Origin of the sequence: Frankia sp. AiPa1, assembly GCF_023243075.1 — a bacterium.
Taxonomy (GTDB): Bacteria; Actinomycetota; Actinomycetes; order Frankiales; family Frankiaceae; genus Frankia.
Window position 1 is genome coordinate 1 of the sequence record NZ_JALKFZ020000001.1, and the last position, 115,343, is coordinate 115,343.

Consider the following 115,343-nt stretch of genomic DNA (forward strand, 5'->3'; position numbering starts at 1 on the left):
CGGCGCGGGCGGGCCGGCCACCCGGCGCCGGCCCCCCCCCCGCCCCCCCCCCCGCGCGCCCCCCCCCCCCCCCCCCCCCCCCCCCCCCCCCCCCACCGTGCACCTACGGCCCGGCGGAGGCGGCCGGTCAGCGGGACCGCACAGCAGGATCGAGCGCTGATGGCCCTCGCCGAGGCACTCGACGATCTCGACCGACAGATAGGTGAACGGTGAGCTCCCCGAACATCGACACCCCGCCGCCTACCGGGGCCACGCCAACCGGGGTGGGGCCCAGCGGCGTGCCTCCGGGCGCTCCCGACGGGACGAAGTCCGTCCCCTATGGCTCGCAGGCCACCGCCGAGGGGAGCAAGGCCACCGCCGAGGGGGCCGGCGCCGCGGACGGCGGCCGGGGAGGGTCGACCGTGCGCCAGCCCGGTCCGTTCCCGCCGGGAAGCGCGCCCTCGCACCGCCCTCCGCCGAGTGGTGAACGCGCGGTCGCGGCACCGGATCCGGATGCCGCTCGGCGTGCGCTGATCGCGTTGCGTGGCGAGGTCGCCCGGGCAGTGGTGGGCCAGGACGCCGCCGTCAGCGGCCTCGTCGTCGCCCTGCTCTGCCGCGGCCACGCCCTGCTCGAAGGGGTGCCCGGAGTGGCGAAGACGCTGCTCGTGCGAACCCTGGCGACCGCGATGTCGCTGGACACCAAACGGCTGCAGTTCACCCCTGACCTGATGCCTGGCGACGTCACCGGCTCGCTCGTCTACGACAACCGCAGCTCCGAGTTCACCTTCCGCGAGGGGCCGGTCTTCACGAACCTGCTGCTCGCCGACGAGATCAACCGCACCCCACCGAAGACACAGGCAGCGCTGCTGGAGGTGATGGAGGAGCGTCAGGTCAGCGTCGACGGGGTGCCCCGGCCGCTCCCCACACCGTTCGCGGTGCTGGCCACCCAGAACCCGGTCGAGCACGAAGGGACCTATCCGCTGCCCGAGGCGCAACTCGACCGGTTCCTGGTGAAGGTGACCCTGCCACTGCCCCCGCGCGACGACGAGATCCGGGTGCTTGCCCACCACGCCGGTGGGTTCGACCCCACGAATCTCGCCGCCGCCGGAGTACGCGCCGTCGCCGGGGCCGCCGATCTGGCCGCGGCGCGGGCAGCGGTCGGTACCGTCGCGGTGCATCCCGATGTCCTCGCCTACATCGTGGACCTCGCTCGGGCCACCCGGACGGCGCCCAGCGTCCAGCTCGGGGTGTCGCCACGCGGCGCCACCGCGCTGCTGGCGACCACGCGGGCCTGGGCGTGGCTGTCCGGGCGGGGCTATGCCACGCCGGATGACGTCAAGGCGCTGGCCCGGGCGACGCTGCGACACCGGATCAGCCTGCGGCCCGAGGCCGAGCTCGACGGGGTGACCGCCGATGTGGTGCTCGAACAGGTGCTGGCCACCGTCCCGGCGCCCCGGTAGCGGGCGGCGGGACGGTGGCGATCAGCGGCCGTGCGGTCACGCTGGCGCTGTGCGGGGTGCTGCTCGTCGTGCTCTCCCCGGCGCCTGGCCTGACCCTGGCGCTGGTCAACCTGCTGTTCGTGGTGCTGGTCGCTGCCGACGTGGCGCTCGCCGGGGCGGTGCGCCCGCTCGCGTTCAGCCGGTCCGGCCCGACGGCGACTCGGCTCGGTCAGCCGGTGCCGCTCGTACTCGCTGTCGCCAACCACGGCACGCGCACCGTGCGCGCCCAGATCCGCGACGCCTGGCCACCGTCCGCGGGAGCCCGGCCGCGTATCCACCGGGTCGTGGTACCCGCCGGGGAGCGTCGGTTCCTCGAAACCGCCCTGACGCCGACTCGACGCGGCGACCGCGAGCCGTTCCGGATCACGGTGCGTACGTTCGGGCCGTTCGGGCTCGCCGGGCGCCAGGGCAGACATCACTGTCCGTGGCGAGTCCGGGTGCTGCCGCCGTTCACCTCGCGCCGGCAGCTGCCCGCGGCGCTGGCCCGGCTGCGGGAGATCGAGGGCGAGGTCGCGATCCGCGGGGCCGGGGCCGGCTCGGAGTTCGACAGTCTGCGCGACTACGTCATCGGCGACGACGTCCGACTGATCGACTGGCGGGGCACCGCACGTCGCGGCGCGGTGGTGGTCCGGGCATTCCGGCCCGAGCGGGATCGGCGAGTCGTCTGCGTGCTGGACACGGGTCGCACCTCGGCCGGCCGGGTCGGCGACACTCCGCGGCTGGACCATGCCCTGGACGCGGCCCTGCTGCTGACCGCGGTGGCGCTGCGGGCCGGCGACCGGGTCAGTCTGCTCGCCCACGACAGCGTGCCGCGGGCCGTCCTGCCCGGCTCCCACGACCAGGCCTACCTCGCCCGGGTCAGCGACGTGATGGCCGGGCTGGAACCCGCGATCGTGGAGGCCGACCACACCGGAATCGTCACCAGCGTTCTGCGCGCGACGTCCCGGCGCAGCCTCGTCGTTCTGTTCACCGAGCTTTCCCCGGCGGTGATCGAGGAGGGCCTGCTGCCCGCTCTGCCGACCCTGACCTCGCGGCACACCGTCGTCGTCGCCGCGCTGCGCGACCCCCGCCTCGACGAACTGGCCGCCGGCCGCAAGGACGTCCGCGCCGTGTACACCGCCGCGGCCGCCGAGCAGACCCGCATGCGCCGCCGTGAGCTCACCGAGACGCTGCGCCGACGTGGTGTGGAGGTCGTCGACGCGCCGCCGACCAGCTACGCGGCGGCCGTCACCGACGCCTACCTCACCCTGAAATCCCTCGGCCGGCTCTGACTGTCGTCCACGACCCCCCAGGCCTTTCACCCACGATATTCACTGGCAAGGCAACCGATCAGCAGGTCCTGAGACCCTCGGGCGCCCCGGGCGAGACCATATCCACGATGGCCCCAACCTTCCGAGGACGCGGGGTCAGACGACGGGGGCGAGATCGGCGGCGCCGTGGTCGGCGTCCAGGTCGGCCGTCTCCCCGGCGGCAGCGGCCCGCGAGCCGTACAGCACGACGTAGGCAACGAAACCCGCCCAGGCCAGCGTGCCGATGCCGAGCCGCACCACCGTGGGCAGCCCGGAGGGAGTCACGAATGCCTCGATGGCACCGGAGACCGCCAGTGCCAGCGCCGCGCCCAGCACGATCGGCACCGCCGCCCGGCCCTCGGCCGCCAGTGCCTCGAGCCGCCGACGAGGCCCCGGTGCGATGATCGACCAGCCCAGGCGGAGCCCCACAGCCCCCGCGATGAAGACCACGGTGAGTTCCAGCAGGCCGTGCGGAAGGATGAGGCTGAAGAACTGACCGCTCTGGCCGCAGCCCGCCATATAGCCGCCGACCACCCCGACGTTCACCGCGTTGGTGAGAAGCACCAGCAGGGTGGGAATCCCCAGTAGTGCCCCGCTGGCCACCGCCGCGGCCGACACCCAGGCGTTGTTCGTCCACACCTGGCTCGCGAACGACGACGCCGGATTCTCCGAGTAGTAGGACGCGAAGTCGGAGCGACACAGCTGCTCCACCGAACTCGGCGGAACCACCCCGGCTCGTGCCTGCGGGTCGTTGACGATCCACAGGGCGATGACCACCGACAGCATCACCGACCCGCCCGCCGTGGCCAGAACCCACCAACGCCGCTGGTAAACAGCCAGCGGAAACGTGACGGTGAGGAAGCGGCCAAGAACATGCCAGCCGGGGTCGGACGCCCCGGCGACCGCCGCTCGGGCTCGGGTGACCAGATTCGTTAGGTCATCAACCAGGTGCGTGTCGTATGACCGGGTGCGGATGACCGAAAGGTGGGTCGCGGTCCGCTGGTAGAGGTCGACCAGTTCGTCGAGTTCCGCCGGCCGCATCCGGCGCGGACGGCTGGCACGGTCCACCAGCTGCCCGAGGCGGACCCATTCCGGTCGGTGCACGGCGACGTACGCATCGAGATCCATGACCGCCCCATCCTTTCAGACGGCAGGCGCGCGGATCGGACAGATCGCCCCCACCGGGTCCCGGCCGACACCGTAGGCTCGGGGCTGATCGCACATCGGGATTCCGGGAGCCGCCGCATGACGATGCCGGACCATGTCGATGCCCGACCGGACGAGGCGTGAGTCAGTCGGTGCGCGGCGCCCCGCCCTCCCCGTGGGCGCCGGGACCCCGGCGGGCATCGGAGCGCCCGGCGATGGGCGTCGACACGATCATCACCGGCGAGGCCGTCGCGATCGACCTGCGGGTGGCGCGGCTGGGCTCCCGGCTGGTCGCCGGGCTGCTCGACCTGTTCGCACAGTTCTACCTGCTGAGTCTGCTGGGGGCACTGGTCCTGCTCGTGGTGCGGCCCGGCGACGACGCGCTGGCGGCCGCGATGGTCCTGCTGACCTACATCACGGTGGTGATCGGCTATCCGGTGGCCTGCGAGACGCTCAGCCGCGGGCGGACGCTCGGCAAGATGGCACTGGGGCTGCGGGTCGTACGCGATGACGGCGGTCCCATCCGGTTCCGGCACGCCTTCGTCCGTGGTCTGCTCGGCGCGGTCGTCGAGCGACCCGGCATCCTCATCGGCCTTCCGGCGATCCTCTGCATGATCAGTTCGCGGACCAGCAAGCGGCTCGGGGACGTGTTCGCCGGGACGGTCGTCCTGCAGGTCAGTGTGCCACGCACGGTCGGCGCGCCACCGTACGTCCCGCCCGCCCTGCTCGGCTGGGTCAGCCTGCTCGACCTGTCCGGGCTGGACGACTCGCTGGCGCTGCGCACCCGGCAGTTCCTCAGTCGCGCGCACGGTCTGTCCGCACCCGCCCTCGAACGCCTCGGTAGCGGCTTGGTCCAGGAGATGCGGGCGGCGGTCACCCCGCCTCCTCCGCCGGGAACGCCGGGCTGGGCCTATCTGTCGGCCGTGCTCGCCGAGCGTACCCGGCGCAGCTACGTGCGCCTGATCGCGCAGCGCTCGGCGACCCAGCCCCGACCCGCACCCCGCGGATACTGACCGCGCCGAACTACGAGGTCTCCCGACCTGGGGACACAAGCCCATCGGAGCCCCACACCCTTAACGTCACCTAAACAAACGAGGGAAGACCGCACACCGGGCCACCGCCGGTTGGCTCCGTCCGGAATCCCTCGTCTACCGTTACCTGCGGTATCGGACCGTCCCGGCCAACCGGAGCGAAATTAGGTGTCCGCCCCGCCGGTGGCCGGGGGCAACGGTGCCAGGAAGCGACCAAGCACCGGCTCGCGCATGCTGGTCTCGCGCGTGCCGGTCCGCGGTCGGACGAAGATCCGACAGACACGAAGATCCGATCAAGATGGGGATCCGGCAAAGCGGCCGGCCCGCCGAGGGGGTGACGTCGACGTCTGGCAGACGGGAGTCGAGCACTCCATCCCAGGCCACGCCGGCAGCAGACGCAACGCCGTGCGCGGAAGCGGAATCAGCCTCATCACAGGCGGGGTCGGCGCGGGCGGGATCGGCCACCGGGCCAAAGCGCGCCGGCTCGGCAGCCGGGTCGCCGCGCAACGGGGTGGCGAGCGCCGTGCCGCCGCGGGCTGACGGCAGGCCGCGTGCCGGCGCGGCCGAGCGGGTGGCCACACCACCCCGCCCGGCCTCGGCCCGCCCGGCCTCATCCGGCGCCGCCCCTGCCGTGGGGTCCCCGACCGCGGCAGGGCCTTCGCAGCCGACGGCAGCCGTGGCGACCGGCATCGCACCGCGTTCCACCGAACCCCGGGATTCTCGAGACACCGGCGGGTTCGCTCAGGACATGTTGGGCTCCCGGGACCCCGCGGTCGGGGCCGACGGCAGCGCCCGTGCGGGCGGCGGGGCAACAGGATCCGCCGCCAAGCCGGCGGGGTATGCCCGGCCGCCCGTGAACCGACGGGTCGTGCTACGCAAGACGGCGCTGACCACCGGTGCGCTGGGCTTGGTCCTCGCGCTGCTCGCACTGCCCCTGGTGGGCGCCCTTGGGCTGTTCGCGAAGGGCAGCGCTGATCATTTCCTCGGCCTGCCCAGTGAGCTGATCACTCCGCCGCTGCCGCAGAGCTCGAAGATCCTCGCGTCGGACGGCACGGTGATTGCGACGCTGAGCGGCGCGGAGAACCGCGTTGTCGTCGATGGCAAGGAGATTCCCAAGGTCATGCGGGAGGCGATCGTCTCGATCGAGGACTCCCGGTTCTACGAACACGGCGGGGTGGACCCGCAGGGCGTGCTGCGTGCCGCGCTGCGCAACAGCGAGTCCGGCAGCGTCGCGCAGGGCGGTTCGACGCTCACCCAGCAGTACGTCAAGAACGTTCTGCTGCAGAACGCCCGGACTCCCGCGGAACGTGAGATAGTCGCCGGCGACTCGCTCGACCGCAAGATCCAGGAGCTGCGGTACGCGCTCGACATCGAGAAGCGGCTGTCCAAGGACGAGATTCTTGAGCGGTACCTGAACATCGCCTACTTCGGCGACGGCGCGTACGGCGTGGGGACGGCTGCCGAGCACTACTTCGGCACGTCGATCGCCAACGTGAACGTCGAACAGGCCGCGATGCTCGCCGGCCTGGTCCAGAGCCCGTCGCGGTACAACCCGGCGGCGCATCCGGAGGCGGCCCTTGCCCGTCGCAACACCGTGTTGGACAAGATGGCCGAGAACACGTACATCACCGCGACACAGGCGGACGCGGCGAAACAGGTGCCGTTGAACGTGGTGCCCGCGCCGCCGCCGACCGCGGACTCGTGCGCGGCGTCCACCGCACAGTTCTTCTGCGACTACGTCCGCACACAACTTCAGGCGAGCCCGGCGCTCGGCAGCACCCTCGACGAGCGCAACCGGCGCATCTACGAGGGCGGCCTGGTCATCCGCACCACGTTGGACCTGCAGGTCCAACAGGCGGCGCAGGAAGCGGTGAACTCGACGATCGCCACCACGAACCGGGTGTCGGCGACCGAGGTCGTCATCCAGCCGGGTACCGGCAACATTCTGGCCATGGCGGTCAACCGGGTGTACGGCTCCGACACGGCCGCGAACCAGACCGTGGTCCCGCTGCCCACGAACGCCACGTTCCAACCGGGTTCGACGTTCAAGACGTTCGTTCTGGCCGCCGCGCTCGAGGCTGGATACGGAACATCAACCGCTTTCTACTCGCCATCCTGTTATGTCAGTCCGAAGTTTCCGTTGGACCGTGGGGAAGGAGACTGCCCGAAGGGGTACTCGAACTCCGACCCAGCCGAGGCCGGCGTCTACGACATTTCCCGGGCCACCTGGGACTCGGTGAACACGTTCTACGTCCAGCTGGCGGAGAAGGTCGGTATTCCCGCGGTCGTGGAGATGGCCAAGCGGCTCGGGGTGAGCCCGCCGCAGGTGGACAAGATCGGCCCCACCGATGGCGCGACCGCGATCGGCGGCGGCCAGTACATGTACGTCTCTCCGCTGCAGATGGCCGACGCCTACGCGACGATCGCCGGCGGTGGGCTGCGCTGCACGCCACGATTCGCCACCAGCGTGCTGGACTCGAGCAAGGACTCACTGGACGTCGCCAGGACGCCGCAGTGTGAGCAGGTGCTCAGCAAGGGCATCGCGGACACGGTGACCAGCGTGCTGGCCGGCGTGCCCTTGCACGGCACCGGTACCAATGCGGCGATCGGGCGGCCCTCGGCCGGCAAGACCGGCACCACCGACGAGTACTCGGCGGCCTGGTACGTCGGGTTCACCCCGCAGATGACGGCCGCGGTCTCCGTCGGTGACCCGTCGGGCGCGGAATCGCACCCGCTGCGCAACGTCGTGGGGGACGGGCGGACCTGGGCACGGGTCTTCGGTGGCGACCTGCCCGCGATCATCTTCGGCAGGTCGATGCGGGCGGCCCTCGCGAACCAGCCCGTCGAGCAGCTACCCGGCGCCGACCCGACGGTGGCCCGCGGCACCAAGGGCGGCCTGCAGAACACCCCACCGCCGCCAGCCACACCCACTCCCGCCCCGGGTATGGCTGACCTCTTGCAGAACCTCGGCCAGCAGTTCGCACCCGGCGCCGCCGGCAATCCTCAGACTGGCCAGAACGGCGGCGGCGCCGATGGCGCGGGCCAGGGCGGCGGCGGCGCAGCCGGCGGCCAGGGGGGCGGCGGTCAGGGGGGCGGCGGCCAAGGCGCAGGCGGCGGTCAGGGGGGCGGCGGTCCGGGCAGGCGTTGATGCCCAGGCGGTGACGTCCCCTACAGATGGACGGTGGTCGTCAGTGGCCGAGGCCGTGGGCGGCGAGGGTCTGGGCGGGGTCGACACCGAGCGCGAGAGCCAGGTAGAGGGCGGTGAAGTCGAACAGGCCGAGGACGGCAGCGAGCCGCTCGACCGGGTCGGCGCCCTCGGCGCGTAGCTCGGTGACCCGGATCCCACGCTCGGCCGCCACGGCGACCACCGCCTCTGCCTGGCGGATGGTCTCGACCCGCTCGGCACCCGGGTCACGCAGCAGGACCAGCCGCAGGCGCAGCGGCGGCTCGGAGTCCTCGGCCCGGTCACGGAAGAAATCCTCGAGATCGTCCGTGGCCCTGCCGACCCCACTCCCGATGCCGATGCCGGCACCGGGCTCTGATCCCACGCCGCGTCCGGCGCCCGTCCCCGCTCCGAAAGGCCCGTCGAACAGGCCGATCTGGAGGTGAGCCGGGTGCGGCAGCCCGCCGGCCAGCGCCGGATACCTGGCGATCGCCGCAAGCTGTGCCACGGCCCCACGCGCGGCGACCGCTGTCACGGCCGACGTGCCCCAGACCAGTGGCAGGTTGCCCGCAAGCTCCAGGGCGAGGGTCTTCGCCGGGTTGACGAACGACTCGCTGGACGAACGGCACCGGGTGGCGACGTCCTCCAGCCGGACCGCCGCAGCCTCGATCGCCGTGCCCTCGATCCGCAGCACGCCCAGGGCACGCGCGGCGACGAGCAGCGGCACCGTGAGCGACCACAGCACGGAACTCGCCGGTCGTGCGCCGGGCAGCGGCACCCAGGGGGCTCCCACGACGGCGGCGAGATGGGCCAGCGGCGTGTCGGGCGGCGCGACGATGGCGAGGCGGGCCCCGCGGCGGTCCGCCTCCTCGACGGCGGAGAGCACCTCCGCCGAGGTCCCGGTCGGGGACACCGCGAGAACCACATCGGCGACGCCGACCCATCCCGGCAGCCCGTGCGCATGGTGGCCGAGCACCGGCACGGGACTGGCCGGCCCGGCCACCGCGGCGAGAATGTCGGCAGCCAGGGCCGCGCCGCCCACCCCGACGACCAGGAGCGCTCGGGGCCGGCCGTCCGCGGCGAGGCGGGCAAAGCCGGATTCCTGCGCGAGCACGGCGCTGTGACGGATCTGCGGGCCGGCCGAGGCGATCTGCGGCAGCAGATCCGCAACGCTGCCAGCCTCAAGCCGGGCGGGGTCGTCGAGTGCAGCCTCGTCTATGTACACGCCGCGTCAGTGCGACGCTGTCGCGGCGGTGCCGGAGAACGGAACGGCCTCGTCCAGCAGCATGACCGGGATGTCGTCCCGAACCGGGAAGGCCAGGTCACAGGCGAGGCAGACGAGCACGGGCGCGCCGTCGAGCTCGTCGGGCCGCAGCTCACCATGTTTGCTGCACGGGCAGGCGAGAATCTCCAGCAGCAGCGGATCGAGACTCATCAGGCTTCCCTTCGGCTCCGGACCAGCGCGAGGATATCGTCGCGCAGACCGCTCATCGTCGCATCATCCGGGCCCTCGACGTTGAGCCGCAGCAACGGCTCGGTGTTGGACGGGCGCAGGTTGAACCAGGAGCCATTCGTGAAGGTGATGGTCAGCCCGTCCAGATGGTCGACGGTGTCCGCCGAGGGCGCATAGACCTTCTCCACCTCGAGCATGGCGAACGCGGCGTCGGCGATCTCCGAGTTGATCTCGCCGGAGGCGCTGTACCGGGCGTATCCGCCGAGCAGACCCGACAACGGCCCCGCCTGCTCACCGAGCGCGGCAAGGACGTGCAGGGCGGCGAGCATCCCGGAGTCGGCGCGCCAGAAGTCGCGGAAGTAGAAGTGGCCGGAGTGCTCGCCACCGAAGATCGCGCCGGTCCGGGCCATCTCCGCCTTGATGAACGAGTGGCCGACCCGGGTCCGTACCGGGACACCGCCGCGCTCGGCCACCAGCTCCGGCACGCCCCGACTGACGATCACGTTGTGAATGATCGTCCCACCCGGCTCCCGGGCAAGCTCACGATCGGCGACCAGCGCCGTGATGACCGACGGGGAGACGATCTCCCCGCGCTCGTCGACGACGAAACAGCGGTCGGCGTCGCCGTCGAAGGCAAGCCCGAGGTCGGCACCCGACTCGCGCACCGCCGCCTGCAGGTCGCGCAGGTTGGCCGGCTCGATCGGGTTGGCCTCATGGTTCGGGAAGGTGCCGTCGAGCTCGAAGTACAGCGGGATGACGGTGAGCGGCAGGCCCGCGAACGCCGCCGGGACGGTCAGCCCGCCCATGCCGTTGCCGGCGTCGACGGCGACGGTCAGCGGCCGGATGCCAGCAAGATCCACCAGGGTGCGCAGGTGGCGGACGTAGTCGGCGAGCAGGTCCCGCTCGGTGATCGAGCCGAGCCGACCGGGGCCGACGGGCACGCCCTGCTCGACCAGCGCGCAGATCTCGGCGAGCCCGGTCTCCTGGCCGATCGGCGCGGCGCCGGCCCGGCACATCTTGATGCCGTTGTACTTCGCCGGGTTGTGCGAGGCGGTGAACATCGCACCCGGGATGTCCAGGGAACCGGCAGCGAAGTAGAGCAGGTCAGTGGACCCCAGGCCCGCCATGATGACGTCCGCGCCCTGCTGCGCCGCGCCCTGCGCGAACGCGTCGGCCAGCGGCACCGAGGACTCCCGCATGTCATGGGCCGTCACGATCCGCTCGGCGCCAAGCAGCCGCACGAACGCGGCCCCGGTGGCGCGCGCGACGTCCACGTCGAACTCGGCCGGGACGACCCCCCGGACGTCATATGCCTTGAAGATCCGCGAGAGGTCACGCATCGGTCCCCGCCCTTCGCCTGGCTGTCCCCCACGCCGGTCGTGAGCACACCCGCCGTGACCCGACCCGTGGTGGAACCCACGGGCGAGCGAGTGCTCCGGCACACGCGGCGCCTGCCGCCGTCCGGCACGACGATATCCGGCGCCTCCGACAGTGCCGGGGCCGGACCCGACGAGGCCCACGCCCGGGACAACGGGCGGGCACCTCGGCCCATGGTCCGCCGCGACCCGCCCGGTTCACCTCAGGACGGGCTGGGTACTGCCCGCAGGTGTCCGCGCCGGCCTCCGGGACCGGGCGCGCTGCCGCCACCCTGTGGGCCGTGCGGACCAGGACCGCCGTGGGGTGGCGGCTCGGGACCACGGCGAGGCGACTCGGGCCCCCTCCGGGAGGCTTCCCGCACAGCGTCCGCGAGGGCCTCCAGGTCATCCCCGGCCACCTCGCGGCCGCCCTCGGCCGGCGCCGCCTCGACCTCTGCCTCAAGCCGGACGACGGCCCAGCCGAGAGGCACGGTGAGCCGGTCGGCATGCGTGCCACACAGGTCGTACGAGTGCGGCTCGACGTACGGAGACAGAGGCCCCAGCACCGCGGTTGATTCGGCATAGGCGTACGTGAGCGTGGCAACCGCGGCTGCCGAACAGGCCGAGCGGGAGCAGCGCCGAGGCTTCACGTTCCGGACGGTAGCCCCCGGAACGGACGACGGCCACCACCTATCGTCGTGTCGCGTGACGCGAGGCTGAATCGTCACGCGTTGTCAACCGATTCATTGCGGCCCGCATCCGATCCCCCGCGCGACAGGGGTGCCTCACGGGATTTCGAGATCGTCAGGCTCATGGAACCTCCTCGGTCAGGGAGGGACTCTGGGGTGGTTCGGGTGGTTCGGGTGGTGTGGGTCCCACGGTTGCATGGCCGGTCGCGGCCACGCGCGAGCGACCGGTCGGGGCCGACGGCCGGCGCCGGACGGACGCCCGCACGCCCCGGAAAGTGCCGAGGTGGGCAGGCGCCCGACGGAGGTCGGTCGAAGTCCCGTCCCCAAACGCTACGCTCACTGGGTGACCGACCTCGAGCGGTTCCCGTCGGCCGCCCAGCCGATTCGCGTCCGCCGTCGCCGCGACCGGCGCGGCCGGGGCGTGCGCGGCATGCTGCTGCCGTCCGACGTACCTGCCTACGCGACCCGCGGCGACCGCTTCGACGACTTCGTGCTGGACGCGGTGGAACACCTCGACCACCGCTGGTCGGCCGAGCTCGCAGACGTCGAGTTCGCCGTCGAGGACGTGCCGCCGATCGCGGTCGGCGACGAGGAGATCCCACTCGCGAGATTCCAGCCGGCCACGGGAAAGGGCCGGTCAGCGACCCCGCAGCGGATCGTCGTCTACCGTCGACCGATCGAGGCCCGCACCGTCGACAACGAGGAGCTCGCCGAGCTGGTCCTCGACGCGATCATTCACGAGGTCGCCGAGATGATGGGTGTCGACCCCGCCGTGATCGACCCCGAGGGCCACGGCTGGGGCGAGGAGGACTGACCGGATGGCGCCCGGTGACGGTGACCGCCGCCGCGCACATCCCCGAGGGAGATCGTGACCAGGAACACCCCGCCCCCGGTGCCCGTTCGTGTGCCGCCGAGGGCGCCTGAGGGCACCACCGTCCGCCCGTCCGGCGGCCACGCCGCCGATGCCGGAGCCCGGGCCAGGGCTCGCGCCCGTGTGCTGCCCCTGCGCGGCGTGAGGCAGACGTACGCCTGGGGCTCGCCGACCGCCATCCCGACCCTGCTGGGCATCCCTGCGAGCGGCGAGCCAGTCGCCGAGCTCTGGCTCGGCACGCATCCGGTGGCCCCGAGTCTGGTCGAGACCGCCGCTGGGCAGCGGCCGGCCGCCGAACTGGTGGGCGTCCTGCCGTTCCTGCTGAAGGTGCTGGCCGCCGACCGGGCGCTCTCGCTGCAGGTGCACCCGGACGCCGACCAGGCTCGGGTGGGTTTCGCGGCCGAGGAGGCGGCGGGCCTCGCCCTCGACGATCCGGCGCGCCGCTACCGGGATCCCAACCACAAGCCTGAGCTCATCGTCGCGCTGACGCCGTTCCGGGCGCTCGCGGGCATCCGCGACCCCCGGTGCACCCTCGCGGTCGTCGCCGGCTTCGGCGTGGCCGCGCTCCAGGACGCCTTCCGCCCGCTGGCCGCCGAGCCGCGCGCCGGCGCGGCCACCGTCCTGCGCACCCTGCTGACCATGCCCGCCGCCCCCGCGGACGTACTCATCGCCGAACTGGTCGCGTCCGCCACCCGCCTGCGCCACGCAGGCCCCGGTGCCGCCGGTGCCGCCGGTCATGATCTTTCTCGGGCCGCCGATCTGGTGGGCCGGCTCGCCGCGGCCCATCCGGGCGACGTCGGCATCGCGGCCGCGCTGCTGCTCAACGACGTCACGCTGCGCCCCGGCGAGGGGTTGTTCCAGCCGGCGCGTCTGCTGCACGCCTATGTCGACGGATTGGGCCTAGAGATCATGGCCGCCTCGGACAACGTGCTGCGCGGCGGCCTCACCCCCAAGCACATCGATGTCGACGAACTGCTGCGGACCCTGGACCCGGCGCCGAGTAACGCCCCGGTCCTGACCGCCCGCACCCTCGCCACCGGCCCCGGCGGACGGCTGCATGGCTGGGACGTCCCCGTCGCCGACTTCGCCCTGACCGAGGCCGTCTGCACCGGCGGCGAACTGCCGGTAGGCCGCCCGACGGTGCTGCTCGCCGTCGAGGGCGAGACCACGGTCCGGCTCACGGCACCAGCGGACGAGCCCGCCAACCAGGATAAGACGGACGGCGCAGCGCCGGATGGCACGGCGCCGTTCACGCTGCGTCGCGGCGAATCGGCCCTGGTGACATCCCCGGCCGACGTGACCCTTTCCGGCCACGGCCACGTGTTCCTCGCCGGCCCGGGCCGCTGACCTGGATGCGTCACCATCATGGAACCTTCGGCAACGACCACTAACGGTAGGGGAGAACGGGATCGGCGACAGCCGATGGCGCGTCCAGCAGTCGGGGCGCGCCGCGCAACGGGACGACGGCGGACAGGATGCGGGGCAGCACAGGCAGCCTCCCCAATCGCGCAGACGCTGACGGCGGCCCATCGGCCGGCGGCCCATCGGCCGACGGCATGGCTCCGGCGATGACGGTGGCGACCAACGGGCCACCGGTGGCCTCCAGCCGGCCGGCGGGTGGCCGCGACCGTTGCGACACCACCGCGACCGTGCCGGCCTCCAGCCGCACGGGGTTGCCGTCCACCCGGGAGGTGACCGGGCCGAGCGGCGCGGTGAGGACCAGAGCGCCGGCGGCGCCCGCGGGCACGGGTGGCACAGTGACGACGGCGTCCGGTGCGGTGCCGGCGCCGCCGGCCGGGCCGTCCGGGTCGGTCAGGCCGACGCCGCGGCCATAGCCGTCGAGGCCCTGCCGGCCGGACGACGGCTCGATGCGGGTGGCGCCCGCCCAGGTCCGCACGCCCGTCCATCCCGAGGCCACCCCCAGTTCCGCGAGGACAGGCTCGCCGAGCCCGAGCCCACCTACCTCGCCGGCCCCGGCCGCCGGCCCGATCTCAGACCCTGGTACGGAGCCAGCGCCGGACGCGGAGCCGGACGCCGAGCCGACCGACTCGACCAGCACGGCGCTCGCCAGCCCCACCGGCAACGGCACCGGGACGGAGATCGTCCCCGCGGCCGGGACACGGACCGCGGCGAACCCGGGTGGGGTGTGTGGGCCGGCCGGAGTAAGCACGCTGACCCGGACCGTCGCGGACCGTCCTGGCGCCGCGAGGACGAGGACGGTGTCAGGAACGGGCGGGCCTGGCGGAACGACCAGCCCGCCGAGCACCAGGCGCCGGGCCGGCGGCGCTGTGGCGGGTACGAGTCGCGGGGCGGTGAACGGACCGCCAGTGCTCGACCTGTCGACCATCCAGGCGAGCAGGCGCCCGGTGCGCACCTGGACGTCCACGGCGGTCATCGCGGCCTCCGGCGCGAGGGCGGCTAGTCGGCGCACGACCGCGTGGCCAGCCGCCACGGTGATGTTCTGGGTGGGCCCGACCGGTCCGTCGGTGAGAACACGCACGGTGGCCTGGGCGGGTACGCCGGCGAGATTCGCGAGGACGATCAGCGGGTCACGCCCGGCCATGGTGGACGGCCCGGCGAACCAGGTGCGCGCCCGCGGCGGCGTGCATCCGACCAGGGCGGGGCCGGCGCCGTCCCCGCCAACGGTCACCATCGCGGACAGGCCCGCGGCCGAGGCGTCCCGGCCGGACACCGTTCGCGCTCCCGTGCCGCCTCGCTCCTGCGGCGCCAGGCGGAGCCATCCCTCACCACGCTGGACGGGAACCGGGACGCCGCCCGAGGTCGCCGGCGACACCCGCACGTGCCCGTCCAGGGCACCGCCGAGGACGACGTCGAGCCGGGCGGAGCCGGGCAGCAACGGTGAGTGCGCGCCCGGTTGGACGAGGGTCGGGTCCGGGCAGGCGATCCGCGCCGCCGTGATCGGCACTCGGGCAGGCGCTGACGGATCGGCGCCCTCGTCGACGAGGAAGGCGCCGCCCAGACCCACGACGGCCAGCGGTATGACCGTGCGCGCCGCGATCCGCCCCACGAGCAACCGGTCACCTGGTGACCGCCTCGGGGATGTGTGACGGTGCGCGCCTTCACCGGCGGACGGGTGGACGCTCATCATGGCCGTCCGGCCAGACGCGACCGGATGCCGACCGCGGCGGCGGCGAGCAGCAGCAGGGCCAGCGCCCCGCCCTGCACCAGGGCCCGCACGTGCGCGCCGCTGTCGTCCCGGTCGAACCGGATCTGGCTACCGGCGGGCGCGTCGGTGGGCAGATGGAACCCCGCGGCCCAGCCCCACGCGGTGAACGACGGCAACGGTCGCCCGTTGGACCGGGCTCGCCAGCCGGTCCCCGCCGGCACGGCCAGGACCAGGTCATGCCCCCGATCACGCCCGGCGGCGGACGTCCGGGCCGAACCCGGACGTGACACCGCTGCCGGGCCCGGCAGCCGTCCGTCGGCTGGCAGCGGTCGGGCCGAAGCCGGCGCGAGCGGGAGCCCGCCCGCGCCCGGCGCCCTCACGGACGGCTCGGCGTCCACGACGAAGGCGGTGGATCCGTCTGGCGTGACCGGCCGCGTGCCGACGGCCGGGGTGCCGGGCAGTTCGGTGGGGCGCCACAGCAGCAGGCCTGGGCGGGTTCGGTCACGAATCAGGGCGGCGCTGGCGTCCAGACGGGCCACGAGGGTGGGGGACGCATCCGTCGCGGGCACGCCCACGGCGGTGACGCCGAGCAACGGTAGCCAGCCACCCGCCCGGGCCGATCCGCTGGACAGACCGGTCACGACGGCGGCGAGGAAGTCGGCAGCTTGCCGTCGCGGCGGAACCAGGCCGGCCGGATAGCGCCCGACGGCACCGTCGGCCACGTTGGTGGACAGAGCGAACCGGACGAGACCAGAACGCTCCGAGCGGTCCAGGAGCAGCAGGCGCGATCCGGCGGGTTCGGTCCGGGTCCGGGCGAGGATGGCCCGGGCCACCGCCGAGGTGTCCCGGGCCGGCCAGTCGGCGTTGCCGGACCAGACCGCCAGTGCCCCCGAGGCACCGCCGTCGGACGTGTCGTCCCGCGGGCCGCCTGCCACCGGGCTGTCCGCGGCCGGGTGACCCGGGTCGACGATGCCGGGATCCGCGCCCGCCCCCGGCGATCCGTCGACGGCGGCGACGGCCTTGGCGGCAGGATCGACGCTGGTGCCGGCGCGCAGCCAGGACGTCGGGCCGCCGCGCCAGGCCGAGCCGGTGGCGATCCGATCCGCGGCGAGCGCGGCCGGGCCAGTGAGTATCAGGGTGCTCATCGGCAGCGCGGTCAGCCAGGCGAACCGCTCGCGTCTCGCCCGGCCGGATCCCTGCCGCCCGCTTTCATGCCGGCCCGCTGCCCGCCCGCTGGGTTCCCCGCGGCCGGGGCTCAGCGCGAACGAGGCGGCGGCCAGCAGCGCGCCGGCCAGCACAAGCCCGTACTGGGGCGCGGCCCACCAGGCCTGCGCCCCAGCGCCCCCGCGCCCGACGCCGACGGCCCACCGCGGCGTGACCAGCACGTCCGCCAGCCCGAGCAGGAGCAGCATCCAGCCGATCCCGGCCGCCCGCCGAGCCGTCGCGGTCGCCCGCCACCACCCCACCAGCCAGCAGACCACGCACACCGCCAGGAAGCCGACCAGCGCCGACTTCGGCCGCGTCCCGGCACCCGCCAGCAGGCCCAGGGCCGGTCGCGGCACAGCGGCCAGCGTCCGCGCCGGTTCCGCCCCCAGGCCGGCCGGCAGCACCGCGAGCAGCGGGACGATCGACGTGGCGAGCGCCACGCCCACATCCGGCAGGCGTGACCGACGCGCGAACAGCGCCGCCACGAGCAGCCCCGCCCAGGCCGGGCCGGCCAGCGGCGGGGCGCACGCGACCATGACGGTCAGGCTCACCGCGAGCCTGAGCGCGGCCCACGGCCGCGCCCAGGTATCCCGCGCCGCACCCGGTTCACGGCCATCGGGTTCGCGGCCATCAGGTTCACGGCCATCGGGTTCGCGCAGCACCTCGTCGACGTGCGCGAGCACGAGCGGAAGAAGGACCAGCGCGCCGACGGTGTCGACCCGGCCGGCGAGCACCGCACCAGTCAGCGCCGGATTCAGCGCATACGCGGCGGCCAGCGCGCACCGCAGGGCCGGACGCATCCGGGCCCGACGCCTCCTGACCGAACTCCTCCCGGCCGCACGGCCCCCGTCCCGACGAGGCACGACCGGCTGGGTCGCGGCCGCACCGGACGTGAGCTGCCCGGACGTGAGCCGTCCGAGCGCACGATGGGCCGACCAGCCGGCCAGGGCCGGACCCGCGGCGAGCACCAACCAGCTGGCCGCCGCCGTCCGACCGCCGAGCAGACTCGCGACGGCCGCGACCAGCGCGACGGCCGGCGGCACCGGCTGCCCCCCGTCCAGCGGCCCGCCCAGCCCGCGCACGTGTCCAGACCAGAGCGCCGACCACAGTTCGCCGACGTCCGAGGGCAGCGGCAACCCGGCTCCGAGGGCATCCACCGGCATACCCCGCATCGCCACCACGCCGAGGACACCGAGCAGCGCGACAAGCACGGCCACCGGACGTCCGGACGTGCCCGGCCCAAGGAGATTCGGCCCGAGGACATCCGGCCCGAGGGGTATGGCCGCCGCGGGGGTGGCCAGTTCGGGGACGGTCGGGGGACCGGTCGGGGACATCGTCGGGACGGCGGGAGATGCCGGGATGGCGGGGAACACCGTCGGGGCGGCGGTGGCGCGCGAGAGTGGGCGATCACGCGAGAGTGGACGATCAGTGGCGATGCGCGGGTTGGGGATCGCAACGGCGGCGGGCCTGGCGCGGGTCACGGCGGGGGCGCTGGACACCGAGCGGCGCGACCGACGTCGAGGGAACAGCGAGCGGATGGCCCGCGCGGGCACGGCCCGGGTGCGCGCCGTACGACGACGGATCCGCAGCACCACCCGAGGCCGTCCCAGAACGAGTACGGGCAGCGCGAGCTCGCGTGCGGCGGCCCGGGTGCGGCCGATCGCCAGCAGCCGCGCCGCCCGGGCCAGCGCACCGAGCGCCAAGGCGGCCACGGCGGGTGCGAGCAGCACCGGCGTCGTGTGCGCGAGCCTGATCCGCAGGGCGGCGACCCGCTCGGCCCGGGGCGACTCGGCCGGCCCCCGGCCTGCCCGCAGGCCACCGCCTGCCGGCAACTCCCCGCCGGAGAGAAGTTCGCCGCCGGAGAGAAGTTCGCCGCCCGAGAGCAGCTCCCCGCCCGGCGCCAGACTGCTCCCGACCGGCACGGCGAGGACCGCGGTGGGGACCACGACGGTGCGCAGTCCCGCGCGGGCAGCACGCCAGCCCAGATCGAGGTCGTGGCCGGCGTCGAGGTCCGGATCGAGGCCGTCGAGGCGCCGCCAGGCCCAGGAGCGGGCCAGCAGCCCCCGGCAGGAGACGGCGAGAACATCCCGCACGCCGTCGTGCTGGCCATCGTCCGGCTCCCCGGCACGGATACCGGTCCGGCGCCGACCGGCACGGTCCACGCTCACGCCCGTTTCCAGCACGACCGGCTCCGCGGCAAGGGTGCACAGCTTGGGGCCGAGCAGGGCCGCGCCAGGGTCGATCCGCGCATAGGCCAGCAGGGTGCGCAGGGTGTCCGGCGCGGGAACGGCGCTGTCGTCGAGCAGCCACACGTATCCGCCGGGAGGCGGGCCGCCGACCTGGTCGAGCGCGGCGGTGACCGCCCGGCCAAGCGGGGTACCAGCCGGCTGGGCGAGCACCGTGGGCGACGCCGGCCCGGGTGGGTCGATGCCCACGTACACGTCGACGACGAGGAGCCGCACCGCGTCATCGAGAACCTGGGCATCGGGCATCCGGGCGCTCCAGCCGTTGGCCGCCGCTCCGGCGGCATATGCCGCCCGGCCGACATGTGCGCGGCGCCCATGCACGCACACCACCACGACCGGCACCACCTCCGGCGTGCTGCCCACCGGGCCAGCGGGTTCTGGCCGACCGTCGGCGGCGCGCAGCGCGGCCGGGCCGCTCATCCCCCGCCGGACTTCTCCCACCGACCCGGGTCAGACCGCGCGGCGCCGTTGTTTGCGTCGCTCGCGTTCGGACATGCCGCCCCAGATCCCGAAACGTTCGTCATTCTCCAACGCGTACTCCAGGCACTCGGCCCGGACCTCACAACCGGAGCAGATGCGCTTGGCCTCCCGGGTCGACCCGCCCTTCTCCGGAAAGAACGCCTCGGGATCGGTCTGCGCGCACAGGGCACGCTCCTGCCACTCCATCGTCTCGCCGAGCAGGTCACCAAGGCCCAGATCGATCACCGAGGCGAGATCGCCCGCGTCCTCCACCTGGTCGTCGAGGGACGGATCATCCGCCAGATCCTCGAGGTCATCCTCGTCGGCCTGGACGTCGACGGCCTGAACGCCGCCACGCTGGACATTGGCGGCACTGCACGCGTCGACGATCTCGGGCCTGCCGCCGCCATGCATACGGTCCGGATCGCAGACGCCGATCGGGCCGCCGAGAGACGGACTCCCGACCGGCTGATCGGGTCGGCCGGGCCGGGCCGGGCCAACGCCCGCGCCAGGCACGCCCGTGCCAGGCACCGCCCGCGGATGCGCCGTGGCCTGAGTGTGTCGTTCGGTGAGCACCCGATCGGAGTGATCACCGAACGGGTCATGCTCAGCGGGACGCTCGACATCCGCGAGGACGGTGTGGACGCCCGCGTCGGTGTGCTCCATGGGGACTCCTCCAGACCCTTCGCGGTGCGGTCGGCCACCCCCTGGGCGGCCGGCGCGCAGGTGACTGGTTCCACACCGGTCAGGCGTCGCACTACCGCACGAACCCCGCCAGCGAGGGGAATGACACGCCGGTAATTACACGCTCCGAACTCGGTCGCGTCAACCCCACCAGCGCAACATCTTCTACAACCAGCGATGAGAACATAGCTCACAGTCACTATGCATCCTCGCCGTGGGTCTGGACAACCGTCCGATCAGTAACTGAGTGCAACCAGTGTGGCGACGATGCTCGCATTATTGCGCCAGGCAGGACCGGATATAAAGGCCTAAACGGGCAAGTCTGCGGTCCGCCTCCTCCCACTTTCGGCCGGATGCCGGGCGCGCGGGCCGCCCAGCGAGCTTCACTCGACTACCAAGAGTAGTTTTCGCCCGGGGACATGGCGGGTGTCAGGACACCACCGGCAGCATGGTCCGGACGGGGCCTCCTCGGGCAGCGTGGAAGCGCTCGTCCGGGACCCGCCCATAGGTGGTGGTCCGTTGCCGAGCGGGACGACCCGCCGATGCAGCCACCTCCTCGAGCTCGGCCACCGAGCGCCGCGAACCGTGCTGGGAGCCGGCCATCCGGCTGATCGTCTCCTCCATCAGCGTGCCGCCGATGTCGTTGACGCCGCCAGCCAGGACCTGCCGGCAGCCCTCGACGCCGAGCTTCACCCAGGAGCACTGGATGTTGTCGATCGAGCGGTGCAGCAGGATGCGGGCCATCGCGTGCACCGCCCGGTTCTCCTGGACGGTGGGGCCCGGACGGGCTACCCCAGCCAGGTAGATGGGCGAGGAGTGGTGGACGAAGGGGAGCGCGACGAACTCCGTGAACCCTCCGGTCTCGTCCTGGATGCCACGCAACAACCTCAGATGGGCAACCCAGTGCGCCGGCGTGTCGACATGGCCGTACATCATCGTCGCGGTCGAGCGCAGGCCCACCCGGTGCGCCGTAGTGATCACCTCCACCCAGGAGGCGGTCGGCAGCTTGCCCTTGGTGAGCACCCAGCGAACCTCGTCGTCGAGGATCTCGGCCGCGGTACCGGGCACCGAGTCGACACCCGCCTCACGGGCCGCCGTGAGCCACTCCTCGATGGACAGCCCGGTCCGGGTGACGCCGTTGTGCACCTCCATCGGCGAGTAGGCGTGCAGGTGCAGGCCCGGCGCGGCCCGCTTGATCTCACGGGCCAGGTCGAAGTAGGCGGTGCCGGGCAGATCCGGATGGATTCCGCCCTGCATGCAGACCTCGGTCGCCCCGACCGACCAGGCCTCGGCGGCCCGGGTGCCGATCTCCGACAGGGAGAGGGTGTAGGCGTCCGCGTCCCCGCGCCGCTGGGCGAACGCGCAGAACCGGCAGCCCGTGTAGCAGACGTTGGTGAAGTTGATGTTGCGGTTGACGATGTAGGTGACGTCGTCGCCCACGGCGTCCCGACGCAGGCCGTCCGCGAGCAGGCACAGCTCCTCCAGCGCCGCGCCGCGGGCGCCGAACAGAGTCAGCGCCTCGGCGTCGCTCAGGCCGCTCGGGTTGGTGCCCGCGTGGCGCAGTGCGGCGCGCAGCTGCGGGTCGAGCCGCTCCGGGGCGGACCCGGGCCCGGAACCGGCCACCGCGGCGGGCGCCCGCCGGCCGGTGCCCACGACGCCGTCAGCGCCCGTTCCGGCGGCGTTGACCTGCACGCGCAGCGACTCCCAGTCGCCGTAAACAGTGTCGAAGTCGGCTCGGGTCACGCTGTGGCGGCCTTCGGTGTCCACCGCGGTGTGCAGGTCGACGCGGCCGGTGTCGCCAAGGCCGCCGTCGGGCTCCTGCCACGGCCGGCCCGCGGGGCGCGCGCCGGCGTCCAGCAGACCGTCCGGGCCGGCGAGAGCGGCCACATGCCCGGCCAGGCGCGGGTCGATCCACGGCTCGCCCAGGTGAGTCGGGTAGACCGTCAGGCGCGGGCGCAGGGTGAAACCGGCCTGCGCTGTGGCCTCACGCAGGACGTCCAGGTCGGGCCAGGGCCGCTCGGGGTTGACATGGTCCGGAGTGACCGGGGAGACCCCGCCCCAGTCGTCGACGCCGGCGGACAGCAACAGCGCGCACTCGGCGGTGTCGACGAGGTTCGGTGGCGCCTGCACCCGCATCCCGGGCCCGAGCACCAGCCGGGCCACCGCGACGGCGGCGGCGAGCTCCTGCGCACCCACGTCGGGCGCGCCGCGCATCGCGGTGTCGTCCTTGGCCCGGAAGTTCTGGACGATCACTTCCTGGATGGACCCGTACCGGCGCGCGACGCCCCGCAGCTCGAAGATCGTCTCGGCGCGCTCGGCCCGGGTCTCGCCGATCCCCAGCAGCAGGCCGGTGGTGAACGGGATCGACAGGCGCCCGGCGTCGGTGAGCACCCGCAGCCGCACGGCCGGGTCCTTGTCCGGGGAGCCGAAGTGCGCGCCGCCCGGCTGCGACCACAGTCGGCTCGCGGTGGTCTCCAGCATCATGCCCATGGACGGCGCGACCGGCTTGAGCCGAGCGAGCTCCGTCCAGCTCAGCACACCCGGGTTCAGATGCGGCAACAGCCCGGTCTCCTCAAGCACCGCGATCGCCGCGGCCCGCAGATAGCCCAGCGTCGAGTCGTAGCCGTGGGCGTCCAGCCACTCGCGCGCGACCGGCCAACGGTCCTCCGGCCGGTCACCAAGGGTGAACAACGCTTCGGCGCAGCCGGCCGCCGCGCCTGCCCGGGCGATCTCAAGGACCTCGTCGAGCGACAGGTACGGCGCGGCCAGCCGGTGTGGGACGGTGGCGAAGGTGCAGTAGTGGCAGCGGTCCCGGCACAGCCGGGTCAGCGGGATGAAGACCTTCGGCGAGTAGGTGACGACTCCGGGCCGGCCGAGCGAGGCAAGGCCCGCGTCGCGTACCCGGGCCGCGGAGGCGCACAGGTCGGCGAGGTCGTCGCCCCGGGCGGCCAGCAGCACCGCCGCCTCGACCGGGTCGAGGGTCGCGCCGTCCCGCGCCCGGCGCAACGCCCGGCGCAGCGCTGACGGGGACGGCGCGGTCTGTGTCCCGCTCTCGCCGTCGAATGTCGCCGCCGTAGTCGTCATGGGTTCCTCGGTTTCTGCGGTTTCTGCTCCTGGCGACGGATGCCAGGGCGCCTGCCGGCAGGGCGGGCGGGCCCAGACTCACCGCCACCGGGTCTCGCAGGTGCACGGATCGTCGAAGGATCCTGGCTGGCGTCGCATGTACGTGGATTTCGGGAGGCTGATGTCGGGAGGCTGATGTCGGGAGTCGGCGCCGAGAGGGTGGTGCCGAGAGGGTGGTGCCAGGTGATGGGTGGAAGGCGGTTGTGGGGACGTCCACCGGCCGGCGACCAGCGAGACGACACCACAGGCAGGTGATCGGATGCGGCACCCCGGGGCCGAGGGCACCGCGCCGATCCAGCGTCAGACCGGCGGAGCGGCCCGGTGCGCGCGCCAGCCCGTGGCCGCCGGCCGCAGCCGCAGCCGGTCGAGCGTGCCGATCAGCATGTTCGTCCGGGAGCGGGCGGCGAGGACCTCGGTCGCGTCCTGCGCACGACGCAGCCGGGCGGCGTCGCCCTGGACCGGGGCCGACGCCGACTCGCGCCGCTGCGCCCGGCGGGCGGCGACGACCTGGGGGGCCCGCGCACCGGCGAGCGCGCGGTTGAGGGAGGCGGACAGGGCTTCGAGGCTCTTGGTGGTCCTGATCTCGGACATGACGGTCCTTCCAGCGACGTGGAGAGCTCGAGTTCATCTCACTGCGCTCTCTAAGCCGAATCAAGAGATGCCGGGTGACGGACGACACTTCCCGACGCCCAGCGGGCCCGTGGGGCGTCGGCCATACGGCGCTCATCCCCCGAGACGCCCTGTTCATCCCGGCCACGCGAACCCGGCCAGTGCCGCCGACCTGGGCAGATCCCCACCCTCGGCGATCATGCACCAAGGTGATGGCAGTTCATGTGATTCACATCACCAGCGGGTGCCGTCGGGTGTGCGGAGCCGGGCGGCTGGGTAGGGCACGCAGCTTGGTGTGACGCAAGCCGGAATACCTCCTTCGTGGGAGCCGAAGTCGCTACGCTGATCAGGTGCCACGTAATCGCCAGGACGTCCCCCGCGAGGAGCGGATCGACGCATTGCTCGCAGTGGCCGAAGAGCAGTTCATGGCCCGGGGCTTTGCCGGTACCTCCATCGCGGAGATCGCCCGCTCGGCGGGGATCGAGCCCGGAAGTGTGTACTGGTACTTCCGCTCGAAGGACCACGCGTTCGCGGCGGTGCTCAACCGGCTGCTCGACGTCGAGGTGGAGCGGATCGCCGCCCTGCCCGGCGACCCGGCCGAGCGCCTGTTCCTCGCGCTCGACTCGGTGGAGCGGCGGCGCACGCTGCATCCCTGCGTCGCCGAACGCGCCCCGCATGCCGAGCCGATCATGGAATATCACGAGCGGTTGCACTCGTGGCTGCACGAGCTGGCCCTCGCCGCCGTGCGCGACTTCGTGCCCGAGGCTGACCGCGCGCTCGCCGCCGAGGCCGTGGTCTCCACGATCGAGGGCGGCCTCGCCAACCCGGCGCCGACCAGGCCGACCAGCCACCTCGTGCACTTCCTGCTCACGTCCTTCTGCCGGGACGCACCACTGCCAGCCAGAACGGAGTTCAACGGCTGGGTGGCACCACTGTTCGCCCGGCCGAAACTAGGCTGACGCCCGCCGCGTAACCCGGCCGGTGGCTCACCGGCTCTCCCGCGGTGCCAGGATCACCGGTTGTGAAGGTGACAGCCCTGGCCGGCGGGATCGGCGGATCCCGCTTCCTGCGCGGCGTACGCGCCGCCCTGCCCGACGCCGACATCACGGTGATCGGCAACACCGGTGACGACATCACCCTGCACGGACTGCGCATCTGCCCCGACCTCGACACGGTGATGTACACCCTTGGCGGTGGTATCTCCGCCGAACGAGGCTGGGGCCGGGAGGCCGAGACCTTCGTCGTCGCCGAGGAGCTCGCTGCCTACGGTGTCGGCCCCGCGTGGTTCGGACTCGGTGATCGCGACCTGGCCACCCATCTGGTCCGCACCCAGATGCTGGACGCAGGCCATCCGCTCTCCGATGTCGTCGCCGCCCTGTGCGTCCGCTGGGCTCCGGGCGTGCGCCTGCTGCCGATGAGCGACCAGCGGGTCGAGACCCACGTCATCATCTCCGACGAGCAGGGTCAGCGAGCGATCCACTTCCAGGAATGGTGGCTGCGGCTGCGCGCCGCCACCCCGGCGACGTCGATCGTCCCGCTCGGTGCCGAGAAGGCAACGCCCGCCCCCGGGGTGCTCGACGCGCTCGCTGACGCCGACGTCGTGCTGCTCCCACCGTCGAACCCGGTGGTGTCGATCGGCACGATCCTCGCCGTCCCCGGCATCCGGGAGGCGGTGGCGAAGACGTCGGCACCCGTGGTCGGTGTCTCTCCGATCATCGGCGGGGCCGCGGTACGCGGCATGGCCGACGCGTGCCTGACCGCGATCGGCGTCGAGACCTCCGCCCAGGCGGTCGGCCAGCACTACGGCGGCCGAGGCCGGACCGGCGGCGCGGCGACGGGCTTGCTCGACGGCTGGCTGGTCGACCCGGTCGATGCCGCGACCATCGTCCCCGGGGCCGCCGTCGCCGCCCGCCCGCTGCTGATGACGGACCTGGCGGAGACGACCGCGATCGTCCGCGCGGCCCTGGAACTCGCCGGTGTCTGACCCGACCGACCCCGACCCGACCAGCTGCGATGGGCCTGGGCCGAGCAGTACCGGCTCTGCGGCGGCCGGGGCACGTGGCGGGCCGCCGAGCGCGACGCTGGAGATCTTCGGGCTGGCTGGCCTGGGCGAGATCCGTCCCGGTGACGACCTGGCCGGCCTGCTGGCCAACCAGGTCGTCGCGGGCGACCGTCCCCTGCTCGACGGGGACGTTCTCGTCGTCACGTCCAAGATCGTCTCCAAGGCGGAAGGGCGGTTGGTGCCCGCGGGTGTCGACCGGGAGGCCGCCCGGCAGGCCGCGATCGACGCCGAGACGGTACGCGAGGTGGCCCGCCGCGGGCCGACCCGGATCGTCGAAACCCGACACGGCCTCGTCCTGGCAAGCGCCGGCGTCGACGCGTCGAACGTCTCCGGGGACTGGCTGGTTCTGCTCCCCCTCGACCCGGACGCCAGCGCCGAGCGGCTGCGCGCCGACATCGCCCGGCACCTCGGCGTGGACGTCGCCGTGGTCATCACCGACACCGCCGGGCGCCCCTGGCGCCGTGGCCTGACCGACCTGGCCATCGGTGTCGCCGGCATGGCCGCCCTGCGCAGCCACATCGGCGACGTGGACGATTACGGCAACGAGCTGGGCATGACCGAGGTCGCCGAGGCTGACGAGCTCGCCGGCGCCGCAGACCTGGTCAAGGGCAAGCTCGGCGCCACCCCGGTGGCGGTCGTCCGCGGCTACAGCCGCATTCCGGCCGGCGGCGCAGGCAGCGGCACGCCCGGCGACGGTGGCGGTCGGGGTGGAGGTGGGCGTGAGGGCGGCGACGCGGGCGCCCGGGCCCTGGTCCGCCCAAGCGACGAGGACATGTTCCGCCTTGGCAGCCTGGAGGCCCGCCGCGCCGCCCTGTCCGAGCGGCGCACCGTACGGGAGTTCACCGCCGACCCGGTCGACCCGGCGGCGGTCGAGCGGGCTGTCTCGGCGGCGCTCACCGCCCCCGCACCGCACCACACCACACCCTGGCGGTTCGTCCTGGTCGCCCACCGCCGCGACGAGCTGCTCGACGCGATGGCCGAGGCCTGGACCGGTGACCTGCGCGGCGACGGGTTCGACGACGCGTCGATCGCACGGCGCCTACGCCGCGGCGACGTCCTGCGCCGCGCGCCCCTGCTGATCGTCCCGGTCATGGTCCTGGACGGCGCGCACGCCTACCCCGACGCGCGGCGGGCCCGGGCCGAGGAGCGCATGTTCACCGTCGCGGTCGGTGCCGGGGTGCAGAACCTTCTCGTCGCCCTCGCCACCGAGGGGCTCGGATCCTGCTGGGTGTCCTCGACGCTGTTCTGCGCCGAGGCGGTCATCCGCGTTCTCGATCTCCCCACCGCGTGGATTCCCATGGGCACTGTCGGCGTCGGCCATCCCGCCGCCCCCGCGCCTGCCCGCCCACCCCGCTCCCCCGACCAGTTCATCCTCCACCGCTGACACCCCATTGACCACGGACCCCAACGTCCCTCGCCCCCCGCCTCTCTCCCCCACCCCCGATTCACTCGCCGCCCCCCTCCACGATCCAGACGCCCCCCAGCCGCCCCGCCGACAGACCCACGGAGTCGGCATGATCGCCATCCCGCCGAAGGCCAAGAAGAAAACCGAGCCGAAATCCTCTCCACACGTTCGACGCAATCGGATCATGGCCCGGGGGCGACGGGAGAGGGGGCGACGGGAGAGGGGGTGTGGGTTGTTTGGGGGGTATGGAAGGGAAGGTGTGGGTATTGATGGTGCGGTGAGCAGCCGGAGTGGGCGTTCCGGGTGTCGACCGGCGAGTCGCACGCATCCTGGCGGTGAAGAGCCGTTCGACACTTCGTAGGATCAGCGATCGTGGGGAAGAAGAGCGCCGCAAGCAAAGCCCGACTCGACCAGCTGCGCCGCGAGCAGAAGCTCAAGGCCCGCCGCCGAGCGCTGCTCATCTATGGCACCTCGGGACTCGTCGTGGTCGCGCTGCTGGTCAGCATCGTGATCTACTCGATCACCGACGCGAACGCGAAGAGCAGGACCCACGAGGTGGGTTACGTTGAGGGCGCCTCGTCGGCGGCGCGCGCGGCCGGGTGCACCGGCACGGTGAACGACGCGTCCCAGGGCTCGACGCATGTCGCCACCACGGTGAACTACAAGGCGTCGCCGCCCTCCTCGGGCAGTCACAACCCCGATCCGCTTCCCGACGGGATCCCGTTCTACAACCCGGCCTCCGGCATCCCGATCGAGCGGGCCGTGCACAACCTGGAGCACGGCTTCATCGTCGCCTGGTACGACAAGAGCCTGCCCGCGGCCCAGGTGGAGAAGCTTCGCTCGCTCGCGGGTGACGCCGGGCCACGGTTCATCGGCGTGCCCTGGACGCGCAGCACCTTCCCGGACGGCAAACACTTCGTCCTGACGGCCTGGGACCGCACCCAGCGGTGCACCACCGTGTCCGCGGACGTCATCAAGCAGTTCGTCGGCAAGCATGCCAACCCCGACCCGTCGGGCGCGACCTGGGACTCGCCCACCGCCCCGGAGTCCCGCGCGGCCGGCGGCACGCTGAACGTCTCCGCGGACGGCCCGCTGGCCGGCGCCGCAAGCTCCGCGACGTCCGGCGCCGGCACCATGACGGCCCCCCCGAGCACCCCCACGCCAACTCCCTGACCAGGCAGGTTCCTCGGTCGGGCCACCCGACCGGCCGGCACGTACGCGTGGCGCGCGGGCCGGCTGGTCAGGGTGTCACGGTACGGGGGGTGCCGGGTCGGTGCGGATCGGCATGAGCAGATAGCGGAAGGCGCCGTCCGCACCGGGTTGGCTGTCCTGTCTGCCGGGGAGCTTGCCGGTGAGGACGGCGGGACGGGCGGAGGCCTGCGCCGGGTCAGCGTCGACGAAGCCGACGGTGGCCTCGTCATCCTCGACCGCGCCGAGCCCGTCCAGCAGGTAGGTCGGGTTGAACAGAACGGACAGCTCGGGCCCGGAGTACTCGACCGGGATCGTCTCGCGGCCCTGGGCGCCGGTGCCGTCGCCGGCCTCGGCGATGATCTGATCGTGGGCGACGGTGAAACGCAGCGGGGCGGTACGGGTGGCGACGACGGCCACCCGGCGCACCGCGGCGGCCAGCGTCGCGGTCGGCGCGGTGACCGTGTACGCGGCCGAGTCGGGCAGCAGTTTGCGGTAGTTCGGGAATGCGCCCTCGATGAGGCTGACGATCGTCTGCCGGCCGGCGGCGGCAAGACCCAGCCGGGCGCCGGCCGGGTCGGACACGTCGAGACCGACGACGATCCGGGACGCCGGGGTGGGGGTTCGGGCGACCTCGGCAAGCACCCGCGCCGAAACGTGGGCCAGCGCGCATGGGTCCTCGACAGTCGGTTGCCAGCTGATCCCCCGCACCGCCAACCGGTAGCGATCGGTGGCCGCGAGCGTCAGCCCCCGCCCGGAGATCTCCAGCCGGATCGCGGTGAGCACCGGCACGGTCTCATCCCGCGCGGCCGCCGGCGCGACCTGGCCGACCGCGGCGGCGAACCCGAGCGTGTCGACCTCGCCGATCGTCGCGGGAAAACGCGGCAGCTCGGGATAGTCGACCACGTCCATCAGCGGAACGGTGAAGCGAACGCTGCCGCAGCGCAGCACGAGCCGGTCGCCCTCGACCGCGACATCGATGGTCGCGGCGGGCAGGCTGCGGACGATGTCGGCGAGCAGCCGCCCGGGCACGAGCAGCCGGCCCGGCTCGGCCACATTGGCCTCGGCCTGCGCCCGCACCGCGACCTCGGCGTCGAAGGCACAGACCCGCAGGCCGGGCACGGCCCCGGCACCCTCGGTGGGCCCGGTGGCCTCAAGCAACAGGCCGGCGAGGGCGTTCGGGGCCAGACCCGGACGACTGGGCAGGTGCCGGGCGGCCCAGCCGGTCGCGTCGGCGAACACGTCGCGTTCCACGCTGAACCTCATGGGCCCGATTGTCCCCGTCACCAGCCGGAAATCGCCGCATTCACCGGCCGGTGTCCGTGTTCGGCGAACCGGCAGACGCCGCGGACGACACCTGGACCACGTCTGGCGCCACCCGGCGACCCTCCGGTGCACCGCTCGGCGGTCCGCTCGGCCTCCCGCGCGACCGCCCGTCGACCGGCACCGGCCTGCCCAGGGCGTCACCGCAGGCGTCGACCGAGGCCTCGGGGGCACGGTCGGCCCAGTGGAATTCCAGCGCGAGCCGGCCGTCGTCCTGGTCGGAATGCACGCCCACCGGTCCGGGCCGGCCGAATCCCGTCCAGCCGGGCGGGATCTGCGTGCCCGCCATCGTCAGGGTGAGGCTCCCCGCGCCGGTGGCCGAGCACAGGAAGGTCAGCAGCGCCTCGCCACGCGGTGCCGCCCGCAGCGCCCGCGGCAGCATCCGGGCCAGCTCGATGGGCACGGCCGCCGGCGCGAGTCGCAGTTCTCCGGCCGCCTGGATCTCGACCCGCAGCCCGCGTTCCTCCGCCTCGTACACAGCGACGACCAGATCGCCGAGCGCCCCGGCCTGGCTGGTGGCCAGGGTGCGCCGAATCCTCGTGGCACAGTATCGGCAGCGGTCCCGCACGGTCCGGTCGCGCGGATCAACCTGCCCGTCGCGCACCGCGGCGAGCATCGGCAGGACGTCTCGGTCGATCATGGCGAGAGTGCGTTTCCGGTCGGTCCGGATGAGCAGCTGTGCCTCACGGGCCGCCGCCGCATGGGCCTCGGCGTCGAAGGCCTGGGCGGCGGCCTGCGCCGACCGGCGCAGCACCGGGCCGCCCATCGCGCCCATGACCTGCAGCGCCACCGTGGCCGCCAGCTCGGAGATGAGCTGGGTCGCCGCGATCGGCCCGGGTACTCCCGGCGCGAACGCGAGGACGACGAGGGTCGCATCGGAGGCGAGAAGTGCGAGGAGCCATTCGCCCCGCGGGCGGCAGACGGTGACCAGCATGAGGATCAGCGGCAGGGGCAGCACGGCCCAGATCGCGAGCCGGCCCGCGCTGAAATGGCCATCGGTGCCGAACGCGGCCGTCCCGACGATCACTGCCAGCGTGAGCGCCGTGAGGCCCAGGGCCTCCGTCCGGGTCGCCGGGCGGTGCCGGACCCGCCGGGCGACCACCAGGACACCAGCCCCGAGCAGCACCCATCCACCTAGCCCGACCCCCCTGCCCGGAGCGGCCAGCGCCACCAGCCCGGTGCACGGATACCAGACGGCGAGTGCCCGCACAGCCGCCCGTCGTAATCCCGCCGCGTACGCTGCGCGCAGCGCCTCGGTGGACGTGACCCGGGAGCCGGTCGCCTCGCGGCCCACGGCACGAGGGCCGGTGGCGACCGCTGTACCGGGGTTTTCGCGTCGCCGGCCGGACCCGGCTGGTTGCGCCGGGGCGAGGCCGGAGCAGGTGACCAGCACCCGGGTGCCGCGCCCGGGGGCCGAGTCCACCTGCACCCGGCCGCCGATCTCCACCACCCGCGCCCGCACGGAGCGGCTCAGCCCAAACCGGTCGGCCGGCACCGCCGACGGGTCGAAGCCACGCCCCAAGTCCCGGACCAGCACACTCACCACACCCTGCGCGCGGTGCACCGTGACCCAGGCTTGCCCGGTGCCCGCGTGGCGGCGCACATTGGTCAGCAGCTCACCCACCACCGCGACCAGCACGTGCGCGACGTGACCTGGCACCCGACCGCACTGGCCGTCCAGGGTGACGTCCAGGCCGCGTAGGCCGGCGCTCGCCACGACGGCCGTGAGCCGGGTGTCGAGATCCTCCGTGGCCCGGGCGGGCCCGTCGAACAGGCCCCCGACCGCAAGGATCGCCTCGGCTGACTGCGCCCGGGTGAACGCGCGGTCGTCGCCGGCTCCCCAGGCGATGCCGGCGAGGGTGTTGAGGACCGTGTCGTGCACGACCCGCTCCCGTTCCCGCTCCGCCTGCGCGCGGGCGGCGGCGATCCGCTCGGTCCGGTGCTGGTCGGCGGCGGCCCGCAGCCAGCCGTCGGCCTCGGCAGTGATCACGCCGAGGTGCCGCACGGCCATCCGTACCAGCAGGGACATGGAGACGAGCAGCAGGATCGCGACGGCGACCCGGCGCGGCCCGTCACCAGGGTCCGCGGCGGCCCGCACCACCGTCGGCGGGTCGCCGGCGGTGGTGCCGCCGAACGCCGCGGCGACCTGGCCCGCGAGGACGGCACCGACGACGAGCGCGGCGGCAAGAGCGGCGAGGCTCGCACCGAAGACGCGGCGACCCGCGCAGGAGCCCGCGGTGATGGCGGCATGCGAGCAGGCCAGGAACACGCCGGTACCGAGTCCGCCGACCAGTGCCGGCGGCAGCAGAGCCCCGGCGAGCAGCGCCGCCGCGACCCCGACCGCCACGTTCGCGACCACGAGCGCGGGGCCAAGCCCACGGAGCAGACTCACGGCGAGATAGGCGAAAGCCCAGGCCAGGACCATCAGCATCCCGGCGAACGCGGCCAGATGCCGCTCATACCAGGACCACCACACCACCAGATGCAGTGCCGCGGTGACACCCCACAGCACCCGCAGGACCGCGAGGGTGCGCACGGTGATGGTGGTGAGACCCTCCGAGGCGTTGTCCGGCACGGGTACCAGTGTCGTCCGCGGACCTACCGGGGCACCGCCCGATCCGCCGCGAACTCCGATCCCGTGCGATCCGGAACATCCGGCCCGGCGCAGCGCTCCGACCGTACCGAGCCAGACACCCGGCGGGTCAGGTGCGGTCCGAGCTGAAGCGGACGGCCCCGGCCGCCAACCGGGCACCCGGGAACACCCGGGCTCCCGCGCGCAGCTCGTTACCCGCCTCCAGAACAGCACCGTCGCCGACGACGACACCGTCAAGGACGACGCCAGGCCCGATGACGGCGCCCCGGCCGATGACACTGTCCCGCACCGAGGCACCCGCCTCGATGACGGCGCCGTCGAACAGCACGGCGCCGTCGACGGCGGCGCCGGTTCCCACCCGGGCGCCCGCGCCGACGGTGGCTCCCCCACCGATCTTGGCGTCGGTGGCGACGACGGCGCCGGCCAGGACCAGGCAGTCCCCGACCGGGCCGGGCAGGGCAGAGGAGGCGATCCGCCCGGTCACCAGGTCGCGGCTACCCTGGACGAAGGCGCCCGGAGTACCGAGGTCGAGCCAGTAGGTGCTGTCCGGGTAGCCGAAGACCGGGGTGCCGGCGGCGAGCATCCCGGGGAAGGACTCCCGCTCGACCGAGACGGGCCGACCCGCCGGGATCGTGTCGATCACCGAGCGACGGAAGACGTAGCAGCCCGCGTTGATCAGATTGGTGGGCGGGTCGGGCGTCTTCTCGAGGAACGCGGTGACCCGGCCGGCGCCATCGGTCGGAACGACACCGAAGGCCCGGGGGTCGACGACCTGGGTCAGATGCAGGGTGACGGCGGCATCGGTGTCAGTGTGCCGACGGACCAGCGCCGCGATGTCCAGGCCGGACAGGATGTCCCCGTTGAAGATCACGACAGGCTCGTCGGGGCCGCTGCGCAGCCGCCCGGCGACGTTGCGGATGGCGCCGCCGGTCCCCAGTGGCTCCGTTTCGGTGACGTACTCGAGCTCCAGCCCGTGTGCGCTGCCGTCGCCGAAGTACTCCTCGAAGACCTCGGCGCGATAGGAGGTGGCGAGCACCACCCGGTCGATCCCGGCGTCACGCGCCCGGGCCAGCATGTGCGCGGTGACCGGCACCCCCGCGACCGGCAGCATCGGCTTGGGCGCCGACATGGTGAGAGGGCGTAGACGGGTCCCCTGACCGCCGACAAGCATCACTGCGTCCATGCAGCGCAGTGTCGCAGAACACGGGGTAGCTCTTCGAGGGAGCTAGAAGGGCGAACCCTCGCCCAAACACAACGTCATCAGTCCGACACGTTATGCGGGCACCTGACCTCTCTCGAGCGCGGCGGTCGGCACCAGTACGACACGCTCCGCCAGGATCCCTCCCACCCGCGGCGCGAAATGCGACGAAGCCCACACGGTCCGCATCGTCCCGCGATGGAGCCGCGGCCCGGTCCGGACCGGGGTCCGCGGGACCGCGATCAGTCCTCGGCGGCGGTGCCGCGGGCCGGGAGCAGGCGGGCGGAGCGCGTCGCCCGGGCCCCCGCGCTGTCCTTGGCGAAGGCCAGGACCAGCAGGAGCCGGGCACCCAGCCCCACGCCGAGCAGGAGCCGCAGCGGAGCCTTCGCCGGTCCCGGGTACTGCCGGGACAGGTAGCGGAACATGCTGCGATGGTGGGCGAGCACCATCCGCCGGGACGACCGTTTCGTCGAGTGCCCGCCGAGGTGCTCCACCACCGCGGACGGCACGTACACCGACTGCCAGGACGACTGTCCGAGGCGCTGCCCCAGATCGACGTCCTCCATGAACATGAAGTAAGACTCGTCGAAGCCGCCGACCGCGTCGAACGCCTCGCGGCGCAGCAGCTGGCAGGAACCGGACAGCCAGCCGGCCGCCATCTCGCGCGGCGCCCCCCGCTCCCGGCGGTAGGAGGCGGTCCACGGGTTCGTCGGCCAGCACCAGCCGAGCAGCGCGTGGCCGATGCCGCGGCCCAGGGAGGGCAGGTCCCGGGCGGACGGGTAGAGCGCACCGTCGGGGTTGGTGATGCCGGGGCCGAACGCGCCGCCGCGGGGCCAGCGCCCGGCGGCGGCGATCAGGTCATCCAGCGCGCCCGGGGCGAACGCGATGTCGGCGTTGGCGAAGACCAGCCATGGCCCGCCCGCGCCGCTGGCCCCCCGGTTGATCGCGCTGCCGTAGCCGAGGTTTCGCCCGGGCCGCACGAGGCTCACCCGCGGCCTGGTCTGGACGGCGCGAGTACCCGCGTCCAGGTGCGGTGAGTTGTCGACGATGACGACCTCGTAGGACCGGCCGGTGGCCTTCTCCAGCGAGTCGAGGAAGGCCCCGATGATCTCCCCGGACTGATAGGTCACGACCACGATCCGGATCTCCGGCCCCACATCCATGTCCACGCCCGCCCGTCTCGCCGACCCCACCGTGACCGGCGCCCCCGCCTCGGGCGACTCAGACGCGACCCCGCGCGTGGCCCGACGGCGCCGCCTACGGCCGGGACGCCGGGCGGGTACGCCACGAAGACCGTAGCGCGGCCTTTGCGACCCTCTGCGCCCCGGGGTGGCCGTCGGCGCATCGACCCGGCTCAGCGCTCGGCGACCGCCCGGGCGTAGCTGGCCAGGTGCGCCTCGGCGCTGGCCGCCCAGGTGAACTCCCGGGCCCGGTCAAGGCCGGCCCGGCCGAGGGCGTCCCGCCGTTCGGCGTCGTCGAGCAGGTTGCCCATCTCCCGGCCGATGGAGTCCGCGTCCGGCTGGGTGTAGGCGACGGCGTCACCGCCGACCTCCGGCAGGGACAGCCGCGGTGTGGTGAGCACCGGCGCGCCGCAGGCCATGGCCTCGAGTACCGGCAGACCGAACCCCTCGCCGTGCGACGGGTACGCCACGAGCGTCGCCCCGCCGAGATACCCGGGCAGGTCGGAGAAGCGCAGATAGCCTGGCCGGATCACCCGCAGGTGGCTCGGCACGGAGGCCACCGCGGCGTCCACGTCGTCGTCCCAGCCGGAACCGCCGGCCAGCACCAGCACGGGAGGCTCGTCGCGCCAGTGCACCGCCTCGGCCCAGCCGCGGATGAGGCTCGGCACGTTCTTGCGCGGCTCGAGCATGCCGAGGAACGCCACATAACGGGAGTCCCCGAGGCCGAGCCGGCGGCGCACGCGCACCCGGTCCTCCTCCGTCGGCGGGTGGAAAGTCGAGGTGTCGACGCCGTGGTACGCGACGTCGGTGGTCGTGGACTCGGCATCGAGCACGCGGACGAGCTCGTCGCGGGTGGCCTTGGACGGCACGATGATGCGCGCCGCGCGACGCACGGCGGTACGCATCGCCGAGCGGAAGAACGTGCCCTTCACGGCCGTGTGCATATCCGGCTCGGTGAAGAACGTGACGTCGTGGATGGTCACGCAGACGGGCTGCTGCGCCCGCAGCGGCATGGTGTAGTGCGGCGAGTGGATGACGGCGGCATTGACCTGTTCCGCCACCAACGGCAGGCCGGTCTGTTCCCACGCCAGCCGCGCCGGCCGATGGGCGATGGCGGCCGGCCCGGACAGAACGGTGGCGTGTGGTGCCATCCGGCTGTACCGTTCTTCATCCGACCGTTGGCAGACGAGCGCCATGTCAGCGCCGGCCGCGCCCAGCGCCGCGACCAGCCCGTCGACATAACGCCCCACGCCACCACGGTCCGCCGGGACCGAAGTCGCGTCGACGAGCACCCGGGGTCCCACGGCGCTCCTTCCCTGACGCGCCACCCTGGCACGGGTGGCTGCTCGCTTCACGGTGACCGCTTGCTACTCAACGGGGGCAACACTACGCCCGCCCGTCGTCAACGACGGACACGGCAGGTGAACCGCAGACTCGACGGTAGAGCGCCCACGTCGACTCTGCCGCCGCCTTCCAGGTAAACGTCTGGGCCCGGGAGCGTCCGGCAGCCGACAGCCGGTCCCGCAGCAGCGGATCGCCGATGATGCGGGCCACCGCCCCCGCTACGCCTGCGGCGTCTCCGACCCCCACGACCAGCGCCGCCTGACCGGCCACCTCGACCAGCGCCGGGGCGTCGGAGACGACCACGGGCACACCGTGCGCCATCGCCTCGACAACGGGCAGGCCGAAGCCCTCCGACCGGCTCGGCGCGAGCAGCACACCGGCCCGCGCGAGCACGACGGCGAGATCCTCGTCACTGATCCGCCCAAGGGTGCGGACCCGATCAGTGCCAAGGCCCATCCGCCCAGCCTCGGCCCGGACATCCAACCCGCCCCACCCGGTCGCGCCGACGTGCACCAGTGGCAGGCCTGGATCATCGGGGTGCCCCAGCGCGGCCAGCGCCGTGTCCAGCCCCTTGCGCGGCTCGAGGGTGGCCAGGGTCAGCAGGTAGCGGCCCGGCGGCGGCAGGCCCAGCCGGGCTGCCCGGGCCTCGGCGTCCGGCGGCACCCGGACGACCGCGTCCGCGACGCCCTCACCGATGACATGCAGCCGCTGCGGGTCCAGCGGCAGATGCCGGGCCACCTCCACGGCCACCGCCAGGGTCGGGACGATCACCGCGTCGGCGAGTCGGGCCGCCCGCTCGCCCATCTGCCGATGCCAGCGCGCGCCATGCGCGGTCAGCGTCTCGGGATGGGTCCAGGGCACCGCGTCGTGGATGGTGACCACCAGCTTCGGCCGTGGGCGGGCTCGCTCGAGGGCATCCGCGAGGGAGCCCCGCCACGTCCATTCGGAGCCGATCCGCCCGCGCGGCGCACCCCCGTCGCCCGGCGCGCGCTGGCTCTCTCGGCCGCCCTTGCCGTCCTGCTCGCCTCGTTCGTTCGGGTCACCCATCCCGCCGGGGCCGCCCCGCGCCAGCTGCCACTCCTGATTGGCCGGCCCACCACGCAGCCAGTCGGCGGCCACCCGGACCGCCTGGCCGTTCGTACCGCCAGCGGGTGGGAGCAGCAGCGTCGGCGCGTGCAGGACGTCGACACCGCGCGGCGCCGGACCCACCCCACGCGACCACGCCGCGGCCAGCGCCCGCCGGGGCAGGGGCAGCCGCATGGGGCCCAGGACGCCCGGCAGCGCCGCGGTGTGGAAGTCCCGGTGCGCGGCGCACCAGCCGGCCACCGCGTCCCCCGGGGCGGCCGTGCGGGCGAGCGCGGCGGCGAGCTCGGCACTGTACCGGCCAGTACCCCCCGGCACGGGGGCGAGCAGCTGCTCGACCAGAAAGCCCACACGCACGGCTCACAGTCTGCCCCCGGCACGTCGCGCTGTCGGGACGGCCCCCCACCTCGCACTCGCGCCGCGCGCCGTCGCCGCCGGCGGTTACGGAGGGTTACCGAATGGTGGTCAGTGCCGGCTGCCGCGCAGCGCGCCGATGACCATCACCACGCAGAACGTGCCGCCCACCACGTAGCCCCACCAGCGCTCGCCGAACGTGGCGGTCGCCGCGCCCGCGCCGAACACGACCACGCCGAAGACCAGCACGGTCAGCAGGACGGCGAGGGAGCGCTGCGCGAGCCGGGACGTCGGGGGTGGCGGCGGCCCGGTCCGCGGTGCGTGGCCGCCACGAGCCTTGGAGTCCGAACCCGCACCCGCGGGTGGCGCGCTCGGCGGAGTGCGGCGCGGGCCATTGCCGGAGCGGCCAGAACGCGAAGCAACCACGACCTCAGCTCCCCCGCTTGCGGGCGTGGGTGAGCACCACACTGCCCGCCTCGTCCGGCGTCCGCCGGTCCGCCAGCGCGATCGCCGGGGAGAGCACCGCCGCCGCGTTCCAGCCGGCCCGCCCGCCCTTGGCGGACAGCGTCAGGTACAGCCGCTGGGCGCGCTCGCCGCGGAACATGTACGTCTGGCGGACGACGTCCAGTCCCGCGTCCGCAAGCAGCCCGCGCAGCACGTCTCCCGGGTAGAGATGCTTGACGTGGTAGCGCTCGCGGTGCCGCTCGAACAGTTCCGGCCAGTCCGCCGCGCGGGTCAGCGCGTCCGCGGACATCACCAGGTCACCGCCGGGGCGCAGCACCCGGGACATCTCGGCGAGCGCCGCCGGGCCGTCGTCGAAGTGCTCGATCGCGCACACGGACATGACCACGTCGAAGGTGGCGTCCCCGAAGGGCAGCGCCAGCGCGTCTCCCTCGACCAGACCGGGGTGGCCGCGCAGGCGCCGGCCGAACGCCAGCTTGTGCCGGGCCAGGTCCAGGCAGACGGCACGCGCCCCGCGCCGGACGGCCTGCCCGGCCCAGTAGCCGTCACCGCCGGCCACGTCGAGCAGGGTGCGCCCGGCCAGCTCACCGGCCCACGACAGCAGCGTGCCGACCTCGCGCCGGCGCATCACGTGGACCTGGTGGCCCACATAGGCGAGGGCGTCGTCACGTACGGGACTCACCGGTCCACCTTCCCATCAGCACCGTCGGCGAGCGCGGCGAGGGTCACGTCGAGATACCGCGACCAGGCGGCCGGCACATCCGGCGGGGCGACCTTCGCCCGCAGATCCGCGAGCACACCCGGCGCGTAGAGGCGGTGTAGGGCGGCGGCCAGTGCCGCGGTGTCGTCCGGCGGCACCAGCAGGCCGTCCACGCCGTCGCGGACGGAGGAGGCCAGCGTTCCCACCGTCGTCGCGATCACCGGCAGCCCGTGCAGGCGCGCGAGGTCGACGTTCTGTGAGGCGGTCCCGGCCCGGTAGGGCAGAACCAGCGCGTCGGCGGCGTCGAACAGGGCGGGGACGTCGGCGGCGTCGATGTATTCGGCCCGCAGTTCCACCCGGTCGGCGAGACCGAGTTCGTCGACGAGCCGCTGTGTGGCGGCCAGGTCCCCCCAGAACTCGCCGGCCACGGTGAGCCGCACGTCGGACGGCCCGTCGGCCAGCGCCCGCAGCAGCACGTCCAGGCCCTTGTACGGCCGTACCAGTCCGAAGAACAACAACCGACGGGATGGCTCGGTGCCAGCCACGGGCGCCGGCACGGCGCTCGAGGGCGGCACGGCGCTCGAGGGCGGCACGGCGCTCGAGGGCGGCACGGCGCTGGAGGGCGACGGTGGACGGCGGCGGGTGGGCGAGGACCACAGGTGGGGCGCCATCTCGGCCGTCACCACCGCGACGGGCGTGAGACTGGCGGCGAGCTCGGCCTGCGCCGGGGTGTGCACCAGCACCGCGGATGCCCGGCGCAGCACCATGCGGATCAGGGGTTCGTCGATCCGGCTCCGCTCGTGCGGCAACACGTTGTGGCACAGCGCCAGGACCCGCGGCGTCCCCCCGCCGCGGACCCGCCGGCCCAGCACCGTCCGGTCAGGCGCGGCTCGCCCGATGCCGGACCGGACCGGGGCGGTCCGGCCCAGCCCGGCGAGGATCGCGAGGTAGGCGGGGGCCTGCACGGGAGTGACGACGACCAGTACGACGGCGTCCGCGGTGCGGCGCAGCCGCCGGCCGAGCCGCAGCCAGCCGTCGGGCCGGCGCCAGGACAGCGGGTAGCGGGTGGCGGGGAACGGCTCCATCTCCGGCTCACGGACCCGAGCCTGACCGGGGTACAGCCGTGCCGGGTACTGGTCCGACCAGGATTCGATCACCACGTCGTGGCCGCGCTCGGCCAGCCGGTGGGCGAGCTCGGTGGTGTGCTGGGCGATCCCGCCCTTGTACGGATGGGTGGGCCCGACCAGAGCGATCCGCATCCGCTCAGGTACCGCTGCGTGACCTGGCTACCAGGTCACCGATGAGTGCGAGCACGACGATCTGAAAGCCGACCAGGATCGCGAGCAGCGTCGAGGTGGCGACGTGGAAGTCGTAGCGGACCAGGTCCACGATCAGCTTGATGAAGCCCAGCCCCATGATCCACAGGGCAAGCGGCATGAGTACCTTGAGCGGGTCGAAGTACATCACCATCCGCAGGACCTGCAGAATGTAGCGCCGCGCGTCCTTGAACGGATGGAACTTCGAGGTCCCCGCACGCTTGGCGTACTCGATCGGGATGTAGTCGACCGGGTGCTGGTTGGACAGGAACGACATCGTGATCGTCGTGACGCAGCTGAACCCGGGCGGCAGCAGACGCAGGTAGGGCAGCGAGACCTCGCGGCGGAAGGCCCGCAGACCCGAGTTCAGGTCGGGGATCTTCATGCCGGACAGCCGCTGCGCGATCATCCGGATCAGCCACTTCGCCGGCACCCGGGCCCACTTGTGGGTGCCCTCCTCGGTGAGCCGGGCGCCGACGACCTGGTCGACGTCGAGGTTGTCGTCGAGGTAGCGGACGAACTCGGGGATGCGCTCGTTGGGGTAGGTCATATCCGCGTCGGTCCAGACGACGATCTTCCCCCGGGCCTCCTGGGTGCCGATCCGCCGGGCCGTGCCCGACCCGCCGTTGCGGCGGAACGGCATGATCCGCATCCGCGGGAAGCGGGGTGCGGCCTCGCGCAGCACCGCCAGGGTGTTGTCCGTGGACTTGTCGTCGATCGCCAGGATCTCGTAGGCGTAGCCGCTGGCGTCCATCGCGGCGCCGATGCGCTCCAGCTCGCGGACGACATGATCCTGCTCGTTGTAGCAGGGCAGCACGATGGTGACGTACGGGATGCCTGCGTCGGGCTCGACGAGAGCCTCGTTCTGCAGGCGCATCGGCTCGTCGCTGCGCGAACCGTCGGGCATCTGGATGGCGCTGACACTCACGTCGGTGTGGCTCCCGCTCCTCGTTCCCGGCGGTGAGCGCCGCCGGCTCGGCGGTCCGCACCGCCGTTGTACTGACACGCCCCGCCGGGTCCGGTGGGCTGGCCGCCCGCCTGGAATCACGGTGAGGCCCGACATCTTCCCCACAACCGGTCTCCACCCGCGGTTCCCACCGGCGGACGCCGACGGCGTGGCTGTGGTCGCCGCGACCCGTCCCCCGTCGGAGCGCCGCTCTAGAGTGGCATGCCGCGCCCCACCGGCCGACCACCGGCCCACCTCCCGGCCAGCTGCGGGTACGGCCCCGGACATCGCCCGGCCCGACCCGCCGGGCCGCTCCTGACCGCCTCCCGGCCGCGCGGATGCCGGCGGGATCGCGCCCGAATGCCGGCCAACGGCCATCCCACACCGGCGCCTACTGTTGTGCCGGTGAGCGCGTTCAGAAGTGATCTCCGCGAGTACGTACGGCACGTCCGGGCCCTGCGGGCGGCCCGGGAGACCTCGGCCCGCTCGTTCGTGGCCGGCCTGCGCTACCCGCTCGCCCACCGTCAGCCGATCTGGATCGGATCGCCGACCGTCATCGAGGGGCGCGAACGCATCGAGTTCGCCGACGGAGCCGCGCTGCGGGTCGGCCTCGCCCCGTTCGGTCTGACCTCGAAGCGGGACTCGTCGATCATCCGGGTGCATCCGGAGGGGCGGCTGCGCTGCGAGGGCGTCGTGTCGCTGCAGCGCGGCGTGCGGGTCGTCGTCGACTCCGGCGTGCTCGAACTCGGGCCGTACGCGAACATCAACGGCTTCGCCAAGATCCTCGTCCGCGAACGGGTGTCCATCGGCGCCTACTGCAACGTGTCCTGGGACACCCAACTACTTGACAACGACTTCCACCCGATGATCGTCGACGGCGTGGAGCAGCCGATGAGCGGCCCGATCATCCTGGAGGACCGGGCCTGGATCGGCGCCGGCGCGATCGTGCTCAAGGGGGTCACCATCGGGGAGAGTGCCGTGGTCGCGGCGGGTTCGGTGGTGACCCGGGACGTACCGCCGAAAGCCGTGGCGGCCGGTTCACCCGCGAAGATCGTCGGCCACATCGACGGCTGGCGCTAGACCGGGGACACCGCAGGTCACGGTGCCAGGCTCGCGGCGGCGTCGGCGCCGCGGGATACTGCATCCCGCGGCGCCGGACAGACGGAACCCCACCGGACGCGGGCCAGAGGTACGAGGCCCCGGCCGTCAACCGGGAACGGGTGTCCGTAACATGACACCACCTTCGTCCGATGGGACCGTGCAGTCTTGGCTGACTCGCTGGAATCGATCGCGGCGGCCCGTACCGCCACCCCCGGATCCGCCCCGGTAGTGCCCCCGGTGGGAGCGAGATTCCGGCCCTGGCGCATCGTGCGGTCGGCGCCGCCCGCAGTCTGGGCCATCACCCTGCTGTTCACGGCGATGCTGGCCAGCTGGTCGGTCCTGGTGCCCCAGTACCACGCCCCCGACGAGCCCAACCACGTCGACGCCGTCATGCGACTGGTTGAGGGCATGGGCTGGCCGCATCCCAAGGACGTCAAGGTCACCCGAGGCGGCGTCGGGTCGATCATGGTCTCGCCGTACGGCTCGGACGAGGCGCCACGCGACCTGACCGCCGGCCCGTTCACAGCGCAGGAGGCCGAGCCCCGCGAGTACCGGCCGAGCTGGCAGACCCTGCAACGCACCCCCGCGCCCGCAGGCGGCATCCAGCAGATCGTCCAGCACCCGCCCCTGTACTACTGGGTGAACGCCGTGGTCCTCGAGGCCATCCCGGGAGGCGGCACCCACCTGCGCTGGGATGAGATCATCGGGATCCTGCGGCTGGTCAGCGTGGTGATGGTCGCGCCGCTGCCGCTACTCGCCTGGGCTGGGGCGCATCGGCTCTCCGACGGCAACCGGATCGCCGGCACCTGTGCGGCTCTCGTACCGCTGGCGGTTCCCCAGCTCACCCACATCGGTTCCAGCGTCAACAACGACAACCTGCTCGTCCTGACCGGAGGCCTCACCTCCGTGGCGGTCGTGTACGTGCTGCGCGGAGACACCTCGTTGCGCACCGCCGTCTACACCGGGGCCTTTGTCGGGCTCGCCCTGATGACGAAGTCGCTGGCGATCGTGCTGGTACCGATGGCGGCGCTCGCCTACGTGGTGGCCTGGTCACGGGCTCGCCGGGACGCTCGCGTCCTGGCCGCGCGAAACCCCGCGCGCATCCCGGGGAACGGTGACCTCGGGGTCAACAGGGATATCAGGGCCGGCAGGGAGATCGGGGCCGGCAGGGACGCCGAGGCCAACGGGGACGTCGGAGGTGCCGGGGACGACAGCCGGCCGTTCCGTCTCGACGGCCTGGGGCCGGCCGGACCATCCGCGGCGCAGTTGCGGGTGCCCTGGCGCCAGATCGTGGTCGGCGGGATCGTCATGACGGCCCTGGGCGGCTGGTGGTGGGTGGTGAACGTCGTGCGCTGGGGCACGTTCCAGCCCGAGACGCCCGGTTTCCCCCTCGGTCAGTACCTCGGGAACGACTGGGGCGCCTACACCGAGGTGCTCGTCAACGGCACGATTCTGCGCTGGTGGGGGTCGATCGGCTGGTTCGAGGTGAACCTTTCCACGATCCCGGTACGGACCGGGACGGCGGTCGTCATCGTCCTGTTCGCCCTTGCCCTGATCCGGGCCCGGAACTGGCGGACCCGGATCGATCTGCTGTTTCTGCTCTGGGTCACCTGGGGCCTGTTTGGCCTGATGACCCTGCAGTCGGCGAAGAACTTCAACCACGAGTTCCACGTCAGCGGAATCTCCGGCCGTTACCTCTACGCGGGGCTGGCATCGCTGGCGATCGGGGTCGGGATGGGCGCGGCGGCGCTGGGCCGTCAGGTGTCCCGCGTCATGCCGCTGGTGTTCCTCGTCGGCGCGGCCACCTTGCAGTTCCTGTCGGTTCGCCAGGTGTTCCCGCATTTCTGGGAGCCGAAGGGGGGCGACCTCGGCGACGCGTGGACCGACATGGCGGCCTGGGCGCCGTGGCCGGAGACCGTCCTGGTGGGTTTCGCCGTCGCGGTATGTGTGTTCGCGGCCGCGACGCTGGCCGCCTGCGTCCGGGTCGGCGTGCTCAGGGTTCACCTGGTCAGGCGCACCCGCACCGCGGACCCGAGCACGGCCGGGTCCGACGCCCTGTCCGCCATGGCTCCCACCGCGATCACCGCCTCCCTCGCCCCGCGCGGCGACAGGTCCGGCCCGCTCGACGCGGCTCGTCGGGGCAGGACGGGCGATCGGGATCGCACGGGCGATCGGGATCGCACGGGCGGGCCGGACGCGATCGCCGCGGACGACACCGCCGCTCCGTACGGCGTGCCCGCCCCGTACGAGCGGAGCTCGCCGCACGACGCGGGCACTCTGCGCACGGTTCTGGACGACGGGCCAGGTCCGGGCGCCAGGGCTGGCCAGACCGTCGGTTCCGGCCCGGTCGGTCGCGACAGCCGGAGCCGGTCAGCAGGGGCTGGTCGGGCCGGCCGGACCGCCACGGGCGGGGAAACCGCGGGCAGGTCGCCGAGACTGCAGGCAGCCGCACGCCACCGTGCCGCCGAGGGCCCGCGCGACCCCGGCCGCGACCCACATCGGACAGCCACCACGGACCCCCCGCCCGACCACCAAGAGTAACGATCTATGACAATTCATCGATATCCACTGGGGAGCATGCGCGCCACGGCGGACGAAGGCAGACTGAGCAGTGACCCCGGGCAGCCGCTACCGGTGCGGACCCTGCCTACCGGCGAGTAGGTCGGCCGGTCAGGTGCGCTCGCGTGGCCAACCAGCCGCCTGGCGAGATCGTCGGATCATGGCACAATGATCGCGCGGTCCGGCGTCCGCGGGGCGGCCGACTCAGCTCGGGGGGAATCGTGCGCCGCAAGCGGGAGATGGACGGAGGGCCCCGAGCGGCCTCCTCGTCCGCACCACCGCGGGTTGCGCCAGCCCAGCCCGATCCCGATCCCGCGCCGGACCCCGTGCCGCTGCCGGGGCCACCGCCGGCGGCACGGTTCCGTTCCTCCGGCGCCACCAGTGCGACGTCCGCGCCCTCCGATCCGTCTCGGTCGTCCGTCCCGTCCGCCGGCCGGCCCGTCAGCCCGGGCGCGAGCCTCGCCGCAGCCGGAGGGTCCGCACCGGTCGGCGCTGGCACGCCCGCGCGCATGACGTCGGAGCCAGGCGCCCCGCAGGCCGCACCGGTGGGCAGGCAGCGGCCAGCCGGCCCGGCGACGTCCGGCCCGGGCACGGGCGGCCACCAGGCGGCCGGCGGTACCGGGCGGACGGGGCCTGCGGCCACGGAGCTGGTGAGCCCGCTCGAGCCCGCCGATCCGACCGAGCTGGACCGGGTGGAGCTGCTGGGTCGACTCGGCGAGGGCGGGATGGGAACGGTCTTTCTCGGCCGGGGCCGAGCGCACGTCGCCGGCTACGCGGGCCGGCTCGTCGCGGTCAAGGTCATCCGACCGGACCTCGCCCGCGTGCCCGAGTTCCGGGCCCGGTTCCGCCGGGAGGCCGACATCGCCCGCCGGGTCGCCCGGTTCTGCACCGCCGAGGTGCTTGACGTCGTCGACCCACCGGGCGGCCTGCCGTATCTCGTCACCGAGTACATCGATGGTTTCACCCTGGCGCAGACCGTGGCCGCCGAGGGACCGTTGCACTCGGCTGACCTGGAACGGCTCGCGGTCAGTGTCGCGGCGGCGCTGACGTCGATCCACGGCGCCGGGATGGTGCACCGCGACCTGAAGCCCTCGAACGTGCTGCTGTCCTCCCTCGGCCCGCGGGTGATCGACTTCGGGATCGCGCGGGCGATGGACGCGCCGACGATGCTCAGCCAGGAGATCCAGCGGATCGGTACCCCGGCGTTCATGGCGCCCGAGCAGGCCAACGGTGAGCCGGTGTCCGCCGCAGCGGACGTCTTCGCCTGGGGCGGGCTCATCACCTACGCGGGGACCGGGTCGTTCCCGTTCGGTGACGGGCCGACACCGGTGCAGCTCTACCGGGTCGTCCACCGCGAACCACTGCTCGACGGCCTGGACCCGAACCTGCGTCCCATCGTCGAAGAGGCGATGCGCAAGGACCCGGCCGCCCGGCCGACCGCCCGGGACCTGTTCCTGCGCCTGGTGGGCATGGGGCCGCCGACGCATCCCGACCCCGATGTGACCAGGGTCATCCATTCCACGACATCCCTGGCGGCGCCCCCGCAGCGGATGCCCGACGCCGCCGGGCACGAGCGAACGTCCGCTGATCCGGGCGGCCCGCGGCTCGGTCCGGGTGGCATGCCGCTCGAACCAGCCGACCCGGTGGACACGGTCACGAGCAGCGGAACCGGCGGCGCGGCGCAACCGGCGACCAGGACGCGACGGCGGTGGAGTCGGCGGCGGGTCGCGTTGCTCGCCGCCCCGCTGCTCGCCGTCGCCCTGATCACCGCGTTGGTGCCGCTGGCCCTGACCTCCGGCGGCGCTGACCGGCCAAGCCGCGAGGAGATCGCCGAGCGCGTGGCACTGGCGGCGGAGGCGGTACGCACCTCCGATACCGACCTTGCTGCCCGGCTCTCCCTGGCCGCCTACCGGATCGACCCGGATGCCGAGGCCCGCGCGGCCCTGCGCACCTCGTTCGCCGCCTCGACCGCGACCGTGCTGCGCGGGCACACCGCCTCCGTCCTGGGCATGAGCATCAGCCCGGACGGAGAGATGCTCGCCTCGGCCGGCGCCGACAATCTCGTCCAGCTCTATGACATCGCCGACCGGGCCCATCCGGTTCGCCTGGCCACCCTGAACCGGCACCGGTCCTGGACACTGGACGCGGCGTTCAGCCCCAATGGCAAGATCCTGGCCACTGTCAGCTACGACCGCAGCGCGATCCTGTGGGACATCAGCGATCCACGGCACCCCGTCGAGCTGTCCACCATCCTCGGGCATGACGGCTGGGTGCTGGACGCCGCGTTCAGCCCGGACGGAAAGATCCTCGCGACCAGTGGCTACGACAACACCGCACGGCTGTGGGACGTCACCGATCCACGCCATCCACAGGCGCTGTCCGTGCTGGACCGCCACACCAGCTGGGTGAACGAGGTCGCCTTCAGCCCGAACGGGCGGCTGCTGGCCACCGCCAGTGCCGACCGCACCGCCCGCATCTGGGACATCGCCGATCCGCGCCACCCCCGGTCGCTGGCCACGATCACCGCGCACACGGACTACGTGTGGGCGGTGGCGTTCAGCCCCGACGGCAGGCTCCTGGCCACCGGCGGCTACGACGGCACCGCTCGTCTCTGGGACGTGTCGACCCCGTCCCGGCCCGAGGCGGTCACCTCGTTCCCGGCGGACCAGAAATGGGTCTTCGACGTCGCCTTCAGCCCCGACGGCCGCACCCTGGCGACCGCCGGCTGGGACACGACCGTGCACCTGTGGGACGTCACCGGCTCCGGGCGACCGGCCGCCGTCGGCACGATCGGCGGCCACGGCGACTGGATCCAGGCCCTCGCCTGGACACCTGACGGCAAGAGCATCGCGACGGGAAGCGACGACTACACCGTGCGCATCAGCCGAATCGACGACGCCAGCCTGATCGCCGCGGCCTGCGCCGACCCGTCCCGCCAGATCACCGAGACCGAGTGGCGACGTTACATCTCGGACGTTCCCTACCAGCCCGTCTGCTGACCAGACCCCGCCGCAGGATCGCTCAGCGGCTGGGAGAGCCGGGGCGGCCTCGCAGGACAGGCAGGTTCGTCCGAGCCGGAACCGTGACGTCAGCGACCCGGGCCTGGACCCGGTCGAGGCGGTCCTGGCCGGCCGGGCTGAGCCGGGACCGCAGCGCCGTACCCGCGATCCGCGCGACCTGGGCCAGGCGGGACCCGTCCGCCAGCGGACCGGCACCCGAAGGTCCGGGGCCGCCCTCGGCACCGGGCGCGGTCGCCTGCCGACGCGACTCGGCGAGCTCATGCTCCAGCTCGGCGATGCGGGCCAGGTGGTCGAGCTCGGCCGCGGCCAGCCGGCTGCGTTCCTCGTCGAGGCGGGACCACTCCCGCTGCCGGGCCCGGGCGACGGTGGCCGCGGTGTCCTGTAGCCGCAGTACCTGCAGGTAGAGGTCGATGCGGTTGCGTTCGAGCCGGGACAGCAGCGGATTGGACACCCAGGGGGTGAGCAGATCGGCCACGCGGCGAGCCCAGGGAGCGCGCCGGTCGACCACGACGCCGAGTCCGAAGATCGGTGCGACCGTGAAGAACCTCAGGTCAGGGTGCTCGGCGACGAAATCCTCGATGGCCGTCCGCACCCCGTTACGCGCCCCGCCCTCGGTCAGCGCCCAGGCAAACGCGCCCATGCCGCGGAAACCACCGCGGACCACCCCGGGATTGTCGATCTCGACGCCGACATCCCACGAGTGGGGCTGGCGGTAGTCCTGCGCGATCCGGTCCGGCGCGTAGTACTGGTCACGGCGTCCGGCCGGCCAGCCGACATCGTGCAGGATCACCAGCGGGAAATAGGAACGGCCGAACTGGACGACCGCCGCGGCGATAGCAGCCAGCTCGCCACGCACCGTGGCGTAGTTGTGATCGCCGTCGAGCAGGTACGCGTCGGTGGGCGCGTGGTCGTCCAGAGCCTGCGGGCTGTAACCGCGTATGACGTGCACGTCCAGGCCCCCGCCCGAGGCCGGCTCCACGCCGGGGTCCGGGTCGACGACGACGAGCCGCCCACCGCCGCCGCGGCGCAGCAGGTCGACGAGCAGCGAGGTGGTGACACCGCTTTCCGAGCCGATCTCGGCGATACTGCGAGCTCCGGACGCCTCGATCAGCGGCACCCAGATCTCCCGCAGATCGGCCAGCGAGTGCAACAGCAAGGGGGCGAGTGTGGGCACAGCCGCCTCGGTCTCCTCCTGGGCGTGCTCGCCGGCGCGGACTGACACAGCGCCCGCCCCCGCCGTTCTCGCCCCAGCGAGCTCGGTCACGGCCGCGAGTTCGGCGAAGCTGAACCGCACCGTGCCCGGATCCACCGGGTTCTCGGCTGCCACCGCCTGCGGCTCGACCTCGCCGCTGGCGTCGCGAGGGGCAGCCACCCCAGCAGGGTTGATCTCGACGATACCGTCGGGCTGGCTGCCGGCCGTCCCCTGTTCGACGGGCTGAAAGCCCTCGGGCGTGTCCGCCGGCTGGGGGCCGGAAGGCTGGGAGGCAGCGGACTGAGGGCCATGGGCCTCGGTCACGGCAGGTGGCACGTCGATGGGCTGCGAGTCATCGGCGTGGGGGTCCGCGGGCGGTGTCGCGGCGTGTCCGAAGGCGGCCGCGAGGGCGAACGGGCGGGCGCCCGCCGAGCGGCCCACCGGACCGGTGAGCGGGTCTTTGAGGGGATCCCAGGCCGGATCGTCGGGGGGCCTCCAGGCCGGGAGGACAGGCGCTGGCGACTCGGACGGGCGCGCCACGCCGGTCCCGCCTCGCACCTCGAACGGCCCCCGCGCGGGAACCTCCGGGCCCGGGTCGTCCCGCTCCTCCGCCTGGGTGGACCATATGGCCCACTCGGACCACGCGGACTCCCGTACCGGTCCGGACGGGCTGACGGACGCCGCTGGGGTCGGATTCCCGGACACCTCCAGGCCGCCGGTCCCGGCGACCGGCCCGGACCCAGGGGGGTCGGGAACGGGGTCCGCCTGTTCGATCACCGCAGTCCTCCCAGCTCGCGCCGGATCTTGCGGGCCGCCCGGACCGGCAGCCCATCGCGGGCCGGGCCGGCCACGGGCAGCGCCAGCGGATCGCCGCGGATGCCCATCCAGCCAAAGGCCAGTTCGACATCCAGAGCGTAGACCCCGGCCAGCTGTGGCTGCGATACCAAATCGATGGAGTAGACGAACTGTGGGTCGTCGCCGACGATTTCCACCAGATTCGGCTGCAGCAGTCGCAGGCCGACCAGGGCAAGCTGCTGCGCCGGGTCGTCCAGGGAGGTGATGGTCACCTTGTACGGCTCGCTGCGGTTGTTGATGTGGAACGACAGCGTCAGCCAGTCCAGACGCAGCAGGCCTCGGCGGCCGGCAGGGTCGATGCGGATCCGCCGGGCACCCACGGCCTCCAGGTGCAGGCGCACCAGCGACAGGCCGTCGCGGGCCGAACGGGTGACGACAGACCCCTTCGGGCCATTGACAAAGTCCGCGCCGGTATCGACGTAGACCTCCACGGGCCCGGCCGCGGCCTCCGGCGAGACTTCCTCGGCCGGGACGCCCGCGGCCGCCGCGAGGCCCGCGACGACGGCCAGTGGCCGGTTCGCGACCCCGGCGACGCCGGCCGGCCAGTACAGCTCCCGCATGGAGATCCGCTCGACGTCGGCCGGGGTGAGATAGGGCATCCGCCGCACCAGTTCCGGCGGCAGCAGGCCCTCGGTCGTGTCCGAACCGAAGTTGTCATCGTGCGCCCACGACCCGAACGCGGCGGCCTCGGCGGCGGTGGGCCGGGCGATGAACCGGGTCAGCATGCGCAGGCCGGCGCGGCGCGCCCCGGGGGCGGCCAGTGACGGCATCGGCGTCTCGGAGCGGCGGTAGCGCAGCCATTCCCGCTGGAAGGCCAGGATGCCGTCCTGCACGGCGGCCCGCTGGGCGACCTGGGTGCGCGAGGTGCGGTCGATGCTGAGCACCGGGTTGCTCATCTCGTCGAACGAGACGAGAGAGCCGACGTCGGGCATGCACAGCTGCTCGAGCACCTCGGGGCTGCGCATGAGCTGGGCGGCCAGCATCTCCGGCTGGCCACCGGAGGCCAGGTAGCCCTCGAGCTCGAGCCCGGCGAGCCGGTGGGTCATCGCCGCCGGATTCGTCGCGAGATACAGGCCGAGGATGTCCAGGCGCCGCCCGGTGGAGGCGAGCAGCCTCGTCAGCAGCGCCTGGATGGTGCCGCCCCAGCCGAGATCGAGCACGACCACCCGGCCCGACTCGGGCAGCTGGCCGTCGAGGTAGCTCACGTAGCGTTCGCGCAGCCTCGTCGCGGTGAGCACGATCTCGCTGCGGATCCGCTCGTCCGAGCACAGTGCCTCGAGCGTGTCATCGAGCAGGCCGGGCACGTCCAGGCGGCGGTCGGCGAGCGCCGAGATGCCGGCGACGTTCTCGAGGCGCACCCCGAGCTGACGCAGCAGCTGCCCGACGCTGGGGGCATGTCGGCGGACGAGGAAGCTCTTCAGTTCATCCGGGCTGCCCTCGAACACGTTCGCGAGGGCACACACCTGCCGGGACGCCCACACGGTGGACGTGGTGATCCCGATGTCCTCGCCGGGGTCGACGAGCAGCCGGGACAGGAAGTCGCCCTCCCGCATCAGGCAGTGGATGTGGTCGGCACCGAAGTCGCGGGCGCGTTCCACCGCCCACTCGGCGAAACCGGCGAAGACCGGCCCGAACACGGTCGCCCCGGTTTCCCAGTACCGGCGCAGCCCGGCCGGGACGGCCGTGGCGTCGGCGCGGTGCAGGACCCGGGCACGCAGGGCGGTCATGCCGAAGTCCCCGTCGACGGGGTCGATCGCGGTGTCATCCCCGGGTTGACCGCGCAGACCCTCGAGTTCGAGGGTCTGGCGCAGGGAGCCGGCGTACTTCGGGTAGTGGATGGCGACGAACCCGTGCTCGCGGGCGCCCTCGACGTCGGCGACGGGATGGTCGCCGAGATGGACCACCCGGGAGGGCTGAAGGTTGGCGGCGGCCAGCATGTGCCGGAACAACCCGTCGCTCTTGGACGTCCCGGCGTCCGACGAGGTGAAGATCCGGGTGAACTGCACCCCGGCCAGCTCCGGGCGGTTGAGCAGGCGCTCGAGCTGGCTGGCCGAGAAGTAGGTGTCGGACAGCAGGTACACCGGCAGGCCGAGCTTGGTCATCGCGAGCTCGGCGAGCTCGACCACGGCAAGGTCCGCCCGGCACAGCTCACGCTCGACCGCGACCTCCGCGTCGAGCAGGTCCTGCGCCCCCGCCGTTCCCGGAAGTGCCGGCAGCAGCAGGTTCCAGATCTCGTCCAGGCGGACCTCGTACGTGCCGCGGGTGTCGTGGGCGTGCATACGGGCCACATGCTCGGCGTGCACCCGCAGCCGGGCGAACTCGCCCGGCGACACGCTCGCGGGCAGGTGCCCGGCGTCGGCGAGCCGGTGGCCGAGCAGCACGAACGCGTGGGTGGGTTCGGGCACCATGCGCCACAACAAGGTGTCGAACACATCGAGAGTCAGGGCCTGTGCCCCGCCCGACTCCAGGTGCGACCACACTTCGCGTAGTCGGACGTCGGTGAACACGGCCGTCCCCTTCATGCGGCCTCGGGACGGCCGCCTCCGCCGGGTGGCCCCCGACCGCGCACCGCACATCGGGGGACTCCCCAGCGGCGTCAGCCGGCCGAAGCCAGATGGACGCCATCGATACTAGGGAGCCCGTTGCACACGCCGACCACCGGACTGGGTGATGACGGCCCGGACAGGCGGCATCACGGCCCTGCCGCCGGCACGGTAACGTCAGGTTCCCGGCTGGATACGGGTTGCCCCCTCATCGTGCACGAATGGTTGCTCTTCCGCCATCACTTCTCGCCCGCCGGTCCGCGGTACGCCGGCCGAGCCGGGCGTCGGCGACGTTGTGGTCCTACCGCGGGCCATGCCTGCGGCGGTTCTCGGTACTGTCGGATCTCGGTCGTGTCGAGTGGGGGCCGGTCAGGGTGGCAGATCGGTCCACGTGTGGCCGACCCGCGCGCGGGTCGGGTGAAGTGAGGAGCGGACAGGGCGTGTCACATCTCGCTGACGCCCCGGCGCCGGCCGCGGGCCGGGTGGTGGCGTCCCCGCCGCCCGGCCCGCCGGGTGGGCCGGGCCATGCCTCGGACCCGAGCCGGCTGGCCCGTCGTAGCCGTGCGCAGACGAAGGTGCGCTGGGAACTGTTGCGCAACCTGGTCCGCAAGGACCTGAAGGTCAAGTACAAGGGTTCGACGCTGGGGTTCGCCTGGTCGCTGGCGAACCCCATGCTGCTGCTCGTCGTGTACACCTTCGTCTTCCAGATCGTCCTGAAGAACGGTGTTCCTCGCTTCGGCATCTACCTCATGTCCGGGCTGCTCGTCTGGAACGCATTCTCCGGCAGCGTTTCCGCGGCCTGCGGCGCCGTTGTGGCAAATGCGAACCTGGTCAAGAAGGTGCGTTTCCCGCTGGCGGTGCTGCCGCTGTCCGCGGTCGGTTTCGCCGCCGTGCACTTCCTGCTCCAGCTGCTCGTGCTGTTCGTGGTGATCCTGGTTCTCGGGTATCATCTGCTCGGACCAAACCTGCTTCTGCTCGTCCCGGCGGGGGCGGTGGCACTTGTCTTCACGGTTGCCCTGTCCCTGCTCGTCAGTGCACTCAACGTGCGATACCGCGACACCTCACACCTGCTCGACGTCGCACTTCTCGCCTGGTTCTGGCTCAATCCGATGGTCTACTCCTTCAGCTTGATCCAGGAAAAGCTGCACGAATGGACCTGGATCTACCTGCTGAACCCGATGGCAGTCGTGACCATCGCGTTCCAGCGGGCGATCTACGGCCCTCCTCCCGCGGGCTCCGCCGGAAAACCAGTGCCCCCGGCCCACGTGGGTTACCAGTTCTATCTGGAACATCTCGCCGTCGCCGGGGCGATCTCGCTGGTCCTGCTGTGGATCGGCCTGTATGTGTTCCGCACCATGCAGGCGGACTTCGCCGAGGACCTCTAGTCGAGGATCGGTAGCCCGAGCGCACGTGTAGGCGGACGCTCCGGCGGACGGAGACGATGCGCCCCGCCCGAGCCGGTGCCCCGCGACGAGCCCCGGCCGGGATGGTGCGATCATGATGGTCGGCGCCCGGTGGCCAGCAAGGAGTTGCAGTGGCACGACACTCGTCCGCACCCCAGCGCGGTTCGGCGTTCTCGCTGCCCGGCCGGCGTTCCGCGACCGCCGGGAGTGCCGGGAGTGCCGGCACGGACGGTTTCCCCGACGTGGGCCCTCCCACCGGTCTGGACGCTCCAGCCGGTCTGGACGCTCCAGCCGGTCTGGACGCGCCCGCCGGTCTGGACGCGCCCGTCGCCGTCCTCCGTCCCGGCACCGCCACTGAGCTCAGTTCGGTCACCGCGCCCAGCGCCCCCGCCGGTACCGGCCCTGCCGGGGGCACCGGCCCCGGTGCCCCCGTCGCCGACGGCGCGGACGTCGCCGACGGCGCGGACGTCACTGCGGGCACCGGCGCGGCCGCCGGTCCCACCGGGGTCGGAGTCGACGGGACGGCGGTGATCCAGGCCGCCGGGATCAGCAAGCGGTTCGTGTCCTACCGCAATCGCGCGACCAGCCTGAAGGAACGGTTCGTCCGGCGCGGCGGCCCGGCCGGCGAGGATTTCTGGGCACTGCGGGACATCGACGTGACGATCGGCCGGGGGCAGACCGTCGGCCTCGCCGGCGCGAACGGCTCCGGGAAGTCCACCCTGCTCAAGGTGCTCGCCGGCATCCTGCGCCCGACCAGCGGCACCGTGTCGGTGCAGGGCCGCATCGCGTCCCTGCTCGAGCTCGGCGCCGGCTTCAACGGCGAGCTGTCCGGGCGGGACAACGTCTACCTCAACGCCTCCCTGCTGGGCCTGTCCAAACGGGAGATCGACCGACTTTTCGACTCCATCGTCGACTTCGCCGAGCTGCGGCACAAGATCGACGACGATGTGAAGCACTACTCGTCCGGCCAGTACGTGCGCCTCGGCTTCGCGGTGGCGGTCCACGTCGACCCGGATGTGCTGCTCGTCGACGAGGTGCTCGCCGTCGGTGACGAGGCGTTCCAGCGCAAGTGCCTGGCCAAGATCGCCGAGTTCCGGGAGCAGGGCCGCACGATCCTGTTCGTCACGCACTCGCTGGGCCTCATCGAGGACATGTGCGACCGGGTTCTCGTCCTCGAGTCCGGCTCCCTGATCTTCGACGGAGCACCGACGGTCGGCACCACGCTGCTGCGCCAGAAGCTTGGCAGCCTGCCCGCCGACGGCCCGGTCGACTGGCAGTACGCGACGGTACGGCCGTCTTCCGTGACGTTCAGCCACCATCTCGGCGGGCCCACCACGGTGCAGTACGACCCCGGCGACCAGCTCGTCATCAGTGTCGAGCTCGACCTCACCGACGCCGCTCCCGAACATGTGTACCTGCACACCTACATCGTCGGACAGGACGAGATCCCGATCTGGATGATGGAAACCCCGCTCGGCGGGTTCCGGCTCGGCCCCGGTCGACATGTCGTCGACTTCGCCGTGCCGCGCCTGCCCGAGCTGCTCGGGGCGTTCGCCGTGAAGGTGCACGTCTCGGACGCCGCCACCGGCGCCCCGGTGACGACCCGCCGCTTCGAGGAGCTGTTCGGCGTCAACGGGACCCAGGCCGGCGGACTTCTCAAGGTCGACTACGAGGCGAGGCTGCGCGGATGACGGACCAGACGCCCAGGCACGATCCCGCCGGCTCCGGCGGGCCGGTGGAGCCGCTCGCGACGATCGTGATCGTCAACTGGAACGGCGCGCATCTGCTGCCGGCCTGCCTCGACGGCATCGCCAAACAGGAGACAGGCATCGCCTTCGAGACCTGGGTAGTCGACAATGCCTCCACCGACGGCTCCCGGGACCTGCTCGCCGAGCGCTACCCCTGGGTACGGGTCGTCGCCTCGGACCGCAACCGTGGCTTCGCCGGCGGCAACAACCTGGCGTTGCGTCAGGTCACCACCGAGTACGCGGTGCTGGTGAACAACGACGCGATCCCCGAGCCGACCTGGCTGTCCGCGCTGCTCGCGCCGTTCACCGAGCCTGGCGGCCAGCATCTGGGCGCGACGACCGGCAAGGTCGTGTTCCTGCCCCGGTTCCTGCGCCTGCGCCTGCACACCCCGACGTTCGTCCCGGGCCCGCACGACTCCCGCGAGCTCGGCGTGCGGGTGTCCTCGGTGACCGTCGACGGGCTGGAGGTGCTGCGCGAGGTCCTCTGGGAGAAACTCACCTACGGCGCCGAGGGACCGCCGGGAGCGCCGTACTTCTGGACCCGCGGGGACGGTGAGCTGTGCGTGCCCATCCCCGACGGCGGGCCGGTCACCCTCGGTCTCACCTGGGCGGCGGAGTCCCGCAAGCAGGTCACCCTCAGTTGGGATGGGCCGGCTGTCGCCGGCCGTGTCGATGATGGACCGGCTGTCGCCGGCCGTGTTGATGCCGCGACGGCTGTCGCCGGCCAGGCTGCTGCCGCCGCGGGGGGCGTGGCGGTGGGCGTGGCGGGCGGCGGCCAGGCGGAGCTCGCGGTCGGCCCGGAGTCGACGACCGTCACCGTCACCGTCGGGGGGGACGCCCCGCGCCTCGATGTGATCAACAACGTCGGCGGGATCGTGCTCGCCGACGGCTACGGCGCCGACCGCGGCTACCAGCAGGTCGACACCGGCCAGTTCGACCAGCCGGAGGACGTGTTCACCGCCTGCGGCAACGGCATGGCGATCCGCGGCTCGCTCGGCCACGAGCTCGGCTGGTTCGACGACGCGTTCTTCCTCTACTACGAGGACACCGACCTGTCCTGGCGGATCCGGGCCCGTGGCTTCGCCATCCGCTACGTGCCGGGCGCCGTCCTGCGGCACGTTCACTCGGCGTCGAGCGTCGAGTGGTCGCCCCTGTTCGTCTTCCACACCGACCGTAACCGGCTGCTGATGCTCACCAAGGACGCGACCGCCCGGCTCGCGCTGTCCGCGGTGCTGCGCTACCCGGCGACGACGGCGTCGATCGCGCTGCGCACGCTGCGCCAGGCGCGCCGCGCCCGCAGCCGCCCGGCGGTCCGCCCGACGCTGCTGCGCCTGCGAGTGATCGCCTCCTATCTGCGCCTGCTGCCCGCGATGCTGCGGGCCCGCAAGGAGATCGGTGCCACCGCCACGGAACGCCGTGGCAGCCTGCAGAGCTGGCTGGTCCGCCGATGAGCGGCGAGGAGGCCACGGCGTCGTCCGCGCCGGCCAGAGGAGTCCGGGCCGCGGTCTACAACCGGTTCTGGCACTCGATGGGCGGCGGCGAGCGGCACAACGGGATGATCGCCCAGGTGCTGGCGGCCGACGGCGCGGACGTCGAGATCCTCGGCCATTCGGACGTCAACCTTGACGCGCTCGGCAGCCACCTCGGGCTGGACCTACGCGGCTGCCGCTACCTGCGGCTGCCCGACCGCGGCGAACAGGCCATCGCCGCGCTGTCCGCCGGCTACGACCTGTTCGTCAATGGTTCATACATGAGCCGGATCGAACCGGAGTCGGCCCGCTCGGCGTACCTGTGCTTCTTCCCGACACCGTTCGACCACGACATGGCGCCCTGGCGCAAAGCCGCGGTGCGCACCGCCGGGCCGCTGCTGCGCGGCGTGCGCCCGGCGGTGAGCTTCGGCGTCGGCTGGTACCCGCCCGAGGGCGGCCGAAGGCGCCAGTGGACCTGGACGAACGGGTCCGCCATCCTCGCCGTGAGTCCGGGCGAGCAGCGGACCCTGCGGGCCGACATCGGCCGCCCAGGCGCCGCCGGCGGCACCGCCCTGCGGGTCCTCGACGCCGCCGGAGACGTGCTGGCCAAGCTGGAGATCGGCCCGGGCTTCGCCCCGTTCGAGGTGCCACTGCCCCCGTCCGCCGACGGCACCGAACTCACCCTGGTCAGCGACGCGTTCTCGCCCGGCGCCGCCGACGTGCGCGAGCTCGGGGTCGCGGTCAGCCGCCCGCGGGTCACCGACGGCGGCGAAGGGCCGATCGCCCGGCTGCCGCTGCGTTTCCCCTGGCTGCTGCGCGACCCGGCGGACCTCGCCTACCTCGACGACTACGACGTCATCATGGCGAACTCGCAGTTCACCCGCGGCTGGATCAGCCGGCTGTGGAAGCGAGACGCCGACGTGCTGTTCCCGCCGATCCAGGTCGACCGGCTGCACCCCGCACCGGTGCGGGAGAAGACGGTCATCACGGTCGGGCGGTTCTTCGCACCGGGGCTCGGGCACGCCAAACGGCAGCTGGAGATGGTGCGGTGGTTCGCCGAGCTGTACCGGGCCGGCGAGCTGCCCGGTTGGTCGATGCACGTCGTCGGCGGCTGTGAGGACTCGCAGATCCCGTACCTGGAGCAGGTCCGCGCCGCCGGCGAGGGGCTGCCGGTGCACCTGCACCCGAACGCGCCGCGGGCACAGGTGGAACGTCTGCTGTCGACCGGCTCGGTGTTCTGGTCCGCCACCGGATACGGCGAGGACGACCGCCGCCGCCCCTGGACAGCCGAACATTTCGGGATGACCACGGTCGAGGCGATGGCCGGCGGGTGCGTGCCCGTGGTCATCGACCGGGCCGGACAGCGGGAGATCGTCCGGCACGGCATCGACGGCTACCGGTGGACCGGTCCCGAGCAGGTCGCCTCGTTCACCCGTCGCCTCGCCGCCGAGGACGGCCTGCGTTCCCGGCTCGCCGCCGCCGCGATCGAGCGGGCCGCGGCGTTCTCCGACGCGGCGTTCGCCGCCCAGTGGGGTGACATCGCCCGTCGCCACCGCCTCTACCAGGCAGACCGACCGGACGCCGGATGAGGATCGTTCTGGATGGCACTCCGCTGCTCGGACGGCGCACCGGGATCGGTCGTTACACCGAGCATCTGCTCGCCGGCCTAGCCCGTCTGGTCACCGAGGCCCGCGGGCAGTCCGGGGACGCGGGGGCGGCGGCGTACTGGGAGCTGGCGGCGACCGCGTTCACCTGGCGGGGGCTGGACGAGCTCGCCGGCAGCCTTCCACCGGGAGTCCATCCGGCCGCCCGCCGGGCGCCAGCACGGCTGCTGCACGAGAGCTGGATCCGGGGCGAGCACCCCGCGGTCGAATGGCTCACCGGCCCGGCCGACGTGGTGCACGGGACGAACTTCGTCCTCCCACCGCTGCGGGCCGCCCGTGGCGTGCTCACCGTGCACGACCTGTCCTATCTGCGCACCCCGGACACGGTCACCGCCGCATCCGCCCGGTACACCGAGCTCGTCCCCCGGGGGCTGCGCCGGGCCGCGGCGGTACTCACACCGAGCCAGGCCGTCGCCGACGAGGTGATCGCCGCCTACCGGCTCGATCCCGCGCTGGTCACCCCGACCCCGCTGGGCGTCGACGAGGCCTGGTTCGCCACCTCGGCGCCCGATCCGGCCTGGCGGCGCGAACACGGGCTGCCCGAGCGGTATCTGCTGTTCGTCGGCTCGGTCGAGCCGCGCAAGAACCTGCCGGTGCTGCTGGAGGCCGTCCGCCGGCTGCACGCCGCCGACCGCGACGCGCCGCCGCTGGTCCTCGTCGGACCGCCCGGCTGGGGGCCTGTCCTCGACCTCGCCGGGATGCCGTCCGGCAGCGTGGTGACCGCCGGCTATCTCGACGCGGACCGGCTGCGGGCGACCGTCGCCGGGGCGAGTGTGCTGTGCTTCCCGTCCCGCTACGAGGGGTTCGGCCTACCGCCCCTGGAGGCCCTCGCGGCGGGCGTCCCGGTCGCCGCCGCCGACATCCCCACCGTCCGGGAGGTCATCGGCGGACTGCTCGGCGCGTCCGAGCCCACCCTCGGCAGCCCCGTCCGGCTGGTCCGGCAGGCGGACCGGGACAGCTTCGCCGACGATCTCGCCACGGCCATCCTCGACCTGCTCGCCTCCCCCGGCGATGCCGAGGCCGGCCGCCGCCATGCCCGTGACTTCACCTGGCGGCGCACCGCCGAGCGCACCGCCGAGGTCTACCGGCGCGTCGCCCAGACCGGCTGACACAGGGCCGGCGAAGACAGCGCCGGCGCGCACAGGGCCGACTGGGACAGAGGCGACTGAGACAGGGCCGGCTGACGCGGCACTCACCGCGGCGTGGTGGCCCAGGCAGCCGAGAGCGAGCCAGAACAGGATGAGTCCGCACACGGCGCATCCGGTCAGGACGCCGAGCCCGAGCGGCGGCCAGCCCGGCCCCGTGTGCGCCCAGCCGGCCCGCAGCCGCCCATAGACCCCGAGGGACGCGAGCGCGGGCCGTTTCCACGCGAGCTCCCGACCGGTCAGGACCACGGTGCTCGCCGCCAGGCCCACGACGATCGCCACGGTTGGCAGCCCGAAGCGTCGCCCCAGCGGCAACGACCACACAGCCGCCGCGACGAGGACCGCGAGGACCGGCACCATCGGCAGCAGGTAGCGGCTGAACGGTGCGCCCCCGGCCCGCACGTAGGCCACGAACACCGCGATCACGATCAGACAGTGCCCCACCACCGCGACCCCTGCCACCACCGTGCCCCACCGGCCCACCGACCTGCCACGGGCCGTCCCGCCGCCTCCCGTCCCCGCGCCGGTGTCGATGCCCGTGTCGATGCCGGCGTCGGCGTCGGCTCCCGCCGTGGTCGCCGCACCCGCGGTGCCCCGAGCGACGAGGCCGACCAGCCAGAGGATCACGACGCGCAGCACAGCCACGGCGAGACCGGCCATGGTCAGGACGGCGACGATGAGCGCGATCCGTTCGACCTGCCCGGTGACCAGACGCGGGCGCCCGAACAGCCCGAGCAGCACCAGCCGCCACCGGTGCCCGTTCTCGAGCACCTGTTCGACCGTGGGATGCCGCCCGCCCAGTGGGAACATGGCGGCCACCCGCCGGGACGCGGCGAAATCACCGTAGAGCCGGATGTTGCGCAGGTAGAACCAGCCGATCGCCGCGCTGACGAGAGCCAGCAGCCCGGTGGCCGCGGCGAGCCCCCGCACGGCGCGGCGCCCCAAACCGCCCGGCGTGTGCAGCGCCACCCCGATCCCGATGATCGGCAGCAGGGCGACCAGTGCCACGGCACCGCTGGCCCGGCTCGCCGCCGCCGCCGGCCCGATGAGCGCCAGGCCGATGAGCGTCCACCGTCGCGGGCCCCGGCGGGCCAGCGCGACCACGCCCGCGAGCAGGCCGGTGACCGTGGCCGTCGCGAGAGTGTCGTTGTACACCTGCCCGGAGACCGAGACGACCATCCCGACGACCCCGACGATGCCCGCCGCGCCCACGGTGACCTCCGGACGACCCGGCACCAGCGCCCGGCACAGCGCCGCGGTGGCGACGACCAGGCTCATCCCGAACATGATGTTGAGCACCCGGGCCGTGCGGAACCCCGCGTGCGGATGGCCCAGCGCGACGCCGGCACGCAGCGGAACGCCCTCCACCAGGTAGAACAACGGCGGATGGTTGGCGGTGTAGATGAGGTCGAATCTGGTGAGCGGATGCCCGAGCCGCACTCCGCACAACGACCGCGCCCGTGCGGCGACCGCGGCCCTGGCCTGCGCGGGACTCAGCTCGCAGGTGGCGGGCAGACCGGGCATGCCCGGCAGCCATGAGCGCACCGGCGTGTCGAGCTCGGGCAGCCGGCCGTGCGAGACCTCGAACGCGTACGCCGTGTGCTGGGCCTCGTCGGCGCTCGCGAACGGCGGCATGACCGCGGCGACGAGCAGGCCCAGCGCGCCGAACAGCAATGCGGCACCGCTGACCCCGACCACGAGCCACCGCCGTACCGTCCTGGCGCGCGGCGCGCCGACCCCACCGGCCGGCCGATCGCGCGCTGGCGCGATGGTCGAAGCCCGTAACCCGCTCACCCCGATCCCCCGATCGGCACGCTGTGCGCCCCCGTCTCGCTCACCCGCTCCGCGTCTCGCCACGCGGTCGTGCTCGCTATGCCGTTGTGTTCCTCAACCCGTCGCGCGCTCGCTGTGCTGTTCTGCCCGCTGAGTTCGCTCGGTTCGCCGAGTCCGGCGAGTTCGGCGTGCGCTTGCGCCTGCCGCTCCCGTCGTGCCTCTTTGTTCGCTGGACCAGTGTGGCCGATATGCCGGTATGTCTGTCTACCGCGTTACCGAGTGGGGGACGTCACCGAGCCCCGCTGGTCGGCCAGGATCAGGGCGTGGCGTGGCGTGGCGCCTGCGCGTCTCGTCGATCAGCGCGGTCGCGCCGACGACGGCGGCCAGTCCGATCGGCCCGATGACGGCGCCGAGATAGCGGTAGTCGAAGCCGGACGTCAACGCCGACAACACCAACGTCGATACCCCAGAGCCCCCCGCCAGCCAGAACAACCGCCCCCAGCTCACCGCCGGCACCGTCGCATCAGCCGGCCCCCTCGCATCGGCAAGGCCCCTCGCATCGGCCGGCACCGTCGCGTCAGCCGGCACCGTCGCGTTCGCCGGCCCGCGACTCCGGAACCAGCGGACCGCGGCGAGTACGGCCGCGGCGAGCCCCGCGAGCAGGCCCAGCCCCACGAACGGCATCAGGGGAGAGGACACCCGTGACCAGGCGGCCAGCGCACCAGCGGGGCCGCGGACGTCGGTGGCGACGAAATAGCCGTCATCGACGTGTGGATCGTCCGGGGGCAGCGCGTTCGTGCGTGTCGTGGGCAGGTCCCAGGTGTCTGCCCGGGACGTCTTGGCCGTCTCATAGGGCGCCGGGTCCAGATAGCCGACGAGATAGCCAAGTGTCGAGCGCACGAGCATCCACGGCTGGTCCCGCACCACCTCGTGCGCGAACGTCGCGGCAAGATCCTCCCGGCCCGGCGGGATCCGCCGGTTGCCCTGACGCAGCGGCGAGGCGGCTGGCCACAGATAGCGCACCGGCGCGCCCCGCTCGCTCACCGGCCGCGGATCGCACAGGGTACGCAGGTCCGCCCGGGTGATCCCCGCACAGTCCGCGAACGGCGCCACCCGCCCATACAGAAAGAAACCCGAATGCGCCGAGACGGTGAAGCCCTGTCCCTCGGCCGCGCTCCACCCCGCGTACGCGCCGATCGGCGCCGCCGCCGCCACCCCGAACGCCACCACCGGCACCATCCGCGCCAGCAGCGGCCGCCCGGACCAGCGCGCGACCGGGCGGCATCGCCGCGACCGGAGCGATCCTCGACCCGAGACGCCCTGCGCACGCATCCGCTCGCCCGAGGCGCCGACTCCCGGCACCGGTTCGCCCGAACCGTCGTGTCGGGCGACACCGGCGAGCAGGGCGACCACCGCGACCAGCAGCGGACCATAACCGACCGTTCGCACGCACAGTGCCGCGCCGAGCAGCAGGCCAGCGCCCGCCGCGACAGCGGCGCCAGGACGCGCCGGCCGGGCCAGCATGGCGACCCCCGCACCGACGAGCACGCCGAACAGGCTGTCCGCCAGGACGAACTGCCCCAGATCCAGCACCCACGGCGCGAGCACCGCCGGGGCCGCCGCCAGCGCCGCCGCCCAGGGCCGGCGCACCGCCCGCAGCGCTGCCGCGTACAGCAGGACGGCGACCAGCAACGTCAGCAGATGCTGGACGACCACGATCCGGGTGATGTGACTCGGCCCGTCGATCATCCGCAGGAAGATCGGATATCCCGACGGCCGCCAGTCCCCCGGCCACAGATCCCGCCACGCCTGATCCAGGTAGGCGCCCGAGTCACCCAGGTACATCAACGCCGGCGGGTAGGCCACCAGCACGCACACTCGCGCGAGCCCACCGAGGACGAGAAGCACCGCGAACACCGCGTGCCGCCGCACGAACCGCCGAACGGACCGCTGAACGGACCGGACCACCTCACCGCCGCCGCCACCGCCACCGCCACCGCCGTCACCACCGCCGCTACCGTCACCGCCATCACCACCGCCGGCTACCGCCTCACCACCGCTAGCACGCGTCTCGGCGACCCGCCCGCCACCGGCTGCTGCCGCACCACCGCTGACACGCGTCTCGGCGACCAGCCCGCCACCGATCACCGGCCCCCGGTCACCCCGGATCTCGCGATGGCCGTCCGCTCCCTGTGGCGTGCGGATGTCCGTCGGCGTCGAGCCGCCGCCAGCATCCCGGACAGCGCCGTCAATGGCACCGTGGGAACTCTCGACACCGCCCATCCCGGCCAGTCTCGCAGGGACTCTCATCCGGGCAGGGATCGGTCCCTTTCTGATCACGCATGGTGCGTCCACGCCGCCAGCGCGGGACAATCACCAGCGCCCGTGTCCTCCCTCGCGGATCGCTACCGTCCGCGCTGGGCGGCAGAGCAAGATCCGGCTACACAGGTCCCCGTGGGGGGCAAATCGGACACGAACTCGCCCACAACGACCTGTTGGGATCTTGGACCAACCCGGCGCCGGGGGATCCGTTACGGAACGTGACTCGGGCCGTAGTGGTGGCGGCACGCCGACCCCTGCGCGGGGGCGCTGGGTCCATTTTGTTCGGTTTGCCCCCGCGGAAGTGGCGCGGCGGTGGCACGGCCGCCTTCGACGCCGAGGTCAGCCGCGCAGGTCAGTCGCCGCGCAGGTCAGTCGCCGCGCAGGTCAGTGCCGGCGGTGGCGAAGGCCGCGGACAGGGCCTCCGACCAGGAGCGCAGCGGGGCGAGGCCGGCGTCCAGCCAGGAGCGGGAGGACAGCACGGAGTAGGCGGGGCGGGCTGCGGGTCGCGGGAAGGCGGCCGTGGTGATCGGCGAGACCACCTGCGGGTCGAGACCAATCTCGGCCATGATCGCCCGAGCGAAACCGAACCACGTGGTCTCGCCGGAGTTGGTGCAGTGGTAGATGCCCGGAGGGGGTGCGGCGGCCACGAGGTCGAGCAGGCCGGCGGCGAGGTCGGCGGACCAGGTCGGCGAACCGGTCTGGTCGTCCACGACCGAGACCGCGCCCCGTTCCCGGGCGAGCCGGCTGATGGTCTTGACGAAGTTCCGGCCGGTCTGGCCGTACACCCAGGCAGTGCGCACGACGTACGAGGACGCCGGCAGCAGCGTGCGGACGGCGTCCTCCCCGGCGAGTTTGGTCCGACCATAGGCGCCGGCCGGACCGGTCTCGTCGTCGACCTCGTACGGCTTGCCCGCCGTCCCGTCGAAGACATAGTCGGTGGAGACCTGGACCAGGATGGCGTCGACGTCGGCGCACGCCGCGGCGAGATGCGCGGCGCCGGTGGCGTTGACGGCGTAGGCCGCCGACTCGTCCACCTCCGCGCCGTCGACGTCGGTCCAGGCCGCGGTGTTGATGACGACCAGCCCACCCTGCACCTTCGCCGGACGGGCCTGGTCGCGCAGGACCGCCCGCACGCGGGCCGGATCCGAGATGTCGAGCTCGGCCCGGTGCAGGCCCGCATAGGCCCGCACGGCAGAGGCGGGGTCGGCCATTCGGGCTTCGAGCAGCCGGCACAGGTCGGCGCCGAGTTGTCCGGCAGCACCGGTCACGAGTACGCGCACGGGCCCGAGTCTGGCAGACGCCGCCACCGCTTCGGCGCAGCCGCCCCTTGTGCTTCCACCGGCACCGCGGCCACCAGCACCGCGGCCACCGGCACCGCGGCCTCGCTGGCGGCTGCTGGCACCGAGCCAGCCGGCCCTGCGCGACCCGGTGGCCCCGGGTCAGTAGGTGCAGTCGGCCGTCAGCGCGCTGGCGGTGGTCGGCTGCCCGCCGTTCTCCGTCGCAGCGGATCCGCTGGACGCGCCGGAGGCGCTGGGGCGCAGGGTGGCCGTCGGGCCGGTACCGGTACCGGCCGGTCCCGCCGGTGTGGAGCCGGCGCGGGGAGCAGTGATCATGTCGGGATCGAAGGCGCTGCCGACAACGAGGCTGACTCGTCCCACCGGGACGTCCGGATCCGGGCGTGCCTGGCTTCCCGGAACAGCGGCCCGCACCGTCTCGGCCGCGGCCTGGCCGCCGGAGCGGCTGGCGTCGCCCGGGTGGTAGCGGACCTGCGTAGCCGTCAGCCGACCGTGTGGCCAGGCCTGGGCCGAACGCACCTGGAAACCCGCGTGATGCAACCGGGATGACGTCCTGGCCGCGAGGCCCGACACCCCGGCGGCGTTGTAGACGTCCACGCTGACCTGACCGACCGGCACCGTTGACGACGAGCCCGGGTCCGCCCTGGCATCCGAGCCCGAGCCCGAACCCGAGCCCGAACCGGTGGCGGGGCGCGACCCCGTCACGGGGCTCGCGCTCGCGGGTGTGCCGGCACGGCCGGGGCGGCCGCGCAGAGGGGCGAGGAACTTCTCCAGGGTGAGCGGATCGTAGAGCTGGACGGCGCCGAAGCGGGGCAGTTCACCGATGGCGTTGGCACCCTCGGCGGTGGTCGGCGTGTGCACGGGAATGGTCTCGAACCGGATCTGGTCACCGGACAGGCCACGCAGCCGGGTCGCGAGGCCCCGCAGGTCGTTGATGGTGGTGCCGTCGTCGACGGTGAGCGCCCTGGTCGCGGCGTTCAGCAGGGATTCGAGCCGTACCGGGTTGGCGAGCACCCCGCTGGAGGTGGCCTGGGCGAACACGGCGCTGATGAACTGCTGCTGACGGCGGATCCGGTCGAAGTCGTTGTTCGGCAGGCCGTGCCGTTGGCGGACGAAAGCGAGCGCCTGCTCGCCACTGAGCCGGTTGTCGCCGACGTGGCCGCGCCACTGCGACCACGGGTCGTACAGGTTCGCCCTCGACCCGTCCGGCAGCGCCCGCACGCAGACGGAGACCCCGCCCAGCGCGTCCGTCATCGACTTGAAGCCGGCCAGATCGATCGAGACGTAATGGTCGATGCGGATGTCCGTTAGGTTTTCCAGCGTTCTGATCAGCAGGCTGGGGCCACCCAGCGTAATCGCCGAGTTCAGTTTGCCGCGGCCGTGACCCGGTACGCGCACCAGGGTGTCACGCGGGAACGAGACCATGGTCGTCGTCCCGTTCGCGTCGAGATGGGCGAGCATGGTGGTGTCGGAGCGCTCGTCGGAGACGGCGCCTCCGCGCTGGTATTCGGTGCCGGTGCCGGCGCGGCTGTCCGACCCCACCAGCAGGTAGTTGCGGTTGCCGGTGGCGGAGTCGGCCGGCCGGTCATCGCCGAGCCCGAGCCGGATGCGGTGGATCTGTGCCCCGAAGTACTGGTATGCGGTCCAGGTTCCGACGGTGGTCACCAGCACGATGGCCGACATCGCTGCCGCCAGCAGCAGGGCCAGGCGGCGCGCGAGGGAATGTTCCCGGGCGGGCGGCGCGTCCGACTCCACCAGATGCTCAGCAGGCGGACCATCTGGTGGTCGCGGCGGCGCGTCGGTCACCGAGTCCCCCTCCCAGGTGGCCGGGCACGATCTGCGGTGCAGCGGCGATCCTTTCGATTACTCAACGTACCCGTACCGAGCTACGCCTACCCGTCACCCGTCCGATGGCGGCCAAGGGACGGTCCAGCGAAGCACATGACCAGCATCCCCATCGCAGTTCCACGGGAGACACGCATCGTGATTGATGACACACCATGTGTAACTTTCTATGCGTTCCGGTCCACGCGATAGAGTTCCGGATCATGAAGGCCCTCGTCCTCGCCGGTGGCTCAGGAACCCGTCTGCGGCCGATCACCCATACCTCCGCCAAGCAGCTCGTACCGGTGGCGAACAAGCCGGTGCTCTTCTACGGCCTGGAGGCGATCCGGGACGCCGGCATCGTCGACGTCGGCATCATCGTCGGCGAGACCGCCACGGAGATCGAGTCCGCGGTCGGCGATGGCTCGGCGTTCGAGCTGCGGGTCACCTACATCCGACAGGAGGCCCCGCTCGGTCTCGCGCACGCCGTACTGATCGCCCGGGAGTACCTCGCCGACGAGCCGTTCGTCATGTACCTCGGCGACAACCTGATCATCGGCGGCATCGCCAGCCTGGTCGAGGAGTTCCGTCGCACCACGCCGGACGCGCTGATCCTGCTGACCAAGGTCGACAACCCGTCCGCGTTCGGTGTCGCGGAGCTCGGCGCCGAGGGACGGATCATCCGGCTGGTCGAGAAGCCGCTGGTGCCGCCGAGCGACCTCGCGCTCGTCGGCGTGTACATGTTCGGCACCGCGATCCACGAGGCGGTGCGCTCGATCAAGCCGTCCGCCCGCGGCGAGCTGGAGATCACCGAGGCCATCCAGTGGCTGGTGGACGGACACCGCGAGGTGTCCTCCCATCTCGTCGAGGGCTACTGGAAGGACACCGGACGCCTCACGGACATGCTCGAGACCAACCGCCACCTGCTCGAGTCGATCGAGCCGGCGATCCACGGCAGCGTCGACGCGGACAGCTCCATCGTGGGCCGGGTCGTGGTCGAGGAGGGCGCCTCGCTGGTCCGCTCGACCGTGCGCGGGCCCGCCATCATCGGCCGCGGCACCACCCTGGTGGACACCTACGTCGGGCCGTTCACCTCGATCTTCCACTCGTGCGCGATCGAGCGGACCGAGATCGAGTACTCGATCGTCCTTGAACGGGCGACGATTCGCGGCATCGGCCGCATCGAGGACTCGCTGATCGGACGAGACGTCGAGGTCGTGCCGTCAGCCGCCCTGCCCAGGGCCCACCGCCTCATGCTCGGAGACCACTCTCGCGTCTCGGTCGCCACCACCGCGGGCTGGTAGCGGCCACGGTCGCGGGTTCCCCGGGGACGGCGCCAGGAGACGCCGGTGGCCTCGCGGGTTTCGGCCTGCCCCGCGCCGGAACCATCGACCGCACCAGCGTCCGTCGGGGCGGTGTCAGCCCGGGGTGGCCGCGCCCTGGCTGTCGGTGGTCGCCGACGCCTGGGCCGGAACCTCGCTCGATCCCTGCCCGCCACTCGCCGGGATACCCGCTCGAGAGGGATCATCGGTAGCAACGATCCCGGCTCGGGCCCGGCCGTCGGTGGCGGACCGCGTCAGCGTGTCAGCAGCCGGCGGGAGTGGGGCCCGCAAGGCATGGACGGTCACGGCTGCGAGGGTTACGGCGAACAGCACGGCAGTCAGGACAAACATGGCGACGGTGATGCCGATCGGGAACGGTGCCCAGCGGCCGATCGCCGACACCACGCCCGGTATCCGGGTGGGCGTGAACGACACCCGCCGCGGCAGCCAGTAGTAGCTGCAGATCGCCAACAGTGCCGCACCCTGCATGACCGCCGCGCCGACGAGCACCACCACGGGCCCGAAGCGCTCACGACCGCGCAGCACCCGGCCCAGCCCGAGCGCGACCACCACGCCCAGGCCGACGATCCCGAGATAGAGGTAGCGGCCCTGCACCGCGATCCCGCGAGTGTAGATCTTGTACTCGGCCCAGCTGCGCTGGCCCACCGACAGGTACGCGAACGCCATCGGCAACAGCAACACGACCACCGAGGCCGCGCCGCGCAGCCGCACCTCACGTCCGGCGCCTGCCCCCTCGACCCCGGCCTGCGGTTTCCTCGCCCGGCCGCCCCCTACAACCGCGGCGAGGCCCAGCCCGACGACAACCACCGTGGCGACCACGATGGCGATCGGGGTGAGCTGGGGCGGCTCGAACAGGCCGAGGCCGCCCCAGAACCGCGAGATCATCGTCCGGAAGAAGTACCAGAACCAGGTGACGAACGAGTCGGGGAGAAGCAGCGGCTCGCGGCGGGGCGGGTTCGTCGCCCACCCGTTGGGCTGGACCGCGCCGTAGAGCACGTAGTTGCGTACCCACCACCAGCCGCCGACCACGAGCCCGAGCCCGACGGCCAACGCCCCGCTGACCCAGGGCAGCGACCGCACCATCGCCCACACCGCACGCGGTCGCGACGGCGCCCGGTCCTCGCGAAGCACCGATGCTCGCCGGCCGCGCCACCAGCCGACGAGATAGGCGGCCACGATCACCACCGGCGCCGTCAGGGCGAACGCCTTGGAGAGCAGCGCAAGCCCGAACCACACACCCGCCCACGCGGCCGTGCGCCGGCGCAGGTCGCCGCGCATGACCCCGGCAAGCACCACCGTGAGTGCGCCGGTGGTGAGCGTGAGGATGCCGTCGTTGTTGAAGGTGGCGCCGACCCGGGTGAAACCGGGGATGGCCAGCGGCAGGGCGGCGGCGCTCAGCGCGGCGGCCTCGCCGAGCCCGAACCGGCGGGCGGCAAGCCAGCCCAGTAGCGGCAACGGCCCCACGACCAGGATGTTCAGCAGGCGCAGCACGAGGACCTGCTGGTCATACGACCAGTGGTCCGAGCCGGGCAGCGCGTCCAGCGCAAGCGCGCCAGCCGCATAGATCATCGGCGGGTGCTGCACCATCTGGTTGGAGAGCCGGCCGTCGTCGACCGGTGTCGGTCCGCCCAGGGCGTCGAACGAGCGGCGTTCGCCGCGCGGTGTGGGGTCGATCTCGGCAAACGGGGCGGCGCCCCGACGTTTACCACCGGACTGGAACATGTCCGCGTAGCGGCCACGATCGAAGTCGTCGGACGTCGCCGCGACGCCGGTAGCGATCATCTTCTTCCCGGGAGCGGGCCAGCCGTCGCCGTGCTGCAACCCGTAGACCATGTCGACGTGCTGCGCCTCGTCGTAGCCGGTCCAGGTCGGGTAGACGAACGCATAGCTGATCAGCAACGTCAGATGAGCGGCCGTGATCAGCGCGAGGAGCAGTGGCCCGCGCCGCGCCCTGCGCACCCGCCGTGTCCGTGACTGCGGCTCGTCCACCGGCACCAGCGCCGCAACCGGGTCGACGGCGTCCGCGCCGACGGAGGCCCCGGGCTGGTGAGGGGACGGCGGTTCCGGTGCATCCATGGTTCACGCAAGGGTAGACGACCCGCCTGTGCGCCCCGCGCCCGTGCCGTGCAGGGCGCACGGGCACGGGCGGGACGGCGGGCGGACGGGCGGACGAACGGGCGGCGCGGGCCGGGCGGGCGGCAGCGGGCAGGAGCAGGCATGAGCAGGCAGACGGCGGGCATGAGGTGGCTCGCTCGCCGCGTGGGTGCCCGACTGGTGGGCGGCCGGGGCCCACCGATGGGCCACGCCCTTGGTGCCTGATCAGGCGTATCTCGTCGACCGCCACCAAGTCGACAATCCCGACAAACGCTTCTATCGGCGGAACTGTGCTGGAGTGAAGGCGACGACACAGGCCGCAGACGCGATCACCCGGCTATCCGTCCGCGGGCCGCCCAACCAAGGAGCGCCAGCGCCCCGTGACATCCCACTCCCGGCCGGCGCCACCGCCATCACCGCCGGAACCGGCCCACTACCGGGGGCCGGAGGAGGATCCGTCGGCGTGGCCGCGGCACGACCCACCGACGACGATCGTGCCCCGTCCCCGCGGGGCCCGTGGGAACCGCCAGCAGCAGCTGGGTTCGGGACCGCCCGCACACACCGCGGCGACGGACTGGACGGACCGGCAGAACCGGCAGCCAGCTCCCCTACCGGTGTCGGGCCGCCACCGCCCGGACCGGACTCCGCCGCCCCCGCACGCGTCGGCGCCGACCCGTTCCGCCGCACCGGTGCGTGGCGCGCAGACGACATCGCACCGGATACCGGTCCGTCTTCCCGCGATTTCCCCCGGCCGAACGTCCGCGCCGGTGTCGTCCCGGGCACCCGCTGCCGGGTCGTCTCGAGCACCGGGACGCCTTCCCGGCCTCGCCCCCGCCCATGCACCCGCGCGTCTGCCCACCGAGCCCGGACGGGTTTCGGCTGACCGTCGACACCGGCCGGCCGAGCCAGGCCATCGCGGCGCCGGTCGCGCGGACAGCCCGGTCGAGCGCAGGCATCCCGGCCCCGGCCCCGGGGCCGGGATCACCAGGGTCGGGACAGCAGCCAGCTCCGGGACGGCGAAAGCTGGCGGGCCCTCAGCGTGGAGCGCCTTCCCAGCCGGGCGGGACACGCCCGTTCGAGGACGGGACACGCCCACGCGAGTGCGGCCCGCCCGGCCAGAACGCCTGCTTCCGCCGCATCTTGATCCTCGACGGCGCCGTCGACGGCGTCCGCTCCCGCAGCGTCTGATCCTCGCGACGTGCGCGGCGCTGTCCGGGCTGGTGCTCGCCTGCACCTCGCTCGGCTGGGCGGCCTATCGCCATTTCGACGACGCCGTCACCCGGGAGAACTGGAACATCGCCGGAACGCGGCCGGTCGGCGCGGTGGGTGCCGAGAACATCCTGCTGCTCGGCGACGACAGCCGAGAGGGCACGGGCGGCGAGTACGGCACGGTGGACGGCGTCCGCTCGGACACGACGATCATCGTCCATCTCGCCCGGGACGGTTCGGCGACGCTGCTGTCGTTCCCGCGGGACATGCTGGTTCCGGTGCTTCCACGCGGCAAGGCGTCCGCCCACGACGGGCGGGCCAAGCTCACCGAGGTGCTGAACCTTGCCGGGGTCCCCGGGCTCGTCGCGACCCTGGAGTCGATCACCAACCTCAAGATCGACCACACGATCTCGATCGACCTCGCCGGCTTCCGCGCCATGACGGACGCCGTGGGCGGCGTCACCGTGTGCGTGACCCCCCTGCCGGACGGCAGCACCCGCAACCTGCACGACATCATGTCCGGCTGGAACGGCCAGCTCGGCGAGAACCGGCTGGACGGAAGGTCCGCCCTCGCCTACGTCCGCACCCGGTACTCGCTCGGTGACGAACGGCTGCGCATCCTGCGCCAGCAGCAGTTCCTCGACCGGCTGCTGCAGGCCGCGACCAGCGCGGGTGTGCTGACCAACCCGGCGAAGATCTCCGCACTGCTCGGCGCGGTCGGCAGCTCGCTGCGGGTCGACTCCGGACTGGACCAGGCCGCTCTGCTCGGCCTCGCCCGCAGAGCCAGCCAGGCCGGCAGGCAGACCCGGTTCCTCACCGTTCCCACCCGCATAGCCCTGCCCGCCGACGGCGCGATCGACAGCCGCGGCACCGTGCCGCCGCACGGCGCCGTGCTCATCGCCGACCAGGCCGGACTGGACCGCATCCTCACCCCGCTGCTGCCCGCGGGCGTGACGCTCCCGACCGCCGACCCCGAGAGCACCCCCGGGGCGGCGTCCGCCGGCGCGGCCCCGTTGCCGTCGGTGCCGTCTTCCTCGGTGGTCGTGTCCGCCGTCCGCAACGCCACGCAGCGCACCGGACTCGCCGCCCGCACAGTCGACGGCCTGCGGGCTCTCGGATTCACTGGACCGATGACGACCTCGACGACCGTCGCCGCGGACCGGACGGAGATCTACTACCCGCCGCGGCTGCAGGACCAGGCCCGCGTCCTCGCCGCCCGTCTGCCGGGCAGCCGCCTGGTGGCGGGTACCGCACCAGCGCCCGTACCAGCGCCAACATCGGGCGCAGGCGCCGGGGCGACCGGCTCCACCGGCGGCCTCGGCGGTTCCGCGGGCACCACGGCGACCTCTTCCGCATCGGGCCCGGCAGGCTCCGCGGCGGGCGCGCAGGGAATCGTCGTCGTCCTCGGCGCCGATTTCCGCGGGCTGACCACGACCGGATCGTCCTCGGCGCGCAGCACACCGGCCGCCAGCGCCACCCCGGGCGACGCCGCGTCCGCGATCACGGGCATCACGTCCGCGGCCGCCGGTACCCCCGCCGACACCTCCTGCACGCCGTGACCGCCCCCTCCGCGCGGCTGGCACTCCCGGCCGGCCTGACCTCCGCGGCGCATCTGGTGACCACGTCCGCGCCGACACCGACGCAAGGCCCGCCCGGCGACCACACGCCATCCGGGCAGGCCCCGACGACGGTCGGCTCGGGAGCTTTGGGAACGGGCGCGCGCGGTGTCGCCGACCTGCTCGCCCGCCGGGTCGCCGCCGACCCGGCTCGCCCGCTCGTGACGTTCTACGACGACGCGACGGGCGAGCGCGTCGAGTTCTCCGCGACGACGCTCGACAACTGGGTGGCCAAGACCGCGAACCTTCTGGTGGACACCCTCGGCCTCGGGCCAGGCGACCAGGTGGGGATGGACCTACCGACCCACTGGCTCGCCCTGGTCGTGGCCCTGGCCACCTGGTCCGTCGGCGGCGAGCTACTCCTCGTCGATCGCACGGACGGCAGTGTCGATCATGCGGATGGCGGCCCGCCGGACGCTACTCGCCCGGGCGCCTCCCGACTCGGCGCCACCCGACTGGGTGCGCTGTTCATCGCGGAGGACCGGCTCGACGCGACCGGTGAGCTGGTCACCGAGGAGACCGTCGCGCTTTCGCTGCGCCCTCTGGGCGGGAGAATGACCCGGTCCGTTCCCGGTGTACTGGACTTCGCCGCCGAGGTACCGCCGCACGGTGACCGTTTCGTCCCGCCGCCGGCACCGCCGGCGCAGCTCGAGCTGGTACAGGCCGCGCTGCGCACGACGCACGCGTGGCGGCTCGCGGCGCCGGACCGGCTTCTGGTCACCGCCGCGCCGCACAGCGCGCCGGGGCTTCTCGGCGGCCTGCTCGCTCCTTTGGCGGCCGGGGCATCCGTCGTTCTGTGCCGGCGGCTCGACCCTGACCTGCTCAGCCGTCGCCTGCGGACCGAACGCGTCACCGCGATCGTGGCCGCCACGCCGACCGACGCCGCATTCCCGGCGGGCGCTGCCGCGGACGGGGCCGCCGACCGCGCGGGTGACGGGAAGGGTGACGCGGCGGCCCGCGCGGGCTCCGCGACGGGGGTGCGAGCCCTTCACCTGCCACCTCCGGACTGAAACCACCCCGTTCAGGGTGAGGGATGACCCCTTGCGGATGAGGCACGATGGCGCTCCACGTCCAGCCGGCCGTCGTGGGTATTAGCTACGCTAGGGAGTCGACGCGTCACCCATGGAGCTGGTGACGCGTCCGACCGAGGCGAGGCCATGGTTCTGGCTCCGCCCGGGCAGCCGATATCCCCGGAACGGTTGATCTCCCTCGAAGCGGAGGAGCCAAGCGTGGGTGGACAGATCAACGCGCCGATCAGCGTCATCGGCACCGGCTATCTGGGCGCCACCCACGCGGTGTGCATGGCCGAACTCGGCTTCGAGGTTCTCGGTGTCGACATCGACGCCAACCGGATCCGCCGGCTGGCCGCGGGCGAGGTTCCCTTCTACGAGCCGGGGCTGGGCGCCCTGCTCCGCAGGAACCTCGCGGCGGGCCGGCTTACCTTCTCCCGCTCGCTCGCGGAGGCCGTCGACCATGCCGACGTGCACTTCATCTGCGTCGGGACACCCCAGCGCCCCGACTCGCAGGCCGCTGACCTGCGTCATGTGGACGCGGCGGTCAGCGGGCTGATCACCGCCGGCCTCGGGCCGCGCGCCCTCGTGGTCGGCAAGTCGACGGTCCCGGTGGGCACCGCCGCGCGGCTCGAGGCTCGCATCAGCGCCGCCATGCCCGGCGCCGAGCTCGCCTGGAATCCCGAGTTCCTGCGCGAGGGCTTCGCCGTGGACGACACCCTGCATCCCGACCGGCTGGTCTTCGGGGTCGCACCCGGCGGGCGGGCCGAGACCGTCCTGCGCGCACTCTACGCCCCGATGATCGACGACGGGACGCCCGTCGTCGTCACCGACTACGCCACCGCGGAGCTGGTGAAGGTCGCCGCGAACGCGTTCCTGGCCACGAAGATCTCCTTTATCAACGCCATGGCCGAGGTGTGCGACGCTGCCGGAGCCGACGTCGTCGACCTCGCCGGCGCCCTGGCCCACGACGACCGGATCGGGCCCCTGTTCCTGCGGGCCGGCATCGGGTTCGGCGGCGGATGCCTGCCCAAGGATGTGCGGGCCTTTCAGGCCCGCGGCCGTGACCTGGGCGTCGGCCCGGCGCTCGCCTTTCTCGGCGAGGTGGACTCGATCAACGCCCGGGCCCGGGAACGGGCGGTGGACCTGGCCCGTGAGGTCCTCGGCGGCGACCCGGTCAACCGGGCGGTCGCCGTGCTGGGCGCCGCGTTCAAGCCGAACTCTGACGACATCCGCGATTCACCGGCACTGGGTGTAGCCACCGCGCTGCGCCGAGCCGGCGCGCTCGTCGCCGTGTACGACCCGGCCGCGACGGCGAACGTGCGGGCTCGCCATCCGAACCTGCACGTCGCCGACTCGGTGATCGGCGCGGTGTCGGGTGCCGAGCTCGTGCTGGTCCTGACCGAATGGCCGGAGTTCCGTGATCTCGACCCGTCCGCCCTGCGCCGACACGTCGCCCGGCCGGTCGTCATCGACGGCCGGGGCGTTCTTGACCCGCTCGCCTGGCGGGCAGCCGGCTGGACCTACCGAGCCCTCGGCCGGCCGGCCGGCCCGGGCATGACCCGTCACGCCGCCTCGAGCCAGCTGCGAGAGCGGCTCCAGGCGGACCCGCGCCATCCGGATCACCAGCTGTCCGAGCGGCACCGCTCAGAGCGGAACCTCCACCAGGGCGCCGGTGTCCACCTGGTAGACGAAGCCGCGCACCGACGTCGTGGCCTGCAAAAACGGTGAGGACCGCAGGATACGCAGCGACAGCCGGACGTCCTCCTCGACGTTCTCGAACGCCTGCACCGACCACTCCGGCCGAACTCCGGTGTCGCGTTCGAGCTGGTCGCGGAATCCGACATCAGTGATCATCTCCATGCCGCAGCCCGTATGGTGCAGCAGGATGATCTCGCGCGTACCGAGGGCGTTCTGGCTCACCGCGAGCGATCGCACGATGTCCGTGGTGACAACCCCGCCGGCGTTGCGCAGGATGTGCGCGTCCCCCTCGGCGAGGCCCAGCAGTGCCTCGACGTTGATGCGGGCATCCATGCAGGCCACCACGGCGACGCCGAGCTCCGGCGGGGCCGGGAGCGCCCCGCGCAGCCCCGCCTCCTCCCGGCGGGCCGGGTTGCCGGCAGCGTAGGTCAGCAGGGTCGCCGTCGCCGTCGCCCCGTCATCCACCGCACCCGCCGGGCGCGGCCTGCCCACGGCTCCCGTCCCGGTGGGTGCCACGGCCCCGACGGGTCCCACTGCCCCTCGCTGTGCCGCCTGACCTGGCACCGCCGACTCGTTGACGTCCGTCACGACCTGTCGCTGAACTGACATCGCCATCAGCCGCGCAGCCGCGCGCCGACGTGGACCGAGTGACTGTCTGCGCAGTTCATGGTGTCCATCCCTCCCGATCGATGGTGCCGTGTCCCGCGATGTCAGGATGCCGTCCCGCTGCCCGGGCTCGCCAGCAATCCCCACATTCGTCAGCTCCGCCACTCCGCATCGCCCACCGCTACGGAACCATTGCATCACCCACCGTAGAACGGGGAACACCGCTACGGTGGATCAGACACCGAGCACCGACGATCCGATCGCTGTCGGCGACATCACGTCCGGAGGGTCGACGGCCGCGGCGGCCCTCCCGGCGCCCGACGGAGGGGGTGGCCCGGCGTCGGTCTCCACGCAGCCGGTACTCTCCTCGGGTGGTGAGATTCGATCGAGGCCGCCCGTGGTGAAGCACCGACAGGCACGGTCGCCGGTGCACGTACTCATCCATGAGGTGGGCAAGTTCGGGCTGGTCGGCGGCGTCTGCTACGCCATCGACTTCCTGGTTTCCAACCTGTGCCACACGCTTCTGGGAATGGGCCCACTCAGCGCGAAGACGATCTCGACTGTGGTCGCGGCCACCTTTTCCTATATCGGGAACCGGCAGTGGTCCTTCAACCACCGAGCCCGCACCGGCCTGCGTCGCGAGTACGCGCTGTTCTTCGCTCTGAACGCGATCGGCCTGGTGATCGCGCTTGGCTGTCTCGGGTTCGCCCGTTACGTGCTCGACCTGCGCGGTGTCCTCGCCTTCAACCTGTTCGGCAACGTGATCGGCACCGGGCTCGGCACCGTGTTCCGTTTCTGGGCGTACAAGAAGTGGGTCTTCCTGCACCCGGACGACCCCAAGGCGTCGCCCCGGCCCACCACCCTCACCACGGACACCCGCCCACAGCGAGTCCCGGAGCACGCCGGGCGGGTCTGATCACGGTCGTGACCGCCGGGATCCGGATCGCCGCGGCCGGCTTCGGTGTTCCCGCGAACGCCCTGATCGTCACATCGATACCGATCGTTCCCTCTGCGCCGATCACCCCCTCTGCACTGATCGCCCCATCGATGCCGGTCGGCCGTTCGGTGTCCAGAAGGCGACCGTCTACCCGCTTCGCCGGCCGACCCCCTACCATCGGTACGAACCTGGTCTGGGGCTGACCGTCCGCGGTGCCCCGTCGCCCACCGGGTACCAGCGCAACGGAGTGGCCGACCATCAGGATGCCGTTCCCTCCGGCGCGACGGAATGCGCACGGCAAGCGCCTTCGCGCGGCACAGGAGGAACGCATCATGCAGCCACCGGGCTCCCGCTACCCGGACCCGGACCCGGACCCGTACGACGAGCAGACCCGCATCGTGGGCGAGGAGCCCGGCGGATGGCCGTCGAACAGCGGATATCCGAACAGCTCGGCCGGATACTCCGACCCGGCGCAGCCCGGCGGCGAGGAGCCGCAGACCCAGGTCCTGCCGGACGGCTACGCGACGAACGCGTACTCGGGTCCCGGTCAGGCCGGTGGCAGTGGCGGCTATCCGCCGCCCAGGCCAGGCGGCGCGGCCCCCGGCGGCTACGGTCAGGATCCCTACGCCGGCCAGGGCGGGTCGCAGGCGGACCCGTACGGCACCCCATCCGCCGGGTACCAGCAGCAGTCGGGGTATGCGGCGCCGGGCGGCTATTCGTCCCCGTCCGGCTATCCGGAGGGTGGCTACCCCGAGACCGGGTCCGGGGGCGCCCAGAGCTACGGACAGCAGGGCTACGCGCAGCAGAGCTACGGACAGCAGGGTTACGCGCAGCAGGGTTACGGACAGCCCGGCTACCCTGCCGCCGGGCAGTACCAACAGCCCCATGACCAGCAGGGCTACGGACAGCAGGGTTATGACCAGCAGGGCTATCCGACGCAGGGCTATCCGCCTGCGGGCGGTTACGGCGGTTACCCGCCTACCGGCGGCGGGCCGGGGCAGGGCGGCTCGGGCCGCAAGCGAGCCCTGATCATCGGAGCGGCCGCGGCCGTCGTGCTGCTCCTCATCATCATCATTCCCGTCATCCTGCTCAGTGGCGGTTCGGACGACAAGGACAAGCCGACGGTCTCCGCATCGGCGCCTCCTGTCGTGAGCACGTCGGCACCGACCACCCCCAGCCCGACACCGTCGGACTCGCCCAGCCCGTCCCCGAGCCTGTCAGCGAGCGCGGCCGGCGGGCTGAGTCCCGCGGAAAGCTCGCTGCTGGCCACGTTGGACACCTCCTCGATGACCGACTGCGAGCCGAACAGCGCGGCCGAGGGCGGCCACATCCTGGCCTCGCTCTACTGCCACTCCGACGATGGCAAGGTCGTCGCCGCGTACTCCTACGCCACCCGTAGCGACCTCGACGCCGACGTCGAGGTGCGCAAGTCCCTGGTGACCACCACGGATGGCACCTGTAAGAGCGGCCAGGACGAGGTCTTCACCTGGAACTTCCACGAGGGCCAGACAGTAGGCACCGCGATCTGCAACACCCGCAGCAGCGATCACTTCCTCTACTGGTCATACAACTCCAAACTGGTCGGGTTCATGGCCACGGGATCCGACGGCGCCGCGCTGTACGAGTGGTGGAGCAGCTTTGATCCGGTTCCGCAAGGCTGAGCCATCCCGGATCTTGGCGATCTCGGCGGGCGGCAATAGGGCTGCATTTGTTCACCAGTAGCCCTATACCGAACGTATCCGGACGGTAATACGCCTACGCTGGGAACCGTATCCGTCACCAACTCGGGAGGAACCGTGCCGAGTCCCGGCAGTGGCGACGAGGACGCGCCACGCCCCGCCGAACAGCCGCCGTACCAGCCGTTCACCGGGGACGGTCCGGACCCGAGCACGGAGTTCGACGACACCGAGCGGACGGTTCTGCAGCCCTCCCGCCCACAGTCGCCGGTTCCCAGGCCCGGCGGCGACCCCTGGGCTGTGCCGAACGGGCCGCAGACGCCTCCCTTCGGCGGCGGCCCGGCCGGGGGGCCCCGCGAACCGATGCGACCGCCCGGCCCCCCTGCGGCCACGCCGCCACCCTGGCGCGGTGGTCCACCCGGCGGTTTCGGTGGTCCGGCTGGGCCGCCGAGCCAGGCCGGACCCTTCGGGCCACCGGGGACGGCGAGGCCACCGGGCCCGCCAGGTCCGCCAGGTCCGCCAGGTCCGATGGTGCCGCCTGGAGCCCTGACACCACCCAGTCCGAGCATGCCCCCGGGACCGCCCGGGCGTCCCGGGCCGCACACCTCGCCGGGGACCGTGGGACTCCCCAGGCGACCGGGGCCACCCGGCCCGCCTGTCGCGTCCGGGCCGCCCGGTTCACCCGCGTCCACCGGACCGCGTCGCGTCCCCGGGTCGCCCGTTCCCCCCGGATCACCGGCCGTGTCGAGAGGACTGGTTCCGCCAGGGCCGTCTGGTGGTCTGGCTGGGCCGCCAGGGCCGCTGTACCACGCACCCCCCGGCCACCCGGCGCACCCCGCGGGGCCGCCGGCGACGCCCAACGCGGGCGGGCCCGCTTCGTACACCGGCGGGCCGCCCGGCTCTGGCGTCATCGGCGGCGAGCCGACCGGGAGCGACGAGGACGGGCTCACCTACCGGTTGAGCCCGCCGGCACCGGCCGCGGCTCCCACACCAGTCCCCCCAGCGGCGAGGTCCACCGGACCGTCAGATCCGTGGGGGGCACCCACCGGGCCAGGTGGCGGTCCTGCGCCGACGGCGCGGCGAGGGAGCGCGACGGGAAACAGTCCCACTTTCACCTCCGCCGTCCCAGGTCCTGGCGGCCCGGGCGGGCCCGGTGGCCTCGCACCGGGTGGCTCGCCCGATGGCGGCGGCGATGCACAGACCGTCCACGACGGCACGCCCGCCTCTTCGGGCGTGGCTCTGTCGAAGTCCGGCGCGGCGACCGGGCGATCCGACCGGCCCGACGACGCGTCCGGATTCACCAGCCTGCCTCTACCGGTCATACCGGACGGCGTCCTACCGGGTCAGCCCAAGCGCCCCTTTGCCCCATCCGAACGTCCTTTCTCCCCGCTCGAACGCCCCTTTTTCTCCCCTGAGCAGGGTGTCGACCATCGGGACCAGCTGCCCGGCCTGTCGCCCGGCCTGCCCGCGCCGCCGATGCCTCCCATGCCTACCGCAGACGGGCCGTTCGGGTCCCCCCTGCCCTCGCCCCTGCCCACGGGCGTGCCAGCGGGAACAGCTGGGCCGGACGGGGCGGACCGGAACAAGATCGCGATCGACCGGCGTCTGTTGTTCGCCGGCGCCGGGGTGCTGCTTGTCCTCGTCGTTGTCTTCGCCAGCCTCACCTTCCTCGGCGGCAACTCGTCGGGCCCGACGGCAGAGGCAGCCGCGGGGGCACCAGCGCCCGCCGCCTCCGGCAACCCCCGTGACGCACTGCGGGCCCAGTTGAACCAGACGGTGATGACCGGCTGCACGGCTCCGGCCCGCAGCGACAGCGCCTACGCCGACGCGACGCTCAACTGCCAGACCCCTGGCGGCGTCAAGGTGTCCGCGTTCCACTTTCCCAACCGGTCCGCGGTCGACCGTCAGATCGGCGCCCGCGAGGCTTTCTACTTCGACGAAGGGAACTGCGATGACGGTCAGCAGAGTTCCGAACGATGGAGCTCACCAGAGGCCGGGGGCGGCGACCGACTCTGCTACTTCTACGCCAAGAACTTCTACGAGTTCTGGACGTACGACAACCGGCTGATCGCGTTTTCCGTCGACGACGTGGATGCGGGCCGGCTCAACTCCTGGTGGCACTCGTTCGACCCACTGCGTCACTAGAACCACCGCGTTTGTCAGGTGGCTGAGGAGGAGGTCGCGCTCGCCCATGCGGGGTTCGATGCCGCGACGGCTGGTGGGCGCCGCAACCCTGCTGGTGGTCCTCGCGGGCGGCGGGATCGTCTTGGGCCTGCTCGCCGGCGGGCACACGGGCGACGGCTCAGGTGGGCCAGCATCCGCGTCCCCCACGGCGTCCACCGCCACCGGCGTGCCACGTGTGGCGTCCACGCCAACCCTTGATCCGGCCGATACCAGCCTGGTCTCGGCCCTGCGCCCCTTCGCTGTCACTGACTGTCATTCCGCTCCACGAGAGGGAGCCGGTGTGGTGGCGGCGGTGAGCTGCACGCCGGGCAGTTCGACCGCGGCGGCCGCACCGGCGGCACTGTTCATCGTCAGGTTCGCCTCCGCGGACACCCTTCAGGCCGACGTCCGTCGGCGGTCGGCCGGGCTCACCGACACCGGCGGAGGCTGCGCGCAGGGACGCAGCAGCGCCGAGCGCTGGGCGCACAGCTCCCACCGCCGCGGCACCTTCATCTGCCAGGCCTCCCCCGGCCGTTTCGCGGTCTACTGGACCGTGGACGACTCCACGGTCGGCTTCGCGGCCGAGGAACCCAGCGCCGACCAGTTCCTGGCCTGGTGGCGCGACTACGACCCGATCTGACGGCCACCCGATCAGGCGCGGTGCTCGTCAGACGGCACGCTCCCGCGCGCGATCAGATCATCCGCCCGCGGACCATCCGCCGCGCCGGGGGCTCTCCGACGAGCCACCGGCCTGATACCGCGCCGCGAGCCCGCCTAGCGTCTCCTGCACGCGTTCGACGTGCGGCACGCAGGACAGGGCGATCCGCCCCCGCTGACCGCCTGTGTCGACGATGAGACGGCCGGATCCCACCCATTGTTCGAACAGGCTCTGCGCGATGGTCGCACCGATCAGCCGGGCCAGCGGAACGTCGTGCCCGGACCGGGTGACCACGCCTTCCCGGATCACCAGCCGCCGGTTCGTGACGACGTAATGGGTGGTCAACTGGCGCAGCCACGGCAACGCGCCCAGATAGGCGATCGCGCCCAGCGCCACGATCAGCACCAGGTACTGAATGGGTTTCTGGACGACGCCGCCCGGCGCGAAGAAGACGCCGATGACCGCGAACACCAGGGCCGCCACCGTCCACAGAGCTGGGACGATCAGGCTGACCCAGTGCGGATGCAGGTGGACGACCACCTCTTCGTCCGGAGCGAGGATGTCATCGGGGAACGCCACGGTGACGATCGTCGCACTATTACCCGGCAGACCACACGCCGCCCTCCGGAGCCAGCCAGGAGTGTCGGCCGCGGCCGTCACCGCAGGTGAATCACGTCCGCCGCGCTGTAGGCCTCGCCGTCCACCACCAGACGCCCCTCAGGATCGATGTCCGTCGCCGTACCGATCCGGGCCTGTCCACCGGGCAGTTCGACCCGGACCTGGCGCCCGAGGGTGGAACACACCCTCAGGTAGTCGGCGCGGGCGGCGCCCGGATCAAGCTCCCAGCGCGTCAGGGCGTCGGCCAGCTCCGCGAGAAGTGCTCCGAGAAGCTCCGTTCGGTCGAGCCTGGCCGGCTGTGCGCCGCACAGGTGCAGGCTCGTGGACCGTGGCGGCAGCTCGTCGCGCCGCGCGTGCACGTTCAGGCCGAATCCGATGACCACCGAGGGAGGCACCGCCGGAGTCGGCACGAGCTCCACCAGGATCCCGGCCAGTTTCGCACCGTCGACCAGCACGTCGTTGGGCCATTTGAGTACGGCCGGAACCTCTGCCCTGGTACGCACCGTCGACACCAGCGAGGTACCCACCACCATCGGAAGCCAGCCCAGTCGCGCGGGCTCGACCGCCGTGCGGACCAGCAGGGAGACGGTGATCCCGGCGCCCGGACGGGATTCCCAGGTCCGGTCCAGTCGGCCGCGACCAGCCGACTGCCGCTCCGCGGCCAGCACCAAGCCGCGCGGCGCGTCGGCGCCCCGCCAGCTGCGGGACGCCTCGACGAGCGTGGCGTCGGTCACCGTGCCGCGGGCGACCCGCGCCAAGGCGGCGTTGGTGGAGTCCATCTCCGACCGGACCGTGACGCCGAGCCCGGAGGCGGCAAGCAGCGCCGCCAGGCGGGCCGCGTCGAGGGGACGACGGGTGCCCGAGATATCCGAGATGTCCGAGATATTCGAGGTATCTGAAGTGTCCGAGGGCACGTGCACCAGCACAGCGTGGCAGACCGGCACGCCCCCGGCCCGCGGGCCGCCGCACCGCCGCCGCACCGCCGCCGGGCCTGATCCGCCGCCGGCTCACCGCCGCGAGGCCGAGTGACGGCATTCCGCAGCGAAACGCTAGTTCTGTGACGTGCGATACGACAGGACACCTCTGGACCCACCGAAGGCGCGTAATCGATGAGATCAACTCCACATGAGTCGAGCGCGTGGGCGCGCAACGGTCGTACGCTGCGGCCTATGGCTCTTCCCGCGACCGCTGAGGATTCCGCACCCGACCCGCACACAACCGCAGGGCGACTTGCTCAACTGCGGCGCGTGAACGATGAGGCTGTCCATGCTGGCTCTCAGCGGGCCGTGGACGCGCAGCACGCCAAGGGCAAGATGACTGCCCGCGAGCGGATCACCGCGTTCCTTGATCCGGGCTCGTTCGTCGAGACCGACGCCTTCGCTCGCCACCGAGCGCACGACTTCGACGTCCAGGCCAACCGTCCGTACGGGGACGGTGTGGTGACCGGATACGGAACGGTCGACGGAAGGCAGGTCTGCGTCTTCAGCCAGGACTTCACGGTCTTCGGCGGAAGCCTCGGCGAGGTCTTCGGCGAGAAGATAGTCAAGGTCATGGATCTGGCGCTCAAGACCGGCTCCCCGGTCGTGGGCCTCAACGACTCCGGTGGAGCCCGCATTCAGGAGGGAGTCGTCTCCCTCGGCCTCTACGGCGAGATCTTCTACCGCAACGTCATGGCATCGGGCGTCGTCCCACAGCTCTCCCTGATCATGGGGCCGTGCGCGGGCGGGGCGGTCTACTCCCCAGCAATCACCGACTTCACCCTGATGGTCGACCAGACGAGCCACATGTTCATCACGGGCCCGGACGTCATCAAAGAAGTCACCGGCGAGGACGTCGGGATGGAGGAACTCGGCGGAGCCGCCACCCACAACTCGCGCAGCGGTGTCGCCCACTTCCAGGCTGCGGATGAGGCCGAGGTCCTCGAACTCGCTCGGGCTCTGCTGTCCTACCTGCCCTCGAACAACCTCGAGGACGCCCCGGTCTATGACCCGGTGGCCGACCTCGATGACGAGGTCGATCCGGATCTCGACACGTTCATTCCGGACTCGCCCAACATGCCGTACGACATGCACCAGATCATCGAGCGGCTCTTGGACGAGGGCGATTTCCTCGAGGTTCACGCGCAGTTCGCGCAGAACCTGATCGTCGGGTTCGGCCGCGTAGACGGCCGCTCGGTCGGCGTGGTCGCCAACCAGCCGATGCATTTCGCCGGCACTCTCGACATCGACGCCAGCGAGAAGGCCGCCCGTTTTGTCCGCACCTGCGATGCGTTCAGCATTCCGGTGCTCACGCTCGTCGATGTACCGGGCTTTCTTCCGGGTACGTCCCAGGAGTGGAACGGGATCATCCGCCGCGGCGCGAAGCTGATCTACGCCTACGCGGAGGCAACGGTACCCAAGGTCACCGTCATCACCCGCAAGGCCTACGGCGGCGCCTACGACGTGATGGGCTCCAAGCACCTGCGCGCGGACATCAACCTGGCCTGGCCGACCGCCGAGATCGCCGTGATGGGCGCCCGAGGCGCTGTCAATATCATCTACCGTCGCGAGCTCGCCAAGTCCGACTCGCCGGAGACCCGCCGCGCCGAGCTGATCCAGGACTACACGGACCATTTCGCCACGCCGTACATCGCCGCGGAACGCGGCTACCTCGACGCCGTGATCAATCCGTCGGAGACCCGCCGGGAGATCATCCGCGCACTGCGCCTGCTGCGGAACAAGCGTGAGTCGCTGCCGCCGAAGAAGCACGGGAACATCCCGCTCTAAGGAGCGGTAACACGCCGAGGAGAGGATCACCGGCCGCGGGCCAGCGCAGATCCCCGGTGCCGGCGCCGGGCGCCCAGGCGCCGATCGCCCGGGCCGGCGCCAGGCTCCCATCAGCCCCGGTGTTGGTACCGGGCCCGCCGCGCGGAACCGGCACCTACACCGGGACGCATCAACGTAGGCGGACATCCCCGGCGGCACCGCCGTAACACGTCGAGCAGGGAGAGGAACGTGGCCCAGGAAGAGGACGGGCAGGCCGGTCGACCCACACTGCGACTGATCCGCGGAAACGCCACCCCGGAGGAGATCGCCGCGGTGGTGGCGCTGCTGGCGGCCCAGTCGGTGGCGGCGGAACCGGAGCCACCTTCCGTCCGGTCCGGATGGTCCGATCCCGCACAGGGGCACCGCGGACCGCTCCACGCCGGACCAGGCGCCTGGCGCCGGTCCGGGCTGAGCCCGGGCGTCCGCACCCGCGCCGGATGGTGAGCAGATGACGTCTTTCTGGCGCAATACGGGCGCATGAGACGCGTAGCGGTGTGCTGACCGTGCGGACGGAATGTCTGTGCCGTCACACCGAAGGTCAACAAGAGCGAGCAGGGCGGACCGACCCGCCTAAAATCAGGCAGGCCGGACGAGGACGGGAGCAACGTGCGTAAGATCCTCATCGCTAACCGAGGCGAGATCGCGGTTCGGGTGGCCCGAGCCTGCCGGGACGCCGGGTACACCAGTGTCGCGGTGTATGCCGAGCCGGACATCGACGCACTGCACGTGCGGGTCGCTGACGAAGCCTTCGCCCTCGGTGGAAACACGCCCGGTGACTCCTACCTGCGTATCGACAAGATTCTGGATGCCTGTAAGGCGTCCGGTGCTGACGCCGTCCACCCGGGCTACGGCTTCCTGTCCGAGAACGCGGACTTCGCCGAGGCCGTGATCGCCGCCGGGCACACCTGGATCGGACCTCCGCCCGAGGCCATCCGGCGGCTCGGGGACAAGACCGCCGCCCGCCACATCGCCTTGGAGGTCGGCGCCCCGCTTGCCCCTGGAACAGCGGATCCGGTGGCCGGCGTCGAGGAGGTCGTCACCTTCGCGAATCAGTACGGACTGCCCGTGGCAATCAAGGCGGCGTTCGGCGGTGGCGGCCGTGGCCTCAAGGTCGCGTGGACGGCGGAGGAGCTGCCCGAGCTGTTCGATAGCGCCGTGCGCGAGGCGGTTGCGGCGTTCGGGCGGGGCGAGTGCTTCGTCGAGCGCTACCTGGACCAGCCGCGGCATGTGGAGACCCAGGTGCTTGCGGACACCCACGGCAACGTGGTTGTGGTGGGCACCCGAGACTGCTCCCTGCAGCGGCGCTACCAGAAGCTGGTCGAGGAGGCCCCGGCGCCGTTTCTGACCGAGGCGCAACTCGCCTCGCTCTACGACGCCTCCAAGGCGATCTGCCGCAAGGCCGGCTATGTCGGCGCGGGAACCGTCGAGTTCCTGGTCGCCCGCGACGGAATGATCAGCTTCCTCGAGGTGAACACCCGTCTTCAGGTGGAGCACCCGGTGACCGAGGAGGTCTCCGGTGTCGACCTGGTACGGGCCCAGTTCCGGATCGCCGAGGGCGAGGCGCTCGACTTCACCGATCCGGCTCCCCGGGGCCACTCGATCGAGTTCCGGATCAACGGTGAGGACCCGGGTCGCAACTTCCTGCCCGCGCCGGGCACCGTCACCACGTTCGTCGCGCCGGCGGGCCCAGGTGTCCGCCTCGACACGGGTATCGGGAGCGGAAGCGTGATCGGGGGCGCGTTCGACTCGCTGCTCGCCAAGCTCATCATCACGGGCGCGACCCGCCAGGAGGCACTGCAACGTGCCCGGCGAGCGCTCGACGAGATGGTCGTCGACGGCATGGCCACCGCGCTGCCGTTCCACCGCGCCGTCGTCCGGGATCCGGCCTTCGCGCCCGAGGACGCCACGGAGCCGTTCCGCATCCACAATCGGTGGATCGAGACGGAGTTCGACAACACCATTCCCGCGTTCATCGGCGGAACGGACGCCGACACCACCGTGCCCGAGCGGCAGGCCGTCGTCGTCGAAGTCGGCGGCAAGCGCCTCGAGGTGGTGCTTCCGGCCGGCCTCGGCGCCGCGACAGCCGCCGGCGCCGCGGGGAAGGGCTCCGCGCCCAAGCGGCGCTCCCGGGGCGGCGCAGCGGCCGCCAAGGTCACCGGGGACGCGCTGACCAGCCCCATGCAGGGCACCATCGTCAAGGTGGCGGTCAGCGAGGGTGACACGGTGGCAGCCGGAGATCTCATCATCGTCCTCGAGGCGATGAAGATGGAGCAGCCGATCAACGCCCACCGTGACGGTAAGATCACAGATCTCGCCACCGCGGTCGGTTCGGTCGTCACCAGCGGAGCGGTCCTCTGTGAGATCAAGGACTAGACGCCACCTCCTCGCCGTTCGCTGTCCTCGCTGCGCCTCGTCGCTTCGTAAGCTGCGGGTATGAACGGCAGTGAGGACAGCCGGACGGCCGGCGGCCAGCACGCGAGTCCGTCGGCGGTGGACAGCGCCAACACCGGCCGGCCGCCGCTGACCGGCCGGGTTCACTACCTGCTCGGCGGAACTCTCCCTCCGGCCTACAACGCATGGGTGTCGCATGACCTGACCGGGCCCGGATGGCGGGTGCGGCAGGCCATGCGTCCCCTTCTTCTGCTGCTGCCCTTCGCCGTGGTCTTCGCCCTTCTTCCCGGGCAGCCCGCGGTACGCGCCGTCGCCGTGGGATTCATCCTGCTGGCCGGCCTGGGCCTGGGGTTCGCCACCGGCAACTACTTCCGGAACCGGCGCCTCGAGCAACACGGATTCCCGCCTGTCTCCTCCCCACCGGATGATCCGGCAGATGCCGAGTGAAGGCGCCCCGGCCACGAGCAGCTGATCAATAGTCACGGTAGTCGTCCAGGCGGGCATGGAGCCGATCATCCGTCGGCGTCCGCCAAGTGAGGTTGCCCGACTCGGGCTGTTCCAGATCCCAGTTCCAGGCGGGCCCGCCGACGGCCGCCGCGAGCCCGCCCCGCCCGTGAGAGGTCTGCCGCTCCCGGCGATGCTTGGCACGATGATGCCGGCGGCACAACGGCCCAGGATTCCGTTCACTGGTAGACCCCCCTCCGACCAGGCAACCGTGTGGTCCAGATCGCAGGCTGTGGCCGGTGTGGAGCAGCCCGGCATCACACACTCGGTGTTCCGTAGCCGCACCTTCCGGGCCAGGGCCGCCGACGGATAGCGCCGGTCGGCAACTTCGATCAGCTCGCCGTCCGCCGTCGGCCAGGGATTCTCTGTCCCGTCCACCGCGGGGAGAGCCGGCCGCATCTCGGCGAATCTGGCGCGAACCGACAACCGCTCTGCCTGTGCCCGCGCCGCGACCTTCGCGGCCGACTCATCATGCGTCAGACAATCCACGTCCTCCGATTCGGCAAGTCCGCGCCCTCCCACCCGTATGTCAGCCCACCAGTCCTGCGCATCGCCGGTCAAGGCAACACCCGTCACTGCCGCCAGTCCTCCCCGGGCAGAGGATGTCCGCTCCGTCGTGGAACACGACTTGGGTATCATCGCCCACCCCTCCAGGATGCCGGCAAGAAAAGAAGGACGTACTCCTGCGAAATCATGGGAAGGCCGACCGGCTGGACCCGGCATCACATTCGAACGCACATTCGAATCTTAGTCTGACGGCGAATTCCTGGCAAGCCCCGGAAGAAAACTTGGCGGCACGGTTCGCCGACGTCCAGAGGCCGTGAACACAACCTCGAGGAAGCAGCTTGGCCGAAGGTCTCGAACCTGGGTGGCACCATCAGCAGAAATAGCGGCCATCACGTGCGTCCACGCGCACCAGCGGAACGTGGCCGACGGACCCGACAGGAACCTCGAGAAAGATACCGACCACAACACCGAGGAGAATTCGCTTCGGCGGATGGTGGATATGCACGCCCGCCCGTCCTATGCTTGGGCCATCACCGACACGGGAGAACACGCGGCCGCCAGCAGGCCAGCAACAGAGTTCGCCTGGCCAGGGAGGGCGCTCGAGATGCGGCCCCGAACCACGTGGAGAGAGCAAGCTTCCAGTCAGGCCGGGTTGTCGAAACCCGCGAAGAAGTCGCGTGGCCGCAGCACCCGCGCCGCCTCGGTGATCGATCCGGACAGCGAAGGATAGATAGAGAAGGTGTGAGCGATCTGGTCGACGGTGAGACCATGTTCGACCGCAAGAGCGATGGAGAGGATAAGCTCGGATGCTCGTGGCGCGACGATAACTCCACCGAGAACGCTACCGCTACCCGGTCGGCAGAAAAGCTTTACGAAGCCATCCTCAATACCCATCATCTTGGCACGTGGATTTCGCATGAGCGGCACGGTGGTCACCTCGGCGGCCACCGCTCCGGTATCCTTCATGACCTGCGTCATGCCGACGGTGGCTATTTCGGGCTCGGTGAAGATATTGGACGAGACGGTGCCGAGCCGAAGAGGGCTGACGGCCTCACCGAGGGCATGCCACATCGCAATGCGGCCCTGCATCGCCGCGACCGAGGCCAGCGGCAGGACGCCGGTGCAGTCCCCGGCCGCGTAGACGCCGGGCACCGATGTGCGCGACATCCGGTCGACATTGACGTGCCCACCAGGTCCAAGGCGAATACCCACACCAGTGAGCCCGAGGTCCCGCGTCCTTGGTACGGAACCGACGGCCATGAGTGCATGGCTACCGGTGACCGCTCGGCCGTCGGACAGCTCGACTATCACTCCGTCCCCGATCCGACGCACGGAGGAGGCTCGCGAACGGTTGAGTACTTCGATTCCTCTGCGCACAAATACGTCCTCGATGACGCGTGCGGCGTCCGGGTCCTCGCCCGGCAGAACCCGCTCCCGAGAGGAGACCAGGGTGACCTCCGCCCCTAGGGCCCGGTACGCACTCGCGAACTCGGCACCTGTCACACCCGAGCCGACGACGACGAGATGTTCTGGAATTTCCTTGAGGTCGTACAGATGACGCCAGGTCAGGATCCGCTCACCGTCGGGCTGCGCGGTGGGCAGGTTCCGCGGAGAGGCGCCCGTCGCGATGAGGACGACATCGCCGACGAAGGTCTCGCCGTTGCTCGCCTCGACCGCGTGCGGGCCGACCATGCGCCCGGCTGCATGCACCACCTCGACCTTCTCTCGCTCCAGCCGCCGCTCGATGTCCCGGGACTGTGCCTTGGCGAGGTCGCGGACCCGCTCGTAGACCTGTTCGGGGTCAACCCCGACAACCTCGGGCGGGGTGAGCGTGGGTGCGTCCGACTCCGAACTCCCAGGCATTCCCCAGGCGACCGCCGGCACCGTCACGTCCGCAGTCACGCCGAGTCCCCGCGGCCGAATGCCCAGCCCCGGAGCAAGTGCGATATTTGTCATGGTTTCCGACGTAGCAATAAGCGTCTTGGAGGGGACGCAGTCGGTAAGGACGCAGGCCCCACCGACGCCGTCCACGTCGACGACCGTCACCGACGCCCCTAGCGACGCCGCGACGAGTGCCGCCTCGTAGCCCCCTGGGCCCCCACCGAGAATGACGATGCGCGTCACGAGTCCTCCCAATCCAACCTCACCTGTGCTTATCTTCCCCCGTCTCGACATCGACGCTCCTCCCGGTACGGACAGCTCCGTAGGATCACAGGCGATGTCTCCGCCGGGAGGGCGCCATAGATCACGAAGGCTCCGCAATCAAGCAGAATCGCGCAGACCCGATAACACACCGTAACCCGAAAGATTCCGATGACCTTGTACGCGGCCTATGCCGGCAACCTCGACCCTGCGCAGATGAAGGAGCGGGCGCCGCATTCACCCGTGACCGGCACCGGATGGATCAACGGCTGGCGGCTGACCTTCGGCGGCGAGGACGTCGGATGGGACGGCGCGCTCGCGACCATCGTTGAGGCGCCTGGAGCGCATGCGTACGCGCTTCTTTACGATCTTGATCGGCACGATCTGGAGCGGCTGGACATCTGGGAAGGAGCGGACACCGGGCTGTACACCCGGATCCGGGTACGGGTGCACACTCTCGACGGCGAGGCACTCGCGTGGACGTACATCCTCAACTCCTACGAAGGCGGACTGCCGTCGCGCTGGTACCTCAACATGATCGCGGACTCGGCAGAGAAGGCCGGGGCGCCGGCCGACTACGTCGAGGAGCTTCGCACTCGCCCAACCGCATAACGCAACACCCAGGTGGAGGGCAGCTGCGGCGTCCGACCTCGGGCAGAAGGCGCGGCGCGGGACGACTGGGCACGGACGGAAGACGGCGCGGTGACGGCGAGCCCACTCAGCCAGCTCTGACGGCCAGTGGGCTTCGACAGCCAGCGGCCCTTACTCGACAGCCGGCGGCCGGCGAAGCAGCTCGAGAGCAGAACCGGCCAGCAGGCGGACCCCCACGCCGATCGCCCGTTCGTCGACGTCGAAGGCACTCTGGTGAAGATCGTAGGTGGGTCCGCCAGGGACACGAGTCCCGAGCCGGGCCAGCGCGCCGGGAACCTGATTGAGGTACCAGCCGAAGTCCTCGCCCCCCAGCGACTGCGCAACCGTCGCGGACGCGCCGTGTCCCAGCGCGGCGTCCACGACGGACTGGAACACGTCGACCACCTCCGCGCTGTTCACCACTGGCGGGACACCGCGGTGGTAGTCGACCACGATCTGGGCACCATAGGGGGCCACGAGCTGCTCGGCGAGCCGCGTCACCAGCTCCGGAACGGCCTCCCAGGTCTCCCGGGACAAGGTGCGCAGGGTGCCGCGGAGCTGGCCGGAGCGCGGGATGGCATTGGTGACGGTGCCGGCCTGGATCTGGCCCCACACCAGCGACAGGCTCGAGCGCGGATCAATGAGGCGCCCCAGCGCAGCCGGTAGATCCGCGGCGAGGCGCGCCAACGCGTAGACCAGATCGACCGTGTTCTGCGGACGCGAGGTGTGTCCGCCGGGACCGGCCAACGTGATCTCCAGCGCATCGGCGGCCGAGGTGATCGGCCCGGCTCGCAGGCCGATCATGCCCGCGTCGAGGGCCGGGTCGCAGTGGACAGCGATCGCGGCGGACGCCGGCTTGAGCGCCCCGGCGTCGATGACGTCGAGGGCGCCCCCCGGCATCAGCTCCTCGGCCGGTTGGAACACCAGGCGCACGGTGCCGGACAGCGGGACCGAGCGCGCGTACTCGGCGAGCGCCAAGCCAGCACCGAGCACCACGACCGTGTGCACGTCATGGCCGCACGCGTGGGCGACCCCGGGCACCGTGGACCGGTACGGCACGTCCTTCGTGTCCGGCAGCGGCAGGGCATCCAGGTCGGCGCGAACGACCACGACCGGTGCGGCAGGGTCGTCGGCCGCGTCGGCCGCGTCGGCCCCGATGTCACACCACAGGCCCGGGACGTCCGGCAGGCTCCGCGGGAAAAGCCCGGCGGATCGCAGCCTCGCCGCGATCTGGCCCGCGGTGCGGCGTTCTTGGCGGCCGAGCTCCGGATGGGCGTGCAGATCCCGACGGAGCGCGATCAGTTCGGATTCGTGGGCGGCCAACCAGCCTGCGACCGCGGCGATCTCGTGCGCCTCCATGTGCCGGCCGGGCACCTCCTCACAGTCCGGGAATCCCTACAGACCTGGACGCCGACCCGGGCGGCGGTGTCGGACCTGACGGGTGCGGACACTTCGCGATCGGACGCCCACCGTCCATCTCCGCAAGCAGGGTATCGACGACCGGGAGAAGATCCCCGCCGGCCCGCCGGGCAACGTCGCGCTGCCGGGAGCTGCTCGCCCCGATCTCGACGATGGAAAGGACGTCGGACAGTTCCTCGACACATCCCAGCCGGCGCGCGACCGGCAGAAGATCCTCCACCAGATCCACGAGATCGGTGCGGACGGAGCGGACTGCCCCCCGGTCGTCGATCATGATCTGGGCATCGAGGCCGTAACGTGCCGCCCGCCACTTGTTCTCCTGGACGAGCCAGCGCTGTGGCGTGGGCAGGCGGTAGCCGCGGTCGATTTGGGTGTTCATCCGGTCGACCAGGCACTGGGCGAGAGCGGCGACCGCGCCCACCTCCATCAGCGTCGGCAGGCCGTCACAGATACGAAGCTCGACGGTGCCAAAGTTCGGATGCGGCCGGATATCCCACCAGATCTCCCGGATCGTCTCGATGGTCCCGGAAGCGATGAGCGTCCCCATGAAGGACTCGAATCCCGGCCAGTCCTCCAACGGGTAGGGCAGCCCGGCGGTCGGCAGGCTCGCGAACACCTGCGAGCGGGACGAGGCAAGCCCCGTGTCGTCGCCCAGCCAGTACGGCGATGACGCGGACAACGCGAGGAAATGCGGGATGTGCGCCATGAGCGCATTCATGATCGGCATGGCCTTCTCCGGCGAGCGAACGCCGACGTGGACGTGCACGCCGAAGATCAGCAGCCGGCGGGCCAGCCACTGCATCTGCGTGACCAGCCTGGCGTACCGGTTGTCCTCGGTGATCCGCTGGCTGGCGTAGTCGCTGATGGGATGGGTGCCGCTGCACATCAGCCCCATGCCGTGGCGTTCCGCCAGGTCACGTAGCACGGACACGGTACCGGCAAGGTCGGCGGTGGCCTCGCCCACCGATCCGCAGACACCGGTGATGACCTCGATCGTCGAGTCGAACAGCTCGTGCTTCGCCTTCGCCGCATCCTGCTCGCCGAGCTTGGCGCGCAGTTCGTCAAGGATCACGCTCGCGTCGCCCCGCAACTGCCGGGTCTGGTAGTCGACCAGCTGCAGCTCCCACTCGATGCCGAGACTCGAGCTCGTCGACGATGAGAAGGGAATCCGCACGCACGCTCCTCGGATCGGGGCCGACACCGGCCTCGGGCAGCCGTCGCCGACCCGCCACGCACGCGTCCCGCACCAGCGTCCGGCACGGGCGTTTCGGCAGGGGGTCAGTACCCCCTGCCGCCGCCGCTATCCGTTCAAGGCGGCCCCGGACACGGCAGAGACCCCAGAAGCGCCGGAGGCACCCGCGGCTCCGCCTGGCGCGGCACCGCCTGGCGCACTCCGCCCGTCCGAGGCGACCGCACCAGCCGAGGCGCCAGCAGCCGAGACACCAGCAGCAGCGGCACCGCCCTGAGCACCGGACGATCCGGCCACGACCCTCACGCCGAGTTCCCGCAGCTGGCGGTCGGCGACGGGTGTCGGCGCACCGGTGAGCGGGTCCAGGCCGGACTGGGTCTTCGGGAAGGCGATCACCTCGCGGATGTTCTCCTCCCCGGCCAGGATCGCGACCAGCCGGTCGATGCCGACGGCGAAGCCGCCGTGCGGCGGGGCGCCATAGCCGAACGGGGTGAGGAAGAAGCCGAACCGCTTGTTCGCCTCCTCCGGCGAGATGCCGAGCAGACCGAAGATACGCTGCTGCAGCTCGCTCTCATGGATCCGGATCGAGCCGGACCCGAGTTCCCAACCGTTGAGCACCAGGTCGTAGGCGCGGCTGCGCACCTCGAGCGGGTCGGTCTCGAGCTTGGCCAGGTCGTCGGGGTGCGGCCGGGTGAACGGGTGGTGCCCGGGCTTGGGCCGTCCGGTCGTCGCGTCGATTCCGACGAACAGTGGGAAGTCGACCACCCAGACGAACCGCAGCGGCCCCTGGCCGGCCGGCGGGCGGCCGAGGTCGTTCCGCAGTTGGCCGAGCACCTCGCAGGTCGTCGACCACTCGTCCGCGACGAGCAGCAGCAGGTCACCCTCCTCGGCGTCGGTGGCCGCGACGATGCCCGCGGCCTCGGCGTCCGAGAGGAACTTGCGCACCGGCGACTCGAGCGTGCCGTCAGCGCCGACCCGCATCCAGACCAGCCCCTTGGCACCCAGCGACTTGGCCCGGTCGGTGAGGTCGTCCAGTTTCCGGCGGTTGTGGCCCGCCGAACCGCCGGGCACGCGGATGCCCTTGATCGCGGCAGCTCCGGCGAAGGCCTTGAAACCGCTGTTCGCGAAGATCGCGGTGAGTTCGACCAGCTCCATCCCGAAGCGCAGGTCCGGCTTGTCTACACCGAACCGGTTCATCGCCTCGTGCCAGGTGATCCGCTCGATGGGCGGCACCTCGCCACCGGTCTCGTCAGTACCGCCCACGCCGGCGGCCCGGCCCCGGACCACTGCGCGGGTGGCGGCGAGCACCGCGGCGCTGATCACGTCCAGCACGTCGTCCTGGTCGACGAAGCTCATCTCGATGTCGAGTTGGGTGAACTCGTACTGCCGGTCGGCGCGCAGGTCCTCGTCCCGCAGGCAGCGCGCGAACTGGAAGTACCGGTCGGTGCCCCCGACCATGAGCAGCTGCTTGAACAGCTGCGGCGACTGCGGCAACGCGTAGAAACTGCCCGGGAACTGCCGGGACGGGACGATGAACTCCCGTGCCCCCTCGGGGGTCGACGGCATGAGCAGCGGCGTCTCCACCTCGACGAAGTCGAGCGGCGCCAGCGCCGTGCGCATCGCGCCGAGCACCGTCGAGCGGGTACGCAGGTTGCGCTGCATCCGCTCCCGCCGAAGGTCGAGGTAGCGGTAGGCCAACCGGGTCGACTCGTCCACGGCGTCGGCCCGGTCGTCCAGTGGGAACGGCGGCGGCGTCGCGGTGGAGAGGATCTCCACCGCGCAGTCCCGCAGCTCGATCTCGCCAGTGGCGAGCCCCGGGTTCGCGGTGCCCTCGGGCCGGATGACAACTGTGCCGGTGATGCGCAGCACGTACTCCGAGCGGACGTCGACCGAGCCGTCCACGACGACCTGAACGAGCCCGCTGTGGTCCCGCAGGTCGACGAAGGTCAGCGCCGCCCCATGCTGGCGGCGGTGCGCCACCCAGCCGCAGACGGACACCATCTGGCCCACATGCTCGGCTCGCAGGTCGCCGCACAGATGCGTGCGCATGGCCGTGCGCCGCCCCCCGGACGGGGTGTCCCCCCGCCCCGGAATGGGTAGCTCGCCGGTGGCTGGCTGGGTTGTAGTCATCGGTCCGTCGTTCCCATCGCTGTCCGATTCGGCCCACCGCGCCGCGGACGGTCCGCCGCTGCCGTGGCGACATCTGTGACGTGGACGTCCAGCGCATCCAGGACGCCCGCCGCCCGCATCTGCCCGCGGCCGACGGATGTCCGCCGCGGGCAGATGCGGCGACGTCATCCGTGGTGACATCGTCACGCCCGCCGTGGGTTCCCTGCCGACCCTATCGGCCGCCGGACCGCGACAGTCCGCTGTGGCCACCCGCGGGCCGTCTACGGGCCATCCGGCCGAACCGGTCGCCGGCCACCCGAACGCCGGGACGCTATCGGCGTAGGGCCCGGATGAACCGGGCGACCTCCGTGCGCAGCCGGGCCGGGACGCGCAGCACCTGACGGCCGCGCGGCGAGCTGAGCTCCACGGTGATGACGTCCCCGTGCCGGACTCCGCGCGACGACGAGACCTCCCGACGGTCGAACACCACGTCAAACCAGTCACCCTCGCGGGGAAAGGGCGCGACGACCAGCAGGCGCCGGTCCGTCAGCACGATCCAGCGGGACATTCCGACGCGGCGTCCCACGAAGGTCTCCGCCCTGGACACAAGCCGTCCGGCGCCCTCGGGGTCGGTCAGCCGGCCGCGCAGCACCACCTCAGTGAACTCGCCCGGTTCGAGCGGGATGGTCGGCATTCGGCGATGCGACGGCAACAGGGGCACGAACGCCAGTGTCCCCCACCACCCCGTACAGTCGCCGCGTGCAGGAGCAGCCGCGGCCCAGGGCGCAGCCGGAACGGGTAGTCCACCCGGGCGGCCCGCGACCACCAGCCCAGCAGAGCGGGGTGGAGCCGTCGGAGCCGTCCGACGAGCAGCCCGCACGACCGAAGGCGCACCATCGACCCGACCCCGCACAGCAGCCGGACCCGGCAGCATCGGCGGCGCGGCTCGCGGAGTTGACCGGCGCCGGACGGCACGACATCGCGATCATGCTGGGTTCCGGTTGGCGCCCAGCGGCCGGCATCCTCGCGGACCAGGCGGACGAGGTCGTCGACATGAGGTTCGCGCAGCTCGGCGGCTTCCCGCTCGGCACGGCGACCGTTCCCGGGCATCAGCCGTCGGCCCGGTCGATGCGTTTCGGGGACCGCCGGATGCTCGTCTTCCTCGGCCGGGTGCATGCCTACGAGGGACACGAGCTGTCCCGGGTGGTGCACGCCGTCCGTCTGTCGTGCGCGGCCGGCGCCGGCACAGTCGTGCTGACGAACGCGGCGGGCGGCCTGCGCGCCGACATGCGTGTCGGCCAACCGGTGCTCATCTCCGACCATCTGAACCTCACCGGACGGTCCCCGCTGGTCGGGCCGAGGTTCGTCGACCTGACCGACGCCTACTCGCCGCGGCTGCGTGCGCTCGCCCGCGAGGTCGACGCGTCGCTCGCCGAAGGCGTCTACGCCGGCCTGCCCGGCCCGCAGTACGAGACGCCCGCGGAGATCCGCATGCTGCGCATGCTCGGCGCCGACCTGGTGGGCATGTCCACTGTGCATGAGACGATCGCCGCCCGCGCCGAGAGCGCGCAGGTGCTGGGCATCTCCCTGGTGACGAACCTGGCCGCCGGCATGACCGGCGCGGCGCTAAGCCACCAGGAGGTACTGGCCGCGGGCGCCGCGTCCGCCGAGCGCATGGGCCGTCTGCTCGCGGCCCTCGTCACTCGTCTCTGAGCGGCCCCTGCTGGTCTGACCGGTCCCCGCTGACCGGTTCGAGATGCCCGACCCGAGGATGTGACGCCGTGTCACCACCAGCCGTGCCTCCAGGCGGTCCTCAGCCAGCCGCGCCTCGGCCGGAACCGCCTCGACCGGAACCGCCTCGACCAGGGCCGCTTCGACCAGGGCCGCCGCAGCCAGGGCCGCCGCAGCCAGGGCCGCCGCAGCCACAGCTTCCGCGACCACTCCCCCGAACGCTTGCCGAGGCGGCTGACGCCTGGCTCGCCGCTGACCCCGATCCGCGGGACCGTCAGGAGCTACGCCGGCTGTCCGCCGCCGCCGGCACCGACCCGGCCGCGCGGGCCCGGTTGGCGGAAAGCCTTCGGGCGCCGCTGCGGTTCGGGACCGCCGGCCTGCGCGGCCCCCTACGGCCGGGACCCGCGGGCATGAACACCGCCGTCGTCCGCCGGGCCACCGCTGGCCTCGCCGCCTGGCTGCTCGACCAGACCACACAGGCCAGATCGGATGGCGTGCCGTCGGCCGGCGGCCGGGTGCCGTCGGTGGTGATCGGCTACGACGCCCGGCATCGCAGCGAGACGTTCGCGCTGGACGCCGCGCGGGTGGCGGCCGGGGCGGGACTGCGAGTGCTGGTCCTGCCCGAGGCGCTGCCGACCCCGGTGCTGGCCTTCGCCGTCCGACGACTGCGCGCCCATGCCGGCATCATGATCACGGCGAGCCACAACCCGGCCGGTGACAACGGGTACAAGGTCTACCTCGGCGGCGCCAGAACCGCGAGCGATCCGGGCTGGGGTGCACAGCTGGTCGCACCGGCCGACCAGGAGATCGAGCGTCGGATCGCGGATACCGGCCCGGCTGCGGCAATCCCCCTCGCCGACACCTGGCAGCGCCTCGACCAGACGCTGGTCACGCAGTACGTCCGCGAGGCCGCGGCGACGGTCCTCACTCTGGTGGGCCCGACGCCGCCGCACGACTCCGCAGGCTTCATAGATTCAGCGGATCCCACGATTCCCGTCGACACCCGCACGGCAGGCACCCGGCCCGTCGGCGCCCCGGCCGCGGGCCCTGGGCCCACCGGCAACCAGCTCGGTCAGCGCGTCATCGTCTACACGCCGTTGCATGGTGTGGGCGGGCGGGTTCTGGCCGAGGTGTTCACGGCCGCAGGGCTCGCCGCGCCGGTCGTCGTCACCGAGCAGGCACGGCCCGATCCGGACTTTCCCACCGTCCGCTGGCCGAACCCCGAGGAACCGGGTGCCCTGGACCTGGCACTGGCCCTCGCCGAGCGGGTCGGCGCCGACCTGGTACTGGCCACCGATCCGGACGCGGACCGGTGCGCGGTCGCCGTTGGCGGCCGGCTGCTGACCGGTGACGAGGTCGGGCTGCTGCTGGCCGACCTCGTGCTGCGCAGCCGTCCCGGGCCGGTCGCGACGACGGTGGTCAGCTCCCGCGGCCTACGGGCGCTGGCCGACGCGCGGAGCGTCCCGCACCGGGAGACCCTCACCGGCTTCAAGTGGATCATGCGGGCAGATCCACGGCTGGTCTTCGGCTATGAGGAGGCGCTCGGCTACGCGCTCGCCCCGGACCTCGTCCGCGACAAGGACGGGATCACCGCGGCATTGGCCGTCGCCCTGCTCGCCATGACGGCGAGGGGCGGTGGACGAACCCTGACCGACCTCCTCGACGAGCTGGCCGCGCGGCTCGGCGTGCACGTCACGGCACAGCATTCGGCCCGCCTCGCCGACCCGGAGCGAATCGCCGCCGTCATGCGCGGGCTACGCTCCAGCCCGCCGTCCGAACTCGCCGGCCTGACCGTGACCGGACAGCGCGACCTGCTCCATCCCGATCCATCCCCGGCCAGGGGCACCACCGACAACATCGAGGCTCAGGGCACCGCCGATGGCGCCGTGCCCCAAGGCTCCGCTGACGGCACCGTGACCAAGCTGCCTCCCGCGGACGTCCTGATGCTGTTCCTCGACTCGGACCGGGTGATCTTCCGCCCAAGCGGGACCGAACCAAAGCTCAAGGCATACCTTGAGGTCATCGAGCCGGTACCGACCGCCGCGCTGGATGCCGTCGGCCCGGCCCGCGCGCGAGCACAGGCTCGTCTGACCGCGTTGACATCCGCCGTCGACGAGCTGCTGACCCGCCTGGACGATCCCCATCCCGCCTGACCAGCTGTGACGGACGGCAGACTCTGAACCGGCGTTCGCCGGGTGATATTCCACGCAGGTGGGTGGCCGACTTGCGCGAACAGATCACCTCGGGACGACTCGGCCCCAACGCCGCACTTCCGTCAACCGCGGAACTCGCCCAGCAGTACGGGGTCGCGTCCGAGACCGCGCGCCTCGCGATCACTCGACTCAAAGAGGAAGGGCTTGTCGTGGGTCGGGCAGGCGCAGGCGTGCACGCAGCGTCGCAGTTCTCCTGGACCTACCGTTTCCAGATCCCCGACTCCGGAGCCCAGGCATGACCAGGCCCGTTGTCATCCCGAGTGGGCTGCGGAGCGCGGTAGAAGTGCTCTGGGATTACCACGACATGCATCATGAGCTCCGCCCGTCCGACGTGGGAGTGGGCCTGGGCAGCCATGACCTGGGTGTGGCCACGTGTGCGGCGGACCTTTACCAGCGCGAGATGTTCTCTCGGATCGTGTTCACCGGCGCGAACGCACCCACGACGATTGTCCGCTTTCCGCGCGGTGAGGCCGTGCACTATCGCGAGCATGCACTTCTCCTCGGCGTGCCCGACGCAGCCATCCTCGTGGAGCCGACCGCGCGCAACACCGGCGAGAACATCACCCGCACCCGCGAGATGCTCGCCAGCCACGGCATCACCCCGAGAGCCATCACGCTGATCTCACGCCCATATCAGCAGCGCCGTGCCTACGCCACCTGCCGGAAACTGTGGCCTGACGTCGACGTCCAGTGCGCATCGGAACCCATGAGCCTCGACGACTATGTCGCCAGCATCGGCGACGCCGACCGGGTCATGGCAATGCTTGCCGGGGACACCCAACGCATCTGGCGCTACGCCGAGGCCGGCCATGCCATCCCCCAACCCGTCCCCGACAACGTCCGGGCCGCATACCAGGTCCTTGTCTCCGGCGGGCACATCAGCCGGCTGCTCCCTGAGTCGACGACGGGCACCGGATGAACAGAGACATGGAGGTCCCGCTGGATTTCAGAAGATGCCGTAGATGCGGTCGCCGGCGTCGCCGAGGCCGGGGACGATGTAGGCGATGTCGTTGAGACGTTCGTCGACGGCGGCCACGACGACGGTGAGGTCGGTTGCCGCCTCGGCCGGCAGGCCGGACTCCAGCGCGGCCAGGCCCTCCGGCGCGGCGACCACCGCGACCACCGTGACGCCTCGCGCGCCGCGGTCGTGCAGCAGGCGCACGCAGTGCAGCGCCGAGCCGCCGGTCGCGAGCATCGGGTCGAGCAGCAGCACCGGGCGGCCGGCCAGGTCGGCGGGCACGGCCTCCAGGTAGACCGTCGGCTGGTGGGTGGTCTCGTCCCGGGACAGGCCCAGGAACGCCGTGTGGGCGTCGGGAAGGAGCGCGAGCGCGGCGGGCAGCATGCCGAGTCCCGCGCGCAGCACCGGCGCGACCACCGGCTCGGCGGCCACCCGCACGCCGGCCGTGGTGGCCAGCGGGGTCGTCACCGTCACCGGCATGGTGGGCAGCGTGCGGGTCGCCTCGTAGACGAGCATGGTGGCCAGCTCGTGCAGGGTCGGCCGGAAGCGGGCGCGGGACGTGCGCTCGTCGCGCAGGACAGCCAGCGACGAGGCCACCAGGGGATGGTCGACGACGTGCAGGTGCACGAACTGACTCCTCGGACACGAAGTGGGTCGGCGATTCCGGTCGGCGGTTCCCGTCGGTAATGATGCAACGTATGACAGACGAGCCCGCCAGCCCCGACAGCGCCGCCCGGCCGGCCGAAGAGCCCGCAGGCGGGACCACGGCCGGTGGCCGGCGGCGTGCCGAGGTAGCCCGGCTCGTCGACCACACGCTGCTCGCCCCGGCGGCGACCGGCGAGGAGGTGCTCGCCCTGTGCGCCGAGGCGGCGAAGCTCGGCGTCGGCGCGGTGTGCGTGGCGCCGACGCATGTGTACCTGGCCGCGGCCAGCGCCCGCCGGGACGGACAGCCTGAGCAGCCGGCCTTCGCCGTCGCCTCGGTGGTCGGTTTTCCGCACGGCAACCACCTGACAGTGATCAAGGCGGAGGAAGCCCGCCGCGCCGTGGCGGACGGCGCCACCGAGATCGACATGGTGATCGACATCGCGAACGCGATGGACGAGAACTGGCGGGCGATCGAGACCGAGATCAGCGAGGTCCGGCTGTCCGTGCCGCCGCACGTGGTGCTCAAGGTGATCCTGGAGACGGCGCTGCTGCCCGACGCGAACATCGTCGCCGCCTGTCGGGCGGCCGAGGCCGGCGGGGCGGAGTACGTCAAGACATCGACGGGTTTCCATCCGGCCGGCGGGGCGAGCGTGCGGGCGGTGCGGTCGATGGCCGGTGCGGTCGGCGGACGGCTCGGGATCAAGGCGTCGGGCGGTATCCGGACCGCCGAGCAGGCCACCGCGATGCTCGAGGCCGGCGCGACCCGGCTCGGCCTGTCCGCCTCCGCCGACGTCCTCGCCGGCTTCCCCGCCTGAGCCGCCCGGCCTGCGCGGACCCGACTCGGTCGGCCGGCTCGCCCGCTCGGACCGACCTGGCGCCTTACCCGTGCCTGCGCCAATCCAGCACTCCAGCCCCGGCCGGGCGCCGGGGCGGCAGTCATTCTGCCGCCACGCGGGGCACCCAGCAGGCGGCGAGGTGGTCGTCGACCAGGCCGCAGGACTGCATGAGTGCGTAGGCGGTGGTTGGGCCGATGAAGACGAATCCGCAAGCCCGTAAGGCCTTCGTCAGGGCCACCGACGCCGGTGACGTCGCCGGGACGTCGGCGATCCGGCGAGGCCGGGGCGACGCGGGTGGCTGGTGGGCCCAGACCAGCTCGGCGAGCGGCGTCTGGAGACCGCACACAGCCCGCGCGTTGACGATGGTGGCCTCGATCTTGCGCCGGTTGCGGACGATGCCGGCGTCGCCGAGAAGCCGCTCGACGTCCGGCGGCCCGTACTCGGCGACGACGGCCGGGTCGAAGCCGGCGAACGCGGCCCGGAACGCGGGCCGCTTGCGCAGGATCGTCAGCCAGGACAGGCCGGACTGGAACGCCTCGAGAGTGATCCGTTCGAACAGCCCCACCGTGTCCCGGACCGGCTGGCCCCACTCGCTGTCGTGGTACTCGACGTACTCCGCCGCGGACAACCCCCACGGGCAACGCGCCCGCCCATCCGCACCGACCACCGCGTCCTCGCTCATCGGGCGTACTCCTCCTGGACGTAGGGCGCATAGCCCGGCTTGATGACGTGGTTGATGAGGTCGAGCCGCTCGTCGAACGGGAGGAACGCCGACTTCATCGCGTTGAGGGTCAACCAGCGGATGTCGGGCCAGCCGTAGCCGTGGACCTCGGCGAGCGTCGCGAACTCACTCGACAGCGACACCCCGCTCATCAGCCGGTTGTCGGTGTTGACCGTGACGCGGAAGTGCAACCGGCGCAGCAGCGCGATCGGGTGCCGCTCGATGCTCGCAGCGGCGCCCGTGTGCACGTTCGACGTCGGGCACATCTCCAGCGGCACGCGCACGTCGCGCAGGAAGTTGGCGAGATCGCCGAGGGTGGCGTGGCCGTCCGGGTCGACGGTGATGTCGTCGACGATGCGCACCCCGTGGCCGAGCCGGTCGGCGTTGCACCACTGCACCGCCTCCCAGATCGACGGCAGCCCGAACGCCTCACCGGCGTGGATCGTGAAGTGCCCGTTGGCCCGCTGGATGTACTGGAACGCGTCCAGATGGCGGGTGGGCGGGTTGCCGGCCTCGGCGCCCGCGATGTCGAACCCGACGACACCGGCGCCGCGCCAGCGGATCGCCAGCTCCGCGATCTCCAGCGAGCGGGCCTGGTGGCGCATCGCCGTCAGCAGCGCGCGGATCCGCAGCCGCGTGCCCTGCGCACCGGCGCGGAACCCGTCGAGGACGGCCTCGATGACCGCGTCGAGCGACAGTCCCTGCTCGACGTGCAGCTCGGGGGCGAACCGCACCTCGGCGTAGACAACCCCGTCGGCGGCGAGATCCTCGGCGCACTCCCGGGCGACGCGACGGATCGCCTCCGGCGTCTGCATCACGGCGACCGTGTGCCGAAACGTCTCCAGATAGTTGACCAGCGAGCCGCTGTGCGCTCCCCCGCGGGCCCCGCCCCCCAGAAACCAGGTGCCCAGGGCCCGCACATCCGTGGTCGGCAGATCCTGATAGCCGAGCTCGTCGGCAAGCTCGACGACGGTGGACGGGCGCAGGCCACCGTCCAGATGGTCGTGCAACAGGACCTTCGGGACCCGCCGGATCTCCTCGACCCCGAGCGGCGGGGCGGTGACCGTTGTGCCCGCCGTCATCGCGCCGTCCGTCATAGTGCTGTTCGTCATCGCACTGGCCGCCGTCGTGCTCGTCATCGTCTCCTCCATGTCCAGCCCGACGGTAGGCCACGGGTCCGACAGAATCCGACCGGCCGCGCGGCACCGCGGCGGGATGACGCGGACGTCGGTGATGCGGACGTCGGTGATGCGGCCCGGCGCGACCGAGGGCTGCTGCCAGACACTCGAACCGCGACAGCGGATGCCCGCGGTCAGGCGCGGACCCGTTCGAGGACGAGCGGGCTCGCCGGTGACGGCTGCGCCGTGATGGTGACGGCATCGGCGAGGGCGGCGCGCGCCCGCTCGAGGGTCGCCGGGTTGTCGGTGTGCAGCTCGAGCAACGGCTCGCCGGCCGTGACCGGATCGCCGATGCCGGCGTGCCACCGGACCCCGGCGACCGGGGAGACCGGATCCTCCTTGCGGGCCCGCCCGGCACCGAGCCGCCAAGCGGCGACTCCGACCGCCCGCGCGTCGAGCCGGCTCAGGTAGCCGCTGGCCGGCGCGGGCACGACCGCCACCGTGGACGCGCGTGGCAGGGGCGCGTCCGGGTCGCCGTCCTGCGCCGCGACCATCGCCCGCCAGACCGGGTAGGCCGCCCCGGACGCGAGCACCAGCGCAGGATCAACCATGCCCGACGGGTCGGGCCCATCGGCGAGTTCGATCATCATCCGGGCCAGGGCGACAGTGACCTCGATCAGGTCCGCGGGACCGCCGCCGCGCAGGGTCTCGACCGACTCGGCGACCTCGAGGCCGTTGCCCGCCGCGCGCCCCAGGGGGGCGTCCATGGCCGTGAGCAGGGCCTCGGTCCGCACACCGGCCGCGGCTCCGAGGCCGGCCATGGTGCGCGCGAGCAGGCGGGCGTCGTCCACCGACGGCAGGAACGCACCGGCGCCGACCTTGACGTCGAGCACCAGTGCCGACGTCCCCTCGGCAATCTTCTTGCTCATGATGGAGGACGCGATCAGCGGGATCGACTCGACGGTTCCGGTAACGTCCCGCAACGCGTACAGACGACGGTCGGCCGGGACAAGCCCACTGCCGGCGGCGCAGATCACAGCGCCGATGTCGGCGAGCTGGCGTCGCATCCGCCCGGGCGGCAGCTCCGCGCGCCAGCCGGGAATCGATTCCATCTTGTCCAGCGTGCCGCCGGTGTGACCAAGGCCGCGACCGGACAACTGCGGGACGGCGACGCCGCAGGCCGCCACGAGCGGCGTCAGAACGAGCGAGACCTTGTCACCGACCCCGCCGGTGGAATGCTTGTCGACGGTGGGCCGCCCGATCCCGGCGAGATCGAGCCGCTCGCCACTATTGATCATTGCGGCGGTCCAGCGGTGCAGCTCGTCCGGGGCCATCCCGCGCCACACGACCGCCATCAGGTAGGCGGCCATCTGCTCCTCGGCGACCCGGCCGTGGGTATAGGCGTCGATCAGCCAGTCCACGGCGGCGCCCGGCAGCGAGCCTCCGTCCCGTTTGGCCCGGATCAGATCGACGACGTCGAAGTCGGCGCTCATGGTCGCCGAACAGCCGAATCCGGCAGGCTGGCGGGGCCAAAGGCGCCGGGCAGCAGCTCAGCCAGTCGGCGCACCCCGTCCGCGGTGGCGATCAGCAGCTCCGCGCCGCCGTGCTCGTAGAGCACCTGTCGGCAGCGGCCGCAGGGCGCGAGCGGGCGGCCGGACACGTCCACGCAGGCCAGCGCCGCCAGCCGGCCGCCGCCCCCCGCGCACAGCGCGGCGACGACCCCGCATTCGGCGCACAGCGTGAGACCGTAGGAGGCGTTCTCGACGTTGCAGCCGGTGACGATCCAGGGATCCCCAGAGGGGGGATCATCCGCCCGGCCGGTCGTCCCATCGGCCACCAGCGCCGCAGCGCCGACCCGCAGGCCGGAATAGGGCGCATAGGCATGCTCGGCGACGCGTCTCGCGGCGTCCCGCAGCCGCTCCCACATCTGGTCGTCCACAGCCCACCCCCATTCCATGCCTGATGAGATGCCGTGCCCCGCACCATCCTGACGCGTCCCGGCCGGTGCGTGCGCGTCCGCGGCAGGGATGGCGCGAACACGCCAGGATCCGTCCGTCCGCCGCCGTGGCCGCGATCTGGCCGCGGACAGCCACCCTGCCCCACCGTCGCGGACCACCCACGATGTGATCCCATGGACGCGAGCCTCACTGGCGACCGGAAGGACGAAGGGATGGCAGGCGAGTCCAGGTCCCCCGCAGCCCAGGCCGCGGGCCCGACACCGACTCCAGCTCCGACACCGGCATCGGCGCCGATATCCGCTTCGACGTCAGCTCCATCGCCGGCACCAGCATCAGCACCAGCACCAGCACCGGCGTCGCGACGGGCACCGGCGCTGGTCGGTGGGCGATACCGGCTCGGCGGGGTGCTGGGGCACGGTGGCTTCGGCGTGGTGCACCGCGCCACCGACGAACTGCTCCAGCGGCCGGTGGCCGTCAAGGAGGTCCGGCTGCCTGTCGCCGAAACCGGGCTCGAGCGGGACCGGGCCCGGGAACGGGTGCTGCGCGAGGCGCGCGCTGCCGGCCGGCTGCACCATCCCGGCGCGGTGACGGTCCTGGACGTCATCGACGACGGCGATCTGCCCTGGATCGTCATGGAGTACGTCGAGGGGCAGTCCCTGTCCGACATCATCATCGACTCCGGCGCCCGGCCGGTCGAGGAGACCTGTCGGATCGGCATCAGCCTCGCCTACGCGCTGGAGGCGGCGCATCGGCTCGGCATCGTGCACCGCGACGTCAAACCGAGCAACGTGCTTGTCACGGCGGACGGACAAGCCCGGCTCACCGACTTCGGCATCGCCGTGAGCCATGGCGATCCCCGCCTGACCAACACCGGCGTGGTGCTCGGTTCACCGGCCTATCTGCCGCCCGAGCGCGCCCGGGGCGGCGCCGGCGGCGCCGCTGGTGATCGCTGGGGCCTGGGCGCGGCGTTGTTCACCGTGGTCGAGGGCTGCCCGCCGTACGCGGGTGGCGATCCGGTCGCGGTGGTGTCGGCGCTGATGCGCGGCGAGCGGCGGCCCTTCCGGCTTGCCGGCCCGTTGGCACCGCTGATCGACGATCTGATGGCTCCGCACGAGGCGAACCGCCCGACGCTGCCAGCTGTCCGTCGGCGGCTGCGTGACATCGTGCAGTCCTTCGGTGACCACTCCTCCGCGCGCGGAGGGACCAGGATCCACCGCTCCCCCCGTCCCTCCCCGCCCCCGGCTGTGTCTCCAGCGCCGACATCCCCCGCGCCCTCGCCGAGCGGGCCCCCGGAGACGACCGCCGCCGGGAAGACGGCCGCCGTCACGCGGCCAGCCGGCACCGAGACGACCGCCGCAACGGCGGACGCCGTGGTGGGGGTGGCCGCCGACGCAGGGGCGAAGGCGGATGTCGCCGGTGCGATGTCAGGGGCCGGTACGACGCCCGCCCGAAACGATGGGACGCTCCCGGAGCAATTTCACGGGATGAGCGCGGTACGCGTGACATCGCCCTCGCCCGACGGCAATCCGGCGGATACAGCCGGCGCTTCCGGTGACATCGACGAATCGTTCCCGGCCAAACGCGGCGACCGATCCGGAAATTCCGCACCCGTCCCTCTCGTGGACACGGCAGAGAACCCGCAGGCTGTACACCGCCCGGGCGGTGCCGAGGACAGTGACCATCCGACCATTGCGGCACAGGCCCGCGAAAAACACATCGCGGCCCACGGAAACCGGCAGCCCGAACAACACATCAACGGCGAACCGGCCGCACCGGAAGACCCGATCCCGGCGGGAGAGCCGGAAGACCCGATCCCGGCGGGAGAGATCGCGAGCCAGGCCGACCGGACATCACCGGCGGACGCGCTGGCCGACGTCGCGGCCACCGGGATGGTGGCGACCCTCGCAACGGTCGCCACGGCGGCAGCCCCGCTGGCGCCGGGCGGAGCCGACCTGGCCCGCACCGCGGCCCCGTCGGCGCGGGCGCGCATCACCCGTCCCGTCGAGCGGCTGCGCCAGGTGGACCGCACCCGTGCCCTCGGCGGCATTCCCGCCCGGGCTCGCCTGATCGGCAGAAACGCCCTGGGCCATGCGGCCCCGGCCACCCCCGCCACCGTACGCACGCCGTCGCCTCCCCCAACGCCGTCGTCCGATCCGCCCTCGCCCGGCCCTGTCGGGCCGTCCTCGCCCCCCTCCGACCCGCCCACCCGGCCATCGCCCGAGCCGGAGGGGTCGCGGCAGGCAGCCGCCGGCTCGGCACCGGGGGCCGATCTGACGCCAGCCGGCAGCCCGGCTCTCAGATCGGACGCCAGCCCGGCTACGACGCCAGCCACCAGCCCGGCGTCAGGATCCACACCGGCACCGGGCACCTCCCCAGCGCCGGTTCCGAGGCGCGCTCGGGGCGCCTATCGTCTGATCGTCCTGGTGTCGGTGCTCGCGGCTCTGGCGGCCGCGGTCGCCGTCACCATCCTGCTGCTGATCAGCCGCAGCGGCTCGCCGGACGGCGCCAGCTCGGCATCCCCGGGCGCCCCTTCCGCCGACCGCGCCGCAGCCCTGCGCGACCCGTTGGCGACCCGCTCCGTGCCCGCCGTACCGCCGCCGGGCTGGGCGTCCTACACCGATCCGAGCGCCGGCTGGTCGGTGGCCTATCCAACCGGCTGGCGGCCCCAGCCGGGTCCCGGCGGGGCCGGCAACGTCGATTTCGTGGACCCGGCTTCCGACTCGTTCCTGCGGGTGGGTAGCGTCAGGCGGGCAAACACCTCCGCGATCGGCGCCTGGCAGTACAACGAAGCCAGTTTCGTTCGGAGCGTGCAGGACTACCGGCGCCTACGGCTGGCTCCCAGCGGCGGTGGGGATGGCACGAACCAGGCCGACTGGGAGTTCGCGTACCGCAGGTCGGACGGGGTCATGGTGCATGTGCTCAATCGGGGCGCGATTCGCAACGGCCACGGATATGCCCTCTACTGGCATACCCGCGAGGACCACTGGTTGCAGGATCAACCGATGATGGCAAGTCTCTTCGGAACCTTCCGGCCGGGCCCGTGATGTACGCATTCGCCGGGCTTCTGACTGTCAAGGCGACCGGAAACACGCAGGCCATCGAGGCCGCGGATCCGTTCGTCTGTCAGACTTGACACGATGGCCAAATCGGCAAGCGTGCCCCCGGACACGGACCGGCATGGCACGCCTCGTTATGTAGCCCAGCGCTACCGACTCGACACGCCTATTGGGCGTGGTGGAGCGGGTGTCGTCTGGCGTGGTGAGGACGAGCTTCTCCAGCGACCGGTGGCCATCAAGGAGATCCTGGTCCCGATGGCCGGCGCGCAGAACGAGCGCGACGCGATCCGGGCCCGGGTGCTGCGGGAGGCACGGGCGCTCGCCCGGCTGCACAGCCCGGCCATCGTCTCGGTGTACGACGTGGTCGAGGAGCACCAGCGCCACTGGATCGTCATGGAGCTCGTCGACGCGGACAGCCTTGGCGATGTGATCCGCAACCACGGCCCACTGCCGTTCGACCAGGTGGCCGCGATCGGCCTCGCCCTGACCGACGCACTCGCCGCCGCACACTCCGCCGGGGTGCTGCACCGCGACGTCAAGCCCGGCAACGTGCTGCTCGGGCGGGATGGCCGGGTCCGGCTCACCGACTTCGGCATCGCCGCAACCGAGGGCGATGTCACCCTGACCGGAACCGGCGCGCTCGTCGGCTCCCCCGCCTACATCGCACCCGAGCGGGTCCGCGGATCCTCCGGCAGTCCCGCCAGCGACCTGTGGGGGCTCGGCGCGACGCTCTACTCCGCGGTCGAGGGCCAGCCGCCGTTCGAAGGCCCGGAGACATACGCGGTGCTCACCGCCGTCGTCGAGGGACGTCGCCGGGCCTTCCGCCTGGCCGGGCCACTGCGCAACCTGCTCAGCGACCTGATGGACCGCCCCGCCGAGGAGCGGCCGGACGTCACCGAGATCCGCCGCCGGCTCATCCCGGTGGCCCGCAACGCCACGCCGGTCCCGGCGTCCGTGATGCACGCCCGCACCCGTGATCGGGAGGATGACGCGGGTCCGAGCGCCGCCGACGTCGGCCTGGAGAACCTTGACGACGCTCACCCCTCCGCCCCGCCGGTGCGGGAAGGCCGGGCCGGGCGGGGGCTGTCCAAGCGCGCGGCGGCGGCCGCTGCCGGGGCCGGGGCCGAAGACGCCGGGAGTGCCGAGCGGTCCCCCGACGGCCAGACCCGGACCACCGGTCCGCGGGCCGGTGGCCTCGGGCCGGCGTCCAACGCCGCGGCGGCCGGGGCGGCGGCATCCTCATCCGGCTCGACGGGGCCGAGGGCGGGCGGCACGTCCGAGAAGCCCGACCCTGCCAGCTCGTCCGGGTCGGGTACCGGGAAGCCCTCGGCCGAGGCACCGGCGGGCGGAGGAGCGGCGCTGGCCAGCCGGGCGGGCGCCGCGGGCGACGCGGGCGACGCCGACACGGAGATCACCGCCGATCCGATCCCGAACGCCCTGGGCGAGACGGCCATCTCGCCGGCCACCGGCGGCCTGCGCCGTGCCCCATCCACACCGAGCTCCTTCCCGCGCACCCGCGGTCAGGCTGACCACGACGAACCGACAAGAATCGGGCGAACGGACGCCCAGGCGACCGGCCCGGTCCGCGGCGGCTCCGACGACGAGACCCGGATCGGCACGGCTCCGCTGATCGCCACGCCGGATTTCGGCCTGTTCGACGACGATCACGCCGCCGGGCTCGTGCCTCTGGACGAGGCACGCCGCCGCGGTGAGGTGCCCCCACGCGGCGGCACGGCCGGATCCGACCGTTGGGAGCAGCAACAGCGTTCCCGCCACCGACGGATGGCGGCCATCGCGGCCGGAGCCGTCGCGGCCCTCGCGATCGTCGCCGTGGTACTGGCCCTCACGCTGCCCGGCGGGAACACGTCGGGCGACCACACAGACCTCTCCCCGCAGGGGACGACCGGCGGACCCACGCTCGTTCCCAGCTCGGTGCCTACCGTGACCTCGCAGCCGCCCGTCACCGCGCCGGTGGTGGTGCCGCAGACGCCGCAGTACCACCGCCCGCGGGCGACGACGACCCCGCCGCCGGTCACGACCACCCCCGCCGCGCCGACGACCACCGCACCCGCGACCCCGACGACGCCCCCGTCCGCCCCGTCACAGACTGCGACAGCAACGCCGACCTCCGGTGGCTCAACGTCACTGCCGGTCACCCCGACCAAGCCGGGCCCGTCGGCCACGGCGGGAGCGCCGACGCCCACCGCCGGCGGCACAGCACAGCCTGGCAAAGCCGTCAACGACTGAGCCGTCAACGCCGCGCCCCGTCGCGGGCGGGACCCCGCCTGGCAGGTGTGCCGCGGGCCCGCGTGCGGCGGGTTCAGCTGGCGCGGCGCGGCATCAGATCCTGCGCGCGGTACCCGGATCTCGAGCGCCTCAGGACAACCTCAGAACAACAGGCCTCCAGCAAGATCCGCCGCCATCAGCGGCCGGACCTGACCAACGCCTCGGACAGGTTCGCACCGCTGGAGACATCAGGCCGGCCCGCCCGCACCCCACGGATACCGAGCCAGCCGACCACGGAGCCGACGACAAGGGAGACGACGGTCAGGATCAGGTGGACCGTGAAGAAGCCGGTCGGACCATGGTCCCAAGAACGATCATCTTTCCAGATATTGCGAAGGAAATTCGGCCAGATGGCCCACGTCCACACACCCACCGCAACCAGGAACCACGAGGCACGCTTCGACAGAGTCACCCCACCAGCCTGGCACCGGCCGCAAGCCGTGGTCTCCCTCTGGGGGCGCGAGTTCGGACACGTTGATCGCCATAAGGTGGGCGAACAGACAAAACCCCGGGGCTTGCCACCTTGAGCGGTAGAGGCCATCCGGGGTGTCCACGTGAAGTCTAGAAGACCGGTAGCCCGATGTCGAACGCCGTGACCCCGTCGCATGCCCTCGCGGTCCAGCTCAAGCGCAGGCTGAGCGCTGAGCGCCTCGATCCGTACCGAAGCCGGCACGCCTCAGAGCCTTCACGACCTTCGCCCCGGACACCCGGGGCAGCGCGGGTGTCACGCCGACAGGCGGATGTCCAGCGGAGCGACGATGGGACCGTCCGCGGCAGTCACGGGGAAGGGCTGGTCCTCGAAGTACAGCTCCAGCGCCTCGCGAAGATTCGCCAGTGACTCCTCGACGCTGGCCCCCTGGCTGGTCACCTCGACCTCCAGAGCCCGCGCCACGTACCAGTCGCCCTCGTGCGTGACGACAGCCGTCAGCCGCGCCGCTCGCTCCATGGAGATCAGCCTAGCCGCCCCTGCCACACCTGGCGAAGCGCTCACCGCCACCTCCACGACATGATCAACCAGACCCCTGTCGACCATACGAGCAGAAATGATCTCCGATAGCCCGGGTACACGCGAGAGACACAAGGCCACCCCCGACTCGCTGGAGTACCTAGGTCATAAGTGAGTGCTCTAACAAAACCCCGGGGCTTGCCGCCTGAGCGGTGGCGGCCATCCGGGGTCTGCCCTGGCCCGAGGGGAGGCTGTGGTGGCCGCACTGGGCCGGTGTCGAGGTGGACATCGTCATGCCGGTGGTCGCCGCGGTCGATGCCTACGTGATCGGCACGCGCGCTACGTTTTATGGTCAGATTCGCAGGTGCTGGCGGGGGCCGGCGAAGGTACGGATGATCTCGCCGAGGGTGGTCTGGCCGGGGTAGGCGGCCAGCGGGACCACGGTGTCGTCACGGTCGGCGTCGGCTCCGGAGCCGAAACGGACGGCCCAGAGCATCGACTCGGCGACGGGGAGCAGGGCGACGAGGGTGTCGTCGTCGTCCATCTGGGCGGCGAGCCAGCCGATCCGGTCGGACTGCAGGGCACAGACGAGGGTGACCTCGCCGCCGCCGCTCACCGGCTCGGAACGCACCCGGGCCAGCTGGCCGGATTCGTCCAGCGCGTCGGCGAGCTGCTCGGCGAGACGTTCCCGCTCGTAGAGACACGCGTCCTGGGCGACGCGGACGACGACTCCGTGCAGCTCCCGTTCGCAGTGCACCTGGGGCTCGATCTCCGTGTCCTCGCCGAAATACCAGGTGAAGATTTCGGGCAACACGTCCCGCAGCTCGGCCGCCGCCGGCTGCACCATGGCAAGGCCGGGACACTGCGGCGACCAGGCCGACCAGGAAGGTCCGTCCTGCCGCACGATCAGTGAGACCGGCCTACCCACGATGGATCACGATCATCCAGCGACTCCTCCGCCGTCCCGGCCGCTGTCGATCAGTATCCGCGTTCACCTGACCGCCTGGGAGTCGTTTGGGCTAAAGGTCGCGCCGATTACGCCCAACACCACCCGCTACTCGCGCAACAACCTCCCCGTACGCCGGATTGCGTCCGGCTTCCTATGGGACATTCCCGATGTGCCGGAAGAGCGGGACATCCAGGTTCGACGGATCGCGCCGGACGAGGGGGCGCTGCCGCGCCGGGACCCTCCACGCGCAGGCCGAACTCGGCGGACGTACGCAGCGTGTCGCGGATGTGCAGGTAGTGGGCAAAGGTCTCGGCCCAGTCCTCCCACGGGTGCATGGTCGCGTTGGCACTGACATGCGTCTCGTGCCATGTCGGCGGCAGGCCCTCGGCGTAGTGCCGGTCCAGCGCGGCCGTGTGGTCGAGATCCGGATCGCCGAAGGGGAGCGGGCGCGCGGGCCGACCGCGACCAGGAGATCGCTGGACGTGCGGCCCGCGCGACGGAGATCACGACAACCCGACCGTTCGGACCAGCATCTGTGCGGTTATCCTTGACAAGCTCCCGAAACTTCCTCTAGCGAGGACCAGCGTGAGGAGGTGGCCGCTGTGAGTTCTGGCGGGTGCTCCAGTAACGGCCGCTTCCTGCTCATGGACGACGCCAGCCGAGGCTGACTCTGGCTGGTGCGCACGATGCGCCCCAGCCCACGTCCACGAGACCCGGGTGACGACTTCCCGGGGCACTGCCTGGAAGTCCGGCCGTGAACCGGCTTCGGTCCCTCCGCGCGAACGCGCCGTGATCGCAATGCGGATTCCCGCGTGCGCCTGTGCCGCAGGCGCCACCGCGATCCGGCCTGCCCAATGTGCCTTCGCCTCGGGCAGGCCGCCAGCAGGGACCGAATCCGCGTGGGATCCGGAACGACGAGTGGTCCGGATCCGGGCAGGTTGCGGCGGTGGCATGAGGTGACCGGACGGCGGTCCGGTCACCTCGTCGCCGCTGCCCTTCATGGCACCGGGCCTTCAGAGTCCCGCGTTTGCGGGCTCCGGCCTTCAGGCCCCGAATGTTCAGGGCCCCGAATGTTCAGGGCCTTGGACGCCAGGCAGTGCACGAGCAGGTGCGGTCGATCGACGTCGTGAGTCGACCTGAGGTCGCCGTGGCGCCTGGCGCGGCACGTGCGGCCTGCTCGAATAACACGCGCCCAGGCATCGCCGGCGCGCGGAGGGGGAGCTGTCATGGCCATCACCGCATCGCGCAGCGCCGACCGGCACCGGTCGCGCGCCGACCGACTCGATCTTCCCGCTACCAGCCGGGCGACCCGGCTGCCCCGGGTGGACCGGGAAAACGCCAGCCGGGTGGCGGAGACGATCGCGCGCTTCCTGGGCACCGGGCGCTACCTGGCGATCCAGACCGCCCTCGTGATCGTCTGGATCGGGCTCAACATCGCGGTCCCGCTCCTGCGCTGGGATCCGTACCCGTTCATCCTGCTCAACCTTGCCTTCTCCACCCAGGCCGCCTACGCCGCGCCGCTGATCCTGCTGGCGCAGAACCGCCAAGACGACCGGGACCGAGCCGCACTCACGGAGGACCGTGCCGTCGCCGGACGGATGCG

Annotated in this window: 83 protein-coding genes and 1 pseudogene (1 of these 84 running past the window's edge); 40 read left to right on the forward strand and 44 right to left on the reverse strand. The window is 72.3% G+C overall.

From position 1 onward, the window contains the following. From MXD95_RS00005 to MXD95_RS00015, 3 genes and pseudogenes are all read left to right on the forward strand, one after another. Positions 1-213: pseudogene (locus MXD95_RS00005) on the forward strand (hypothetical protein); the annotation flags it as partial. A 296-nt stretch (positions 214-509) separates the two neighbouring features. After that, positions 510-1,439 carry an AAA family ATPase gene (locus MXD95_RS00010; RefSeq protein ID WP_250638608.1) on the forward strand — a complete coding sequence of 310 codons (930 nt, stop codon included), beginning with the start codon at positions 510-512 and terminating at the stop codon, positions 1,437-1,439. Between the two features lie 14 nt (positions 1,440-1,453). Next, positions 1,454-2,749 (forward strand): DUF58 domain-containing protein, encoded by a 1,296-nt coding sequence (locus MXD95_RS00015; protein WP_250638400.1) that lies wholly within the window; start codon positions 1,454-1,456, stop codon positions 2,747-2,749. A 135-nt stretch (positions 2,750-2,884) separates the two neighbouring features. On the opposite strand, the gene MXD95_RS00020 is transcribed toward MXD95_RS00015, so the two are convergent. Then, positions 2,885-3,895, reverse strand: a complete 1,011-nt coding sequence (locus MXD95_RS00020) for a stage II sporulation protein M (RefSeq protein WP_250638401.1) — start codon at positions 3,893-3,895, stop codon at positions 2,885-2,887. A 233-nt stretch (positions 3,896-4,128) separates the two neighbouring features. Between MXD95_RS00020 and MXD95_RS00025 the strand changes: the two genes are divergently transcribed. Further along, entirely contained in the window at positions 4,129-4,926 is a 798-nt protein-coding gene (locus MXD95_RS00025; protein ID WP_250638402.1) for an RDD family protein, read from the forward strand. 766 nt (positions 4,927-5,692) lie between these two features. Then, positions 5,693-8,092 (forward strand): transglycosylase domain-containing protein, encoded by a 2,400-nt coding sequence (locus MXD95_RS00030; protein WP_250638403.1) that lies wholly within the window; start codon positions 5,693-5,695, stop codon positions 8,090-8,092. A 40-nt stretch (positions 8,093-8,132) separates the two neighbouring features. Here MXD95_RS00030 and MXD95_RS00035 read toward each other — a convergent pair whose 3' ends face one another. The 4 genes from MXD95_RS00035 to MXD95_RS00050 form a co-directional block, all read right to left on the reverse strand. Beyond that, the gene (locus tag MXD95_RS00035; protein ID WP_250638404.1) at positions 8,133-9,332 is read right to left on the reverse strand and encodes an SIS domain-containing protein; all 1,200 of its coding nucleotides are present in this window, start codon (positions 9,330-9,332) and stop codon (positions 8,133-8,135) included. A gap of 6 nt (positions 9,333-9,338) precedes the next feature. Then, positions 9,339-9,542, reverse strand: a complete 204-nt coding sequence (locus MXD95_RS00040) for a Trm112 family protein (protein ID WP_250638405.1) — start codon at positions 9,540-9,542, stop codon at positions 9,339-9,341. After that, a complete protein-coding gene (locus MXD95_RS00045; RefSeq protein WP_250638406.1) occupies positions 9,542-10,900 on the reverse strand; it encodes a phosphomannomutase/phosphoglucomutase in 1,359 nt (452 codons plus the stop codon). Before MXD95_RS00045 ends, MXD95_RS00040 begins: the two co-directional genes overlap by 1 nt. A gap of 239 nt (positions 10,901-11,139) precedes the next feature. Beyond that, the gene (locus tag MXD95_RS00050; RefSeq protein WP_250638407.1) at positions 11,140-11,565 is read right to left on the reverse strand and encodes a DUF3499 domain-containing protein; all 426 of its coding nucleotides are present in this window, start codon (positions 11,563-11,565) and stop codon (positions 11,140-11,142) included. 382 nt (positions 11,566-11,947) lie between these two features. Between MXD95_RS00050 and MXD95_RS00055 the strand changes: the two genes are divergently transcribed. Together MXD95_RS00055 and manA are read left to right on the forward strand one after the other, a co-directional pair. Continuing rightward, positions 11,948-12,418, forward strand: a complete 471-nt coding sequence (locus tag MXD95_RS00055) for a metallopeptidase family protein (RefSeq protein ID WP_250638408.1) — start codon at positions 11,948-11,950, stop codon at positions 12,416-12,418. 54 nt (positions 12,419-12,472) lie between these two features. Next, positions 12,473-13,822, forward strand: coding sequence for a mannose-6-phosphate isomerase, class I (gene manA / locus MXD95_RS00060; RefSeq protein ID WP_374121920.1), 1,350 nt, complete (start codon positions 12,473-12,475; stop codon positions 13,820-13,822). A gap of 40 nt (positions 13,823-13,862) precedes the next feature. Here the strand turns inward: manA and MXD95_RS00065 are convergent, their stop codons facing one another. The 5 genes from MXD95_RS00065 to MXD95_RS00085 all read right to left on the reverse strand — a co-directional run bounded on the left by MXD95_RS00065 (position 13,863) and on the right by MXD95_RS00085 (position 23,911). Continuing rightward, positions 13,863-15,503 carry a DUF5719 family protein gene (locus MXD95_RS00065; RefSeq protein WP_250638610.1) on the reverse strand — a complete coding sequence of 547 codons (1,641 nt, stop codon included), beginning with the start codon at positions 15,501-15,503 and terminating at the stop codon, positions 13,863-13,865. 77 nt (positions 15,504-15,580) lie between these two features. After that, positions 15,581-19,474 (reverse strand): glycosyltransferase, encoded by a 3,894-nt coding sequence (locus MXD95_RS00070; RefSeq protein ID WP_250638409.1) that lies wholly within the window; start codon positions 19,472-19,474, stop codon positions 15,581-15,583. Between the two features lie 30 nt (positions 19,475-19,504). Continuing rightward, positions 19,505-20,179 carry a WhiB family transcriptional regulator gene (locus MXD95_RS29095; protein ID WP_285223462.1) on the reverse strand — a complete coding sequence of 225 codons (675 nt, stop codon included), beginning with the start codon at positions 20,177-20,179 and terminating at the stop codon, positions 19,505-19,507. Between the two features lie 447 nt (positions 20,180-20,626). After that, positions 20,627-23,281, reverse strand: coding sequence for a bifunctional FO biosynthesis protein CofGH (locus MXD95_RS00080; protein WP_250638410.1), 2,655 nt, complete (start codon positions 23,279-23,281; stop codon positions 20,627-20,629). 339 nt (positions 23,282-23,620) lie between these two features. After that, positions 23,621-23,911 carry a hypothetical protein gene (locus tag MXD95_RS00085; RefSeq protein WP_250638411.1) on the reverse strand — a complete coding sequence of 97 codons (291 nt, stop codon included), beginning with the start codon at positions 23,909-23,911 and terminating at the stop codon, positions 23,621-23,623. A 368-nt stretch (positions 23,912-24,279) separates the two neighbouring features. On the opposite strand from MXD95_RS00085, the gene MXD95_RS00090 reads away from it, so the two are divergent. From MXD95_RS00090 to MXD95_RS00105, 4 genes are all read left to right on the forward strand, one after another. Further along, the gene (locus tag MXD95_RS00090) at positions 24,280-24,888 is read left to right on the forward strand and encodes a TetR/AcrR family transcriptional regulator (protein ID WP_250638412.1); all 609 of its coding nucleotides are present in this window, start codon (positions 24,280-24,282) and stop codon (positions 24,886-24,888) included. A gap of 62 nt (positions 24,889-24,950) precedes the next feature. Continuing rightward, a complete protein-coding gene (cofD, locus tag MXD95_RS00095) occupies positions 24,951-25,913 on the forward strand; it encodes a 2-phospho-L-lactate transferase (protein ID WP_250638413.1) in 963 nt (320 codons plus the stop codon). Beyond that, on the forward strand, positions 25,906-27,375 hold the full coding sequence (locus MXD95_RS00100; protein ID WP_374121921.1) for a coenzyme F420-0:L-glutamate ligase: 1,470 nt from the start codon (positions 25,906-25,908) through the stop codon (positions 27,373-27,375). Before cofD ends, MXD95_RS00100 begins: the two co-directional genes overlap by 8 nt. A 393-nt stretch (positions 27,376-27,768) precedes the next feature. Continuing rightward, positions 27,769-28,569: a thioredoxin-like domain-containing protein gene (locus MXD95_RS00105; RefSeq protein ID WP_250638414.1), complete on the forward strand. Its 801-nt coding sequence runs from the start codon at positions 27,769-27,771 to the stop codon at positions 28,567-28,569. 75 nt (positions 28,570-28,644) lie between these two features. Here the strand turns inward: MXD95_RS00105 and dnaN are convergent, their stop codons facing one another. The 10 genes from dnaN to MXD95_RS00155 form a co-directional block, all read right to left on the reverse strand. Continuing rightward, on the reverse strand, positions 28,645-29,850 hold the full coding sequence (dnaN, locus tag MXD95_RS00110) for a DNA polymerase III subunit beta (RefSeq protein ID WP_250638415.1): 1,206 nt from the start codon (positions 29,848-29,850) through the stop codon (positions 28,645-28,647). 40 nt (positions 29,851-29,890) lie between these two features. Beyond that, the gene (locus tag MXD95_RS00115; protein ID WP_250638416.1) at positions 29,891-32,482 is read right to left on the reverse strand and encodes a sensor histidine kinase; all 2,592 of its coding nucleotides are present in this window, start codon (positions 32,480-32,482) and stop codon (positions 29,891-29,893) included. A gap of 127 nt (positions 32,483-32,609) precedes the next feature. Further along, positions 32,610-33,683, reverse strand: a complete 1,074-nt coding sequence (manB, locus tag MXD95_RS00120; RefSeq protein WP_250638417.1) for a mannose-1-phosphate guanylyltransferase — start codon at positions 33,681-33,683, stop codon at positions 32,610-32,612. Positions 33,684-33,940: 257 nt separating this feature from the next. Beyond that, on the reverse strand, positions 33,941-34,861 hold the full coding sequence (locus MXD95_RS00125; RefSeq protein ID WP_250638612.1) for a glycosyltransferase family 2 protein: 921 nt from the start codon (positions 34,859-34,861) through the stop codon (positions 33,941-33,943). Between the two features lie 191 nt (positions 34,862-35,052). After that, complete coding sequence (locus tag MXD95_RS00130; protein WP_250638418.1) at positions 35,053-36,183, reverse strand: glycosyltransferase family 4 protein; 1,131 nt, start codon at positions 36,181-36,183, stop codon at positions 35,053-35,055. Positions 36,184-36,265: 82 nt separating this feature from the next. Continuing rightward, positions 36,266-37,663, reverse strand: coding sequence for a glycosyltransferase family 4 protein (locus MXD95_RS00135; RefSeq protein ID WP_250638419.1), 1,398 nt, complete (start codon positions 37,661-37,663; stop codon positions 36,266-36,268). A gap of 108 nt (positions 37,664-37,771) precedes the next feature. Next, on the reverse strand, positions 37,772-38,086 hold the full coding sequence (locus MXD95_RS00140) for a hypothetical protein (protein ID WP_250638420.1): 315 nt from the start codon (positions 38,084-38,086) through the stop codon (positions 37,772-37,774). Positions 38,087-38,090: 4 nt separating this feature from the next. Continuing rightward, entirely contained in the window at positions 38,091-38,804 is a 714-nt protein-coding gene (locus tag MXD95_RS00145; protein WP_250638421.1) for a class I SAM-dependent methyltransferase, read from the reverse strand. Then, positions 38,801-40,081 (reverse strand): glycosyltransferase, encoded by a 1,281-nt coding sequence (locus MXD95_RS00150; RefSeq protein WP_250638422.1) that lies wholly within the window; start codon positions 40,079-40,081, stop codon positions 38,801-38,803. The genes MXD95_RS00145 and MXD95_RS00150 overlap by 4 nt, the downstream gene beginning before the upstream one ends. 4 nt (positions 40,082-40,085) lie before the next feature. Further along, positions 40,086-41,015 carry a glycosyltransferase family 2 protein gene (locus tag MXD95_RS00155; protein WP_250638613.1) on the reverse strand — a complete coding sequence of 310 codons (930 nt, stop codon included), beginning with the start codon at positions 41,013-41,015 and terminating at the stop codon, positions 40,086-40,088. A gap of 474 nt (positions 41,016-41,489) precedes the next feature. Between MXD95_RS00155 and MXD95_RS00160 the strand changes: the two genes are divergently transcribed. The 3 genes from MXD95_RS00160 to MXD95_RS00170 all read left to right on the forward strand — a co-directional run bounded on the left by MXD95_RS00160 (position 41,490) and on the right by MXD95_RS00170 (position 47,743). After that, the gene (locus MXD95_RS00160) at positions 41,490-42,164 is read left to right on the forward strand and encodes an acyltransferase (RefSeq protein WP_250638423.1); all 675 of its coding nucleotides are present in this window, start codon (positions 41,490-41,492) and stop codon (positions 42,162-42,164) included. 258 nt (positions 42,165-42,422) lie between these two features. Beyond that, positions 42,423-44,726, forward strand: a complete 2,304-nt coding sequence (locus tag MXD95_RS00165) for a DUF2142 domain-containing protein (protein WP_250638424.1) — start codon at positions 42,423-42,425, stop codon at positions 44,724-44,726. Positions 44,727-45,253: 527 nt separating this feature from the next. Further along, on the forward strand, positions 45,254-47,743 hold the full coding sequence (locus MXD95_RS00170; protein ID WP_250638425.1) for a WD40 repeat domain-containing serine/threonine protein kinase: 2,490 nt from the start codon (positions 45,254-45,256) through the stop codon (positions 47,741-47,743). A gap of 22 nt (positions 47,744-47,765) precedes the next feature. On the opposite strand, the gene MXD95_RS00175 is transcribed toward MXD95_RS00170, so the two are convergent. Together MXD95_RS00175 and MXD95_RS00180 are read right to left on the reverse strand one after the other, a co-directional pair. Beyond that, on the reverse strand, positions 47,766-49,733 hold the full coding sequence (locus MXD95_RS00175) for a class I SAM-dependent methyltransferase (protein ID WP_250638426.1): 1,968 nt from the start codon (positions 49,731-49,733) through the stop codon (positions 47,766-47,768). Further along, on the reverse strand, positions 49,730-52,318 hold the full coding sequence (locus MXD95_RS00180) for an HAD family hydrolase (RefSeq protein WP_250638427.1): 2,589 nt from the start codon (positions 52,316-52,318) through the stop codon (positions 49,730-49,732). Before MXD95_RS00180 ends, MXD95_RS00175 begins: the two co-directional genes overlap by 4 nt. A 476-nt stretch (positions 52,319-52,794) precedes the next feature. Here MXD95_RS00180 and MXD95_RS00185 point away from each other — a divergent pair, with 476 nt between their 5' ends. The 5 genes from MXD95_RS00185 (at position 52,795) to MXD95_RS00205 (ending at position 59,747) form a co-directional block, all read left to right on the forward strand. Beyond that, a complete protein-coding gene (locus MXD95_RS00185) occupies positions 52,795-53,739 on the forward strand; it encodes an ABC transporter permease (protein WP_374121922.1) in 945 nt (314 codons plus the stop codon). Between the two features lie 149 nt (positions 53,740-53,888). Then, a complete protein-coding gene (locus MXD95_RS00190) occupies positions 53,889-55,448 on the forward strand; it encodes an ABC transporter ATP-binding protein (protein ID WP_250638428.1) in 1,560 nt (519 codons plus the stop codon). Then, a complete protein-coding gene (locus tag MXD95_RS00195; protein WP_250638429.1) occupies positions 55,445-56,956 on the forward strand; it encodes a glycosyltransferase in 1,512 nt (503 codons plus the stop codon). The genes MXD95_RS00190 and MXD95_RS00195 overlap by 4 nt, the downstream gene beginning before the upstream one ends. After that, positions 56,953-58,563 (forward strand): glycosyltransferase, encoded by a 1,611-nt coding sequence (locus MXD95_RS00200; RefSeq protein ID WP_250638430.1) that lies wholly within the window; start codon positions 56,953-56,955, stop codon positions 58,561-58,563. Before MXD95_RS00195 ends, MXD95_RS00200 begins: the two co-directional genes overlap by 4 nt. Next, on the forward strand, positions 58,560-59,747 hold the full coding sequence (locus MXD95_RS00205) for a glycosyltransferase family 4 protein (RefSeq protein ID WP_250638431.1): 1,188 nt from the start codon (positions 58,560-58,562) through the stop codon (positions 59,745-59,747). Before MXD95_RS00200 ends, MXD95_RS00205 begins: the two co-directional genes overlap by 4 nt. A 2,073-nt stretch (positions 59,748-61,820) precedes the next feature. Here the strand turns inward: MXD95_RS00205 and MXD95_RS00210 are convergent. The 3 genes from MXD95_RS00210 to MXD95_RS00220 all read right to left on the reverse strand — a co-directional run bounded on the left by MXD95_RS00210 (position 61,821) and on the right by MXD95_RS00220 (position 66,979). Next, entirely contained in the window at positions 61,821-63,839 is a 2,019-nt protein-coding gene (locus MXD95_RS00210) for a hypothetical protein (protein ID WP_250638432.1), read from the reverse strand. Positions 63,840-64,246: 407 nt separating this feature from the next. Then, positions 64,247-65,158 (reverse strand): dTDP-4-dehydrorhamnose reductase, encoded by a 912-nt coding sequence (gene rfbD, locus MXD95_RS00215; RefSeq protein WP_250638433.1) that lies wholly within the window; start codon positions 65,156-65,158, stop codon positions 64,247-64,249. A gap of 159 nt (positions 65,159-65,317) precedes the next feature. After that, positions 65,318-66,979 carry an LCP family protein gene (locus MXD95_RS00220; protein WP_374121923.1) on the reverse strand — a complete coding sequence of 554 codons (1,662 nt, stop codon included), beginning with the start codon at positions 66,977-66,979 and terminating at the stop codon, positions 65,318-65,320. 242 nt (positions 66,980-67,221) lie between these two features. Between MXD95_RS00220 and MXD95_RS00225 the strand changes: the two genes are divergently transcribed. After that, positions 67,222-68,301: a glucose-1-phosphate thymidylyltransferase gene (locus MXD95_RS00225; protein WP_250638434.1), complete on the forward strand. Its 1,080-nt coding sequence runs from the start codon at positions 67,222-67,224 to the stop codon at positions 68,299-68,301. A gap of 114 nt (positions 68,302-68,415) precedes the next feature. Here the strand turns inward: MXD95_RS00225 and MXD95_RS00230 are convergent, their stop codons facing one another. Continuing rightward, positions 68,416-70,416 carry a glycosyltransferase family 39 protein gene (locus tag MXD95_RS00230; RefSeq protein ID WP_250638435.1) on the reverse strand — a complete coding sequence of 667 codons (2,001 nt, stop codon included), beginning with the start codon at positions 70,414-70,416 and terminating at the stop codon, positions 68,416-68,418. 1,118 nt (positions 70,417-71,534) lie between these two features. On the opposite strand from MXD95_RS00230, the gene MXD95_RS00235 reads away from it, so the two are divergent. From MXD95_RS00235 to MXD95_RS00245, 3 genes are all read left to right on the forward strand, one after another. After that, positions 71,535-73,202, forward strand: a complete 1,668-nt coding sequence (locus tag MXD95_RS00235; protein WP_250638436.1) for an LCP family protein — start codon at positions 71,535-71,537, stop codon at positions 73,200-73,202. After that, positions 73,199-74,269, forward strand: coding sequence for a TIGR03089 family protein (locus tag MXD95_RS00240; RefSeq protein WP_250638437.1), 1,071 nt, complete (start codon positions 73,199-73,201; stop codon positions 74,267-74,269). Before MXD95_RS00235 ends, MXD95_RS00240 begins: the two co-directional genes overlap by 4 nt. Positions 74,270-74,488: 219 nt before the next feature. Continuing rightward, positions 74,489-76,000, forward strand: a complete 1,512-nt coding sequence (locus MXD95_RS00245; protein WP_250638438.1) for a UDP-glucose dehydrogenase family protein — start codon at positions 74,489-74,491, stop codon at positions 75,998-76,000. Here the strand turns inward: MXD95_RS00245 and MXD95_RS00250 are convergent. Continuing rightward, entirely contained in the window at positions 75,917-76,579 is a 663-nt protein-coding gene (locus MXD95_RS00250; RefSeq protein WP_308301415.1) for a carbonic anhydrase, read from the reverse strand. The two genes, MXD95_RS00245 and MXD95_RS00250, sit on opposite strands and share 84 nt — an antisense overlap. Positions 76,580-76,976: 397 nt before the next feature. Here MXD95_RS00250 and MXD95_RS00255 point away from each other — a divergent pair, with 397 nt between their 5' ends. The 4 genes from MXD95_RS00255 to MXD95_RS00275 all read left to right on the forward strand — a co-directional run bounded on the left by MXD95_RS00255 (position 76,977) and on the right by MXD95_RS00275 (position 81,992). Beyond that, entirely contained in the window at positions 76,977-77,492 is a 516-nt protein-coding gene (locus tag MXD95_RS00255) for a GtrA family protein (protein WP_250638617.1), read from the forward strand. 353 nt (positions 77,493-77,845) lie between these two features. Beyond that, positions 77,846-79,174, forward strand: a complete 1,329-nt coding sequence (locus tag MXD95_RS00260; protein WP_250638439.1) for a hypothetical protein — start codon at positions 77,846-77,848, stop codon at positions 79,172-79,174. Between the two features lie 1,500 nt (positions 79,175-80,674). Further along, a complete protein-coding gene (locus MXD95_RS00270; protein ID WP_250638440.1) occupies positions 80,675-81,334 on the forward strand; it encodes a hypothetical protein in 660 nt (219 codons plus the stop codon). 46 nt (positions 81,335-81,380) lie between these two features. Then, the gene (locus tag MXD95_RS00275) at positions 81,381-81,992 is read left to right on the forward strand and encodes a hypothetical protein (RefSeq protein WP_250638441.1); all 612 of its coding nucleotides are present in this window, start codon (positions 81,381-81,383) and stop codon (positions 81,990-81,992) included. 57 nt (positions 81,993-82,049) lie between these two features. On the opposite strand, the gene MXD95_RS00280 is transcribed toward MXD95_RS00275, so the two are convergent. Together MXD95_RS00280 and MXD95_RS00285 are read right to left on the reverse strand one after the other, a co-directional pair. Continuing rightward, the gene (locus tag MXD95_RS00280) at positions 82,050-82,589 is read right to left on the reverse strand and encodes a PH domain-containing protein (protein ID WP_250638442.1); all 540 of its coding nucleotides are present in this window, start codon (positions 82,587-82,589) and stop codon (positions 82,050-82,052) included. Between the two features lie 77 nt (positions 82,590-82,666). Beyond that, positions 82,667-83,548, reverse strand: a complete 882-nt coding sequence (locus MXD95_RS00285) for a biotin--[acetyl-CoA-carboxylase] ligase (protein ID WP_518454979.1) — start codon at positions 83,546-83,548, stop codon at positions 82,667-82,669. 249 nt (positions 83,549-83,797) lie between these two features. On the opposite strand from MXD95_RS00285, the gene MXD95_RS00290 reads away from it, so the two are divergent. The 4 genes from MXD95_RS00290 (at position 83,798) to MXD95_RS00305 (ending at position 88,270) form a co-directional block, all read left to right on the forward strand. After that, positions 83,798-85,393, forward strand: a complete 1,596-nt coding sequence (locus MXD95_RS00290; RefSeq protein WP_285223463.1) for an acyl-CoA carboxylase subunit beta — start codon at positions 83,798-83,800, stop codon at positions 85,391-85,393. A 228-nt stretch (positions 85,394-85,621) separates the two neighbouring features. Next, complete coding sequence (locus MXD95_RS00295; RefSeq protein ID WP_250638444.1) at positions 85,622-85,876, forward strand: acyl-CoA carboxylase subunit epsilon; 255 nt, start codon at positions 85,622-85,624, stop codon at positions 85,874-85,876. Between the two features lie 162 nt (positions 85,877-86,038). After that, positions 86,039-87,805, forward strand: coding sequence for an acetyl/propionyl/methylcrotonyl-CoA carboxylase subunit alpha (locus MXD95_RS00300; RefSeq protein WP_250638445.1), 1,767 nt, complete (start codon positions 86,039-86,041; stop codon positions 87,803-87,805). A gap of 60 nt (positions 87,806-87,865) precedes the next feature. Next, a complete protein-coding gene (locus tag MXD95_RS00305) occupies positions 87,866-88,270 on the forward strand; it encodes a DUF5313 family protein (RefSeq protein WP_250638446.1) in 405 nt (134 codons plus the stop codon). A 1,206-nt stretch (positions 88,271-89,476) separates the two neighbouring features. Here MXD95_RS00305 and MXD95_RS00310 read toward each other — a convergent pair. Then, positions 89,477-90,958: an NAD(P)H-quinone dehydrogenase gene (locus MXD95_RS00310; protein WP_250638447.1), complete on the reverse strand. Its 1,482-nt coding sequence runs from the start codon at positions 90,956-90,958 to the stop codon at positions 89,477-89,479. A gap of 189 nt (positions 90,959-91,147) precedes the next feature. On the opposite strand from MXD95_RS00310, the gene MXD95_RS00315 reads away from it, so the two are divergent. Further along, entirely contained in the window at positions 91,148-91,588 is a 441-nt protein-coding gene (locus MXD95_RS00315; protein ID WP_250638448.1) for a gamma-glutamylcyclotransferase family protein, read from the forward strand. 150 nt (positions 91,589-91,738) lie between these two features. Here MXD95_RS00315 and MXD95_RS00320 read toward each other — a convergent pair whose 3' ends face one another. From MXD95_RS00320 to MXD95_RS00335, 4 genes are all read right to left on the reverse strand, one after another. Continuing rightward, complete coding sequence (locus MXD95_RS00320; RefSeq protein ID WP_250638449.1) at positions 91,739-92,965, reverse strand: amidohydrolase; 1,227 nt, start codon at positions 92,963-92,965, stop codon at positions 91,739-91,741. 19 nt (positions 92,966-92,984) lie between these two features. Continuing rightward, positions 92,985-94,199, reverse strand: a complete 1,215-nt coding sequence (locus MXD95_RS00325) for a glutamate--cysteine ligase (protein WP_250638450.1) — start codon at positions 94,197-94,199, stop codon at positions 92,985-92,987. A 126-nt stretch (positions 94,200-94,325) separates the two neighbouring features. Continuing rightward, complete coding sequence (aspS, locus tag MXD95_RS00330) at positions 94,326-96,344, reverse strand: aspartate--tRNA ligase (protein ID WP_250638451.1); 2,019 nt, start codon at positions 96,342-96,344, stop codon at positions 94,326-94,328. Positions 96,345-96,654: 310 nt separating this feature from the next. Next, positions 96,655-97,017: a hypothetical protein gene (locus MXD95_RS00335; protein WP_250638452.1), complete on the reverse strand. Its 363-nt coding sequence runs from the start codon at positions 97,015-97,017 to the stop codon at positions 96,655-96,657. A 149-nt stretch (positions 97,018-97,166) separates the two neighbouring features. Between MXD95_RS00335 and MXD95_RS00340 the strand changes: the two genes are divergently transcribed. The 4 genes from MXD95_RS00340 (at position 97,167) to MXD95_RS00355 (ending at position 101,186) form a co-directional block, all read left to right on the forward strand. Next, positions 97,167-98,036, forward strand: coding sequence for a purine-nucleoside phosphorylase (locus MXD95_RS00340; protein ID WP_374121925.1), 870 nt, complete (start codon positions 97,167-97,169; stop codon positions 98,034-98,036). Between the two features lie 428 nt (positions 98,037-98,464). Beyond that, positions 98,465-100,207 (forward strand): phospho-sugar mutase, encoded by a 1,743-nt coding sequence (locus MXD95_RS00345; RefSeq protein WP_250638453.1) that lies wholly within the window; start codon positions 98,465-98,467, stop codon positions 100,205-100,207. A 71-nt stretch (positions 100,208-100,278) separates the two neighbouring features. Continuing rightward, positions 100,279-100,506, forward strand: coding sequence for a winged helix-turn-helix domain-containing protein (locus MXD95_RS00350; protein WP_250638454.1), 228 nt, complete (start codon positions 100,279-100,281; stop codon positions 100,504-100,506). After that, positions 100,503-101,186 carry a YdcF family protein gene (locus MXD95_RS00355; RefSeq protein WP_250638455.1) on the forward strand — a complete coding sequence of 228 codons (684 nt, stop codon included), beginning with the start codon at positions 100,503-100,505 and terminating at the stop codon, positions 101,184-101,186. Before MXD95_RS00350 ends, MXD95_RS00355 begins: the two co-directional genes overlap by 4 nt. Before the next feature lie 27 nt (positions 101,187-101,213). On the opposite strand, the gene upp is transcribed toward MXD95_RS00355, so the two are convergent. Further along, complete coding sequence (gene upp / locus MXD95_RS00360) at positions 101,214-101,852, reverse strand: uracil phosphoribosyltransferase (protein WP_250638456.1); 639 nt, start codon at positions 101,850-101,852, stop codon at positions 101,214-101,216. Between the two features lie 62 nt (positions 101,853-101,914). Between upp and deoC the strand changes: the two genes are divergently transcribed. Then, positions 101,915-102,685, forward strand: coding sequence for a deoxyribose-phosphate aldolase (gene deoC / locus MXD95_RS00365; RefSeq protein WP_250638457.1), 771 nt, complete (start codon positions 101,915-101,917; stop codon positions 102,683-102,685). Positions 102,686-102,806: 121 nt separating this feature from the next. Here the strand turns inward: deoC and MXD95_RS00370 are convergent, their stop codons facing one another. The 5 genes from MXD95_RS00370 to MXD95_RS00390 form a co-directional block, all read right to left on the reverse strand. After that, entirely contained in the window at positions 102,807-103,388 is a 582-nt protein-coding gene (locus tag MXD95_RS00370) for a DNA-3-methyladenine glycosylase I (RefSeq protein ID WP_250638458.1), read from the reverse strand. Further along, positions 103,385-104,509: an adenosine deaminase gene (locus MXD95_RS00375; protein ID WP_250638620.1), complete on the reverse strand. Its 1,125-nt coding sequence runs from the start codon at positions 104,507-104,509 to the stop codon at positions 103,385-103,387. Before MXD95_RS00375 ends, MXD95_RS00370 begins: the two co-directional genes overlap by 4 nt. A gap of 230 nt (positions 104,510-104,739) precedes the next feature. Then, the gene (locus tag MXD95_RS00380) at positions 104,740-106,038 is read right to left on the reverse strand and encodes a thymidine phosphorylase (protein ID WP_250638459.1); all 1,299 of its coding nucleotides are present in this window, start codon (positions 106,036-106,038) and stop codon (positions 104,740-104,742) included. Continuing rightward, the gene (locus tag MXD95_RS00385) at positions 106,035-106,484 is read right to left on the reverse strand and encodes a cytidine deaminase (RefSeq protein WP_250638460.1); all 450 of its coding nucleotides are present in this window, start codon (positions 106,482-106,484) and stop codon (positions 106,035-106,037) included. The genes MXD95_RS00380 and MXD95_RS00385 overlap by 4 nt, the downstream gene beginning before the upstream one ends. Positions 106,485-106,689: 205 nt before the next feature. Continuing rightward, complete coding sequence (locus MXD95_RS00390) at positions 106,690-106,872, reverse strand: hypothetical protein (RefSeq protein ID WP_250638461.1); 183 nt, start codon at positions 106,870-106,872, stop codon at positions 106,690-106,692. A gap of 35 nt (positions 106,873-106,907) precedes the next feature. Here MXD95_RS00390 and MXD95_RS00395 point away from each other — a divergent pair, with 35 nt between their 5' ends. Both MXD95_RS00395 and MXD95_RS00400 read left to right on the forward strand, forming a co-directional pair. Beyond that, positions 106,908-109,547 carry a protein kinase domain-containing protein gene (locus MXD95_RS00395; RefSeq protein WP_250638462.1) on the forward strand — a complete coding sequence of 880 codons (2,640 nt, stop codon included), beginning with the start codon at positions 106,908-106,910 and terminating at the stop codon, positions 109,545-109,547. A gap of 93 nt (positions 109,548-109,640) precedes the next feature. Beyond that, positions 109,641-111,806 (forward strand): serine/threonine-protein kinase, encoded by a 2,166-nt coding sequence (locus tag MXD95_RS00400; protein WP_250638463.1) that lies wholly within the window; start codon positions 109,641-109,643, stop codon positions 111,804-111,806. A 175-nt stretch (positions 111,807-111,981) separates the two neighbouring features. Here the strand turns inward: MXD95_RS00400 and MXD95_RS00405 are convergent, their stop codons facing one another. The 4 genes from MXD95_RS00405 to MXD95_RS29495 all read right to left on the reverse strand — a co-directional run bounded on the left by MXD95_RS00405 (position 111,982) and on the right by MXD95_RS29495 (position 114,144). Continuing rightward, on the reverse strand, positions 111,982-112,257 hold the full coding sequence (locus tag MXD95_RS00405) for an SCO4848 family membrane protein (protein ID WP_250638464.1): 276 nt from the start codon (positions 112,255-112,257) through the stop codon (positions 111,982-111,984). A 312-nt stretch (positions 112,258-112,569) separates the two neighbouring features. Further along, complete coding sequence (locus MXD95_RS00410) at positions 112,570-112,791, reverse strand: type II toxin-antitoxin system HicB family antitoxin (RefSeq protein ID WP_023839758.1); 222 nt, start codon at positions 112,789-112,791, stop codon at positions 112,570-112,572. Between the two features lie 352 nt (positions 112,792-113,143). Then, positions 113,144-113,719, reverse strand: a complete 576-nt coding sequence (locus MXD95_RS00415; RefSeq protein WP_250638465.1) for a hypothetical protein — start codon at positions 113,717-113,719, stop codon at positions 113,144-113,146. Between the two features lie 107 nt (positions 113,720-113,826). Beyond that, positions 113,827-114,144, reverse strand: a complete 318-nt coding sequence (locus MXD95_RS29495) for a putative zinc-binding metallopeptidase (protein ID WP_480023998.1) — start codon at positions 114,142-114,144, stop codon at positions 113,827-113,829. Between the two features lie 822 nt (positions 114,145-114,966). Between MXD95_RS29495 and MXD95_RS00425 the strand changes: the two genes are divergently transcribed. After that, positions 114,967-115,343, forward strand: the beginning of a protein-coding gene (locus MXD95_RS00425; RefSeq protein WP_250638466.1) for a DUF1003 domain-containing protein. Its footprint extends 643 nt past the window's final position; only the first 377 of its 1,020 coding nucleotides appear in the window; its start codon is at positions 114,967-114,969; its stop codon lies off the right edge, out of view.

Coding starts and splice junctions, on each gene's coding strand:
- MXD95_RS00020 (WP_250638401.1), bottom strand. CDS start 3,895: ATGGATCTCGATGCGTACGTCGCCGTGCACCGACCGGAATGGGTCCGC.
- MXD95_RS00025 (WP_250638402.1), top strand. CDS start 4,129: ATGGGCGTCGACACGATCATCACCGGCGAGGCCGTCGCGATCGACCTG.
- MXD95_RS00030 (WP_250638403.1), top strand. CDS start 5,693: ATGTTGGGCTCCCGGGACCCCGCGGTCGGGGCCGACGGCAGCGCCCGT.
- MXD95_RS00040 (WP_250638405.1), bottom strand. CDS start 9,542: ATGAGTCTCGATCCGCTGCTGCTGGAGATTCTCGCCTGCCCGTGCAGC.
- MXD95_RS00045 (WP_250638406.1), bottom strand. CDS start 10,900: ATGCGTGACCTCTCGCGGATCTTCAAGGCATATGACGTCCGGGGGGTC.
- MXD95_RS00070 (WP_250638409.1), bottom strand. CDS start 19,474: ATGAGCGGCCCGGCCGCGCTGCGCGCCGCCGACGGTCGGCCAGAACCC.
- MXD95_RS29095 (WP_285223462.1), bottom strand. CDS start 20,179: ATGGAGCACACCGACGCGGGCGTCCACACCGTCCTCGCGGATGTCGAG.
- MXD95_RS00080 (WP_250638410.1), bottom strand. CDS start 23,281: ATGACGACTACGGCGGCGACATTCGACGGCGAGAGCGGGACACAGACC.
- MXD95_RS00085 (WP_250638411.1), bottom strand. CDS start 23,911: ATGTCCGAGATCAGGACCACCAAGAGCCTCGAAGCCCTGTCCGCCTCC.
- dnaN (WP_250638415.1), bottom strand. CDS start 29,850: ATGAGGTTCAGCGTGGAACGCGACGTGTTCGCCGACGCGACCGGCTGG.
- manB (WP_250638417.1), bottom strand. CDS start 33,683: ATGGACGCAGTGATGCTTGTCGGCGGTCAGGGGACCCGTCTACGCCCT.
- MXD95_RS00125 (WP_250638612.1), bottom strand. CDS start 34,861: ATGGATGTGGGGCCGGAGATCCGGATCGTGGTCGTGACCTATCAGTCC.
- MXD95_RS00150 (WP_250638422.1), bottom strand. CDS start 40,081: ATGCGGATCGCTCTGGTCGGGCCCACCCATCCGTACAAGGGCGGGATC.
- MXD95_RS00155 (WP_250638613.1), bottom strand. CDS start 41,015: ATGCGCCTGCAGAACGAGGCTCTCGTCGAGCCCGACGCAGGCATCCCG.
- MXD95_RS00170 (WP_250638425.1), top strand. CDS start 45,254: ATGACGTCGGAGCCAGGCGCCCCGCAGGCCGCACCGGTGGGCAGGCAG.
- MXD95_RS00195 (WP_250638429.1), top strand. CDS start 55,445: ATGACGGACCAGACGCCCAGGCACGATCCCGCCGGCTCCGGCGGGCCG.
- MXD95_RS00200 (WP_250638430.1), top strand. CDS start 56,953: ATGAGCGGCGAGGAGGCCACGGCGTCGTCCGCGCCGGCCAGAGGAGTC.
- MXD95_RS00205 (WP_250638431.1), top strand. CDS start 58,560: ATGAGGATCGTTCTGGATGGCACTCCGCTGCTCGGACGGCGCACCGGG.
- MXD95_RS00210 (WP_250638432.1), bottom strand. CDS start 63,839: ATGGGCGGTGTCGAGAGTTCCCACGGTGCCATTGACGGCGCTGTCCGG.
- MXD95_RS00225 (WP_250638434.1), top strand. CDS start 67,222: ATGAAGGCCCTCGTCCTCGCCGGTGGCTCAGGAACCCGTCTGCGGCCG.
- MXD95_RS00230 (WP_250638435.1), bottom strand. CDS start 70,416: ATGGATGCACCGGAACCGCCGTCCCCTCACCAGCCCGGGGCCTCCGTC.
- MXD95_RS00250 (WP_308301415.1), bottom strand. CDS start 76,579: ATGTCAGTTCAGCGACAGGTCGTGACGGACGTCAACGAGTCGGCGGTG.
- MXD95_RS00260 (WP_250638439.1), top strand. CDS start 77,846: ATGCAGCCACCGGGCTCCCGCTACCCGGACCCGGACCCGGACCCGTAC.
- MXD95_RS00270 (WP_250638440.1), top strand. CDS start 80,675: ATGCCTACCGCAGACGGGCCGTTCGGGTCCCCCCTGCCCTCGCCCCTG.
- MXD95_RS00275 (WP_250638441.1), top strand. CDS start 81,381: ATGCGGGGTTCGATGCCGCGACGGCTGGTGGGCGCCGCAACCCTGCTG.
- MXD95_RS00290 (WP_285223463.1), top strand. CDS start 83,798: ATGGCTCTTCCCGCGACCGCTGAGGATTCCGCACCCGACCCGCACACA.
- MXD95_RS00305 (WP_250638446.1), top strand. CDS start 87,866: ATGAACGGCAGTGAGGACAGCCGGACGGCCGGCGGCCAGCACGCGAGT.
- MXD95_RS00315 (WP_250638448.1), top strand. CDS start 91,148: ATGACCTTGTACGCGGCCTATGCCGGCAACCTCGACCCTGCGCAGATG.
- MXD95_RS00320 (WP_250638449.1), bottom strand. CDS start 92,965: ATGGAGGCGCACGAGATCGCCGCGGTCGCAGGCTGGTTGGCCGCCCAC.
- aspS (WP_250638451.1), bottom strand. CDS start 96,344: ATGACTACAACCCAGCCAGCCACCGGCGAGCTACCCATTCCGGGGCGG.
- MXD95_RS00335 (WP_250638452.1), bottom strand. CDS start 97,017: ATGCCGACCATCCCGCTCGAACCGGGCGAGTTCACTGAGGTGGTGCTG.
- MXD95_RS00345 (WP_250638453.1), top strand. CDS start 98,465: ATGAACACCGCCGTCGTCCGCCGGGCCACCGCTGGCCTCGCCGCCTGG.
- MXD95_RS00355 (WP_250638455.1), top strand. CDS start 100,503: ATGACCAGGCCCGTTGTCATCCCGAGTGGGCTGCGGAGCGCGGTAGAA.
- deoC (WP_250638457.1), top strand. CDS start 101,915: ATGCAACGTATGACAGACGAGCCCGCCAGCCCCGACAGCGCCGCCCGG.
- MXD95_RS00370 (WP_250638458.1), bottom strand. CDS start 103,388: ATGAGCGAGGACGCGGTGGTCGGTGCGGATGGGCGGGCGCGTTGCCCG.
- MXD95_RS00375 (WP_250638620.1), bottom strand. CDS start 104,509: ATGACGGCGGGCACAACGGTCACCGCCCCGCCGCTCGGGGTCGAGGAG.
- MXD95_RS00380 (WP_250638459.1), bottom strand. CDS start 106,038: ATGAGCGCCGACTTCGACGTCGTCGATCTGATCCGGGCCAAACGGGAC.
- MXD95_RS00400 (WP_250638463.1), top strand. CDS start 109,641: ATGGCCAAATCGGCAAGCGTGCCCCCGGACACGGACCGGCATGGCACG.
- MXD95_RS00410 (WP_023839758.1), bottom strand. CDS start 112,791: ATGGAGCGAGCGGCGCGGCTGACGGCTGTCGTCACGCACGAGGGCGAC.